Below are 115343 nucleotides of genomic sequence, written 5' to 3'. Positions count from 1 at the left end.
CACAGGCTTATGTGCAGATACTCTATGATATGGAGATGGCTGATGTGGCACATCGTCAGATAGCAATCGATTCGGCTCAGGTGGCACGTCTGCAGGCCTTCGTAAACAATGGTAAGGCGAGTGGGGCAGAACTCTCACAGCAGAAAGCTACGCTGGCTAACAGCAAGCTCACTGCTACCCAGGCGGATAACAATCTGAAGTTGGCCGTGCTCTCACTGACACAGCTATTGGAACTGCCATCGCCAGAGGACTTCACAATCGTTCGTCCCAGCCTAGAGGAACTGGACAGACTTGCTGTGCAAGATGGGATGGTAACTCCTGATCAGGTTTATGCAGAGGCTCTGGGCGTGAAGCCTGAGATCCTGTCGCAGCAGCTGAAGCTGAAGGGCACTGAGCATAGCATCAAGATTGCGCAGGCTGGGCATTATCCAACCTTGTCGCTCAGTGGTGGATTGGGTACCAACTATTACACCACATCAGGCTTTAAGGCTGATAGCTTCAACAAGCAGTTGGAGAACAACTTCAGTCAGTACATTGGTCTGAACCTGAGTGTACCTATCTTCAATCGATTCCAGACGCGCAACCGTATTCGTAGTGCTCGCATCGATCAGGCTAACCAGCAGCTGCAGCTCGACAATACAAAGAAGACGCTGTATAAGGAAATACAGCAGGTGTACTACAATGCAGTGAATGCCCAGTCAAAGACACGTAGTTCGGCAGAGGCTGTTCAGAGTTCGAAGGATGCTTTTGAGTTGATGCAAGCCAAATACGAAAATGGCAAGTCGAACATCACTGAGTTTAATGAGGCAAAGAATAACTACCTTAAGTCGGAATCTGATCTGGTTCAGGCTAGATATGAGAACCTCTACCAGCATGCGCTCTTAGAGTTCTATCGAGGAAGGGATCTGAATTTCTAAACGATAAAAATAGTTCGCTAAACGTTAGCGAACTATTTTTTTCTTTCCATTGTTGATGTAGATGCCACTCTTAGTGGGGTGATGGTCTATTCGTCTGCCATCTAAAGCATACCAAACGGAGTTCTTGTCTTTCTCATTCTTGATACCCTGAATCCCAGAGCTGGTGGTGCTGAAGTTCTTCAGCTCGTATAAAGCCGGAAGGGCTCTGCCTGTCTCGTTGTCGAACAGCGATGCGTTATACCATTCATCAGTGACGCGTTGGGTTGCCCAATCCAGACCGTATTCATTGGCTTCAAGGAACCACCAGAACAAGCCTTTTACGTTCTGATGTTTGTTGAGCATGGTGATGAGCTCTTCGGTAAACTGGCGTTGACCTTCGTAGGTCAGGGGATAGTATTGCTTGTCCTTATCGCCTACTGAGTAGTGATAGCTGCAGCCAGTCTCTACAACCATGATGGTCTTGTCAGGGAAGTTCTTTTCGAGCTGACCCAGTCCGTTGTCAAGATGAGAGATAGGACCTTTAAAGTACGGATAGTACGATACGCCAATGATGTCGTAGTCAATGGCGTTGTCTTTGATGCGGTTATAGAATGCTACGTCGAGTGTAGGATTATTGGCACACTGTTCGGTGTGGATGATAATCTTGGCATCAGGACAGATCTCACGGCAGGCTTTGCCGGCATTCTTGAGGGCTGTGGCCAGAGAGTTCCAGTTGGTGTCGAGGTACGCGTCCCAATTGCTGTTGGCGCTTACCTTGCAGCCATCCCATAACATGCCGAAGCTGATCTCATTTCCAGTCTGAATAAAGTCGGGGGTGGCCCCAGCATCTACCAGAGCTTGAAGACTCTCCTTGGTATAGTTGTAGATGTACTCATAGACAGGTGTGTTGATCACTATCCATGAGGCTGGTACTCTCTGCTTCTCAGGATCGGCCCATGTATCGCTATAGTGGAAGTCGAGCATGAACTTCAGACCGGCATCTTTTATTTTCTTTCCAAGTTTGATGACGTAATCCAAATCCTGGCATACGCCTTGGCCTTTTTCCTCCTGGGTAGCAATGTCGGGTTCTACAAACAAGCGTACACGCATGGCATTCATGCCTTGCTCCTTCATGAAACCAAGCACATCTGTAATCTTCTGTCCGTCTTTGTCTTTGTAGTTAGCGCCATTCTCCTCATATCTCGATAATAGCGAGATGTCGCCACCCACATACTTCTGCGCACGAAGCAGGTTCGTGCTGCAGAGTAGGGTTGTAACTAAGATGAGTTTTAGTAGTTTCATTTGTTCCTAAAAAGTTGTTTCTTTTATTTCTTATGCCTGTTGGCCCGTTGCTCACGGTATTTGGCTTTCTGCCTAGCAGAGCCACTACCGTGAGCACCAGTGATATACTTTTTCTTCTTGGCTTTGGTTTTCACCTTGCCATCGTCTTTCGGCTTGTCACCTCCACGTCCGAAGTTGATGCCGTTTTCAAGGATGTTCTGAAAGTCGTCCATGATTCTAGTTCTTCTAGATTAATGGTGGAACAGACGTACACCTGTAAACGCCATTGCGATACCATACTTATCGCAAGTCTCAATGACATTGTCGTCGCGTACAGAGCCACCAGCCTGAGCAATGAACTCTACGCCACTCTTGTGGGCACGCTCGATATTGTCGCCAAAGGGGAAGAAAGCGTCGCTACCCAGAGCCACCTTGGTGTTCTGAGCAATCCAAGCCTTCTTTTCTTCCATCGTCAGCACCTCGGGCTTCTCCTTGAAGAACTGCTGCCAGGTGCCATCACGCAGTACGTCGTCGTGGTCTTCTGAGATATACACATCGATGGTGTTATCGCGATCGGCACGACGAATGTTGTCGATGAAAGGCAGATTCATTACTTTGGGGTGCTGGCGCAGCCACCAGATATCAGCCTTGTTGCCAGCCAGACGGGTGCAGTGGATACGGCTCTGCTGACCAGCACCGATACCAATGGCCTGACCGTCCTTCACATAGCATACAGAGTTACTCTGAGTATATTTCAGGGTGATAAGAGCGATGATCAGGTCGCGCTTAGCCTCTGGTGTGAATGTCTTGTTCTGTGTAGGCATGTTCTCGAAGAGAGCGTCGTCGTCGAGCTTAATCTCGTTGCGACCCTGTTCGAAGGTGATGCCGAATACCTGCTTGCGCTCGATAGGCTCGGGTACGTAGGTAGGATCAATCTTAATCACGTTGTAGGTACCCTTACGCTTGTCTTTCAGTATCTCGATAGCCTCAGGAGTAAAATCGGGTGCAATCACACCATCGCTCACCTCACGCTTCAGCAGTTTGGCTGTAGTGGCATCGCAGGTGTCGCTCAGGGCAACAAAGTCGCCATAGCTCGACATGCGGTCGGCACCACGGGCGCGGGCATAAGCACAAGCGATAGGACTCTCATCGAGGTCTTTCACATCGTCAACAAAGTAGATCTTTTTCAATGTGTCGCTCAGAGGCAGACCTACTGCAGCACCAGCAGGGCTGACGTGCTTGAACGAAGCGGCAGCAGGCAGACCTGTAGCGGCCTTGAGCTCCTTGACCAGCTGCCAGGCGTTGAAGGCGTCGAGGAAGTTGATATATCCAGGACGACCGTTGATAACTTCGATGGGGAGTTCACCCTCGGTCATAAAAATGCGCGAGGGCTTCTGATTAGGATTACATCCGTACTTGAGTGCTAATTCTTTCATTTTTGCGATATTTTTTGTTTCTGTGTGCAAAGGTACAAATTATTTTTGTAATTTTGCACCAAACTTAATGTTATTAACATGGAGAAAAAACGTTTGGCGCTTCGAAAGCTGCTGGAGGCAGTTGAGAAGGAGATTCTGAAGAAACCTGATAAGAAAACACTCGATCGATTGGCATTGTTAGCAGGATTCCAGAGTTGGGATGATTTTCAACATGCCTTGCATGGGGAATAAAAAAAGAGGCTCGCACACTTAGGTGCAGCCTCTTTTTCTTTTTTATTCACCAACGTTGTGGCGCTTCTCCTTAATACGAGCAGCCTTACCAGTAAGCTTGCGCAGATAGTAAAGCTTAGCGCGGCGAACCTTACCTACCTTGTTAACCTCGATGCTCTCAATGTTGGGAGACTCGATTGGGAAGATACGCTCTACACCAACGGTGCCTGACATCTTACGTACAGTGAAGCGCTTCTTGTCACCGTGACCAGCAATCTTGATTACTACACCACGATAGAGCTGGATACGCTCCTTTGAACCCTCGATAATTTTGTAAGCGACAGTGATTGTGTCACCAGCCTTGAACTCTGGGAACTTCTTGCCGGTTGCAAATGCTTCTTCAGCAATCTTAATTAAATCCATTGTACTTTTTATATAATTAAATTGTTGTATCGTTCCAACGCAACATAACAGGCCTCACGAAACCTCCTGCCAGCGATTACGCCGAAAAGCGGGTGCAAAGTTACAACTTTTTTTGGATTCGAAGAAATATTTCGGATATTTTTTGTATTTTTGCAGCATAAAAAGCAAATAATAATGAAGATAATGCGATTTTTTTATGCTTCGATGGCGTCATTGATGCTCTGTTCGTGCGCTACTAAGCATTTCCAACTGTCTGGTGTTGAGCGCACTAGAGTTATTGTGGATGAGCGATTCGATCAGAATCCTGATGAGGCTGCTGTAAAGTTTCTGGAGCCTTTTAAGCGTATAAACGATAGTATCATGGGACCTATCGTGGGTGAGGTGGCTCACAATATGCATGCCACCACGCCTGAGAGTGATCTCTCTAATCTGTTGGCTGATATCCTGGTGTGGGCTGCCAAAGACTATGGTGAGAAACCGGTGCTGGGTATCTACAATATGGGTGGTATTCGTGCCGATCTGACCAAGGGAAAGGTAAGCTATGGTGATGTGCTCGATGTGGCTCCGTTTGAGAATAGAATTTGTTTTATCACCCTGACAGGCGAGCGCGTGCTTGAATTGTTCCACCAGATAGCCAAGAGGAATGGCGAAGGTGTGAGCCATGGGGTAGAGTTGGTGATTACGAAGGATGGTAAACTCGTGTCGAGCAAGTTGCATGGACAGGAGATTGATCCTAAGGCTGAGTATCGTGTGGCTACTATCAACTACCTGATTGAGGGTAATGATGGTATGCCAGCTCTGAAAGAAGGCACCAATGTGGTGGCTCCAAATGATAAGAGTAATAACACCCGATTCCTTATTATCAACTACTTCAAGGACCACCAGGCGCGTGGTGTGGTTGTTGACTCTAAAGTAGAAGGTAGAATTAAAGTTCAATAAGTTATGCGTAGATTTAGCTTTATTATAATAGTAGCGTTGATGACTGTTATTTCAGTTGGCGCTAAAACGAAGAAGCAGTTGGTGGTGCTTCACACGAATGATACCCATTCGTGCATCATGCCACTGAATATGAATCTTGACAATAAAGATATTGCTGGGCGTGGCGGTTTCTTGCGTCGTGTCAATATGCTGAAAGAACAGCGACAGCAGCATCCTGACTTGTTGCTCTTCGATTCTGGCGACTTCTCTCAGGGTTCAGGTTTCTACACGCTTTTCAGAGGTGAGGTGGAGATAGGTTTGATGAACCAAATGGGCTATGACGCAGTGACGATTGGTAACCATGAGTTCGACTTTGGCCTGGAGAATTTGGCCAAGTTGTTCCGTATGGCTACGTTCCCTGTAGTTTGCTCTAACTACGACTTTACGGGTACGCCTTGTGAAGGCCTTGTGAAGGATTATATCACAATCAAGCGCAACGGACTGAAGATTGGCGTGTTTGCGCTTGGTGCACCTTTGAAGGGGCTGGTGTCGAATGCGAACTGCAAAGGTGTGAAGTTCCTTGATCCAGCAGAGACGGCTCAGAAATATATCGACATACTGCGTAAGCAGGAAAAGTGTGATGTGGTCATCTGTCTCTCTCATCTGGGCTGGCAGGTGTCTGAATATCCCGATCAGCAGTTCATCCGTGAGACTGAGGGCTGCGACTTGGTGCTGGGTGGTCATACCCATACCTACATGCCAACCGTGGAGTATGCGGCTGATAAGACAGGAAAGATGATCCCTGACGATCAGAATGGCAAGCACGGTGTGTTTGTTGGTAAACTGGTGCTCACATTCGAGAAGTAAGACTATTCAAAATAGAAAGTTAATACTATCATCTTCGTATGCCCGCTCTTGATGGCGTTGGCATACGATTTTTTGTTGTCATCCTTCAGGTTGTCCACGTGACTTTTGTCTATCTTGTTGCCTAGACCATAGCAGAACTTCAGCTCTGGTGCCAGTTTGAAAAATGGCAGATAGAGGTCGCAGCCCAGTCCTATTTCCAGCATCAGGTCGGTGCGGTTCAGTTGTACAATCTCCTGACTCTTATTGGTGAGGTTCAGCATACCGCTCATGCCAGCCAGCATATAGGGACGTATGTTGTTCCATCGCTGGGCTGAAAACTTCAGATCTACAGGTACCGTAAGATAGGTATTCTTCAGGTCCTGCGTCTCTGTTCTTGGTATGCCGTTAGCATCAAGGTCGGCCATGTTGTGCAGCGTAAGATGCTTAGCACCAAAGTGCATGGTGGGCGATACGCGCAGGTTCAGATGGTTTGATAGGCGCATGTCGGCAAGCACGCCAACCGAGAAGCCGGCATTCCATCTGTCGGCATCACATACATAGGGAGCTTCAGTCTCAAATTCTATATCCTGCAAGTTCATACCTACTGATATTCCAAAGTGCATAGGGCGCAAGTCGATATAGGGCTTGTGCTGTATCACATACCTTTTCTGTGCCATGCTCACTGTAGCGAGACAGATGGCTGCAATGATTGTTAGTAATCTGTATCTCATTCTGTTATATTAACGCAAAAAAAGGCTTCTTATTGTGTTATATCTTATTTCGACATTGTATAAATTACTAAATTTTTCTACCTAAAGTTTGGTATGCACAAAATTTTGTTGTACCTTTGCATCATTAAAAATAAGTATTAACAGTATTAACAATTTAAATTGATTAAGAATTATGGCATATGTAATTGGTGATGACTGCATCGCTTGCGGTACATGTCAGGGTGAGTGCCCAGTAGAGGCTATTTCTGAGGGTGAGAAGTATTCTATCAACCCCGATCTCTGCACAGAGTGTGGTACTTGTGCTTCTGTTTGTCCCTCTGAGGCTATCAGCCTTCCCTAATAAGATAGGACATATTAAAAGTATAGCAGGTGTTTCCAAATTGGAAACACCTGTTTTCTTTATTGGAAACTGATGTTTTCTAAGTTAGAAAACATTCTTTTCTAAGTTGGAAAAGACTCATAAAAAAAGAGATGTTCATTTCTGAACACCTCTTTCTTTGTATGATAGTGCTGAAATTACTTCAGGTCACGAATCTGCTGTGCAGGAGCATAGTCTGGGTCGATGGCCAGAATCTTGTTGGCATACTCCTTTGCCAATGGCTTGTTCTTACCGAACAGGAAAGCGTTAGACATCAGGTAGTGCAGACTATACTTCAGCATGGTGTTCTCACCCTTAGAGCGATCTGCCTTTGCCTCCAGCTGCTCTACTACCTTCTGGTAGTCGGCCTTTGCAAGACCCTTCTCACCATTCTTATCGAGCTTATTGTTCATGGTAGCGCACTGGTAAGCTGCGTATGTGGTCTGTACTGGGAACTTCTCAGCCATTGCATGATAAGCCTCGATAGCCTTCTTGATGAACTCTGCCTTACGAGCCTGGTCCTCATCAGCATACTTAGAATAGATCTTAGCTACACCTTCCATATCGTCAGAGTCAACGTTTGGCTTGCAAGCCAGATACTGATCGTAGTACTTCAGGGCGTTGTCGAACTCCTTATCCTTCAGATAAGAGTCAGAAACACTCTTCAGGATAGACCAGCGCTTGATCATTGACTGATCGTTAACCAGCTCGAGAGCCTTGTCGTAGTGAGCGTACATATTAGCCTTGTCCTCCAGAGCCTGATAGATAAGGGCTGTGTAGAAGTGGTCGTACTCAGAAACTTTGGCACTGTCGGTCTCGAAGAAATACTTGTGGATGTAGTTCTTTGCAGCCTCATAGTTCTTCAACTCATAGTTTGAGAACATAGCCAGACGGTTGAATGTTGGGTTGCGTGGCTCGAGCTTGATACCAGCCTCGGCAGCACGGAGAGCATCCTGGAAGTGACCGGTGAAGTAGCTGCAACGTACGAACTCGTTCAAGCCCAGCTTGTCAAGTTTGTCGATGTTAGCCTTGGTATAGTTCTCATAAGCCTGCTTCTCATCGCCAGCCAGCATGTAGATGTGGGCGGTGAAAGCGTCGATGTCCTCGTTAGGGCACTGAACCTTCATGTCCTGCAGCTTCTTGGCAGCCTGACTTGGACTGATCTTACGGTAAACCATAGCCCACTTCTTGTAACCCTCGGGGTTCTTTGGGTCGAAAGTGATAGCCTGGTTGTAGAAACCTGCGGCTTTACCACCATCTGTTCCATAGGCTGACTCGATGTCACCCAACAGCAGATAGGCTGGTGCATACTGATACTTTGGCTTACCGGCTTCGTTAGCGTAGTTGGCAAACAAACGAGCATTGGCTGTGTCCTTCTGAGCGTAGAATGCCTGACCGATCTTTATCAGAGCGGCAGCATCCTTCTTGTTCTTCTTATAGGCAGCTTTTGCTAACTCGGCTACGTTGGGAGCCTTTGACTTAATACCGTCGAGAGCTGCGTTGAGCTCTGCTTCCTGTGCATTGGCGGTGGCGCTGAAACCTGTCAGCAACGCACCCATCATTAGATATTTAATTGCTTTCATAATTTCTGTTTTTAAGTTATACATTTATATATAATTCTCTCTTCTTTGACGTTTGGTGGAGCGAATAGTTTAAAGCCTCACTCCTTGTTGACTATCACATCCCTTACGTTCATATTGGCTGTGCGGGGCAGCAGACCGAAACGCAGGATGATTTTCTGTCCTTTTGGCAGCTGTACGAAGTGTGTGAAGCTGCTTGGCACTCCGTTGCGCGTGTCATTGAGTAGTGCATAGATGGTGCGGCGCAGTGGATAATTGCCATTATATAGATAGTACTGATAGGGCTTCCAGCTGTTGTATCTCGTTGCTGAGTCGAGCTTTGATACGCCCATCACTGTTATATTCTTCTTAAAGGTGACGTTGGTGGTGTCGCGCTTGTCGTTGAGCCAGTTTGAACCGATAATACCAAGCGAGTTTGGATGGTTCTCTACATAGTCGATCACTGCGGCGCTAGTCTTTACGGCACCGATGTTGGGTGCACCAAACTGCTTACCACCAAGTATGGAGTCAACGCACCAGCGCACAGTGCTCGATAGTGGATTGTCGAATACCACGTCGATGACTCCCAGTTTGTTCTGTGGGTATATCTCATCCCACTTAGTAATTTCCCCTTTCAGTACACGTGCAAAGTCCTTGATGGTGATACACGAGTCGGGGTTTGAGTTGTTGACGATGATGGCCAGTCCGTCGTAAGCCACGGGGATGGCTCTTGGCAGGAATTTCTGACTAATCAGTGTCTGGCGTTCATTGCTTGTAAAGTCGCGTGTGGTGAATGCCAGCCATGTTTCTTGTTTCATCAACTTCTTGACTGCATCCTGCTCATTGATATAAATAGGTGTGATTGAGTCAAGAGTCTGATTGGTGAAATAGTAGAGTTCCTCGTCTATGATAGGGTAGAAACTCTCGTCGGCTGTCAGTATGCTGGCTGCCTTCTGATATGCTTTCTCCTTTTCAGGATTAGGCTTGCTCCCACATGCGTGGAGCAAGCCTAATATCAGTGTTAATCCAACTAATTGATATAATTTGTTGAATGCGTTCATTTCAGATTTTGTTGAGTATTACTGCAGGCGGAATGTTACAGGTACGGTGTACTTCACACGTACTGCGCTACCGTTCTGCTTACCAGGAATCCAGTGTGGCATTGACTTAACAACGCGCTGTGCCTCCTTGTCGAGTGAGGGGTCAACGCTCTTCACAACCTTCACGTCGGTGATAGAACCATCACGCTCTACAACGAAGGTTACAACAACACGACCCTGTACACCGTTCTCCTCGGCTACTACTGGATACTTGATATTCTTAGACAGATACTCGAACAGAGCTGAGCTACCACCAGGGAACTGTGGCATTTCCTCTACCACGTCGAATACCTTTGTCTCCTCAACCTTTGGAGGCTCGGGCTCTGCGATAGTTTCCTTTACCTTCAGCACTTCACCAGCAGTCTCGTCGTTACCCTCAACAGTGAAGGCACCGATAGCGGTGTTGGTTTCCTGCAGTTCTTCCTGTGACTTCATCTCCTGCTCTTCCTTTACCTCATCGTCCTTCTTAATCTCAGGAACGGTGAAGGCTACAGAGCTCTTGACTTTCTCAATCTCAATCTTCTCGGGTTCGGGCTCATCTTTCTTCTCCACCTTAGCCTCTTTCTTCTCAGCCAGACTGGCCAATTCGACGTCGGTTTCGATGGCTGCGTTACGTGATGCGATGTAGTTATCGATAGACACCTTTGCAATAACGATGGCTGCGATGGCAGCAAAGATTGCAAACATTGTGATCAGTGCCTTCAGGTTACGTACACCAGTATTCTTGCGCAATTGATAAGCTCCATAAGCTGTGTTCTTACCCTCAAACACGAGGTCAACCCAGCTGTTGTCTATAAGATCTATTTTTGCCATAGTCTATTCTACATTTTAGGGGTTAATCATTTAACACCAGCCTTCTCAATGAGTGCCTTATCGTCGTCACTCATCTTGTCGACATTGTCAATGACATACTTATCAATATTGCTAATGAGCATCTCGTCGAGAGCTGCGACCATGTTCTCATAAGTAGCAGAATTCAGAGGACGAATGATGACTGTCATAGTTGGCACCTTCTCGCCTGAGGGCAGCTCACCCTTCTTCAGCTTCTTCAGGGCCTCCTGATACTCTTCCTCAGTCATCTTAGAGTTGTACTCATTCTTCTTCGCATCGAGCTCTTTCTTAGCCAACTTAATCTTGGCAATTGGGTTTACACCCTCTTCAGTAGTGTGCTCGTTGAGAACCTTCTCAATACCATCCTTACCATAAGAGGTTGGCTTAACGCATGAAGGATCGTCGTAGTTGGGCAGACCAGCTACATACCATACCTTGTCGTTAGCACCCAGGTAGAGGGTGATAGTGTGAGAAGCCTTTGTTACCTGCTTCTCTTCTTCTTTCAGCTGCGATGTATCATCGTTTGATGGCATAGTCAACTGCATTGCCTGTGGCTTTGCCAGTGTAGTACACAGCATGAAGAAGGTAATAAGAAGCATCATCATGTCTACCATTGGCGTGAAGTTCACGCGGGTATCCATCTTTTTCTGCTTTGATAGATTCTTTTTTGCCATAATACTACTAGTCGTTTAAACGTTTAACATCGAGATTCGTAATCAGCTGGAAACGGTTCTCGTTCATGTCCTGGAGCTCTGACATCAGCTTCTTGATGGTACCATAAGAAGTCTTTGAGTCGCACTTGATGGCGAGCTTGATGTCGGGGTTAGCATCGCGGGCTGCTGTTACCCACTCCTGGAATTCACTCTTACCACCGTCGATACTGTCGAGCGGAAGTCCGAGCTTCTGGATCTGCTCGCCCATCTTCTCTGGTTCGAGGTTCAGATAACTTGCAAGCTGAGCCATTGGCGCACCAACCATAGCATCCTCGCGGAAGTGCTTAATCTGGGTGGCGTTCAGCTGGATACCAAACTTGTCGGTCATATTCTCCAGCATGGCCTGCATGTTATTCTTGTTTTCGGTACCACAGTAGATGCGTCCCTCTGGTGTAACCAGAATGTTGAGCACATCCTGCTCTGGTATCTTAACCTCAGACACAGAATTAGGCGCGGTGACTGATACTGGCTCTGGTGTCAAGAATGTTGAAGTCAACATGAAGAAACACAGAAGCAGCGTCATCACGTCTGACATAGGCGTCATGTCAATCCAGATGTCTTTTTTCTGTATCTTAATTTTAGCCATTCTCTATAAGCTTTTAAATGCGTTAAAAAATGGATAAAGATTAAGCCTCGTTGTGGTTAGAATCGTATGTAGCTGCTACAGTGAAACCGATCTCGTCCATAGCGTAGGTCAGCTTGTCGATCTTGTTTGAGAAGAAGTTGTAAACTACGGTAGCTACCCATGATGTCAAGATACCAGAAGCTGTGTTAACCAGAGCCTCAGAAATACCTGCAGACAGAGCCATAGAGTCAGCACCACCACCAGCAGACAGAGCCTGGAAAGATCCGATCATACCAAGCACAGTACCGAACAGAGCGGTCAGAGTACCCAGAGATACGATTGTTGCAACCATAGCCATGTTCATCTGAAGAGTAGGCATCTCAAGCTGTACAGCCTCCTCGTGAGCCTGCTGGATCTTAGCAATCTTAGCAGCCTTCTTCAGAGTATCGTCACCCTCTACAGTCTGATACATGCTGATTGTAGAGATAACAACGTTACCTACAGTACCCTGCATCTTGTTGCAGAGAGCCTTAGCCTCATCGAACTTCTGAGCCTTGATCAGATCCTTAACCTGTGCTGTGAACTTAGCGAGGTTGATCTTACCAGCGGCGGTCTTGATAGCGAAGAAACGCTCAATACCAAGGCAGATTACAGTGAAGAGAAGTGTCAGGATAAGACCTACAACGAAACCTCCCTTATAAACAGTACCCAGCAGGTTTGCAGGATGGCCGCTACGATCACCACCAACGAAGTTGTCGGGGTTACCCATAACGAAGTACCAAACACCATAACCAGCTAATGCACAAATTACCAGGATAATCCATGCTGCCTTAATACCACCGAAGCCCGAATTCTTTTTGGCTGGGGCTGCAGCCTTTGTTGTTGTTGCCATAAAATAAATAATTTTTTAGTTATTATAAATAAATAAAGATTTGTTTCACCTCGCAAAAGTAGCAAAATAAAGCGGAATACAAGCCTAATTAAGACAATTTAACTATGAAATTCCGAATTATTTTAGATTTGCTACTACTTCCTTTATGCGCCTCATGGCTTCTACGATGTTTTCATCGCTTGTTGCATAGCTCATTCTGAAACACTCAGGATCGCCAAAGGCGTCGCCACCAACTGTTGCTACATGACCTTTTTCCAACAAGTACATGGCAAAGTCGGTAGAGTTGTTGATGGTTGTCTCACCATCGCTCTTGCCGAAGAAGCTGCTGCATTTGGGGAAGAGGTAGAATGCACCCTCGGGCACGTTTACTTCCAGACCAGGAATCTCTTTCGCCAGTTTTACGATGAGGTCGCGTCGGCGCTCAAAGGCCTGGCGCATGTCCTCTACGCACTGCTGGTCGGCAATATAAGCAAACTCGGCGGCCTTCTGGCTCACTGAGCATGGTCCGCTGGTGTATTGGCCCTGAAGCTTGTTGCAGCCCTTTACAATCCACTCTGGAGCGGCGATGTAACCGATGCGCCAGCCTGTCATGGCATATGCCTTAGATACACCATTGACAATGATAGAACGCTCTTTCATGCCTGGGAACTGCGCAATGCTCTGGTGCTTGCCGATATAGTTGATGTGCTCGTAGATTTCATCTGCCAATACGAAGAGGTCTTCGTGCTTGAGGATGACATCTGCCAGCGCCTTGAGTTCTTCCTTGCTGTAAACGCTACCTGTAGGGTTGCTGGGTGAACAGAGGATAATCATGCGCGTCTTTGGCGTGATGGCAGCTTCGAGCTGTTCTGGGGTCATCTTGAAATTCTGATCGAAACCAGCCTCTACGAACTTAGGGGTACCACCTGCCAGCAGCACCATCTGTGGGTAGCTCACCCAGTATGGAGTAGGGATGATAACCTCTTCACCATCGTTCACCAGCGCCATGACCGTGTTGCACACACTCTGTTTGGCACCGTTGCTCACCAGGATTTCATTGACTGTATAGTCCAGCTGGTTCTCGTTCTTAAGCTTGGCTACGATGGCCTTGCGAAGGTCAGGATAGCCTGGAACAGGTGAGTAGCGTGAGAAATTGTCGTCTATAGCCTTTTTTGCAGCTTCCTTAATAGCGTCGGGGGTATTGAAGTCGGGCTCGCCGACACTCATGTTGATTACATCAATTCCTTGCGCCTTCATTTCGGAGCTTTTCTGAGACATTGCCAGCGTGGCTGATGGAGCCAAGCGCTGCAGACGATTAGATAATTGTGCCATGTGATTCAAAATTTTGTGCAAAATTACGCATTTTATTTTTTAAAACGAAATAAATGTGCCACTTTTTCACTTTTGTGAGTAATTTTGTGGCGTTATGAGTGTTATTTCAGGTGGAGCGTGTGACCCATACGTGTCTTCTTGGTCTCCAGGTAGCGCAGATTGTATTTGTTTGGAGTAACCTCGATGGGTACGTTCTCTATGATTTTCAGACCGTAAGCTTCCAGTCCAACGCGTTTTACGGGATTATTGGTCAGCAGGCGCATCTTGTGCACACCGATGTGGCGCAGCATTTGGGCTCCACAACCGTAGTCGCGCTCGTCGGGCTTGAAGCCCAGGTGTACGTTGGCGTCAACGGTGTCCAGACCTTCTTCTTGCAGCTTGTAGGCAGCAATCTTGTTCATCAGTCCGATACCACGTCCTTCCTGCTGCATGTAGATGACCACGCCTTTGCCTTCTTTCTCGATAGCTTGCATAGCCTTGTGTAGCTGCTCGCCACAGTCGCATCGCTTGCTGCCCAGGATATCACCTGTCATGCATGATGAGTGTACACGTACCAGGATGGGCTCATCTTCCTCCCATTCGCCTTTGATGAGAGCCATGTGCTCCAGACCGTTGCTCTTCTGACGGAAAGGAATCAGGCGGAAGTGACCGTATTCTGTGGGCATATCTACCTCATCACCTACCTCAATGAGCGATTCCTTCTTCAGGCGATAGGCTATCATATCTTTGATGCTGATAATCTTTAGGTTCCACTCCTTGGCAAACTGCATCAGCTCAGGCATGCGGGCCATAGTGCCATCTTCATTCATGATTTCCATGAGGGCACCAGCTGGATACAGACCTGCCATACGGCACAGGTCGATGGCTGCTTCGGTATGTCCGCTACGGCGCAGCACACCATTGTCCTGAGCATAGAGTGGGTTTACGTGACCGGGACGTCCAAACGTCTCGGGCTTTGATGTTGGGTCGGCCAGTGCCAAGATGGTCTCTGCACGGTCGTGTGCACTCACGCCAGTGGTGCAGCCCTCCAGTTTATCTACTGTCACGGTAAAGGGTGTTCCAAGTACCGAGGTGTTGTCCTGCACCTGATGGGGCAAGTCAAGTTCTTTGCATCGCTCAATGGTGATTGGGGCGCAAAGCACACCACGTGCATTCTTCAACATGAAGTTCACCTTCTCTGCTGTTATTTTCTCGGCAGCGATAATCAGGTCACCTTCGTTCTCGCGGTCTTCATCATCTACAACGATGACGAACTCGCCCTTTTCAAAGTCCTTAATGGCCTCTTCTATGCTGTTCAACTTCATCTCTTCCATTATTTTACACCTTATTTATATATAATAGTAGTTAATTCTTATGTTTCTTTGCTTCATAATCGCGTACCAGCTCTGTCACGAATGGCATGCTCTCCAGATCTTTGAACGATCTTGGTGATGGTGGCGCAAAGTTGGCTACGCGCTCCAATACCCACTCGTTGGTTTCAAGAATATTGTTCAGGTCCTTACGCAAGCGCAAACGGAATCGGCACATGCGTAGGTAGAAGAATAAGCCCAATGGCAGGATGATGCCTGTCATGATGTTCAACCACTTCTGGCGGAACGGACGTGTGTGGGCATGTGTAGCCACGATGGGGTAGTGGTTCAGTGCATTCAGTATCTGGGCATCCTTGGTGTTGCTCAGGTCATCTATCACATCTTCCAGTTGATTATAGATGTGCTGTATGGTCTGGTCGTCGCCAGGACGGAAGAATACGTGTATGGGGTTGGGCAGTCGCAGTAGCTTGTGGGCTTCGCTGTACTCCTTTATTTCCTTGCTTATCTGTAATAGATAGTAAGCATCGAGGGCATACATTGGTTCTTCGATGATAACTTCTTTACGTGAGATGTGGCGATGGGTTCTCAAGCCGAGTATGTGCATCAGTATCTGCTTATACATGTCGATATTGAACACCACCGAATCGTTGTTGGCCTTGTAGGTGAAGAATACAGCGATTGGTGTTAGCACAACGGTCGATATAGTCATACCGTACCACACGGTCCACTGGTCATCACGTGCCATTCGCATACCAGTGTTGTCGAGGATGTAATAAACGATAAACACCAGTACTGATATGATGACAGGCACGCCCAGACCACCTTTTCGGATGATGGCGCCCAGAGGAGCTCCGATAAAGAAGAAGATGATGCATGTAAAGGCCAGTGTGAACTTAAGAATGGCCTGAATCTGGTGGGTGCGGAAATAGCGATGCAGACTGCCTGCATAAGTGCCTTTCATCTCCAGGTCGCTGGCGCACGACTGTGCGCTGCTGATGGCCGACTGCAGGGTGGACTTCTTTTGGATGTCGCTCAGCTTTGTAAACATCGAGTCGATAGAGTTGTCGTTCTGAGCCACGAGTTTGGAAATCTTGATAGAGTCGCTTTGAGAAACAATGTTTCTTGTAAAGAAGAAGCGCTTGGCATCTTCATAGTAAGCGCGACCTACGCTGTCGTTGAATTCCTGTAGTGAGTCCTTGTCGTGCAGAATCTTTCCTAAGCTTTTTGCACGAGCATCTCCTGCAATATCACTGATATCGGCCATGCTGAAGCCGCCATCGAAGTCGAGTACGATGCGTTTGTGTACGAAGGTCTCACGGCGATAAGGCACGTCGGCTGTACCAGCCAGGTCCTGTGAGCGCATGTTCTCATTCCACACGCCGTTATAGAGGTTCAGCAACAGGTGCTTCTTCTCAGCGGTGCTTTGCATCATACCTGAGTCGGCCAGGATGATGGCCTGATCCTCATAGCTGCCTGTCATACGGTATATCATGATGCCGTATAGCATGCCGGTGTTCATGTCTTTCTTTTGAACGTAGATATTGGTAGATGGAATGCCGTCGTAGAATACACCTTCTGGGATGTCGGCCTCAGGACTTTTCTGTTTCATACCTAGCAACAGTCTGTAGAAGTCCTGGTTGGCTTGTGGACCTACCACGTTCTGAAAATAGAACGAAACACCAGCCATGAGTACTGAGATGACGATAAGCGATCGGAATGCCTGTATCAGTGAAATGCCTGCGGCCTTGATGGCAGTAAGCTCCGAACTCTCGCCAAGATTACCAAAGGCGATGAGTGATGAGAGCAGGATGGCCAACGGGAATGCCTGAGGCATGAGCATCAGTCCCATATACCAGAAGAACTGGGCCATCACCTCAAGAGAGAGTCCTTTTCCGATAATCTCATCCACATAGCGCCATAAGAACTGCATCATCAGCACAAACTGGCAGATGAAGAAAGTTCCTACGAACAACATGCCAAACTGCTTGGCAATGAATATATCTAGCTTCTTGATTCGAAACATTTGCTATTTTGCAATTTTGGCTGCAAAATTACAAATAAAAATTCAGAATCACACCTTATTTATAATATTTATCACTTTTTTAGCTTTTTCAGAGTCCGCTGGCGCGGTGCAGATTGTCCAAACAGCTCTCCCATAGAATCTTAAGCCCATCAATGTCGTCATCTTCAGCAAAGTCGGTGATGGTGAGATTCAGGTGGTGGGTCAGGTCGCTCTTGGTGATGCACATTTCCCAGTATGACTCGTCGTCGTCCTCATCTTCATAGTCCCATTTCAGTCGGATATGGTCGTATTTTACGGAATCTACGATGTGGGCTTTACGGATATCCTGCTCTGTCCAGGGTTCTCCCCATATAAACGTAAAAACCCCGTCCTCTTCAGTGACGTGGTCGGCAAACCAGCGCTCCAATCCGTGGGCGCTACTTATCTGTTCCCAGATGATAGCTGGCGACGTGGTGGCCAGTGGATATTCGATGTCTATTTTTTGCTTTCCCATATGTTTTTGGGTTAGAAATTATAGATTATAGTCATGATTTATGCTGCAAAATTACAAAAATTCCATGAAAAACAAAACTTTTTGCCGAAAAATTTTGGTAGTTACAAAAAAAGTAGTACCTTTGCACCCGCAAAACAGCGATATGGCGGGATAGCTCAGCTGGTTAGAGCGCATGATTCATAATCATGAGGTCCCCAGTTCAATCCTGGGTCCCGCTACAAAGAAGGCAGTCAGTATTCACACTGATTGCCTTTTTTTTATATTTTTCTTTGCTAATACAGAAAAAAGCCGTATTTTTGCGGCATGAAACAGATTTTATCTACCATTGTATTTCTTGTACTTGCCATTACAACCTCGGCTCAAGATGTGGTTCGGCTGCTCGAACCTGCTTATGCCGACAGCAGTGCTGTTTATCGTCAGAGTGTTTATGTGCCACAAAAGTGGAACAAGCGACGTGTAGTGCTCTACTTGGAGCGCCCTTTAGGTGCTACTACCATTCGTGTGAACGGTGTGGAGGCAGGAGGCAACACGCGCACTTGCTTGCCACAGGAGTTGGATGTGACCCGTCATATCGTGGCTGGTCAGCGCAACACCATCGAAGTTGGGGTAGCTGGTCATGATGCACATGGACTGCTGGGTAGTGTGGAATTGCGTTCACAGCCGCATGGCTTGTATGTTCAAAAGTTAAGGATAAAGGCGCGCCCCTTTATGAATCTGGTCACCGTCGATCTGAGTTTGGATGGTCAGTCGCCTGATTATAGTTTCTTTGGTGTGCAGACGATGATACAGCGCGAGGGCGTTGATACGGCCAAGGTTTATGTGAACGAGTGGGGCATTACGGCCAAGCATATGACTCTCGAAACACCTGTGTTCGATCGGGATTGCCTGTGGGATGAGTTTCATCCTGTTACCTATCGGCTGGGCTTGAGTGTAGGTAACGACTATCAAGAGATGAGTTTTGGTATGCGAGAGGCGGGGGTAGTGGATGGACAGCTGTTTGTGAATCGCCATCCTGTCTATCTGCGTGGCTGCGTGATGGATGATTATTTCCCTATGAGTGGGCGCATGCCGATGGATGAAGCCGCATGGAAGCATATCTTTCAGCGCCTGAGCGACCTGGGACTTAACCACGTGCGTTTTCGTGGCTACTGCCCGCCCGAAGCTGCCTTTACTGCTGCCGACAAGGTGGGGCTCTATCTGCAACCAGAGGTACAGAGCGCCGATGAGCTGGACCGCATTTGCGACCTTTATGGTCATCACCCTTCACTGGTGTTGATAACGCTGGGTAATGAGTGCATGGTATATAATAATGGTGTTAAAATTCCTGTACAGCTGCAGCAACCTGTAATAGCTGGTCTTGATATGGCAGCATATAAGTTGGGTGTGGAGCGCTGGTTGCTCACTGGTGGCAGTCGCCACTATCTGCTTGAAGGGCTGTGTGATCTGAAAGGCGACTTTAGTGGTGTGTTGCACGAGCGCTGGGACGATCAGGATAAAGCATTCGTGCGCCAGTTTAATCAGTTCTGTCGTGCCATTGTACCCTTAGTTAAACTGCCCCAAACAGAGTTTGCTGTGAGCGACACACTGCGGGCGCCTATCTATGTTTATAATGCCATGTATGGCAATCTTCATGGAGTTCGCACCAGCTATTATCTTACCAACGACTCAAATCAGGTGCTGGCTGGTGGATTGGTTGCCTCGGGCGATGTGCCACTTGATACATTGAAGCTAGTGGGTGAGGTGGTACTGCCGATGGATTCGATTGATTATCGTGGCGAAGCATGGCTCACGGTGGCTGTGGGCAGCACGGCCATTCGCAACCGTTGGCGTATTAAAATAGGAGACTAACGCTTATGCTATATTGCCAGCGAAATGTTGCGCGAACCTTGAGGAGCGATGCTCAGTAGGCGGTTGATGTCTTCACTAAGGATATAGTTAAAGCGTGCGCGGAAGAAACTGGCTTCTGGGTTAGGATATTTCTCCTCTTCCTGCAGGTCGGTATATACCAGATTGCCATGGCGCCAGACCTCGCGAAGCTCGTCGTTAGAGTGTAATAGCTTTTTGATAACTACACTCCATGTACCATGTGGCTGACCATTATCGTCGCATCTGCCAGAGAAACTGCCCTTGCCAAACTTGCCTTCTATCGCGCCCTTCACCTTTCCATCGGCGATGGTCATCTTGAGGTTGGTGCGCATAGATCCTGCGATGGTTCTTTCTTCGCATGTGTACAGCAAGTCGCCATCAAGAGCTCCATTCTTGAAGTTGGCCTCTAAGCGTATCGTGGTGTTGCGGCCCGACCTGACAAAGCTCCACTTGCCAGTTTTTATGTTGCGTTCGTATCTGCCTTCGGCCTTGCGATACCTTCCGTGTTCCAGTTTCCGTTTGTAGCTGAATTTGCCGTCTAGTACATGGCGGCCGTGAGTTGGTATATAAATGAATTTAGCTCTACCACGGTGGTAGCGACCACAATAAAATCTGTGTCCCTTTGGTAACCTACCAGTAAGTCTAATCATCAGTCCGTTAATCTTACACATGTTTTTGCTGTTCTTTTTTTCGGCCCGCAAAATTACAAACATTATTCGGAATTACCAAATTTCTTTCGATTAAAATGCAACTTATATGTAATAAAACTTTCTCTATAATTCTGGTTTCCGATAGTGAAAAATCGTAAAACCTTTCGTGGTTTCGGGGATTTGATAACTTTAGGGAATTCCCTACTGGCTTTTAGGAGAATTCTTTCTTGTGTTATCGCTAGAAAGTTATACTTTTGCAGTATCATTTAAACCTATTAGTGTATGAAGAAAGTTTTGTTATGCTTCATGATGGCATTTTTTTGCATTACTGCAGCCTTGGCCGAAACCGACACCAAGACCTATCGCACGTTTGTGAAGAACGACCGCCACGTGTTCTTCTGTTCACATCGTGGCATCACCGTGGTGGTTGATCCCACTGTAGGTGGTATTTTCGAGCCCCACATCTCTATCATCAATGAGAGTGGTAGGGCTTTTGTGTTTGAACCTAAGACCATCACTGCCGAGGCATTCGCCATTCCTGGCAATGATAGTAAATACACCCGCTATCGCACGGAGCGATTCCTGGCCAAAGGCGACACTACAGGTATGGAGCGCGATCAGCTGACTATATACACGCCAGAGAAATATTCAAAAAAAGTGAGCCGCTCTATGTGGTGGGGCAGTTTTCTGACCGAACTGGTGGTGGCAGGTGTAGAGAGCATTGGCGAGACCGACGAGCGCCAGCAGTTTTGGAACGATGTGCATCGCGAGAAGAGAATTGATGAGGCCGAGGCTGAGCGTCATGCTGAGAAGAGGCGCATCAGCGAGGGCTACTGGCGTGCTAACACCATCTTTGCCGACGAGGAGCACGAAGGTTTCATTGCCATCAAGCACGTCAGCACCAAGTATCTGCTGCTTAACATCCCTGTAGATGGTGAAACCTTCCATTTCATCATCGACGCCCAGAAACATTATTAAGTCAAAAGTATAATAAACAAAAAAGCGAGGGAATCTTTCGATTCTCTCGCTATTTATGTCGGGATTACTGGACTCGAACCAGCGACCTCGCGCCCCCCAGACGTGTGCGCTACCAACTGCGCTAAATCCCGATCCAAAATTCGGCTGCAACCGACCGTTATTGTCGAATGCGGGTGCAAAGGTACGTGGTTTTTTTGAACTAACCAAATTTTTGGGTCACTTTTTCTTGTTTTCCCACTTATTTTTCCATTTTTCGTACTTTTCATACAGCGTTGCTGGACGGTCGTTGTACCAGCTGTAGCCATTGCGGCGCTCAGGGCCGATGTCCGAAAGGTGCTTGCGGGGCATGCCATCGCGGTCGCATACAAACGGCTGGCAGTTCAGCAGGTCGTAGAAGCGTGCCCACAGTGGGCCGGCTTTGGGGTCGGGCACCAGGCGAGTGTCGGCTCCAGGCTCACCTTTCTTACCAATCTTCACCAGTCGGTAGCCTGTAATCTTATTCTTCTCAAACCAAGCCATAGCGCTGTGGATAGAGCGTCGTACGCGCTCGTCGGGGTTGGGCAGGCTCATCAGGAATCGTACGATGCTGGCACTCTCCATCGAGCAGTATGAGGGCAGTTCGTAGGCGCGGGCATAAGTAGGGTAGAGTGTCTTGCGGTCGTGCTGCTGGCACCATACGGTCAGCGTGTCGTCAATCTTTATCTGCGTGTTCAGAATGCATTCAATACCTTTCTTAAACGACTTATCGATCTGCGCGTTCAGCTTCTCGTCGCTCAGTCCGGCATACTGCTCCTTGCCATTCAGTATGTCGCGCATCATGGTCAGAATATTCACAATAGCATCGTCGTTGTAGGTTATCTGCACCTGATAGTCGCGCTGGGTAGGCCAGAACTGTGGCCATCCGCCGTTTTCGTACTGTCCGTCCAAAATGTAGTTTACACCCTTCTTGAAAGCCTCGCGATAGTGCTCATCCTTAGTCTGCTGATACAATCGTGCCAAGAAGTTCATTTGCATGGTGGTAGCACCGTTGTCGATTGTCGAGTCGTCGGTCACCTGCTTATCCTTGATGATCACCTCGCGCTGTTGGTCGGAGAGTGGTGTCACCATATCTACGTTCTTGGGCCAGCCGCCTGTGTTGCGCTGCCAAATCAGTAGCTGGTCGCCGATACGGCGAGCTTCTTCGGTTTTGAAAAACTCAGGATTCTTTTCTTTCAGTACCTTATCGCTTTGTGCGTTAGCTGGTACGATAGGCATGAGGCCAATGATGGCTGCCAGTAGAGTAGATTTCATGTAGTTCATATCGTATAAAATTGTTTTGTTCTGGCTGCAAAAGTATAAAAAAAATACGAACTCGCACAAGGATTAACACACATTAAGAGGATAATAGTAATAAAATGTGTGAAAATGCGTGCTTAGTGGCCGAAAATGCGTATCTTTGCATGCAATTAAATCGACAGATACAAGACAATGAAGCAATATAGACTCACGGCACCTGAACGTTTGGCTCAGACCATCCAGTTGCCAGCATCCAAAAGCATATCCAATCGTGCGCTCATTATCTATGCCCTTAGCGGAGGTAGCAATCTGCCTCGGAATCTGAGCGATTGCGACGATACTGAGGTGATTATCGATGCCTTGCGCGATATGCCCGACGAGATAAACATCAAGGCTGCAGGCACAGCCATGCGCTTTATGACCGCCTATTTGAGCGTGATGAGCGGTACGCATATAATTACAGGTACAGAGCGCATGAAGCACCGTCCGATATCCATCCTCGTTGATGCCCTGCGTAAGTTGGGGGCTCAGATTGAGTATGTAGGCGAGGAGGGCTTTCCGCCTCTGAAGATTATTGGCAGTCAGTTTGTTGGCGGACAGTTGGAGATACCGGGTAATGTGAGTTCGCAGTATATCTCTGCTCTGCTTATGATAGGTCCTATGCTTAAGGAGGGGCTCACCCTGCAGCTCACAGGCGACATCATATCGCGCCCTTATATCGACCTTACATTGTGGATGATGGGCGAGTTTGGTGCTGAAGCCAAGTGGAGTTCGGCAGACACCATCACCGTGGCTCACAAACCTTATAAGAATCGTGATTACTACATAGAGAGTGACTGGAGTGGTGCCAGCTACTGGTATGAGATGGTGGCACTCTCGAACGACCGTGATGCCGAAGTGAAGCTCACTGGTCTGATGGATGGCTCGATGCAGGGTGATTCTACCACTCGTTACATCTTCAGTTTGCTGGGCGTTAAGACTACATTCGAAACCCAGACTAAGGGTGTGCCGCAGATGGTGACACTGAAAAAGAATGGTCGCGGCGTGTCGAAGTTGGAGTACGACTTTGTGAATGCGCCCGATTTGGCTCAGACTTTTGTCGTGACTTGTGCTGCGCTCGATATCCCCTTCCACTTTAAAGGACTGTCTACCTTGAAAATCAAGGAGACCGACCGTATCGCTGCCCTGAAGACAGAGATGCTGAAGCTGGGTTACGTGATACATGATGCCAACGATAGTGAATTATACTGGGACGGTGAGTGCTGTGAGCCCAACCTCGAAGCTGGCATCGACACCTATGAAGACCATCGCATGGCATTGGCTTTTGCACCCTATGCCATGAAGACCAGTGGACTCATTATCAACAATCCACAAGTGGTGACTAAGTCTTATCCTAAATTCTGGGACGATCTCAAATCTTCAGGATTTGAAATTGATAATTTATAATTGATAATTGACAATTATGACGTTTGCGTTAGTGTGTGTAGCCATGTTGTTGGCATTGGGCCTGATAGCCCTTGTGGCCAACATGTTTGATAAGAGTAACGACCAGATAGTCACAGGTCACGACTGCTCTACCTGTACTGCAGCCGACGAAGGTTCGTGCAAGATACACTGCTTGATAGAGGAAAAGAAGAAATCGAAAAGTGTTGAGAGTTGAGTGATGGATAGGGCGAAGAACATGATGATGATTCTTACTATCGCGCTGGCGATAGTAGGCTGTTCTACGCAAAAAAATACCCCCAAGAGTCGATTCTGGCATGCTTTCAACGCCCGTTATAATACCTATTATAATGGGCACATGGCCTTTATCGACGGAAATCTTGAAAAAGAGAAAGGTCACAAGGACAACTACACCGAACTGTTGCCCCTCTATCCGGTTGGACTCAAGGCTAGTCGCGATATCGGTCAGGCAAACTATGAGCGTACGGTGGAGAAGATGGAGAAAGCCATCCAGCGCCATAGCATCAAGGAGAAGGGTAGGGAGTGGAATCCCTTCTTGTGGAAAGCCTGGCTCATGATGGGTAAGGCACAGTTTCAGATGGGACAGTTCGAAGAGTCTGCCGCCACCTTCTCGTATATGGCACGCCTGTATCAGGGCAATCCGATGCGCAGCGGACTGGCGCGTGCCTGGCTGGCTAAAAGCTTCACCATGTTGGGATGGCGATATGATGCTGAAGACGTGATACGCAACATGAGCCGCGACTCGATGGACTTTCGTGCAGTGAAAGATTGGGACTATACCTATGCCAACTATTACATCACTACCGCCCAGTACGACAAGGCTACCCCCTACCTGCGCAAGGCCATCAAGCACGAGCGCTGCAAGACGCAGCGCGCCCGTATGTGGTTTCTGATGGGGCAAATAGAAAACCTGCAGGGCCATCAGCAGCAGGCTTATCAGGCTTACAGTCGTGTGATACGCTGCAGTCCGCCTTACGAACTTGAGTTCAATGCCCGTATAGCTCAGACCGAGGTGCTAGCCAAGAATAATGGTCGGCAGATGATTAGTCGTCTGAAGCGTATGGCTGCCAATGATAACAATGCTGAATACCTTGACCAGGTGTATTATGCTATAGGCAATATCCACCTGGCACAGGGCGACACCCTGCAAGCTATCACGGCCTACGAGCAAGGTAACAAGAAATCTACTCGTAATGGTATTGAGAAGGGAGTGCTGTTGCTCACCCTTGGCAATCTGTACTGGCAGCGCGAACAGTTTGCTGATGCTCAGCGTTCCTATGGTGAGGCCATCGGACTGTTGGATAAGGAGCGCAAGGATTACGAAGAACTCTCGCAGCGCTCGAAGGTGCTCGACGAGTTGGTGCCACATACTGAGGCCATCCATCTGCAAGACTCGCTTTTGGCGCTGGCGAAGATGGATGAGAAGGCGCGCAATCAGGCTATCGACCGTGTGATTGCTGCGCTGAAACAGCAAGAGAAAGAGGCGCGTGATGCAGAGCTTGCTACTCAGGCTGACACCCAGTTGCCGGAATTGCAGGCAGCCGATAACTTTTCCAATCGCCGCCAGCAGCCATCCACCATCACCCATCAGCCATCACCCGGCACCTGGTATTTCTATAACCCCACGGCTGTGAGTCAGGGTAAGGTCACTTTCCAACGTAAGTGGGGCCGTCGAGAGAATATCGACAACTGGCGACGAAGTAATAAAACGGTACTCCATGTGCCATCATCCGATGAGGCTGAGGAAGATAGTCTGTCACAACACGACGAGCTGGTGGAGGAGACTAAGGATACTGTTGCACTCGATCCTCACAAACGCGAATACTATCTTGCGCAGATTCCATTCACTGAGGAACAGCAAGCCGCCTGTCACGAAATCATTAAGGAGAGTCTGCTGCAGGCGGGTATCATTCTGAAAGACAAGATGGATTGTCTGCCCGTGAGCTACCGATATCTGCACCGACTCACTACTGACTATCCCGACTACGAGCATGCCGATGAGGCCTGGTATCATCTGTGGTTGCTCTATTCGCGCTTGGGGCAGCATGCTGAAGCCGCCGACTGCCTGGCACGCATGAAGACCGACTGGACTGACAGTGAATGGACACAGCTGCTTGCCGATCCATACTATGCAGAGAATGCCCGCTTTGGCGAGCAGATGGAAGACTCTCTCTATGCTGCCACTTACGATGCCTTTAAGCATGACCGTGCTGGAGAGGTGAAGCATAATGCCGCTATGTCGGAAAGCCGTTTTGCCCAAGGTGCCCATCGCGATAAGTTTATGTTCATTAGTGGACTGAGTGCACTTAACGAGGGCGATGGTGATGCTTGTCTTCAGCAGTTGCAGCAGGTTGTGGAGAAATATCCCGAGAGCGAGGTCAGTCAGTTGGCAGGCATGATTGTCAAGGGCGTACAGGACGGTCGTAAGTTGCGTGGCGGAAAGTTTGATATCAGCGATGTGTGGACACAGCGCGACATCGTGTTGACTGCCGATTCAACCAAAGCCGATACGCTGAGCACCGACCGCACCGATCGTTATCTGTTTATGCTGGTATATCATCCCGACTCAGTGAATCAGAATCAGTTGCTGTTCGAATTGGCGCGCTATAACTTTACCAACTTCCTGGTGCGCAATTTCGAGATACAGATAGACCAGGATGGTGATCTGAACCGAATGTTGGTGAGCGGATTCCTGAGCTACGATGAGGCTTTGCAGTATGCCCGTATGCTGTATGACAACGCGCCCTTACGCGCTCGTATGGCCGGTGTGATGCATCTCATTCTGAGTGAGAAGAATCTGCCACTATTGGGCACCCAACTTACCTATGATGAGTATCAACTTTTCTATGAGCGTGAGCTGGCTCCTATGCAGGTTAATAAGGAAAATCTGTTGCAGAATCCTGAGGCTATCGATGCTCCTGATGTGGAGGATATCGTGCCCGAAAAGCCTGCCCAGCCTGTAGTGCCTGCCACCAAGAAAAAACAGCAGCAGACATTCGACTTTGATGATGATTTCTGGTAATTAAAAGCTACGAGATATGACAAATGGATTGTTACTTTGGGTAGATGATGAGATTGAGCAGTTGAGGGCACACATCCTGTTCCTCGAGAAAAAAGGCTATGAAATCGTGACCGTGAGCAATGGTACCGATGCCATCGACCTGTGCCGGCAGCGCAATTTCGATTTGGTGCTACTCGATGAGCAGATGCCTGGTATCAGTGGACTTGAAACCCTGCAGCAGTTGAAGGAGATTTGTCCTTCTATGCCTGTGGTGATGGTGACCAAGAGTGAGGAGGAGAATATCATGGAGCAGGCCATCGGCCAGAAGATAGCCGACTATCTGATAAAGCCTGTGAATCCCAATCAGATACTGTTGGCGCTTAAGAAGAACATCCATCGTCGTGCTATCGAAACAGAGATTACCCAGAGTAAGTATCAGCAGAATTTCCAGCAGATGGCCATGCAGATTCTAGACTGTCGTACGTGGCGCGACTGGGTGCAGGTGTACAAGCGCCTGGTGCATTGGGAGCTGGAGCTGAGTTCTACCGATAGCAGCATGACCGAGATGCTACAGATGCAGAAGCAAGAGGCTAACAATGGCTTTGCTAAATTCATCAAGCAGAATTATCTGGATTGGATTCGGGAGTTCGATGGTCCGCTTCTTTCCCCCGACATCTTTAAAACCAAGGTTTTCCCTTTGCTTAGTGCAGGTGAGAAAGTTTTTCTAGTGGTGCTTGATAACTTCCGCTACGACCAGTGGCGCATGTTGTCGCACGAGCTGAGCGATTATTTTGATATCGACGAGGATATGTATTTCAGTATCCTGCCAACGGCCACTCAGTATGCCCGCAATGCCATCTTTAGCGGTTTGATGCCAAATAAAATCCAGGAGATGTTTCCTGAGCTCTGGGTGGATGAAGACGAAGAGGAGGGAAAGAACCTGAACGAAGAACCGCTCATATGCACACAGATGGAACGTTTCCGTCGCAAAGAGAGTTTTTCGTATCATAAGATAAACACCCAAGCTGAGGCCGAAAAGTTGATGCAGCAACTGAACACGATCGAGAAGAACCCGTTGAACGTGGTGGTATTCAACTTTATTGACATGCTGAGCCATGCGCGTACAGAGTCGAAAATGGTGCGTGAGTTGGCTAATAACGAGAGTGCATATCGCAGTATCACGCTGTCATGGTTTTGCCATTCTGTCATACGCGACATGTTCCGTCAGTTGGCACAGATGGACTGCAAAGTCATTGTGACCACCGATCATGGCAGTATCCGCTGTACGCAGCCAGTGAAAATTGTGGGCGACCGTAATACCAATACCAACCTGCGCTACAAGCTGGGTAAGAACCTGAGCTACGACGACAAGAACCTGTTTGTGATTAAAGACCCGCGTAAGGCCAAGCTGCCACAGCCCAACCTTTCTACGAGTTATGTCTTTGCCACAGGCGATTCGTTCTTTGCTTATCCTAACAACTATAACTATTATGTATCGTATTACCGCGACACCTTCCAGCATGGAGGCATCTCGATGGAAGAGATGATTGTGCCGTTGATTACGCTTAAAGGTAAGAATATAAAAAGGTAAAAAAGTAAATATATGATGGAGATTAAGATTAACAGTTTAGAACAGATTGGTGATGCCGCTCGTGAGTTTATTGCGCAGATGGGCAGTCGCCGCGTGTTTGCCTTCTATGGCAAGATGGGTGCCGGAAAAACAACATTTATCAAGGCCGTTTGCGAGGCTTTGGGTGTGGATGATGTTATCACAAGTCCTACGTTTGCTATTATTAATGAGTACACATCGGGTGAGGGTGAGAGCATCTACCACTTCGACTTCTACCGCATCAAGAAGCTTGATGAGGTTTATGATATGGGATACGAGGACTATTTCTACAGTGGTTGCCTATGTCTGATAGAATGGCCCGAGCTGATAGAAGAGGTGCTGCCTGAGGATGCCGTGAAGGTGACGATAGAAGAAAAAAACGACGGCAACCGTGTGGTCACCGTCGGATAATAAAGTGGAGCTTTGCTGTGAGTAATTACAGCAGAGCTTCGAATTTCTCTTCGAACTTAGCCTTCGACTGAGCGCCGATGAGCTTATCTACTACCTCTCCGTTCTTGAAGAACAGGATGGTAGGAATGTTGCGGATGCCAAACTCGGCAGCCAGTTCGTCGTTGTCCTCAACGTCGCACTTTCCTACAACGATCTTGCCGTCGTATTTAGCGGCCAATTCTTCGATAATGGGAGCCACCATACGGCATGGTCCGCACCAAGTAGCCCAAAAATCTACTACTAAAGGCAGGTTGCCAGCCTTCAGACTTGCAAAGTTTTCTTTCGTAATTGTTACTTCCATTGTTTTTTTCAGTTTAATTATGTGAATACTATGTGAACTGTTTTGTTAACTGCAAATAGCATGCCATTAATTGATGGAGTATGACACCCCTTCGTGCGTATTGATGTATTCGATGAGTTTGTTCTTTACATCGATGCCCTCGCGCTTACTGCGCAGCAGCACGTGTTGCTTGCCTGATGAGTCGCGCAACTGGAAGAAAAGTTTTGTCTTTCCTGGAGTCTCGTTGATGATCTCTGTCAGGTCATTCACTAGTTCATCGTCCACTTGGTCGGTTTGCAGCGAGATGGTGATACGGTCGATGGCGCGTTCCTTAATAGACTGCAGGAAGTCCACACCGCCTATCTTCAGGTCTTTCGGACCATTTTCGTTATACATGAATCTAGACTTCACTTTACCTGTGACGTAAACCGAGGCACCGATGGAGAACATACCTGCTCGCTGGCCCCATTCCTCACCCATCATGAAGAGCTCGCCCGAACCTTCGAAGTCTTCGAGTGTTACCACACCATAGGGTTTTCCTGTCTTGGTGAAGCCGGTCTTTACGGCTGTCACGATGCCGCCAAGTATGACATCCTCGCGGTCTGCCAACTTTGCCACATCTGCCAATTCGGCACATCTAGTGTTGCACAAGTTGTCGAGTATAATCCTGTATTCGTCCAAAGGATGAGCCGAGAGATAGATGCCCACCAGCTCACGCTCTTTGTTCAGTCGCTCGATGTCGCTCCAGCGGATGTCGTTCTTGGGGGGCTGAGGCTGAGCTATTTCCACGCCTTCACCAAACATGCCGAACAGCGAGTTCTTCATCTCAGCCTGCTCCTGCTGGTAAAGCTGACCATAACGGCATAGCATCTCGATAAATGTCTCTCCCTTGGGGTTCTTAGCAAAGTAGTCTTCGCGACGGATGCCGAACGAGTCGAAACCGCCACTCAGTGCCAGCGACTCGAAAGCCTTACGGTTCACGGCAGAAAAGTTCACGCGTTGTGCAAAGTCATATACATCCTTGAAAGGACCGTTCTTCTCGCGCTCTTCGATGATAGAGAGGGCTGCTGAGTCGCCCATGCCCTTGATGGCACCCAGTCCGAATCGGATTTCGCCGTGGTGGTTCACACCAAACTTCTCGTAACTCTCGTTCACGTCAGGTCCAAGCGTTGCAATACCCATCTGTTTGCATTCGTCCATCAACTTGGTGATTTCAGTTATCTGGTCGCGGCGACGGGTCATGATGGCAGCCATATATTCAGCAGGGAAGTTGGCTTTCAGATAAGCCGTCTGGTAGGCCACCCACGAGTAGCAAGCTGCATGAGATTTATTGAATGCATACGAGGCAAACTTCTCCCAGTCGGCCCATATCTTTTCGAGTATTTGTGGATCGTGACCGTTCTTTTTTCCACCTTCGATAAACTTAGGTTTCATGGCGTCAACGATATCTTTCTTCTTCTTACCCATGGCCTTACGCAGCGCGTCGCTCTCACCTCGTGTGAAGTCGGCCAGCTGTCGGCTCAGCAGCATCACCTGCTCCTGATAAACGGTGATGCCGTAGGTATCTTTCAGATACTTCTCCATGCAATCGATGGGGTAGGTGATGGGCTCCAGTCCGTTCTTACGCTTGATGAAGTCGGGGATGTAGTCCATAGGTCCCGGTCGGTAGAGGGCGTTCATCGCAATTAGGTCTTCAAACACCGTCGGATGCAGTTCGCGCAGGTATTTCTGCATACCTGCCGACTCAAACTGGAAGGTACCGATGGTGCGTCCCTGCTGATACAACTCATACGTCTTTGGGTCGTCGATAGGTATGGTATCCAGATCCACGTCGATGTTTCGTGTGCGCTTGATGTTGGCGCAGGCTTCCTTCAGCTCGGAAAGTGTTTTTAGTCCGAGGAAGTCCATCTTGATGAGTCCGGTAGATTCAATCACGTGTCCGTCGTATTGCGTACAGTTGGTCTTTGTTCCCTTGAAGTCGGGGTCGTCGGCTGTAGATACGGGTACGTGGTCGGATATTGGGTCGCGGCAGATGATGAATCCACAGGCATGGATACCTGTACCGCGTACGGTGCCCTCCAGCATCTTGGCATATTTGATGGTGTTTGCCAGATGTGGGTCGGTAGATGCCTCTGCTTCCTGCAGCTCAGGCACGGCTTTGATAGCGTTGGTCAGATTCATCTTTGGCGTCTTGCCATCCACGTCGGGCAGTCGGTCGGGTATGGCCTTACAGAGGGCATTTGATATGGCCAGCGGCACATTCTCTACGCGCGCCACGTCCTTAATAGAGTTCTTGGTGGCCATCGATGCGTAGGTGATGATATGGGCGCAGTTCTCGTGGCCGTATTTGTCCATCACCCATTTCAGCACCTTTCCGCGTCCGTCGTCATCAAAGTCTGTATCGATATCAGGCAGCGAGATACGGTCGGGGTTCAGGAAACGCTCAAACAGCAGGTCGTACTTCAGCGGGTCGATCTTGGTGATTCCCAGGCAATAGGCCACCACACTACCGGCAGCCGAACCACGTCCAGGACCAACCATTACACCCAGCTCGTCGCGTGCCGAGTTGATAAAGTCTTGCACAATGAGGAAGTAGCCAGGGAATCCCATGGTCTTCATGATGTGCAACTCAAACTTAACGCGCTCCTCAACATCCTTTGGTATGGGGCTGCCGTAACGTTTCTCGGCACCCTCGTATGCCAGTTTGGCCAGATAGTCGGCCTCAAACTTGATGCGGTATATCTTGTCGTAGCCACCCAGCTTCTTGATTTTTTTCTCTGCATCCTCTGGTGGCAGCGGGTTTTCACCGTTCTCGTCGGTGGTAAACTCGTCGTACAACTGCTGCTCTGTGAATTTCTGTCGCCATTCCTCCTCGGTACCGAAACTCTCGGGGATGGGGAAGAAGGGCATGATAGGATCGGCATCCAGACAGTAGGTCTCTACCTTATTTAATATCTCTACGGTGTTGGCCAGAGCTTCTGGCACGTCGCTGAAGATGTCGTTCATCTCCTGCTGCGTCTTAAACCACTCTTGTTTCGAGTAGAGCATGCGGGTAGGGTCGTCCAGGTCCTTACCTGTGGCCAGGCACAGCAGATGGTCGTGGGCCTCGGCGTTCTCCTTATCCACAAAGTGAGAGTCGTTGGTGCATACCAGCTTCACGCCGTATTCGCGTGCCAGTTCGATGAGCACCTTGTTAGCCTGCTGCTGCAGGGGGAAGGTCTCGCGGTTGGCACGGATGTTTGGGTCGGTCACCTCGTGGCGCTGCAGCTCCAGATAGTAGTCGTCGCCCCACAGGTTTTTGTGCCACTCGATGGCCTTGCGTGCCCCTTCGATGTCGCCTTTCAGGATTTTGGCTGGCACCTCACCGGCTATACAAGCCGAGCACACTATCAGGTCCTCGTGATACTTCTCCAGTTGCTTATGGTCGGTACGCGGACGGTTGTAGAAACCATCCACCCACGAGTTGCTCACTAGCTTAATCAGGTTCTTGTAGCCATGCTCGTTTTTGGCCAGTACGATAAGGTGGTATCCACCCAGGTCTTCTTTGCCCTCTTTCAGCATCATGTCGCCACGTCGTGCCACATACATCTCGCAGCCGAAAATGGGCTTGAAAGGCTCCAATCCTTCTTTCTTGCGCTGCTTGTTGACACCGTTGCATATGTCGTGAAATTCCTTAATACCAAACATGTCGCCGTGGTCGGTGATGGCCATACCTTTCATGCCGTCGCCGATAGCTTTATCCACAAGCTTTTTGATGCTCGACTGTCCGTCGAGTATCGAGTAGTATGTATGTACGTGCAGATGTACGAAATCTTCCATCGTTTTTGTCTGTATTGCTTCGTTTTGAGGGTCAAAGATACGCCTAAATTCTGAGATTACCAAAAGAAAAGCAAGAAAAGTTTTGTAACTCTCATAAAAAAGATGTACCTTTGCACCCGAATTCAAACAATCGAGATGTAACTAATGGGAGAAAGAATAAAGAAACTCAAGAAAATCAGAATCCATCGCGAGGGCACCAACGAGCTCACGCTCAGTGCCTTGTCGATCATAGTAATAGGTTCTTTTTTGTGGTATGGACTTGATGTAAAGCTGCCATTCTGGCTGTTTTTGGTTGTGGCGCTTTCCGCTTGGTTCATTGCCCTCAATTTTTATCGATGTCCAATCCGCTATTTCAATGGCGACACTGACAAGCTTGTGGTAGCTCCTGCCGATGGTAAGATTGTAGTGGTAGAGGAAGCTGAAGAGAACACTTATTTCCATGATAAGCGCCTCATGATTTCTATTTTCATGAGTCCGCTCAATGTGCATGCCAATTGGTATCCTGTAGATGGTAAAGTGAAGTTCGTAAAGCACTTCAACGGCAACTATCACAAGGCTTGGCTGCCTAAGGCCAGCGAGGAGAACGAGCATGCCGACATTATGATTACCACGGCTGATGGTCAGGATATTCTGGTGCGCCAGATAGCAGGTGCATTGGCACGTCGTATCGTAACCTACGCCAAGGATGGCGAGGAGTGCTATATCGACGAGCACCTGGGCTTTATTAAGTTAGGTTCGCGTGTGGATGTATATCTGCCGCTCTCGGCCAAGGCTTGCATTACTATGGATCAGCCAACCACCGGCGACCAGACTGTAATCGCCAAGTTGGCGTAATTGACAATTTTCAATTCATCATTGATAATGATTAAGAAGCACATTCCAAATACGATTACCAGTTGTAACCTGATTTCGGGTTGCATTGCCACTTATAATGCTTTTCTGGGTGATTTCGAACTGGCACTGCTGTTTATTATCATCGGTGCTGTGTTTGATTTCTTCGATGGCATGAGTGCGCGCCTGTTGGGTGTTTCTTCTCCCATCGGAAAAGAGCTCGATTCACTGGCAGATGATGTTACCTTTGGTTTTGCACCATCGGCCATCGTGTTCAGCTATCTCTCCACTCTCAACTCTCAGCTCTCAGCTCTCAGTTATGTGGCCTTTGTGATGGCTGCTTTCTCTGCACTCCGCTTGGCAAAGTTTAATCTCGACGAGCGTCAGGCGCTGGGCTTTATCGGACTGCCCACACCTGCCAATGCCCTGTTTTGGGGTGCCCTCATCGTGGGTTTGCAGCAGTATGATTTGTATTTCGAGGGATTGGAGTGGGTGATTATCGCAGGCACCTTTATCAGCTGTTATCTGCTGATAGCCGAAATACCTATGTTTGCACTGAAGTTTAAGCACTGGGGCTTTAAGGGTAATGAGGTGAAGTACATCTTTGTACTCTCGTGTGTCCCCCTGTTGCTTCTTCTTGGAATTAGCGGCTTCGCGGCCATCATTGCATGGTACGTGGTGCTGTCTGTTGTTACAAATAAAAAATAGTTAGTAATCATGCTTATCATGAAAACGTTAGTAACCTTTGTTGTGTTTGGAATCATCGCTATAGCCATCATTGCCATTATTGTGATAAATGTCATGTACCACAACATGAAGCGTATGCGCGAGAATGTTGAGGACTTTATCTATCGTCGTGGACGCTATCGCTATGAAGCTAGGGAGAAGAATCCCTTTGGCGACGACTATTTCAAGAGCGCTAGAACCAGCGCTAAAACTGGCAATAGAAATACACGAACCACTTCAGCCGGCGAAGACGGAAAACAACAAACCACCCGTAGAACAACTACGAGTGGTGGTGTAACAATTATCGACGAGCGCCCTGAAGATAAGAAGATTTTTGAAAAGGGCGACGACGAATACGTAGAATTCGAGGAGGTTTAATTATGCACTAGCGTGCCAATCTGCTCGCCATCCATTACCTTTTTCAGATTGCCAACTACGTCCATGTTGAATACGTAGATAGGCAGGTTGTTGTCCTGACACATGCAGATAGCTGTCAGGTCCATTACCTTCAGTCCGCGTGCCAGCACCTCTTTGTAGGTGATATCCTCAAACTTAGTAGCTGTGAGGTCTTTTTCCGGGTCAGCAGTGTAGATTCCATCCACGCGTGTACCCTTCAGCATCACGTCGGCCTCAATCTCAATGCCGCGCAAACTTGAACCAGTGTCGGTGGTGAAGTAGGGCGAACCTGTGCCTGCAGAGAAGATGCACACGTAGCCAGCTTCCATAGCCTCGATGGCTTTCCACTTGGTGTAGAACTCGCCGATAGGTTCCATGCGGATGGCTGTCAGTACTTTATTTTTTACGCCCACTGCACCCAGTGCTGAGCTCAAGGCTAGCGAGTTGATGACAGTGGCACACATGCCCATCTGGTCGCCCTTCACACGGTCGAAACCTTTCTGTGAACCGCTCAGGCCGCGGAAGATGTTGCCGCCACCTATCACGATACCAATCTGTACGCCCATGCCAGCTATCTCCTTAATCTGATTGGCATAGTCACTCAGTCGCTCAGGGTCAATGCCGTAGCCCTGATTTCCCATCAGGCTCTCGCCTGAGAGCTTCAACAGAATTCTCTTAAATCTTGCCATAATTATCAATTTTCAATTATAATTTTTAATTTTCAATCTTCAATTTTCAATAATAAAAGTTACTTCTTTGAATGCAAATAGTCGGGGCACGCCCTGCTCGTCTTGCAGCATCAGTCGTCCCTCGTCGTTCACGCCCACGATGGTGGCCATAAATCGGTTGCCGTTGGCCATGAAGGGGTGCAGCCCCTTTTGTCTGTACAGGCGGTGCATGTAGTCAAGATGTATGCGCTTGTTGTCGGCAGCGTGCTGCAGCTTGTTCAGAAAGCTTGCCAGCAGTTCATCGCGGTCTGTGTCGCGGCCTGTCAGTTGTTTGATAGATACGGGGTTGGGGGCATCGCTCAGAAATTCCGTTTGATTCACGTTCAGTCCGATGCCAATCACGCAGTCTCTGATGCGTCGTCCTTCGAGCCTGTTTTCGATGAGCACGCCGCAGATTTTCTTGTCGCCCACGTAGATATCGTTGGGCCATTTTATTTCCACGGGCTTATCGATAAGCGGTTCCAGCGTGTTGCACAGAGCCACGGATACCATTTGGGTGATGATGAATTGTGTGCGTGCCGACACTTTCTTGGGGTGAACCAGTACCGACATCAGGAGATTCTTGCCTCGCTCGCTCTCCCACGAATTCTGCCCACATCCCTTGCCGGCCGTTTGATAATCGGCCACTACAACCATCTCGTCCTCGCCATTTTCCTTCATCCAGCGGTTGGTCGAGTCGGTCTCGTCGATGTGAACAATTTTAAAATTCATCATTCTGTGTGCAAAGATACAAAAAATATTCGTATCTTTGTACCATGATAGACGAAATACAGAAAAAAAAAGATGAGCGTTTCATGCAGATGGCGCTCGATGAGGCTCATTTGGCCTTAGAGGCGGGTGAGATTCCCATTGGTGCTGTGGTGGTATGTAAGGATAGGGTAGTGTCGCGTGCACACAACCTCACAGAGACGCTTTGCGATGTGACGGCTCATGCCGAGATGCAGGCCATCACGGCTGCTGCCAACACACTGGGTGGCAAGTATCTCACGGAGTGCACACTCTACGTCACGGTAGAGCCCTGCACCATGTGTGCCGGTGCCATTGGTTGGGCACAGATTCCGCGCATTGTGTATGGTGCGGCTGACGACAAGCGTGGCTACCATCTGCTGGCTCCCGCCGCCTTTCATCCCAAGGCTCTGGTCTCTACGGGCGTGCTCGAAACCGAGTGCCGCGAACTGATGCAGAACTTTTTCAAATCCAAGCGCTGATTATATATTGTAGCACTGCGGTTCGCTATAGCATAAAAAATCGCGGAGTTGCCCACCAAAGCAACTCCGCGATTTTTATATTGATGATATTGGATGACGATTAGGGGTTCTGCTCGCTATCCTTGATGTGTGAGTTCTCCTGCATCTCCGACTGTGGAATCTGGTAGGTCCAAGCGGGGTCGAGAGCGGGGATGGTGTGCAGACTACCAGCTAGGTGGTTGCTGCCAGGGTAGTTACGATCGATACCCTTGTTGTTACGCTTCAGGTCGAAGTAAGCAAATCCCTCGCCCCAGAGCTCGATGCGGCGCTGCAGCAGTACATCGTCAACAGATACCGAAGTCTCGTTCCAGCTTGGCTGACGGTTCTGCATGAGCTCCTTCATCACAGCGGCAGCCTCGGTGTTCTTACCCTGGCGAGCCAGTGCCTCGGCCTCGATCAGTACCATCTCGGCAGCACGCATGTAGATATAGTCCATGGTCCAGCTACCGTCGTTACCAAACTTCAGGTTGGCGTAAGGTAGGCGTGCACCAGCTGTGGGCTGAGTCTTGTCGCCAGCAGGACCGTTGAAGAGTGCCTTACGGTAGTCGTCGTCGGCAATCTGGTTGTACAGGCGTGCGTCGATCAGTTTCGAGCAGTAGCTCAGTCCGGCATAGCCAGGAGCCAGGTTCGAGATGTGTGAGAAGTATGATGCATAAGCTGTCTGAGTTTCGGTAGTGTGGTTGAAGCCCCACATCACGTCGCTGGCAGTTACATCCATAAATCCGTCCTTCAGTTCCTTAGCCGAGCGCTGTGCGTAGTCGGCGCGTGCAGCCTTGGCTGTAGCAGCAGCCTTGTCCCACTGCTGGGTGAGCAGATAGAAGCGTGCCAGCAGACCCTGAGCCACGCTCAAGTCGATATAAGCCTTTCCGCTCTCGGTGTTCGGACGCTTGTAGCCTTCGCTCAGGTTCTCAACAGCTGCTGTGAGGTCCTTCTCTGCCTGGTCGAGCACTGCACCAACGGTGTTACGACCCTTCAGGGCGTCGAGCTCATCGAGTGTGTAGCCATCGGCAGTAGTGAGAATCAGAGGCACACCAGCAGCCTCGCGGTTGATGGTGCCGTTGGCGTTCATATAGGTCTGGAAAATCTGTACCAGGTAAGCGTAGGCATTACCACGGATGGCCAGAGCCTGACCCAGCAGTCCCTTCTCGTCGGCAGTCTTACCGCCCTCGGGATAGAGTCCGATAATCTCGTTGGCCTTAGCGATGTCGGTGTAGTGGAAAGCCCACTCCTCGCTTGTACGACGGTAGTTGTACATGCGGTTGTCGAAATCGTAGTCGTAGCAGAAGTAGTGGAAGGCATTCACGGCGATGTCCTCGCTCATCATGTCCTTAGCCAGGAGTGATGACATCAGTCCGAATGAATCGTGATATCCCTGGTATTCTACCTGCCATGACCACATGCCGTTGAGGAATACGTCGGGATTGCGTCCGGCGGCCTCACCAGCAGTCTCTGTGTCGAGATGACGTGTATAGTCTGTATCAAGATAGTCGCTACCGCAAGAGGCAAGTGCCAGGGTGAGCAGACTCATTGACATATATTTCAAAACTTTCATAATTACTTTCTTTTTTTATTGTGGATGATTAGAATGCAACGTTCAAACCTACAGAGTAAGAGCTGAGGGCAGAGTAGCCGGCATACTGGTTGTAACCGCTGAAGCTGTAGCGTGGGTCGAAGCCCTTGCGCTTAGACTTGAGCCAGATGTTGTCGCCAGTGAGGTAAACGCGTACGTTGCTGATGCCGGCACGTGTGAGCCACTTCTTAGGCAGTGTGTAGCCCAGTGTTACGTTGCGCAGGCTGAAGTAGTCGCCCTTGGTCAGGAAGTAATCAGATGAACTGTCGATACCAGCGTTCTGGTCGCCGAAGTTCAGTGCAGGAATGTTGCTTGTGGTGTTGGTGGCAGTCCAGCGGTTCAGCATGTCCTTGTGGAAGTTCTCACCGTTGTCGCCAGCGTTCATCAGGGTAGCATACTGAGCATCCCATGCCCAGCCACCCAATTGGAAGGCTGTAGAAACTGTCAGGTCGAAACCGTAGGCTGTAACTGTGGTAGAGAGACCTCCTGTCACGTCGGGGATAGCGCTCTTGCCTGTCTGACGCAGTGTAGCCTCAGATGCAGAGTTTACAATCTCAATGCTCTTTACAACCTCGTTGCCCTTAGCATCGCGAACCACGTTGCCGTTCTCATCGGTCTCGTAAGTATAGTGATTGTACTGTGGCTTACCAGTCTCAGCATCAACGCCTACGTACTCGTAGCGATACCAGTCGTAGAGACTGCCGCCGAGCTTACGCCAGTAGCGTCCAGCCTGATAACCGTTGGGGAACTCAGAAGCAGGTTTGCTCTCAGGCAGTTTGGTAAGCTCGTTCTTGTAGTGAGTAAGGTTGAGTGATGCATTCCAAGTCAGAGTGTTATTCTTGATGATGTCGCCGCTGATTTCGATTTCGAAACCAGTGTTCTTCATGTTCATCTCGTTGCGCCAGATGTAGCTTGGCTTACCCTCAGATGCAGCGAGTGGGCTCTGATAGAGCATGTCGCGTGTTTCCTTGATGAAGAAGTCGAAGCCGATGTTCAGGCGGTTCCAGAGCTGAGCCTCGAAACCAGCGTTGAAGTTGCGGCTCTTTTCCCATGTTACGTTTGGATTACCGCGCAGCCACTTGCTGAATGCAGCAGCACCATCCACACGGTTCACCTCATAGAGGTCGCTGTAAACGTGAATCAGGTCCAGTCCGTTCTCGTCCAGCAGGTGGTCGTTACCCTGTGTACCGTAGCTGGCCTTGAGTTTCAGGCTGTTCAGCCATTTCACGTCCTTCATAAACTCCTCCTCGTTCAGGCGCCATGAACCACCTACTGCCCAGAATGTACCCCAGCGGTTGTCCTTGTGGAAGCGTGAGCTGCCATCACGACGGATGCTGGCTGTGAAATAGTACTTGTCAGCAAAGTTGTACTCACCCTTCAGGAAGTAACCCTCCAGAGCATACTCCCAAGAGTAGCTGGTCATCTCCTGGTACTGGGCAGCGTTAGCAAACTCAGGGTTGGTGGGATCAGAGAACTGCGTCATTTCACCATAGAAGTAGCGATACTTGTCGTTCTTGTTCTCATGACCGAGCAAAACGTGCACGTTGTGATCGCCTGCAAATGTATGGTTCCAGTCCATCAGCTGGTTCACGTTCAGGGCACCCTTGCGGTAAACCTCCTTGTAGCCACGTCCACCTACGCTCAGCGCGTCGCCGCCGATGGGAGTCATCAGCTCGGTGTACCAACCATTGTAAACGTCGTAAGCTACGTTGGCAGTGAACTTGAAGTCGTTGAGGAATGTCCACTCGAAATAGCCACGCGAGCTTACGTTGTCGCGTTCGTTGCGCTGTACGTTAGCTTCGGCAGCAGCCAGAGGGTTCTGCTCAGCACCGTAAGGACGTGTGTATTGTGTACCCCAGTCGTACTGGCGCTCACCATTGTCGTCGAGCCACAGGCTTCCGTCTTCCTTATATAAATAAATAGGATAGATGGGAGCGATGTTCTGCGAGAACATAAAGATGTTAGAGTAGTTTCCCTGAGTGTCACCGAAAGTTTTATAGTCGGTGTGCGAGTAAGCGATGTTACCACCCACACGGATGGCCTTACCGATGTTCTGGTCGAACTTCACTCGGCCGTTGTAGCGGTCGAAGCCCGACCCCTTCATGTAACCCTCATCCTTCAGGTAGCCCAGAGATGCGAACACCTTGGTGTTCTCGGTACCTGATGTGATAGTGGCATTATATTCCTGACGAACTCCATGCTTGAATGGGTCCTTGTTCCAGTCGTCGTTCCACTTGCGCTGTGTAGCAGCAGGGTTAATCTTGCCTGTTGCAGGGTCAATCAGCTGGTTGTCGGCCACACCCTTGAATACGTTATACTTCAGGTTGCCGTCAATCAGGTGCTCAGCTGCATACTTAGATGCACCCTCCATTCCCATCTGGTCAACCAGACTGTTGCGATATGACTCGTACATCATTTCGTAATACTGACCAGCGTCGGTAAGTACGTCGTATGTGGGCACGCCACGGGTGTTGAAACCATAGCGGGCATCAAAGGTGATGTTCACCTTACCTGTCTTACCACTCTTTGTGGTAATCATGATTACACCGTTAGAACCGCGCGCACCATACATAGAGTTGGCAGCAGCGTCCTTCAGGATGGTCATGGTCTCGATATCCTGTGTGGGGATAGAGTTGAGCGACATCTCGTAAGGCACACCGTCAACCACGATCAGTGGCTGCTGGCTGGCGCTGATAGAACCGATACCACGGATGCGGATCTGTGCGTCGGCACCAGGCGTACCGTTGGTAGATGCAATCTGCACACCTGCAGCAGCACCTTCCAGTGCCTTACCCAGGTTGCTCACCTGCATCTTCTCCAGCTTGTCGCCCTTCACGGTAGCGGCTGAACCGGTGAACGATGATTTCTTCTGTGTGCCGTAGGCCACTACGATTACCTCGTCGATTGTGGTTGCATCGGGTTTCAGGGAGATGCGCATACCGTCCTTAGCCTTCACAATCACTTTTTCAAAACCCAGGTAAGAAATCTCTAACTGATTCTTACCCTCAGGCAGTACGATACTGAACTGACCATCAATGTCGGCTGCCACACCGATAGTGGTACCTACCACTTTTACGGCTGCACCAATCAGGGGCTCGCCGTCCTCCTGCGAGAGTACCGTACCAGAAACTTTCGTTTGAGCCAGCACCGCACCTACGCAAAGGAACAGGCTAGCGAAAAACAACGTTAGTCTTTTTTTCATAAATCTCTCTTTAAATATTACTTTTATTATATATATTATCAATCTCTTCTCTATCTATTCTCTCTTACGGCGCATGTTTATAATTTTTTTATGCAAATTTGCGCCAATTTGTCACTAACGGGGTGCAAAAGTAGTGCATATTGTTGTAAAAAGCAAATAAATTTATTAAAAATGTTTAGAATTACCCTATTTTTTAACATCTATTTATGATTTTTGTTGGTTTTGGTCAACATGAAAGTAGTTTTGTGGTTCTTCTTACACTTTTTATTCAAAAATCTGTTTTTCGCTATTAAATTGTTATTCGTGATTTGCCAGGCGTCGCGATTCGCGAAAATGGCAATCCCCCCGCAGTTCTATCTCAGAACCAGCGAGGGGATCTCGGTTTATTTAAAGAGAGATTGATTAAATTCTCTTATCTTGGATATTAACCATTATGGAAGGGTGATGACAACGATACCATCCTTCTGAGTCTGGTTCCAACCGCCCAAACCATCAATGTAATAGTAAGGAGCTAACTGAACGGTCTTGTCATTGAGGAACTTGCTGTGCTGCCAGTGCTCAGCTGCGTTCAGATCACTGAAGTCTGAAGCGTGGTGAGCATAGATAGGCTGAGCCTTGTCGCCATCATAGTTCTGACCTGTGAACCACGCATCCCAGAAAATGAGACCATTCTCTACCCAGAACTCGATGTATGGAGCAGACCATGTGGCAGTCCATGAGTCAGCTGCAGCAGCAGGGCTGGTGCGATAATCCTCCAGTGGAGCCATCACGCGGTAGCGATCAAAGCCCTGAGCCTTCATGATCTCAGGCTCACTCTCCATACCGAAGAAGTTGTCAACGAATGTACCCTTGCCCAGTGATACCCACTCGTAAGCCTTCGAGCACTTGATAGTGGTGGCAGTGATAGCACCGATAGAAGCGTCGGCATCTGCTAGAGTGAGTGTCAGAGTTCCTGCTACACCAACCTCCAGTGGAGAGATGTTAACCTGAACGGTTGTCTTATTCTCGCCGGCAGCGAAGTTGAAGTTTGATACGGTTACACCTGAAATAGTGGTTGTTCCACTCTTCAGGACAGCGTTTACAGTACCTGTAGCTGCCTGAGCAGTGTTGCCACGAACAATCTCTACGTCGAATACAGGGTTGGATGCAGGAACCTCCACTGTTGACAGTGTAGAAGCAGTGAATGATACGCCTGCATTATCCTGATTGTTGTAGATGGCACCCTCTACGTCCTTGTTACAAGAAGTGAAAAGGGCGGCGGCTACGATAGCCAATCCGAAAATTTTCTTGCTAATTCTCATAATCTTATCTTATTTTAGAGGGTTATTTTTTGTCACCTTCAGGATTCTGGTCGGCCTCGAGAGTCATGTTCTCGTTTCCGTCGAACTCAGCCTGTGGAATAGTAAGCACGTTCATGAAAGCCTCAGGATCGTCGGTAGGACGTGTAGCCAGCAGAGCGGCAGCAGGCCAGCCCTGAGCAGCTGTACGGCGGAAGCCCTGCTTCAGGCGCTTCAGTGTGTACATACGTCCGTCCTCACCCCAGAGTTCAATACGGCGCTGGATCAGGATTTCCTCGAGCAGTGAACCTGTTTCGTCAGCAGTAGCTGATGTTGCACCCAGTGCAGTACCAGTCTTGTCGCAGGTGTATTTTGCGTCGCGCTGTTTCATTACAGCCATCAGGTCTTCTTTGGCAGCGGCCTCCTCGCCCAGACGGCACTCAGCCTCGGCAGCGGTGAGATACATCTCTTCTACGCGCATGAATACGTAGTCACCCATCCAAGTAGCAACGTCGGTGAACTTGAACTTCTCCTGCAGGAGTCCTGCGTTTGTCTTGCCAGCCACCCACCAGTCGCGGCGCTGGTCGGTTTCGTTCATCTTAGCATAGAGTTCCTTGTTGATGCACTTTGGAGCAGATGAACCATACTTGTCGGCCTCGAAGTCCATGTGAGAGTAGAAGCTGGCGTACATACCAACCTGGTCGGCGATAATCTCAGCACCCCACATGACGTTGGCTGCATTAGCGTTGTTCATACCGGTGAAGCTCTTAGCGGGCAGCACGCTGCATCCGCTAGCCTCGATGGCAGCCTTGGCAGCTGTTTTAGCTGTCTGCCAATCGTTCTCTACCAGAGCGATACGAGCCTGAATACCCAGTGCTACAGCATAGCTGATGTGTGATGGGTTCTTCTGCTCTGTGCCCTTCAGCAACTCAACGGCCTTCTTGATATCACTGTCAATCTGAGCGTAAACCTCAGCGTTGGTAGCGCGTGGCTGACCCTTTGTCTGAGGAGTCGTTGGCTCAGTATAGATAGGTACACACTTCTCGCTCTCGTGGCCCTTCAGTGTGCGAGCGAACCACTGCGACAGCATGAAGTAGCTGTAAGCACGGATGGCGTAGGCCTGACCGATGGCGTAGTTTACCTCAGCAGGAGTACCTTCCATGGTTTCCTCGGCAGCGATGATATAGTTGGCGTTAGCAATCCAAGTGTAGTAGGCGAACCACAGATCGTAGCTGCGCCATGAACTTGATGCGTAGCGGCTCTTAACGTTGTAGAGGCAGTCGTACCAAAACCAACCAGAACCAGATGCACCCATGATGTGGTCTTCTCCCATTACCTCGGCACCCAGATTGTAGGCTGTGATACCAAAGCACTGGTGTGTGTTACCAGTTGTTGACCATCCTGAGGTGTACATCTCGCGATAGATACCGTTCAGGGCAACCAGTGCGGCATTGCCGTTGGCCAGCAGACCCTGTCCAGACATTTGTCTTGTAGGTGCTGTCTCGATGCGTTCTTCAGAACAAGAGGTGGTCAACACCATGCTACCAGCCAGCAGACCTACGAAAGTATATTTGAATATATTTTTCATATTTTCTATTCTTTATTATATTGTTCGACAGTCTTTAATTAGAATTTAACCTCGAAACCTACAGTCCAGGTCTTGTTAGGTACGTATGAATAGTCAACACCACCAGAGAAGTTGTACTGAGGATCCATACCGTCCAGATGTGTGAAGAGGGCGAGGTTATCTACAGATGCGAATACACGTACGTTGCTCAAACCAGCCTTTGTCATGATGCTCTTGGGCAGAGTATAGCCCAGAGTGATATTCTTGATGGCGAAGTAAGAAGCGTCTACGAGGTAGCGATCCAGATAAGAAGCGCGGCTTCCGTTGATCTCGATACGTGGCACGTCGGTGATGTCACCAGGCTTCTGCCAGCGGCGCAGCGAGTTGGTGTGCCATGTGTCAGTAGCGTAAGCGATGTTCATTGCGCCTGAGTAGAGGCTCTCATAAATCTTACCGCCGATAGAGTAGGTGGTCAGAACAGAGAGGTCGATTCCCTTGTAGCTCAGGTTGGTAGAAACGCTACCATAGAGATCAGGGATACGGCTGCCCAGATAGTACTTGCAGGCGTTGGCTACGCTGTAGTCAGAAGTGATATAGTCGGTACCAGGCTTGCGATTGCCGTTCTCGTCCTTCTCATAAGCCCAGTAGAGCTGTGCACCTGTGGCAGGATCTACACCTGCACTCTTAGATACATAATATGTACGCAGAGGCATACCCTCCTTGATAACGCGGGCACCACTTACAATCTCAGGGCTCTCGGCTGTGAGCTTCAGCACTTTGTTGCTTACGGTAGAACCCATGAAGGTGATATCCCAACGGAAGTCGCCACGACGGAATGGTGCTACGGTCAGCTCGGCCTCGAGACCGGTGTTGCGCATGTCACCTACGTTAGCGTTGTAACCCTTGAAACCAGTAGAGAGGGCCATTGGGTAGTTGAGCAGCATGTCGGTGGTCTTCTTGTTGTAGTACTCCAAGCTGAAGCGTACCAGACCCTCAAGCAGTGTGCCCTCCAAACCGATGTTCAGGTTCTTGTTTTTCTCCCAAGAGAGGTCTTTGGTCTCCAGTGTAGATGTTACGGCACCGATGTTGTTGCCGTTGTTCCATCCCAGAGAATACAGAGCCTGCCACAGATAGTAGTTTGAGTAACCATCGTCGTCCAGGATGTCGTCGTTACCCTGCTCACCATAAGAAACCTTCAGCGAGAGGTTGTCAACCCACTTCACGTCCTTCATGAAGTTCTCCTTAGAGATACGCCAGTTAGCACCTACTGACCAGAATGTGCCAGTCCAGTTCTCCTTGAAGAAGCGTGAAGAAGCATCTGAACGAAGAGAAGCTGAAACGTAGTACTTGTCGTCGTAGTTATAGTTTACGCGGCTCAGCAGTGAGTTGATGCGATAGTTGTCTGTGTAAGAGTCGGCCTCATACATGTTGGCAGCAGGAGCCAGCTCATAGATACCCTCTACAAGGTTTGTCTTACCAGCGGTGAGATATTCCATCTTGTAAGCATAGAACTCATGACCGGCCATTACGTCGAGGTTGTGCTTGCCGAACGAGCGGTTCCATGTGAGCAGCTGGTTGAAGGTGTAGCTCTGAGTGCGGTAGTTATACTTCTGCAGTAAACCGCCGGCAGTAGCCTGGTTACCATGGTGCATGTTCATATAGCGCATGCGGTAGCGGCTGTTGTAGTCGAGACCGAAATTAACGGCCAGTTTTAGACCCTGCAGCCATCCTGCGTTAGCATTGTCGGTGCCCAGTACGATACCTGTACGTACACCTGCTGCGTCGCGCTTGTTTTCAGCCTTATCGTCAACAAGACCTCCCAGAGGGTTGTAGTCGTTGTATGAACCAGGACGCTTCACGGCATTGTCACCGTAGTCAAGCTGAGGATTGCCAGCTTCGTCGAGTACGTTGTTACCATTCAGGTCCTTTACGTACATTGGGAACAGAGGAGATACGAACTGAGCAGAGTACCATACGTTAGAAGTAGATGTTCCATCGTAGTCGCTGAAGTTCGAAATAGAATGAGCCAGACTGGTGTTCAAGTTGGCTGAGAACCAGTCGGTAACCTTAGTATCCACGTTTACGCGTGCGGTGTAGCGCTGGAAGGCGGTAGTCTTCAGCAATCCTTCCTCGTTCAGGTAGCCAAGAGACATCAGATACTTAGTTTTCTCAGTACCACCATTGATGTTGAGCTGATGCTCATGACGGAAGGCGTTGTTGCGCTTCACTGCGTCGAGCCAGTCCTCGTTCCATGCAGCCTGTGCATCGGCACGAACCTGACCAGTTGCTGGGTCGATAATCTGATCCCATGTATAGTTCTTGAATGGGTTGTAAACCTCACCACCGAGGTTGCCCGACAGCTGACTGCTGGCGTAAGCCTCACCCTCGGCCCAGCTCATACCATTGCTGAAGATGGCCTCGTTGCGAAGTCCTTCGTATGTAAGCTGAACGAAATCTTTCTGATTAACCAGGCTGTAGCGAGGGATAGCGCGGCTTGACCAACCGGCTGTAGAGCGCCATGTGACCTGAGCCTTACCTTCCTTACCTTTCTTGGTGGTAATCATGATTACACCGTTAGCTCCACGAGCGCCATACAGAGCACCAGCAGAAGCATCCTTCAGTACGGTCATGCTCTCGATATCGCTTGGGTTCAGTGAGCTCAGTGCACCGTCGTAAGGAATACCATCCACTACGTACAGAGGGCTTGAGCTTGCGTTGATTGAACCGAAACCACGGATACGAATTGAAGGATCAGAACCAGGCTGACCAGAAGCTGATGACATCTGTACACCTGATACGTTACCCTCAAGGCCCTTGGTTACGTTAGAAATAGGACGAAGCTCGAGCTTCTCGCTATTTACGTTCTGGGCTGAACCTGTGAAAGATGATTTCTTGGCTGTACCATAAGCCACAACCACTACTTCATCTACCATCTGTGCGTCGGCCTTCAGGAAAACGCGCATGCCATTCTTGGCCTTTACGGTTTTACTCTCGTAACCCAGATAGCTGATTTCCAGCTGATCCTTACCTGTAGGAAGGGCTACATTGAAACGACCGTTCACGTCGGTGAGCATACCTGTACTGGTACCAACTACCTTAACGGCAGCACCGATGATGGGCTGACCGTCTTCTTGTGAGAGTACTGTACCAGAAACCTTGGTCTGAGCCAGCGCTGCTCCTACACAAAGGAACAAGCTGACGAAAAACAACGTTAGTCTTTTTTTCATAAAATTCTCTCTCTTTTGTTAATTATAAAATTATTAAAAATATGTTATTTATCTCTTTATGGTGACGCAGATTGATAGTTAATTTGCTGATTTTGCGCCAAATTGTTACTTACAAGGTGCAAAAATAGCGTATATTGTTTTAATTCGCAAATAAAATTATTAAAAATATGCAGAAAGGCCATATTTTTTAACGTCTATTCACAAAACCTATTGATTTTGGTCAATATGAAAGTGGTTTTCGTGTTTAAACTTACATATTGGTGACAAAGTTACACTTTTGCTGATAGATTGATATTAGTATTTTTAATATATATAATGTGCATATTGAGAACTGGTTAAATATAAAAATGGTATTTTTTAAAAAAAACTTGCGTCGTAAGAAATAATTGCTTATATTTGCAGCCGTATAATCTAAAACAAAAATCTATTATGAAAAAAAAATTGTTAATTATCCTAAGTGTTGCAGCAGTAGTCGTTGTTGCTGGATTTGTGTTGTCGAATTTTATCAATTGGCCCGTTGACGTAAGTAAGACCGAGGGCGACATTGGCAAGGTTGACCGTTTTTCTCGCGTAGATAAGGTTGAGGAGTTATCTAATGTGGAAGAGTTGCTGAAGACCGATTCGGCTTACCAGGAAGCGATGGTGATGTCTTATGCTTTGATGCAGTTACGCTCTGAGCAGTTTGCCAGTCTGGTTGATCTGTCGAACCAGGTGGCTGGCAAGATTCCCGAGTATGCACCGCTGATTCAGAAGATGAATGGGATTGGCAAAATGGTTAACAATGTGAATGCACAGCTGAACGGTGTTGGCAAGCAAATGGAAAAAGCTCTGAGTGGTGAGGAATGCCCCGAACTGACACAGAACACCATCAATGCCTCGCTGGCCTACACCCAGCTGCAGAAGCAGAATGCACTGGCTAACCAGTTTATCGAGACTACCGACAAGTATCTGGCCAATGCCAAGGGTAGCGACCAGTTGAAGCTGGTGCGCGACCAGTGGGTTGACTATCAGAAACTGACCGCTGCTATCGAAGGCAATAAAGAAAGTGCAAAGGCACTTGACGAAAAGGGCTACCTGCTGACATCCGAAAAGGCTGATGCTGCACTCGGTGCCCATGCCGATGCTACACAGAAGGTGATGCGCCTGAACACAATGATTTGCAATAAGCTCAATTTGAGTACTAATCTGAATATGGTACTTGCTGGGCGTGTTACAAATAGCGAGAAACTGGGCATTTTCTGTAACAGTGAAAAACTGAATGTGTACTTCTTGAATACAGCCCTGATGAGTCAGGCTAACGCTGCTTTGAATTTGAAACTGCCCAACCAGCTTAATGGCTTTATCAATTATACGGCTTTGGGTAAGCAGCCTGTTCCTCCTATCCAAAAATAAAAATAGAACTCACAATACGGTGTACAATCAGAGTATGTTTAAACGTATTGTTTTGTTGATACTGATTCTGCTCCCGATGTTGACTCAGGGGCAGAATCAGACTTATTTCCAGTATCGTACCGACGAAGCTACACTGGTGTTCTTCGATAAGAACCTGTCGCGCTACATGCCTCACATGATGCGCAACTTTCAGTTGGGCAAGGCGTTGCATCAGCAGATATGGACCACCGACTCGGTATATCAGCCCGAACCACCATTGCTGTTGCTGACCGACTGGGAAGACGATGGTAACGGTGGCGTTACCCCGCTGCCGCGATCGTTGATACAGATTGGTATGGCACCGTTCAACATGTCGTACTATGTGGCGCCGTCGGGCGAGCGATACCGTCAGCTGTTTAAGCATGAGTACACCCACACCGTGATGACCGATAAATACAATCTGTGCGACAAGCACTGGCGCAGTTTGTTTGGTACGAAGGTGTGTACGGATAATACCCAACCCATTTCGGCCCTGTGGAGCTATCTGTGCGTGCCGCGCTGGTATGCCCCCCGCTGGTATCACGAGGGTATCGCCTGTTTTATGGAAACATGGCTTGGCGGAGGAGTAGGGCGCGCACTCGGTGGCTACGACGAGATGTATTTTCGCAGTATCATTGCCGATGGCGAAAAACTCTTCTCGGTGGTGGGACTCGAAACCGAAGGCTCTACCATGGACTTCCAGGTGGGGGCCAACGCCTATCTGTATGGTACGCGATTTGTGAACTATCTCACCAAAAACTACGGTTACGACAAACTGATTGCCTTTTACAATCGCACGGCCGACAGTCGCACGTTCTTCGGCAGTCAGTTTAAGAAAATCTACGGTCAGTCGCTGCGCAAGGTGTGGGACGACTGGAAGCTGGACGAGCAACGCCATCAGCAGGCCAATCTGGCTGCCATCCGGCAGTATCCCGTTACACCCACAACGCCCGTCACACCCAAGCCGCTGGGCTCGGTAGCGCCGCTGGTGTACGACTCTGTGAGCAATAAAGCCTACACCGCCCTTAATACCCCAGGTAAGTTGGCTCAAATCGCTGAAATCGACATGGCCACAGGCGAGCTGCGAAAACTGCACAACCTGAATGGCCCCACACTCTACGATCCTGCCTTCGTGGCGCTCGACACCCGCCATCAGCGCGTTATCTATACCACCAACAATGGTAAATGGCGCGGACTGGAGGTGTACGACCTGCAGCAGAACCGTGTGGTGAAGCGCAAGAATTACCAGCGTATCGGCAACATCGTTTATGATAACACGCACGACTGCCTGTACGGATTGCTCTCAAACGGCGGCACACAAACGGTGGTGCGCTTGGATAGCAATCTGGAGAACATCGAGCCCATCTATGCATTCCCGTTTGGCGTGAGTGTGTTTGATGTTGATGTGAGTCACGATGGCACCTGGCTGTCGATGACCCGACAGGGCGACAACGGCGAACACACCCTGTTGCTGTTTAACCTTCAGGAGTTTGAACAGGCCATTTACAAACCGGTAGAACTGGTGACGTGGCGCGATACCAACCTGGGGCAGTTCCGCTTTTCGCTCGACGATCAGTATCTCGTGGGCAGTAGCTACTATACCGGTGTGTCGAACCTCTGGCAAATCAACATCGCCACCCGGCAGATGGAGATGCTTACCAATGCCAGCATCGGAATGTTTGCTCCGCTCGAAATACAGCCGGGGCAGCTGCTGGCGCTGCAGTTTGAGCGCGACGGTATGCGACCGGTAACACTGAAACGCCAGGTGGTGACCGATGCCAATGCTATACAGCTGTATGGTCAGGCGGCCTACGAGCAGAACCGCGACGCACTCGAACAGGTGGGCTTGCTGCACGACTCGCTGCCCAGAATCGAGTTTGGCGATGTTTACAACCATATCACCCCCTACCATGTGCTCAAGGAGATGCGCTTTGCAGGGGCTTATCCCACCATCTCAGGCTTTACCGATGCCGACAGCTGGAATCATGTTACACCGGTGCTGGGTTACCGATTGGCGGTGAACGATCCCGTGGGACTGAGCAGTATCAGGCTCTCGCTAGGTGTATCGCCATGGAGCAATAACCCCTGGAAAAACCGTTTGCATGCCGACCTGGAGTGGCAGTACTACTTCTGGAAACTCAGGGCGGCTTGGAACCACACCGACTTTTACGACCTGTTCGGTCCGAGACGTACCAGTCGTAAGGGTTATACGGTGGGGCTGTCCTACGATTACACGAATAGTATGATAAGCCCCTATACCCGTGAGTGGGGATTCTCGGTGGATGCCTATGGCGACATGGATGCACTGCCCATGTATCAGGAGATAGCGGTGAACGACGTGAAATCGCTGCAGACAGCATCGATCTACGGCAAAGTATCCAAACTGCGCAAGTCACTTGGCGGGGTGATGGACGAGCAGGGCTACCAGCTTGGCATCAGCGGCTATGGCTATCTGGCTGGCGGCACATTCTATCCATCCATCGAAGCCACAGGCGATTTCGGTACGTTGGTGCCGTTCGACCGCAACACATCCTTCTGGCTGCGTACGGCTGCCGGGCATAACTTCGGCGATGCCCAATCGGTGTTCGGCAATACCTATCTGGGCGGATTCCGCAATAACCGTGTGGACTATCGCGATGCTTTCCAATATCGCACTGCGCTGGCCATGCCCGGTGCCGACATCGATGCCATTCAGGCCCACTCGTATGCCAAAGCCACTACCGAGCTGAACCTGCGCCCCATCCGACTGAACAACTTCGGCGCCCTGTTCTGTTATCCCACGTGGATACAGTGCTCGCTTTTCGGTACAGGCTTGTCGGCCTGGAATCCCGGTTCCAAGCATCAGATGTATTATAGTGCAGGCCTACAGCTGAGCACCGAACTGGTGTTTGTGAACTATCTGAAGACGACACTCTCGGTAGGTTTCGGCCACCTGTTTGCCCCCGAGGGGTTTGCTGGCGGCAGGCATGGCAACGAGTTAATGATATCCTTAAAATTACTATAATGCAGTTTGTAGCTTCGCTATTACCTATTATAATATATATACTGGTAGTTTACAAGATTGATCATTTCGCACTTGTAAACAAGCGTAGGCTACTGCAGTTGGTGGTGGGTGGCATGCTCATGGCACTGGTGTGTTTTGGCTTGTTCAACTGGCTGGATGGGGTGCTGCCCGATGGCTTGCACCCGGTAGTAGAGGAGGGGGTGAAGGCTGTGCCGCTACTGGTGCTGGCAGGGCGCAAGCGTATGGTGTTCTTTATCGATAGCGTTATCTGTGGTGCTGCTGTGGGTGGCGGGTTCTCTATTCTCGAAAACCTGTTCTATCTGGTGCTGGGGCAGGATGCTGGCTTGGGCACCATGCTGTTCCGTGGGTTGGAGGTGGCACTTGTGCACATTGGTTGCAGTGCCGTGGTGGCTGCTGGCTTGGTGCTGGTGGTGCGACAAACGGAGCGATGGCGCTCGCGACTGGGGGTAAAGCCGTTTGATGTGGTGATGACCTTCCTGCTGCTGGTGGCTGCCGTTGCTGCGCACGTGTGCCATAACCATCTGCATTTCAATCCTGTCATGCAGTTTGTAAGTGTATTGGGCGTGATGGGTGGTCTGCTGGCATGGACCTACTTCTACGATGTGGATATGATTCACCGCTGGCTCGACAGCGGGCTCGACGAGCAGATACAGCTGTTTCAGTCCATCCGTAGCGGGCAGTTGATCCATACGTCAACAGGTGCTTTCCTCGAATCGGTCAAGGCTTCGTTTCCGCCATTGGTCTATTTTGATATCATCTGCTACGTGCGCCTGCATGCCGAACTGTCGGTAACGGCCAAGGTGCGCTTCCTGATGCGCGAGGCGGGTATGCTGTCGCCATTGGGCGAGCAGGAGCGCCAACAGGTGCTGGTGAAATACCAGGAGTTTAAGCAGATGGAAAAAAATATGGGCGCATCGGCCATGCTGACCATTGCGCCCGTAGTGAAGTTGCATCCGGCAGATGTGTATGCCTTTCGCAATCTGCTTAGCGAGTGTAGTATTGATTAATCATAGAATACCTCGAAAACTAAGCGTCCCCCCGCAGCTCTATCACAGGGCCAGCGAGGGGACTTTCGGTTTATTTAAAGAGAGATTGATAAACTTTTCTCTGCGAAATTAATCATTCTCTTCCAGACCAGAGTAGCGCACTCCTTCCAGACGATAGATGGTGCCTGGGTCGTCGCTAAACTCCACGTCCATGGTGATATAGTCGGCGGGCTTGCCATTGTTCTGCGTGCCGCCATTCTTAATCACCTTGGCATTGGTGATGGTCACGGTGCAGTCGTAACTCTGGTTCTGCACGTTGCTGGCACTGAAGGTGAGTGCGTTTACATCGGCAGAGGCCTTCACCTTGAAACTCCAGAAGTTGTCCATGTCGTCAACCCAGATCTCATCACCAGTGTTGGCCGATGTGTTGTAAGTAAGGATGTTGAAGCGACCTATTCCATAGGGGTCTTCAATCACCTGGCCATTATCTACTACATTGGCAGTAACATACCATTCGCCTGCCAAGCTCTCGGTGGCTGTGCCACCTACCTCCTCTTTCTCGCACGATGTGGTAAGTACAGCGCACAGCAGGAGTGTTGCAAGATATAATATTTTCTTCATAATCGTTTATCCTTTAACCCATGTTTGAATGAAATCCATGCCAGCGTATGTGGTCTTGAGATTGAAAGTGCTTGTAGCGGCATCAAATGTGCCCTCGAAGGCACTATAACCGTCGCTCCAGCCGGCCACACCGCCGCCACCTACGATGATCACCACGCCATCCTGAATCTTGATTGTGGCAGGCATGGCATACTTGTCGCCGTAGCCTGCACGTTGGCAGTACCAGCCGCCCAGCAGGTCGTCGGCACTGTAGGTGCCATCGCCATTGTCAATCACTAGCAGCTGGAAAGAATCTCCGTAGGTCACCTGGGCACCCTCGCGCAAGCGATAGCTGGTTGGGGTGGTGTAGTAGAGACCTTCTACGGCGTTGCTGCTGTCGAGCACCACTACGGTGCGGCGGGCGTTGGCAGCAATGCCGTCAGAGTTTACAATTGAGTAAACCACGGTGTAGACACCGCTCTTGTCCGAGTTGATGTTGCTCTGCACGTTTACCTCGCTCGAAACATCCTCGCCGTTCAGTGTGGCTGTGAAGCCGGGGTCCTGGAAGGTAGAACCCTTGTCGATTACCATGAAGTCGTCGCCTTGGAGCTCTAGCACTGGATAGTAGGTGAAGCGGCTCTTGCCTTCCGACTCCTTGTCGCCGCAACTGGTAACAAGCAGGGTTACCATCGCTATCAGCATCGTATAGAATATATTCTTTTTCATTGTCTTTCTCTTTTTTGTAATTATCAGACTCTTTTTCTCTTTGATTACTTACCCCAGAACACGGGTGAGGTGTAACCTGGGAATTCTGGTGAGTTACCATTGCGTGCTGATGAGCTCTCAGGATAGATCCAGCGCTCCAGCAGGTGGTTGTCGCCCACTTTGCCATCTACCATGATGGGGGTGTAGAGTGTGCCGGGCACGTAAATTTCGGGCTTATATTCGTCGGTAGCCACATTATAGATGTCGCTGCCTTTTAGTGTGCCAAAGGTGGGATAGTCCAAGCGGCGCATCTCGCACCAGCCCTCGAAGGTGTTAACACCTGCCAGCGCAATCCACTTTGAGATACCAATGCTCTTCTTGTAGTTGTTCTGGTCGTAAGGGAACATGGCGATGGCCTCCTCAGCACCCTCAGCGCCAGCGGTGGCAAACGATGCCTTGATGGCTGCGTTGTAGTGAGCCTCGGCCTGAGCTGCATTACCCTGGCGGGCATAGTACTCGGCGATGAAGAACTCAATCTCGCTCAGGGTGAGATAGTACACAGGCATATCGTCGCTTGCCACTGGGCGGCACCAGTAAGCCAGCTTGTAAGTGCCTGAGGTAGAGAAGTTGGTGCCTGATACACCACCGGTGTAGTTGCCCGAACCGTTCTTCTCGAAGAAGGCTGCCAAGCGGCCGTCTTCATAACCCTTGTCAGACTGCAGCATTGTGCCGATGATGGCCAGGTTGGCCACTACGTTGATCTGTGTAGAACCCCATGCGCTAGAGAACTCCTCGGCATAGAATGGATTCATCGAACCGGGCTCGCTGCCCCAGATGCCTGCGTAAGCCACGTCGCTATCAGGCAGGTTGCCCTCGCTGATGATAGCGCCAATCTGGCTGTCAACATTGGCCACACCGCTCTCACGGCTTAGAATCTTGAGCTTCAGGGCGTTAGCAAACTTAATCCAGTTGGCAGCGGTCTCACCCTTATACAGGAAGTTGGTGGCTACGGGGTCGCTGGGTGATGCCAGGCTCAAAGCCTCGTCAAGCTCGGCCACGATGCCATTATAGATAGTAGCACCATCGTCGTAGTTAGGCGATGTGATACCACTCTGAAAAGCCTCTGTGTAAGGCACCTCGCCGTAGCAGTCCACCAGTACCTGATAGGTGAAGGCACGCAGGGTGGTTGCAGCGAGATAGGTGCCCCATTCCTCGTTGTCCTTGGCCAATTCGCGCACGGTTTCAAGGTTCTTCAGTCCGCGTTGGTTAAGCTGAGTGTAGAACGAGCTTGAGCGTGTGGCCGACATGGTGAACTGGCTCAGGTCCAGATAGTTTGATGTACCGAATGTCTGTGAGTAGTACTGAGCGTAGTAGCCAGCGTAGATGCGGGCAAAGTCGCCATAGCTACCCACGATGTTCATCTCGGCTGCTGGGAGCACAATGCTGGTATTCAGATTGCTCGTAGCAGGAGAGTTGGGGTCTTCATTGATGTCCAGATAGCTGTCGCACGAAGCTGCGGCCAGTCCCAGACCGAATATTAATACAGTTGCAAATTTCTTCATATCTTTAATCCTCCTCTTCTTTTAGAATTTAATGCCCAAGTTAACACCGAAGTTGCGGCAAGCAGGGTTAGAGTAGAGTTCGCCGAACATACCGCTCAGGTCGTTGTTGTAAGAACTTACCTCAGGATCGATGTAGCGGTTGCTCTTGTGAGTCCAGGTAAACACGTTGTTGCAGAAAGCCGAGATGGTGATGTCGCTCAGGTAGAGCTTGTTCACGATGCTCTTTGGTAATGTGTAGCTCAGTGTGATGTTGCGCAGCTTAACGAACGAGCGATCGATCAGGTAGAACTCGCCACCCTGGTTGGCACCAAAGTCGTTGAACCATGTCTGATAAGTACCCTCAATCTGGTTGATTGGAGTGGTGTTCTCAGAGCCATCAGCATGTACTGAGTTAGGAATAATGAATGGGCGGCGCTCGTTGTAAGTGGTGATGTCGCCGTTACCAGTAAACTGCATCAGGTTCTTAGTGCGTGAGAACATGTAGCCACCCTTACGAATATCAAGAGCTGCGTTGAGTGCGATGCCTTTGTAATAGAAACCTGTGGTGATACCACCAGTCCAGTCGGCGTTCACGTTCTTGCCAGTGTCCTGCACCTCGTCGGTGAGTACGGGCAATCCCTTGGCATCCACGATGATGCGACCCTGAGCGTCGTAAGTGGGCAGATAGGTGAACAGCTCACCCATTGGCAGTCCCTCTACAGCGCGCATATATACGGCGTCGTTACCGGCTGAGAATGAGTTGATGTTAACCATTCCACCATCCAGGCTCTCAGGCATCGACACTACCTTGTTCTTATTCTTAGAGAAGTTGAAGCCCAGCTCCCAGCGGAAGTTCTTGGTCTGCACGGGCACAGTGTTTACGAGCAGTTCAACACCCTTGTTGCTTACCTTACCGAAGTTGGTTACCATTGAGGTGTAACCGGTGGCAGGGTCAACAGGCAGTGTGAAGATCTGGTCGTCGGTGTTACGATTGTAGTAAGAGAAATCTACATTGATACGGTTGTTGAAGAATGAGAGGTTCAAACCAAACTCGAGCTCGGTGGTCATCTCAGGCTTCAGTGAGTTACTACCGGCAGTACCGGCAGCCTGGAAGGCGTTAACACCGTTGAATGGGAATTTGGTCAGGTCAGAACCATAGTAACCGTTAGAGAATCCCTGCACGTAGCGTGGGTGGATCTGATATACACCAGCGTCGTTACCGGTCTTACCGTAAGCAGCGCGCAGCTTACCAAAGCTCAGCACATCGTTCTTAGGCAGCAGCTGAGTGAAGATGAAGCTCAGTGTGGCACCGGGATAGAAGAAGCTGTTTTTCTCGGTGGGCAGTGTTGATGACCAGTCGTTACGGGCGGTGAGGTCCAGATATACGGTCTCGTCCCAACCCAGTGTGATGTCGCCAAACAAGCCTACCAGGCGGCGCTTGCTCTGGCTCTCAGAGAGTTCGGTCTTGGTGGCACCGTTGCTCAGATCCCAGAAACCGGTGTGGAATGTCAGGTCGTCGGTCTGGCCCTGCATGTAGGTGGTGCTGCGCTCGTTGATGTTCACACCAACGTTAACGTTCACGTCGAGTTTGCCATCCAGATACTTGTCGGCAAAGTTGGCCAGGAAGTCGTGGTTCAGCTCATAGTTGCGCTGATACTGTGTATATACATATCCACTCTGGTTCATGTTTGAAGGAGCGTAGCCATAGTCCTCGTTGATGAGTGCATCGTCGAGGGCAATCTGAGGCATACCCACTTTATAATCGTAGTCGGTATAGTCGAAACCGAAGCGATAGGTCAGTGTGAGCTGCTTGATAGGCTTGATGTCGGCCTGCAGCTTACCATACACCTGCTTAGAGTCGGTGTGGTTGTAGTTGTTTTCCACAGCCCAGTATGGGTTGGTGATACCGTAAGGTGTGTACCAAGCCTCAGGGGTGTCGAAAGCAGTGTTCAGGTTCTTGCGGTCAACAAGGCTCAAGTCGCGTGGGAACTCGAAGATACCATCGATCATTGAGGTGCCCTGATAAGAACCTACGGTGTTGGTGTTCGACTTAGCGAAGTTTACGTTTGATGACAACTTGAAGAACTTGGTAGGCTCGTAGCTACCACGATAAGCGATGGTGTTACGCTTGTAGGTGTCCTTGTTGCCAGGGATGATACCGTTGTCGCTGGTGTAAGAGTAGCTCAGATAGTAGGTCATCTTCTGATCCTCAGAGATACCGTTCAGAGCCACGCTGTGACTGGTGCTAACGCCAGTGTCGAAGAAGTCCTTGACGTTGTCCTTTACAGCGCTATACTCGTGGATGAGCTGCTGGTGGTTCCAAATAGGTCCGTAAACCTGTGTGCTACCATCGAGCTCTGGACCCCATGAGCCGTTTTCGATATAGGTCTGCTTACCGTTCCATCCCTGTCCGAACTTATTTTGCATCTTGGGCAGTGTGCTCACCTGGCGGAACTGAACAGATCCGTCGTAGCTGATCTGGAAGTTCTTCTCGCCCTGCTTCTTACCACTCTTGGTGGTGATGATGATCACACCGTTGGCAGCGCGGCTACCATACAGAGCTGTAGCGGCAGCACCTTTCAGCACGGTCATGCTCTCGATGTCGTTAGGGTTCACGTTGGCCACACCACCAATGGCGTTGGTGTGCTGCTGGCTGTTGCGAGTGGTGTTCTGCAAGGGCACACCATCTACAACATACAGTGGCTGGTTGTTACCGTTGATAGAGCTGATACCACGGATGATAACCGAGTTGGCCGAACCTGGGTCGCTTGATACGGTGTTGATCTGCACACCGGCCACCTTACCTGCCAGGGCGCTGGTAGCATCGGTCAGGTGTCCCTGCGTCAGCACCTCGTCGTCCAAGGTCTGTGCCGAGAATCCCAGTGTCTTCTGCTGGCGGCTGATACCCAGAGCCGTTACCACTACTTCATCCAGTGAGGTGGCGTCGGCCTTCAGGAACACGCGCATACCATTCTTCGCTGTTACTGTCTTGCTCTCAAAACCAAGATAAGAAATCGTAAGCGTTTTCTTACCTTCAGGCAAGGTCAGCGAGAACTTACCGTTCACATCTGTCAACATGCCGGTACTAGTGCCATCCACTTTAACGGCAGCTCCGATGATGGGCTGGCCGTCTTCTTGTGAGAGCACGGTTCCGGTAACTTTTGTCTGTGCCAGTGCTGCTCCTACAAACAAGAACAGGCTGACGAAAAACAACGTTAGTCTCTTTTTCATAAAATTCTCTCTCTGTTAATTGTAAAACAAATAATTAAACACTCTTGCTCTGCAAAAGTATAGTATAAAAGTCTAAACAACAAACAAAATTATAAAAAAATCACATTTTACCCCCAATTTTTACATTTTTATTATATCGCGCTTGATATATATCAATAAGAAAGTAAAAGTAGAGTTTTGCTTTCAATCTGAAATTAAAACGCAACGTTTGCTTTCTGTTTGTGTAAAAGTGAATAAAAAACGTATAAACAAAAAAATAAGGCAGATGCCTTTGCGGTATCCACCTTATTAATATATATTCACTTTTAGCTTTTCTTTACTTCACCTGCACTACCAGATATTTGCTGGTGCTCCAGAATGTCTGTGGGTCTGTAATGCGCAGAATCAGCTGCTTGTTGGCATCTGGCTGCAGCTTGTATGAGCTGGCAGGATGGGTGGTAAGCACTTTGGCATCCTTGCTGTAGAGTTTTATCTCCTTATCCACACGGATATCAATCTTGGTGAAATAATCCTTGTTGAAGTTGCCCTGCAGAATCTTGGCCTTGCTGAACAAACCGTCTTTGGTGACAATTTGCTGCTTCTTCAGTTCATCCTTTGTACCATACACGAACCAAGCTGTGTGCAACTGCTTGTCCTGCTCGCCTATCTTGCTGGCCTGAGCATCGTTCTCGGCCTGCATGGCACGCGCATCTTCCTTCATGTTGCCAATCTCGGTGTTCAGTTCGCCGATGTGGATATCCTTGGCCTCCAGCTGTTGCTGCATCTCGGCTATCTGCTGGTCTTTCTTCTCCATTTGCTCGGTCAGACTGGCTATCACCTTCTTCAGCTTGTCGCCTTTGATGCTGCTCTCGCGCACCTGCTGCTTCAGCTTGTTAATTAAGTCCTTGTTCTGTTGCATCATAGACTGGATGTACTGGAAGTTTTCGGCGATGCGCTGTTTGGTGTTAGTGCCCTCGCCGTCCTTGGCCAGGGTTACACGGTTCTGCGCATCAGTAATCTCGCGGAATCCGTCTTCAATGTCAACCAGAGTGGTCATCATGTCGTTGATTTCGTCATCCTTCTGGGCAATGATCTGATTCAGTGAGTCGCGCTCGGCACGAGCCTGATTCTCGGCCTTCTTGGCGCTCTCGTTACAACTGGCCAGTGATATGGCACAGATGGCTAAGATAAATAACTTTTTCATAATTACTCTCTTTTATTATCTACTTTAATTTGTTATTTACTGTCATTTCCTGCTAAGATAATCACAAATTCGCCTTTGGGCTCGTGCTCCTTGAAGTGGGCAATCACCTCTTCCAAAGTGCCGCGCACGCTCTCCTCGTGTATCTTTGAGATCTCACGGCAAGCGCTTACTTGGCGATCGGTGCCATACACTTCGGCAAACTGTTGCAGCGTCTTGAGTACACGGTAGGGCGACTCGTAGAATATCATCGTGCGCTGTTCGCTCTTCAGTGATTCGAGCTTAGTCTGGCGCCCCTTCTTCTGTGGTAGAAAACCCTCGAAAGCAAAACGGTCGCACGGCAGTCCGCTGGCCACTAGGGCTGGTACAAAAGCTGTGGCACCTGGCAGGCACTGCACCTCTACGCCCGCGCGCACGGCCTCGCGTACCAAATAAAAACCGGGGTCACTGATGCCTGGGGTGCCGGCATCGCTTATCAAGGCCACATTCTCGCCTGCCTGCAACCGCTGAACGATTGAGGCCGACGTGCCATGCTCGTTGAATTTGTGGTGTGACATGAGCTGATTGTGGATATCATAGTGCTTCAGAAGTTTGCTCGACGTGCGAGTATCTTCGGCTAGCACCAGATCCACTTCTTTCAGAATACGGATGGCGCGGAATGTCATGTCCTCCATATTCCCAACTGGAGTCGGAACGATATATAATATACCCATAACAAGGGGCAAATATAAGGCAAATTAGCGGAATAGACAAAAAAAACGGCAAAATCTTTGCAATTTTTAAAAGGTATTTGTAATTTTGTACCCATTATGATGGAAAACTTAACAGGTGAGGCACACCGACCTGGTAGAATCGAAGTAGTGTGCGGCTCGATGTTCTCGGGCAAAACAGAAGAGCTGATCAGGCGAATGCGTAGAGCGCAGTTCGCACGTCAGAAAGTGGAGATTTTTAAACCGGCTATCGACGTGAGATACTCGGAAGAGGATGTGGTGAGCCACGACCAAAAGCACATCCAGAGTACACCCATCGATTCTCCGGGTAGCATCCTGCTGCTGTCAAGCGATATCGATGTGGTGGGTATCGACGAGGCACAGTTCTTTGATATGGGCATTGTGGATGTGTGTAATGAGCTGGCCAATCGTGGCGTGCGTGTCATCGTGGCCGGACTGGATATGGATTATAAAGGCGTGCCCTTCGGGCCTATGCCTGCCCTGTGTGCCATTGCCGACGACGTGACTAAGGTGCACGCCATCTGCGTGAAGTGCGGCAATCTGGCCTACGTGAGTCATCGCAAAGTGCAGAGCGAACAGCGCGTGCTGCTGGGCGAGACTACCGAATACGAACCGCTGTGTCGTGAGTGTTATCAAAAAGCTATCAGAGAAGAAAATGAGAGAAAAAACAATCACGCTTGACCAACTGGTACGCTGGGTGGGAGCCGGACTGCTGGTGCTTGGTATACTGGTGCTGGTGGACCATCTGAGTAGTGTGCTGTTACCATTCTTCATTGCTTGGTTCTTTGCTTATCTGCTCTATCCCATGGTGAGATTCGTCCAGTATCGCTTGCATGTGGGCAGTAGGGCGCTCAGCATCGTCATCACTCTTGTGCTGGTCATTTCCATTCTGGCAGGTGTCATATATATGATTATCCCGCCTATGATTGAGCAGTTTGAGAAACTGGGTTCCTTGGCATCCGACTATATCCAGAAGGAGGCGCATATCAAGGACATACCTGCTGCTATACAGTTGTGGATAAACCAAAACAGTCGCGAGATTGAACGGTTCTTTAAGAGTGCAACGTTTACCGACAGTCTGAAGACGGTATTGCCCGGCCTGTTTAATGTGCTGGGACAAACGGCCACCATCCTCATTGGAGTCGTTGCGTCGCTTATCACCTTATTATATATGTTCTTTATCCTGTTGGATTATGAGTACCTGACGGATAACTGGATTCGCATCTTTCCTAAGAAGCGTCGTCCTTTCTGGCAGGCACTTGCCAAGGACGGGGCGCAGGCACTCAATAACTACGTGCGCGGACAGGGGCTCGTGGCGCTTATCATGGGCATACTCTTCTGCATAGGGTTTACGATTATCGATTTCCCCATGGCCATCGGTCTGGGCATCATGATTGGCATCATGGACCTGGTGCCTTATCTGCACACCTTTGCACTGATACCTACCGTGCTTCTTGCCCTGCTCAAGTCGGCCGACACTGGACAGAACTTCTGGGTGATACTAGCCATGGCACTGGCTGTGTTCATCGTGGTGCAGCTCATCTGTGATATGATTGTTACCCCCAAGGTGATGGGAAAGGCTATGGGACTGAACCCCGCCATACTTCTGCTGTCACTCTCTGTTTGGGGCGCACTGCTAGGATTTATCGGACTTATCATCGCACTGCCACTAACCACACTTTTGATTGCTTATTACGAGCAATATGTGACAAAAGATAAGGAAATTGAGGTGCAAGAAGAAAATTCTTCCGAATAAATTTGGTTGTTTCAGAAAATCTTTGTACCTTTGCACCCGCTTTCGTGAGAAAGACAATTTAAGGTCGATCCGCTAGCTCAGTTGGTAGAGCACAACACTTTTAATGTTGGGGTCTTGGGTTCGAGCCCCAAGCGGATCACAGAAAAAGAGGTCATTTCGACCTCTTTTTTGTTTTCTACAACTTCACCGTCACTTGATTGCCATTGTAATCAATAGTGCGGGTGGTGCCGTCGGGGAGCACGATGCGGAACTGGCGCTGCAGCAGCATACCTTTGTAGCCTCCTTGGCGGGCACTGATGTGCAGCGTGCGCGTGCGATCGGTCCAGGTAAAGATGATGTTAGAGTAATAACCCTTCTCATAATTATAATTATCACCCTCGTCTTCATAGAGCGAGAACTCACCATCGGCACCGGGGTAGAGGCGAATCTCAAGGTCATCCCACTGCTTCTCGCCTACATACTGCATCTCAGGGCCAAGAGGCAGAATGCTACCGGCACGTACAAACATCGGTACTTGGTTGAAACGGGTTGTCAGTGTCACGTTCTGTCCGCCCTTGTACTGCTTGCCCGTCCAGAAGTCATACCACAAAGCCCCCTTCGGCAAATACTTCGTAGCCGACTTTAAAGATTCAAAAGTTGAAGGATTGAAGGATTGAAGTTGCTTGTTACTTCCATTTTCCAACTCTTCCATTTTTTAATTCTTCTTATCCCATCCCGTCATAGCATCTTCCTTGACGATTTTCTCCTGCGTGTATTGCGCCTCTACGATGGGGGCTGCCAGGATGCTGCGACCGAACATAAACTCATCGGTCATATCCCACACCTTCTTGTCGGCAGCAAAGTCGCTGAACAGTGGGCGCAGGTAGCTCTCGTTGTTGGTAGTCACTTGGTTGGCTGTGCTATATAAATAAGGTAATAGGCGATAGCGTAGGCGAATCATCTGCTCGATAGCATCGTAAACGGGCTCTCCCTTCTTGCCAAACTGCCATATCTCGCGCGGGGCATCGGCACCATGACTGCGGAACACAGGACAGAACAATCCGTACTGCATCCAGCGCACATAGAGTTCCTGGAACTGCGGGTTGCGTGGAGCTGAACCAGCGCCCTTTGTATTGTAAGAACCGCAGAAGAATCCGCCAATATCTGTGTTGAAGTTGGGGTTACCGGTGAGCGTGAAGCTTAGTCCTGCGGGAATCTGATTGCGCAGCATCTCCCACGACGAGGCTACGTCGCCACTCCACATGTTTGAGCCATAGTGCTGCTGTCCTGCAAACGACGAGCGTGTCATGATGAAGATACGCTTGCCGCGATCGTCCTTGCGCTGTGCCTGATAGATACCGCGTACGGTTTCGAGTGGGAAGGCATTACGCAGCGAGCGCCAAGTACCGCCGGTAACAGGGTGCTGGTAGTCGCTCTCCTTGGGGTTGAAGAAGTCAGGATCTGTAGAGTCCATCCACCAGGCATCGGTACCGTAGTCGTACAGTTTCTTCAGGTATTTCCAATAGATGTCGCGTGCCTCGGGACTGAAAGCGTCATACACCTTTACACCCGAAGGATAGTCCATCACTGGGGGCCAGATGTGCGAGATACCGCTCTGGGGCCATGTCTCGATGGGCAGCAGCAGTCCCTTTTCGTCTAATTCGCGGTACTGCTTGGTCTGCGGACCGAAGCTAGCCCAGATTGAGATCATGAAGTGGGCGTGCTTCTTGTGTACGTTCTGAATCATCTGAGGGCCGTTGGCAAAGTCCTCTGCCAGGAAGTCCATGGCATTCCACAGATAGTTGGAACCCCAGTACTGCCAATCCTGAATGATGCCATCCAGTGGCACCTGCAGCTCGCGATACTTGTCAACGATGCTCTCGGTTTCAGCAGCGGTCTTATAACGCTCTTTCGACTGCCAGTAGCCGTATGTCCACAGGGGGAACATCGGTACGTCGCCTGTCAGGTGTCGTATCTGAGCTATCACACCATCGGCGCTTCGGCCGTACATAAAGTAATAGTCAATCACGTCGCCTGCCTCCGAGGTGAGCGACATGCCACGGGCATCATCATCAAACTGGGTAGGTGCGTAGTTGTCCCAATAGATGCCCCAGCCCTTGATGCTCTGGATGACATTCTGGAAATCCTCCAAGTTCGACTGCTCCATACGCTTGTGCTCACCACGACGGTTCATCTTACCATTCTGAATGGTGCCCAGACCGTAGATGGCCTCGTCTTTATCTAACGTAAACGTCTGGTTGAGTGGGGTAAAGGTGTGCGATTTCTCGCGCAGCAGCACCTGACCCTTAGCGGTCATAAAGGTGATACAACCTGATTTCGGGTCGAGTTTCACTTGCAACTCTGAGCTGGCGGTGATGTTACCCCGCTTGGTGAGGGCTACTTCCTGAGGCTTGGCGATGACCACCTTGCTCTCGGGGGTTACGGCCTGTCCAGGATACCTTACTACATGTACAACAGAAGGTGTAAAGAACTCAATCTTTACACCTTGTGCCCACATAGCAATAGGTGCCAATAACGACAGGATGACTATTGCTTTTCTGTTCATAGTTAGTAAATGTTTTATTGATGTTTATTGTATGTAAACGCGTCGATATCAACATAGCCGCCTGCTTTCTTGGTGGCATAGTTGAAGATGCCGAACTTGGTGCCCATGAAGAAGCGTTGCCAGTCGAACGTCATGCGGAAGTCACCGCCCAGCTGGGTCCAGTTCTCGCCGTCGAGACTGTAGCTGAAGTTTGCGATATCGGTGCGTGGCACGAAGTTGGCATCGATGCGCAGCCATATCTTGTTGGTCTTGAGGGCTATGCGCTCCACAATCTTCTCGTCCACGTTCTCTACCTTCTTCTCGCGCATGCTCAATTTCACGCTCTGCTCGCTCAGCTCGAGGGTGAGCTGCTTGCCGCTTTTCTTCACTGCCAGCACGGTAGAATTGTCGTTGAAAGCTGCCAGACCGGCCACATCGCCATCCTTCATCTTTGAGAGGTCGAGGGCAATAGCTCCTGTGCATTTGGGGCCCTCCATGCGCTGGGTCAGCGTGTTGGGTGCCAAGTAGAGGTTGGGAACCACGCGACTTGTCTTGAGGCGCAGATAACCCGGACGTTCGGTCAGGCTCCAGGCGTTATCCACGGGGTTGTGGTTCCACTGCCAGTGCAGGCACAGCTTGGGGCTCGAGAAATCGTCGGCATTAACAATCGACTTGGTAGGTTCACCGCTCTTCAGCGCACGCACACGTGCAGGCACCTTACCTTCTTCATCACCCAGCATGGGCCAGCCGTCTATCCAGCGGCAGGGCATCACGGTGAGCACGCGGCCCACACCAGCGCGGTCCTGGAAGATGATGCCATACCAGTCGCCATCCTGGGTATCCACGATGGTGCCTTGGGCCTCGTAAGAGAATCCGCCGAAATCCGACTCCAGGATGGTGGCTTTCTCGTAAGGTCCCTGTATGTTGTCGGCACGGTAGCACACCTCGCGGCGATGGCGTCCGGGAGCATACACGTGCGAAATCATCAGCAGATAGTACTTGCCGTTGTGCTTGATCATGCGCGAACCCTCCAGCAGACCGGTCTCGTCGGCCTCGCGCTCAAAAATCTGGCGGTGGGTGCCTTCAATCACGTCGCTCAGGTCGGGCTTCAGCTCCATCATCTCGCCTGTGCCATAAATCACATACACACGGTCGTCGTCATCGAAAAACAGCGAGCAGTCGTGGAAGTGGCGCATGCGCGAAACAATCTTCCAGGGGCCGGCAGCCTTGTCGGCAGTAAAAATATAGGTGTCACCCATGGAGCCGCGCTCGTTGGGAGCCAGCAGGGCATAGAATTTTCCCTTATGATACTTGAGTGAGGTGGCCCACTGGCCGCGACCATATACAGTGCCTTCGGTGGGTGAGAGGTCGTACTTGGGCGAGTCGGTCAACTTGTCGAAGATATAGCCGACGGTCTCCCAGTTCTTCAGATCCTTCGATTGCATGATAGGTGCACCGGGCATCAGGTGCATGGTAGTAGAAACCAAATAGAAAGTGTCGCCCACGCGGATGATGTCAGGGTCGGGTACGTCGGCCCACAGCATGGGATTGTCAATCATGTTCTCTTGTATCTTCTGTGCCTGTACATTGCATGTGGCACAAAGCATCAGCACGATGCTTAGTATAGTTTGGGGTTTCATATAATTGATAATAAAATTAGTCAGTTCCTTTGTACAGACGGTCGCTCCCGACCGCCTGTTAGTCATCTTGGTCACCCTTGTAGTGATATTCGGTGATGCTAGGTGTTTCGCCCAGGTCGGCATCCTCCGTGATAATCATCTCCTTGTTCAGCTTCTGCTCATAACCCTTGTGCACCGTTCCTACATCCAGCAGAATGTCTCCATAGAGCACGGTGGGGATGATGATGCCAAAGATGCCAATGCCCACACGAGTGCCTTCGGGATGCATGTTGTTATGAATATAAGAAGTGGAGTAGAACGTATGGCGATATGACTCCAGGCGGTTGTACTTATGGTATGTCTGCAGCTTGTCCTCGGCTATCACCGTGGTGTCGGCTGTCGTAAAGATGAATGCCAAGTTGTGAACATAGTCATCCACCACATCTCCTTTGATGCCGTCGTTAACCTCCAGGCACTGCATGATGTTGTCATGCATCTCCTCGTCCATGTCGCTCTCTTTTGGAGCGGTGAAATAGGCAACTAGCATACCGACCAGCACGATAACGCCGAAAATCAGTATGCGTCCCAGGCAGCTGCGTGTGAACTCCTGGGTAAACGACTCATTGGTTCTGTAATTGGTGTTGTTGTCAACTTGATACATACGGAGTTGGGTTAAATTTGAGTATTGTGTATGAGGTTCATAAACTCCTGGCGGGTCTTAGCCTGTTCGAAGGCGCCGCTGAAGTCACTCGTAGTAGTCACGCTGTTCTGCTTCTCTACCCCGCGCATCTGCATGCACATATGTTTGGCCTCTATCACAACCATCACGCCAAGCGGGTGAAGGGTTTCCTCGATACAGTCCTTAATCTGTTGCGTCATGCGCTCCTGAACCTGCAGACGGTGTGCAAAGATATCCACCACGCGGGCAATCTTTGAGAGTCCGGTGATATAGCCATTGGGAATGTAGGCCACGTGCGCTTTTCCATAGAAAGGCAGCATGTGGTGCTCGCACAGCGAGAAGAAATCGATGTCCTTCACAATCACCATCTGATTGTAGTCCTCTTTGAAGAGTGCATCAGTCAGTATCTTGTGGGCGTCCATCGTATAGCCCTTCGTAAGCACCTGCATAGCCTTAGCCACGCGCATAGGGGTTTTCTCCAATCCCTCACGTGTGGGGTCTTCGCCCAGCAGGGAAAGTATCTTTTCGTAGTGACCCGCTAAATCTTCGAGTCCCTCGCGATAACGTTCGGTGTCGTATTCCTTAATTTCTATGTTCATTGATATTGTACAGTGATTTTACCTTTTACGATGATAGCCGACTGATAGCCGTTGCGCTTGACGCGCTCCAACACCTCGTGAGCCTCTTCATAGGTGCGGTAGTTGCCCATGCGGCATATCCATCGTGGTGAGTAGAAATGTACATAGACAGGCTCGCCAGGGAACAGTCCCTTGATCTCGCTGCCTATTCTCTCGGCCTTGATACGGTCGTTGCGTGAGTTACCTCCTGCAAACACCTGCACGCGATACCCTGCCATCTTTACACCCTTCATGATTTTCTTTTGTATCTCTTCCGGGGTGTCGATATTCACGGTGTCTGGATGCTCGGGCACAGTAACCTTGGGCTCTTGTTTCTTATCCTGATTTGTGTTTGTAGCAGTATTGTTTTCTTTCTTTTCTGTTTGTTTCTGAGGGGTCTTGGCTTGTACCGGACTAGCGGCTTGTGCCGGTCCGTTCACCAGATCGTCGATAGATTTATCTTGAGTGATGGTTATCTTACCTTCGCCACTCTTGCTTTGCTGCAGTCGCTGAATAAACGACGACTGAGCATCGGCCGCAAATATGCAGCCGATGCAGAGTGTCATTATGATAATCAGTCGTTTCACTTCGATTACTTCTTCCAAGCGTCGATAATACCCTTGAAGTCAGCGCACTTCAGAGAAGCACCACCAATCAGACCACCATCGATGTCGGGCTTAGCGAACAGCTCAGGAGCGTTGCTAGCCTTGCATGAACCACCGTAGAGGATGGTTGTGTCGTCGGCAACTGCCTGACCGTACTTCTCGGCGATGATTGAACGGATGTAAGCGTGAATCTCCTCAGCCTGCTCTGCAGTAGCGGTCTTACCGGTACCGATAGCCCAGATTGGCTCGTAGGCGATAACGATCTTGCGGAAATCCTCCTCAGAGAGGTTGAATACTGAACCCTCGAGCTCGGCCTTTACAACCTCGTTCTGCTTGCCAGCCTCGCGCTCCTCCAGGCTCTCACCGATGCAGAAGATAACCTTCAGATCGTTCTTCTGAGCCAGAAGAACCTTCTCCTTCAGAATCTCAGGAGTCTCCTTGTAGTACTCACGACGCTCTGAGTGACCCAGAATAACGTACTGAGCACCAGTGCTCTTTACCATCTCGGCGCTAACCTCACCAGTGAAAGCACCCTTCTCCTTGTCGGCGCAGTTCTCTGCACCAAGACCGATGATGTCCTGATCGAGGAACTGGGCGATAGATGCCAGGTGAATGAATGGAGTGCAGATAACTACACCACAGTTTGGCTTGTCAGCCTTCAGAGTCTCGTTCAGCTCCTTTGCAAGAGCAATACCGTCCTGGAGATTCATGTTCATCTTCCAGTTTCCTGCTACAATTTTCTTTCTCATAATTCTACTAAATTTTTATATGAATTAATGTTCAATTCTTAACTTTTTCAATTCTTCAACTTTTCAATTCTTCAACTCTTAACTCTTCTCACCCACGTAGTCCAAGCCCACAGGCGGTCGGCTATCGTAAGTATCAGCAACGGCAGCACAAACCAGGTGAGTACCCAAAGTATCTTGGTGGTCACTGTCTCATCGGGCAACTGGCCAAGCTCATTATCCTCGAGTCTACTGGTCAGTTCCTCCTCTGTGGGGAGGTTGTTGTGGCTCCACTTGCGTATCACCTTGCCATCCTTGAGCAGTATCAAACCTGGATTGGAACGGATCATCGTCTTCAGCGTGATGTCGTCGGTGTGACAGAATGGGTATTCAGCACCCGTGCGGTCGCGCCAGTTTTCGATGGCTTTCTCGCCACTGGCCGTTACGCAGTAGAACGGATAACCGCTATCCAGACTGTATTCGTACATCTGGTTAATCTCGTCCAGGCGTGAGTCGTCGGCTTGTTCCAGATGTGGGGCCACCAGCAGAAAGTTATAACCTTTATCGGTTAGGATCTGCTCGGTGATATCCTCACCATCGCTCACTTGTTCAATGAACAAATCGGTGAAAGGTGTGTCCTCGCCTTCCATCATCTTTGTCCACCCCTCACGGATATCGGCCCCGATGTGGTAGGGGCGGAAATCAAACTGGGGGAGCGTGTACAAACTCTTAGCTGCTATGAACAGCAGAATGAACACCAGCGAGTAGTTCATCACAATCCATTGGTTGGCTCTGCTGATGAGACGCGGCTGTTCCAGTGGCCACTTCCATACTACGATGGCGGCACCAAGCAGTAGCACATTCTTCCACAGAGTCTGCCAGTTGGTCAGCACTACGGCATCGCCAAAGCAACCGCAGTCGGTTATTGGGTCGGCAAGTGCAAGCCAGAGTGTCAGTGGGGTCATAAAGACCATCACGGCCAGCACCAGCTTCGATACGATTCGGCGCCTGATGGCAAAAAGCAAACAGATGCCCAAGAAAAATTCAGTAGCTGCCAACAATACCGATGCCGACAATGTGGTGAAGTCGGGTACCATACGCCCCAATCCCATTGCTACCAGATAGTCATGTATCTTATATTGTGTACCTAATGGGTCAACGGCTTTGACGAATCCAGAAAAGATAAACGTCAGTGCCAGCACTATTCGGCAGATGTTAACGGCAGCTTTTTTCATGCTGTGGCGTTATCGCTGTGCTCCGATAATTTAATTACTCCAAAGACCGCGTAGTTAATGATATCCATATAATTGGCATCGATACCCTCGCTGACGAGTGTCTCGCCCTGCAAGTTCTCGATTTCCTTGATACGTTCTATTTTTGTAAGGATCAGGTCGGTATAACTACTAACCCGCATGCCGCGCCACGCCTCGTCGTAGTCGTGGTTCTTGCGCTTCATCAGTTCCAATGCCTCCTTGGCATACTCATCGTAGAGTGCCATGGCCTCGGCGTTACTGATGTCAACAGTATCAGCAAATCCTTTTGAAAGTTGGATAAGCCCAACAATACCATAGTTTATCAGCGCGATAAACTCCGGACGGATGCCTTCGCCCACCAACGATTCCTTCTTAATCTCCAGTGAGCGGATTCGTTTAGCTTTGATAAACAATTGGTCGGTTAGCGCGGTAGGACGCAGGATGCGCCACGACGCTTTGTAGTCGTGTAGCTTCTTCTCGAACAGTGCTCTGCACTCAGCAATAGCCTGCTCAAACTGAGCGTTTGTCTTTTCAAATTGGGTCATATCGGCTGCAAAGGTACTAATTTTTAGCGAATAGTGAATAGGGTATCGTGAAAAATTCACTTATTTTCACTTTGCTTCTTGTGGATGTACCTGATTTTCAGCCCTAAGGATTCGTATTGGGTGCGGATAGAGTCGCGCTTCATACGAAGTCTGGTCAGTGCAGTCAACTCCTCGGGAGTGGCCTTCAGGGCCTGCTTGTGCAATTCTACTTCTGTGGTCATCGCTGCCAGTTCTTTGTTGGCAATTTGCAACAAACTGTCCGTTTTCCACAACTCCAACTGAGCTTTCTTTAACTCGGTCTCCTGTTTCTCAACCAAAGCGGCCTTGCGGCGCGAGATTTCCTTTCTGGTCTTCGTCTCGCCGCAAGCCGTTAACATCATGATTGCCATCAAAGGCAGTAAAATCTTCTTCAATTTTTTATTATTTTAATTTTTTAATTTTTCAATTTTTCAATTCTTCAACTTTTCCCCGCTCATGAGCAGCTCTACCAATGGACGGTCCTTGTAGGTATGTCTCTGCTGATCCCAGAATCCGAAGTCGGCATCATAGCACCAAGTGGTCCAGGCAATGTCATACTCATCAAACACGGTCAGCATGTCGCGGGTCCAGTTGTAGGCCAACTCACGGTCCACAGGCTCGTAAACACCCCATTCGCCGCAGAATAGCTGCAGGTCGTATTTTTTAGCGGCTTCAATGGCATCCTTGAACTGGGCACGGATCGTGTTGATGTCCCAAACCTGTTCGGTATAAGGCTTTAACTGATCTTTAATCTCATCTGGTGCAGCCTCGTAGTCTTCTTTCGAAACCAGTACGCCTGGGTAGTTCACCTTACCCTTATACTTGCCCAGTGGCGTCCACCAAGCACCATAGTGGGTAAGAATCATGGGGTTGTAATAGTGGAAACTCAGGATGATATTCTTATCGCCCTCGGGCACCTTCAGATACTTCATTGTTTCGTGTCCCTGCCACATGTTAGAACCAATCACCAGGGTGCGCTGTGGTTCCAACTCGCGCAGAGCTTTGTGTACCTTAGCTACCAATTGGTTCCACTGCTCGTGCTCTGGTGCTACTGGCTCGTTCATGAATTCATAGGCCACCCAGTCGTTGCTGCGGCGCTTGAGTGTATCTGACAATTGATGCCACAGATTGATGAGACCCTGTTGAGATTCCTCTGAGGTGAACAATGTGTTAGCAGCTTGATTACCTTCGTTAACAGCGTTAAAATAATGAGAACGGATAATGTGCAAATCCACTATAGCTCGCAGGTTGTGATTCTTTGCCCAATCCAAAGCATTGTTCAGCAACCCCCAAGCTTCGGGCAGTTGTTTGCCATTCTCATCCCAGAATTGTACTTCGTCGATAGGAATACGCACAAAGTCGAAGCCTAATTCCTCCAAACGGGCAAAGTCGTCCTCCTGAATGTGCAGGCGACGGGCTTCGCCACGCTGTTCTGATTGAGATAGCCAGTGACTGATGTTTGTGCCGCGCTTGATGCGGAAGTTGTTCACTTGTCCTGCTTGTGTCTGATCCTGAGTCTGGGTCTTGTTACCACACGACATGAATGTCAACATTGCCGCAAAGATAGCGGCCAGAGCGAAATAGTTTTTTCTCATACTTTTAATATAATAAGTTAGTTATTGATTAATTTCTTCCTCCATCTCTTCGTCCAACTTGTTGCTCCACAAGTATTTCTTGGTTTCTTTTGCAGTCACACCGCTTAATAGCAGCAGCGCTATCAGGTTAGGAATGGTCATAAGAGCATTCATGCAGTCGGCGATATTCCAGATGATATCCAGATTGATAATGGAACCAAAGAATAGCGACACGATGAACAGAATGCGATAGAATCGGTTGGCGCGATGCCCTTCCAGATAGTTTACTGCGCTCTCGCCATAGTAGCTCCAACCAATGATAGTGCTGAAGGCGAAGGTCAGTATGCCGAATGACAATAGTGGCGCACCTACGTAGGGAATCTTAGAAAATGCCACTTTGGTGAGTGCAGCTCCGTCGGCGTAAGTAATGTCTGGATAGGCCAGAATGCTGCTCACTAAGACAAGGCCTGTCAGCGCGCAGATGATGACAGTATCCCAGAATGTGCCTGTGCTCGACACCAACGCTTGGCGCACTGGGTTTCGTGTCTGAGCGGCTGCTGCCACGATGGGGGCACTGCCCATACCACTCTCATTGCTGAACAGTCCGCGGGCTATACCATATCGAGCCGCCATCATAACAGAGGCACCCACAAAGCCACCGCCTGCAGCCGAGGGGTTGAGGGCTGAGTTGACAATGAGTTGGATGGCGGGCCACACATAACTACTATTAAGGCTCAGGATAAAGATACAGCCCAGCACATAGAGTACAGCCATGAATGGTACCAATATGGTGCATACCTTGGCTATCGCTTTCACGCCGCCTAGTATCACTAGTGCTGTGAGCACACTTACAAACAAACCAATTATCCATGTGGGTATGCTGAAAGTGTCGTGAGCTAACAGGGCTATAGAGTTGGCCTGGACAGTGCAGCCTATGCCAAACGAGGCTAAAGCTGTGAAAATGGCAAAGAGAATGCCCAGCCACTTCATGTTGAGTCCGCGTTCCAGTGCATACATCGGGCCGCCAAGCATCTTGCCATCAGCTGTTTTTACGCGATATTTTACTGCCAATAATCCTTCGGCATATTTTGTTGACATTCCAAAAATACCAGTCAGCCAGCACCATAGTACAGCACCCGGACCGCCTAATGCCACTGCGGTAGCCACGCCAACAATATTACCTGTACCTATGGTTGCGGCTAGTGCTGTGGCCAGCGCACCAAACTGACTGACGTCGCCCTCAGCTTTTGCATCTTTCTTGACAGAGAGTCTGATGCCTGTCAGCAGTTTGCGCTGCGGAATGCGTAGTATGATTGTCAGGTAGATGTGCGTACCAAGCAATAACACAATCATTGGCCATCCCCAAAGGAATGAGCTCAAAAGCGAAAAGAAGTCGTTTAATGGTTCCATCTGTGCAGATAACTGATTTCTTGCGGCAAAGGTAGCGTTTTTAGCCGATATTACAAAATAATTATGTCAAATTGATGGCAAAATGCGTAAAATTGCAAAAAAAAGTTTGGTGGTTTCAAAATTAATACTTATCTTTGCAGCACTTAAAAAACTGTTGCACAATGAAAAAATTGCTATTATCAGTTGCTGCAGTCCTACTTCTTGGACTTGCCTACTACGGAGAGAAACCTCTGTTGACGCAAAATTCATTGCCTGAAATGGAGGAGTTCTACAACGAATCATTACATCTTGACCAAATGTCGCAGGATAGCGTGGATAACTATATAGTAAAGGTGAAAGGGTTTACTATTTCAAGGCCCAATGCCAAGTACGACCCACTCTATTCCGATATTAAAGAGAATATTAAAAAGAAGACAAAGCGGGATTATTTTATTTATTAATGCTAAAATAATTGGTGGATAGGAAAAAATAGTGTATCTTTGCAACCTAAAAAGGTATATATAATGAATTTATATAGCGACGAAGAGTTAGCAGAGATACTTAATCAAGACATCTTCCACCAAATCAGTGAGGCTGCAGACCGATTAGGTCTGGAGTGCTATGTTGTGGGTGGTTATGTGAGAGATATTTTTCTTGAGCGACCATCTAATGATATCGATGTCGTGGTGGTGGGTAGCGGTATTAAAGTGGCTGAGGAACTGAAGCGTATCGTGGGGAAAAAGGCACATCTGAGCGTGTTCCGCAATTTTGGTACAGCACAGGTGAAGTTCTGGCAGAAAGGTACTGAATACGAGGTGGAGTTTGTGGGTGCTCGCAAAGAGAGCTATAGCCACGACTCGCGTAAGCCTATCGTAGAGGATGGTACACTCGAAGATGATCAGAACCGTAGAGACTTCACTATCAATGCCATGGCCATCTGCCTGAATAAAGACCGGTTTGGTGAACTGGTTGACCCGTTCAATGGCTTGGCTGATTTGGAGGATGGTATCATCGCTACTCCCTTAGAGCCAGGAATTACTTTCAGTGACGATCCGTTACGCATGATGCGCTGCATACGTTTTGCTACACAGTTGAACTTCCAGATTGAGGAAGAAACCTTTGTGGCACTGGAACGTATGGCCGACAGAATCAAAATCGTGAGTGGCGAGCGCATTAAGGATGAACTCAATAAGATCATCCTGTCGCGCACCCCATCGCGCGGTTTCGTGGATTTGCAGCGCTGCGGATTGCTCAATATCATACTGCCCGAACTGGCTGCTCTGGATATCGTGGAGCAGAAGAATGGTCGTGCCCATAAGAATAATTTCTATCATACCCTGGAGGTGCTTGATAATGTGGCTGCTCACTCCGATAACCTGTGGCTTCGTTGGGCTGCCCTGCTGCATGATGTGGGAAAGACAAAGTCAAAGCGTTGGGATCCGGCCATCGGTTGGACCTTCCATAATCATAATATGATAGGTGCAAAGATGGTGCCCCAGATATTCCGTAGACTCATGTTGCCATTGGATATGAAGATGAAGTATGTGCAGAAACTGGTTGACATGCACATGCGTCCCATCGTGATTGCTGATGAGATAGTGACCGATTCGGCTGTTCGCCGACTGATGAACGATGCCGGTGAGGATATCGGTGACTTGATGCTGCTGTGCGAGGCTGATATCACTTCGAAGAATGAGGTGCGTAAGAAAATGTTTCTTGAGAACTTCAGAATGGTGCGCGAGAAGTTGACCGATTTGAAGGAAAAGGATTATGTACGCTTGTTGCAGCCCGTTATCGATGGTAATGAAATTATGGAGATGTTCCACCTCTCGCCATGCCGCGAGGTTGGTGTGCTGAAGCAGTATCTGAAAGATGCTGTATTAGATAATAAGGTGGAGAATGAGCGTGAGCCGCTGATGGCGCTGCTTATGGCTAAGGCAAGGGAAATGAAACTCGTATAATCATGAAACAGCTACTAACTATTATCGGTATTCTGCTTTCGGTGCAGATGTGGGCTAATCCCGTGGATGATATGCTTGAGCGTATCGACAAAGGAGCCTCGGCTAAGTTTAAAACTCAGTTGATGAAGAGTGATAAGGATTTCTTTGAACTCGACCAGGCTGGCACAAAGGTGGTGATTCGCGGTAATACGTGGGTGAACATCGCCTCTGGCCTTAACTGGTATCTGAAATATTACGCAGGTGTGCATCTCTCTTGGAACCAGATGCAAGCCAAACTGCCTGCCAAGCTGCCTACTGTGAAGGTAAAAGAACGTCATGAAACCGACCTGACGCTGCGCTACGATTTTAACTACTGCACATTCTCGTATTCCATGGCTTTCTGGGATTGGAAGCGTTGGGAGAAAGAAATAGACTGGATGGCGCTGCATGGCGTCAACATGCCATTGGCCATTGTCGGCGAAGAGTGTGTGTGGCGTAATATGCTGCTCAAGTTGGGTTACACAGAGCAAGAAGTGGGAGAGTTTATTGCCGGACCTGCTTTCTTGGCTTGGTGGGAGATGAACAACCTGGAGGGGTGGGGTGGACCTCTGCCACTGTCATGGTACACCCGTCAGGAAAAACTGCAGAAGCAAATTCTGGCCCGTATGAAGCAATTGGGCATGCATCCTGTATTGCCTGGCTATTGTGGCATGGTGCCTCACGATGCTAAGCAGCGTCTGGGGCTCAATGTGGCTGATGCCGGATTGTGGAATGGATTCCAGCGCCCTGCCAATCTTCTGCCTACTGATGCGCGATTTGCTGAAATCGCAACCTTATATTATGATGAGCTTACAAAATTGTTCGGTAAGGCTGATTACTACTCGATGGACCCATTCCATGAGAGTAATGATGATGCCAGCATAGACTACGCTAAAGCCGGTCAGGCTATGATGCAAGCCATGAAACGTGTCAACCCTAAAGCCGTTTGGGTGATACAGGGATGGACTGAGAATCCACGCGAAGCAATGGTTGACGGTATGAAAACCGGTGATTTGTTGGTGCTCGACCTCTTCTCAGAGTGTCGCCCCATGTTTGGCATCCCTAGCATCTGGAAACGTGAACAGGGGTACAAACAGCACCAATGGCTGTTCTGCCTTTTGGAGAATTTCGGTGCCAACGTAGGCCTCCACGGTCGCATGGATCAGTTGCTCGATAATTTCTACAGTGATGGAAATCATAACTCTCAACTTAGAAAAGGCATCGGTTTTACGATGGAGGGTTCTGAGAATAACCCTGTGATGTTTGAATTGATGAGCGAACTACCTTGGCGCAGCGAGAAGTTTACCAAGGAATCCTGGATTAAGAACTATGTGAAGGCGCGCTATGGTGTGGAAGATAAGACTATCGAACAAGCTTGGCTTTTGCTGGCGCAGAGCATCTATAACTGTCCTGCCGGCAATAATCAGCAAGGCCCTCATGAGAGTATCTTCTGTGGTCGTCCTACGCTGAATAATTTCCAGGCTTCATCGTGGTCGAAGATGAAGAACTACTACGACCCGGCCGACACAAGGAGAGCTGCAGAGCTGATGAATAGCGTGGCCGAGAAATATCGCGGCAATAATAATTTTGAGTATGATCTGGTAGACATTACCCGTCAAGCACTTGCCGACCAGGCTCGTTTGCAGTATCACAAAACGATTGCCGACTACAAGGCTTTCAGTCGCAAGCGTTTTGACAATGATGCCAAACGCTTCCTGGATATGCTGCTGATGCAGGATAAACTGTTGGGAACGCGCTCAGAATTCCGACTAGGTCACTGGACGCAGGATGCAGTGAATGCTGGTAACACCCCTGAGGAGAAGAAACTCTATGAGTGGAATGCCCGCGTACAGATAACTACCTGGGGTAATCGCTACTGTGCCGACACTGGTGGTCTGCGCGATTATGCTCATAAAGAGTGGCAGGGATTGCTTAAGGATTTCTATTATGTGCGCTGGAAGGCTTATTTTGATGCCCTTGCAGCCCAGATGAAGGCGCAGACTGAACCACAGCCAGAATTGCTGGGTGGTGGCCCCAATGCTACTAAGACTGCTGCAGAACTTTTCCAGATGGCCTTGCCACAGGAGGTGAAACTCGACTACTATGCCATCGAGGAGCCATGGACTTTGCAGCAGAATCCCTACAGTGCTGCTCCCGAGGGAAATCCAGTAGATATTGCCCAGGAGGTGATGGCATTTTTGTTAAAGTGATGAATGTTCAATCTTCAATGTTCAATCTTCAATGAATAACAAACGTTTATTAAGTCTTGACATCCTGCGTGGTATCACTGTTGCCGGCATGATTATGGTTAACAACGGCTGGGGTGAGTCGTTCGAAATGTTGGGTCACTCTGAGTGGAATGGCATGACACCATGCGATCTGGTGTTCCCCTTCTTCCTGTTTATCATGGGAATTTCATGCTATCTCTCGCTGGTCAAGTCGGAGTTCAAGCCTACTGCACCGGTCATCCGTCGTGTTGTGAAGCGTACAGTACTGCTGTTTGCCATCGGCTTGTTTATCAACTGGTTCGATAATGCCATCTGGGGAGATGTTCTTTGTTTTGACCATCTGCGTATTTGGGCTGTGATGCAGCGTATTGCGCTCTGTTATGGTATTGTGTCACTCTATGCTTTGTTCTGCAATCATCGATACACTATCCACACCGTCATAGTTCTACTATCTGTCTATGCGGCTATCCTGGTGCTGGGCAATGGCTATTCACAGGATGCCAGTGTGAATGTATTAGCACAAGTAGATGTAAACCTGTTTGGTAGTGAGCATCTGTATCATAAGAGTGCTGTAGATCCTGAAGGTTTACTTGGTACTATTTCTTCGGTGGCTCATGTACTATTAGGATTCTATTGTGGTATGCTGATTCGTAAGCGTGAAACCGTAGAACAGAAAGTTTTGGCAATATTCGTAGTTGGCACTGTTTGTGTGATAGGAGGCTATCTGCTCAGCTATGGTTTGCCTCTCAACAAGCGCATCTGGAGTCCAAGCTATGTGCTGATGACATGCGGATTGGCCTCATTGCTGCAGGCTTTTCTGATGTATGTGATAGATATTCAGCAAAAGTCCGGGTGGACTAAGTTCTTCCATGTGTTCGGCGTGAACGCTTTGGCGCTATATGTGTCGAGCGAGTTGCTGGCCATTTTGTTGGGATATCTAGGCTTCTCAGCCTCAGTCTATGATGCTATTCATGCTGTTATCCCAGCACTTAAATGGGCATCGCTCACTTATGCCGTTTATTTTGTGCTGCTGAATTTTGTTATTGGTTTCGTGCTCTATCGCAAGAAGATCTATATCAAATTATGATATATTTTTGTAGTATTAATTTAAAAAAGACTGAGATTATGAAAAAGATTGTTTTGGCAATTTGTGCAGTGATGTTCAGTTTGACATCATTCGCTCAGGTAGGAAAAACCACTGTAAGTGGCCATTTTGATTATTTGCTCGATTCACCTAATAACTGTGGTATCGGTGCTAACATTGGGTATGAGTTTACTGAGAATTGGCGTGGTGTAGCCCAGTTCGATTATTATTTTAACAAGGATCACATGAGTATGTGGAATCCTAATGTTAATGTTGAGTATCTGTTCCGTATCCCTAACAGCCAGTTCATCGTTTATCCTTTGGCTGGTCTGAACGTGATGGGATGGAGCTATGACGAGGGAAGCGACTCTAAGCTTGGACTGAATATCGGTTGCGGTATGGAGTACCCACTCAACCCCAATCTCTCGTTCAAAGTGGAGTACTGCTACAAGACTCAGTACGATGGTCATAGCACCCTGAACGTGGGCTTGGTGTTCCCATTCTAAATGTTAAAAAGTGCGTTGCTCTATTAGCTATAGGCAATAAACGTTAAATTTTCATTCACGAAACTATATCGTAAGATATAATTTTCGTATCTTTGCAACCCGAAAACCCCGCGCATTGCGCAAAGTTTTCGGGTTGAATTGTGTTTTGGATTAAATTAGAGACAAATAGTTAGTATGAAAAGAAAAATGTTTTTGGTTTTGACCGCAGCATCACTGATTCTTTCATCATGTGGTGGTGGCGGTGGTCGCCCCAGCTTTGGCGACAATGAGTATCCTGTTGTAGCAGTTGGTACTCAGAGTTCTACTACACAGACCACTTACCCTGCAACAATCAAGGGTGTACAGGATGTTCAGATTAGTCCTAAAGTGGCTGGTTTTATTACTCAGATCAATGTAAAGGAAGGTCAGACAGTAAGCGCCGGACAGGTGCTCTTCGTTATCGACAATGTTACTTATCAGGCTCAAGTACGTCAGGCTCAGGCCAGCGTGAATACAGCAAAGGCTTCGCTCAATACTGCTAAGTTGAGTTTTGAGAATGCGCAGAAGCTGCATGAAAATGGCGTGATTGGTGACTTCGAGTTGCAGCAGGCTACCAATCAGTACGAGCAGGCTAAGGCTACTGTAGCTCAGGCTGAGGCTTTGTTGGCATCTAATAAGGAGATGCTGAGCTACTGCTATGTGAAGAGTCCCGTTGCTGGTGTGGTAGGTACTCTGCCTTATAAGGTTGGTGCTCTGGTAAGCACAGGTAATGTGCTCACTACCGTATCAAACAACTCGTCGATGGAGGTTTATTTCTCGGTAACCGAGAAGGATGCCCTCGAGATGAGCAAGGGCGAAGGTGGTCAGAATGCTGCCGTATCAAAGTTCCCACCAGTTAAGCTCAAGCTGGCCGATGGTACTTTGTATAATCTGGATGGTACTGTAACCAAAATGAGCGGTGTGATCGACGCTGCTACTGGTTCGGTACAGATGATTGCCCTGTTCCAGAACCCACAGCGCGTGCTCAAGAGTGGTGGCTCAGGTGCTATCGTGATTCCTCACAGCAACTCGTCGGCCATCATCATCCCACAGTCGGCTGTATCCGAGGTTCAGAACAAAAAGTTCGTTTACCTGCTGGGTGCCGACAACAAGGTGAAGTATAGCGAGATTCAGGTTGCTCCACAGAACGATGGTATGAACTACATGGTGACAGCTGGACTGAAGACTGGCGACAAGTATGTGACCAATGGTATCACCAAACTTACCGACGGTATGGAGATTGTGCCCATCACCCCAGAGCGCTATCAGCAGAAGATCGACGAGCAGGCTAAGGCTATGACTGCCGGCGACATCGTTGGTGCTATGAAGTAATTAAGAGTTAAGAATTAAGAGTTAAGAAATAATGACTTTTACGAATTTTATAAAACGCCCGGTACTGTCAACGGTGATCTCTATCCTCATCGTGCTGCTGGGTTTCATCGGACTGGTCTCGCTTCCTATCGAGCAGTATCCGAATATTGCGCCGCCTAACATCGTGGTCATGGGTAGCTACCCAGGTGCCGATGCCGAGACGGTGAAGAATGCCGTGGTTACGCCACTTGAGGAGAGTATCAACGGTGTTGAGGGAATGGATTATATCACCTCAACAGCATCACCAGGTTCGGCTATGATTCAGGTGATGTTCCGTCAGGGTATGAATCCGGATATGTGTGCCGTAAACGTACAGAACCGTGTGAGTCAGGCCACTGCTCTGCTGCCTTCCGAGGTTAACCAGATTGGTGTGCGCGTGGTAAAACGTCAGTCGTCACAGGTACTGATGTATTCACTGACATCCGACGGTCGTTACGACGATGAGTTCCTGACCAACTATAACGCCATCAACATCGTGCCTGCACTGAAGCGTATCGAGGGTGTGGGTGATGCTTCTGGATTCAGCTCGAAGACCTACGCTATGCGTATATGGCTGAAGCCCGATGTAATGAAGCAGCACAGCTTAATTCCTTCGGATATCACAGCTGCACTGGCCGAGCAGAATATCGAGGCTGCACCAGGTAAGTTTGGTGAGCAGGCTCCCAATGTGGCTTACGAGTATTCGATGCGTTATACCGGTCGTTTCCGTACTGCCGAGGAGTTTGGCAACATTATTATCAAGAGTGATGCCAACGGACAGACACTGAAACTGAAGGATCTGGCTAAGATTGAGCTGGGTGGTGAAGGCTACTCGGTATCGATGAAGAACAATGGTGTTCCTTCGGTTATGACTATGATTCAGCAGGTGGCTGGTTCGAATGCGAATGAGATTGCCAAGCAGGTAAAGGCCGAGCTGGAGTCGCAGAAGAAACTGATGCCACCGGGCATGGAAGTGAAGATCAACTACGATGTGACCGAGTTCCTCTATGCATCAATCGAGGAGGTTGTATTCACCCTCTTCATGACACTGGCACTGGTGTTCTTCGTGGTATATATCTTCCTGCAGGACATGCGTTCTACACTCATCCCACTGATTGCCGTACCTGTATCACTGGTAGGTACATTCTTCTTCCTGAATGTGATGGGCTTCTCTATCAACCTGCTGGTACTGTCGGCCTTGCTGCTGGCCATCGCCATCGTGGTGGATGATGCCATCGTGGTGGTCGAGGCTGTGCATGCAAAGCTCGACCAGGGTTACAAGAGTTCTCTTACAGCATCTATCGATGCCATGAACGAGATTTCGGGTGCCATCATCTCTATCACCCTTGTGATGGCTGCTGTGTTTGTGCCTGTATCATTCATTGGTGGTACATCAGGAACCTTTTATCGTGAGTTCGGTGTAACCATGGCTATCAGCATTATTATCTCGGCTGTTAACGCCTTGACACTGTCGCCAGCCTTGTGTGCTGTGTTCCTGAAACCTCACGATAAGGATGGTCACGAAAAGAAGATGTCGCGCGTGGATCGTTTCCACCAGTCGTTCAACGTGGCTTTCGAAACCACAACCGCTAAATACCGTGGTATTCTCGAGAAACTGGTGCGCAAGCCATTGGCAATTATCGGTACCGTCGTTGTGGGTATCGTCGTGCTGGCTGTTACTTTCGTGACTACCAAGACAGGTCTGGTGCCTGATGAGGATACTGGTACACTGTTCTGTACCATCTCTATGCCTCCTGCCACTTCCGAGGCTCGTACCAAAGAGGTCGTGCTACAGGTAGATTCTATCCTGTCGCAGCTTCCTGCTATTAAGAACCGTGAGATGGTTCAGGGTTATAACTTTATCGCAGGTGCTGGTTCCGACCAGGGTACGTTTATCATCAAGCTGAAGCCCTTCGAGGAGCGTCAGAAAGGATTCTGGTGGAAACTCTCTGGTTTGTGGCAGGGCGATGGTATCTATCGCTTCTTCATCAATCCTTACGATGCGACCGGTGTGATTGCCCAGATCTTTATCAAGACAGCTCATATCAAGGATGCACAGATTCTGGCTTTCTCGCCCCCAATGATTCCTGGCTTCTCTGCTAACTCGGGTATCTCGCTGGTTATGCAGGACCGTACTGGTGGCGATCTGAACCGATTCTTCGGCGTGGTTAAGGAGTTCCTGGCCGAGCTGAACAAGCGTCCTGAGTTCCAGTCGGCACAAACCTCTTACAACCCTGGCTATCCTCAGTACATGGTTCATGTGGATGTGGCTAAGTGTAAGCAGTCGGGCATCTCGCCAACAGCTGTGCTCAGCACACTGCAGGGATACTATGGCGGACTGTATGGTTCTAACTTCAACTCGTTCGGTAAACTGTATCGTGTGATGATTCAAGGTTCACCTGAGACACGTATGACGCCCGAGTCGCTTAATAGTATATATGTACGCACACCTGCGGGCATGTCGCCTGTTAAGGAGTTCTGTAATCTTGAGCGTGTCTATGGTCCGTTGAACATCAACCGCTTCAACCTGTTCACCTCTATCAACGTGACAGGTACTGTGGCTGATGGCTATTCTACCGGTGAGGCGCTGAAGGCTATCGACGAGGTGGCTGCTACAATGCTGCCCAGTGGTTATACCTACGACTACTCAGGTCTGACCCGTGAGGAGGCTAAGGCTTCCGACACCACAGGTATCATCTTCCTGCTGTGTTTCATCTTTATCTACCTCATTTTGTCGGCACAGTACGAGTCGTACATCCTGCCACTGTCAGTAGTACTCTCTGTTCCATTCGGATTGGCTGGTTGCTTCTTGTTCACCAACCTGTTTGGTCATGCCAACGATATCTACATGCAGATTTCACTCATCATGCTGATTGGTCTGTTGGCTAAGAACGCCATTCTGATTGTACAGTTCGCACTCGAGCGCCGTCAGACGGGTATGGCCATCTCTTGGTCGGCTGTTCTTGGTGCTGCTGCTCGTCTGCGTCCTATCCTCATGACCTCACTGGCCATGGTTATCGGTCTGCTGCCAATGATGTTTGCCAGCGGTGTAGGTAAGAATGGTAACCAGACGCTGGGTGCTGCTGCCGTGGGTGGTATGCTCATTGGTACTATCCTGCAGCTGTTCGTGGTGCCCACACTGTTCGTTATCTTCCAGACTCTGCAGGAGAAGATCAGTCCTATCAAGTTCGAGGATGAGGAGAATGCTGAGGTTGCTGCCGAGTTGGCTCAGTATGCACATAAAAAATCAGAAGATTATGAATTGGAGAAGTAATATGAAGAAACTCATGATATGCATGTCTGCAGCATTGCTGCTGTCGAGCTGCGGACTCTATAATAAATACGAGCGCCCCGAGGTGGATACCAAGGGATTGATTCGCGACACTAAGTCGCTGACCGATACTTTGGCTGTACAGGATACCACCACCTTTGGCAATATGCCTTGGCGCTCGGTATTCACCGATCCACAGTTGCAGGCACTCATCCAGCAGGGACTTGATAACAATCCCGATCTGCTGAATGCTGCCCTCAATGTACAGATGGTAAACGAGGCACTCAAGGTGGCCAAGTTGGCCTTCCTGCCATCAGTAGTACTCAGTCCTCAAGGCACACTTGCCTCGTTTGATGGTGCTGCTGCCACCAAGTCCTACCAACTGCCTGTTTCGGCCAGTTGGAATGTTGACCTGTTTGGCAACTTGCTCAGTGTAAAGCGTTCTGCGCAGATGCAGCTGATTGCTACCAAGGACTACCAGACAGTGGTAAAGACCAATGTGATTTCTGCCATTGCCAATCTGTATTACACCCTGTTGATGCTGGATCGTCAGCTGGAGATAGTTACAGATATGGAACAGCTCACTAAGGAGACTTGGGAGAAGATGCAGTTTATGCACGAGAATCGTGCGGGATACCGTTCTACTGCTGTTCAGAGTGCAGAGGCTGCCTACTATCAGGTGCAGGCACAGCACGTTGATTTGGAGCGTCAGATGCGCGAGACTGAGAACTCACTCTCATTGCTGCTGGGTCAGCCTGGTCAGGCCATCCCTCGTGGAAAGTTTGCCGAGCAGAGCTTGCCTACCGAACTCTCAACAGGCGTAGGCATCCAGATGTTAGCCAACCGTGCCGATGTGCATCAGTACGAGATGTCGCTAGCACAGTGCTTCTATGATGTGGAGACAGCCCGTAGCAGATTCTATCCTAACATCACAATCACAGGTACTGCTGCTTTCACCAATAATAATGGTGTGGTAAATCCAGGAAAGTGGTTGCTCTCGGCTGTTGGTTCACTGGTTCAGCCTATCTTCCAGCACGGACAGATTGTTGCAGGATTGAAGGTTGCAAAGATGCAGTACGAGCAGGCTTACAACAAGTGGCAGAATGCCATCTACAAGGCTGGTAATGAGGTGTCTAATGCACTTGTTGCCTACAACTCTTATGCGCAGAAAGCCGAACTTGATGGTAAGCGTGTGGCAGTATTGCAGAAGAATGTCGAAGACACCAAGCGACTGATGGAATCATCGAGCAACACTACCTATCTCGAGGTTATCACTGCTCAGAGTAATCTGCTCAATGCCGAGATTAGTGAGGTTAGCGATCAGCTGTCGAAGATGCAGGCAGTTGTAAGTCTCTATCAGGCCCTAGGTGGTGGCGCAAAATAAATTGATAATTGATAATTAAAAATTGATAATTATGGCAAGCGACATATCCCCCAAAGCTGAGATTTCACCTAAGGCGAAGATTGGCGACAACTGTAAGATATTTCCTTTCGTATATATCGAAGACGATGTGGAAATAGGTGATAACTGTATCATCTTCCCATTCGTCAGCATTCTCGATGGTTCACGCATAGGTAAGAACAATAAGATTCATCAGGGTTCGGTTATTGCTGCCCTGCCACAGGATTTTAACTTCCGTGGTGCCAAGTCGTATGTAGAGATTGGCGATAACAACGTGATCCGTGAGAATGTGGTTATCAACCGTGGTACCTATCGTGACGGTGTGACCAAGATTGGTAGCAGCAATTTCCTGCTTGAAGGAACTCATATCAGTCACGATACCAAGGTGGGCGACCACTGCGTATTTGGCTATGGTGTGAAGATTGCTGGCGACTGCGAGGTTGGCAATGGCGTCATCTTCTCAAGTAGCGCCATCCAGAATGCCAATACCCGTATCGGTCGTTGTGCACTGGTTCAGGCCGGTTGTACCTTCTCTCGCGATATTCCGCCATTCATCGTGGCTGGTGGCAAGCCTCTGGCTTATGGTGGTCCTAACACCACTATCATGAACGAGGCAGGTATTGATCCTAAGGTGCAGAAGCACATAGCCAATGCATATAGACTGTTGTTTCATGGAAAGACCAGTGTGTTTGATGTTATTAATCAGATTAAGGATCAGGTGCCTGATGGGCCTGAGATTCGCGACATCATCACCTTCCTTGAGAATACTAAGAGAGGTATTATGTGTAAGTAACTTCAAGCAAATTCACTGAATTTGCTCTTCAAATACACTGAATTTGGTGACCAAATTCAGTGTATTTGTTTTCTATTCTAAATACTTTTTTAAGACGTTCGGAAATAGTAATCTTATCTATTGGTGGGTGTTACTTCACTTCTTCGTCAACTACTATAACTCACAAACAAGTAAATTATTGGCTATGAGTTTTTCTATAACAGGAATTAACTGATCTATAGGTGAGCCTATAATGTCTGAAATACCTATTAGGTCATGTTCTCCATCTGCATAAGCTATAAAGTTGGTCATAGCTTTCACTGAATCGTATGAACCTTTTTGGCTAATGGTTGGATACAAACCTCGTTTACCAAGCTGTGGTTCTCCTTTGCAAGTCATTATATAGTGATAGTTATGCTCCAAGGCATTAATCACTTTGACCATCACATCATAAGCCCCTTGTAAACCCTCTGGAGAAATCAAGTCCATGTTGTCTGCTGATGTATGATACTCAGGATATTCACCATGTTTACTTCTGCAAAAACCGCATACTGGCAGGTTAACACCGGAAGAATTGTATTGACGTTCGTCTGAACCACGTTGCAAGAAAGTGTAATTTTTGTACTCGGGGTAGTGGAATTTTAAAACATTTTTGATTACACGGTCTGCTAGTGTGTTTGCATACTTCGTTGAAATATATGAGTATGTACGGTCATCCCCAACGCAGCTTAGAACAAATCCTGCTTTTACCCGTGCCTTCAATGTGTCAATATTTCTGCTAAGATATGTTAGTGAGCCAATAGTTTCAGGAATAAATACAAAGCGGTAGGTATAGCGATGGTTGGGCATTGCTTTAATATACTTGATGAGTTCTGCTTGTACAACTGGGCCTGAAAGTTCATTGTTGGCCATAGATGGGTGACAGAGATAAGTAGAAAATAGAATTTCGTCTTCCGTCTCTCCGGGGATGATGAGTTCTCCATATGTCAAACTTCCTTCTTCGAGTGTACTATCTATTACAACCTTATACTGATTATCTTTAAGTGTTTTTTTCTGATTCTCGCTCATACAGAATCCCCAACGTTCTTTGTAATACGAGGTGACATAGGGAATCCAGTCAGGCTGTTCTGGTTGAGTATAAATATGATTTAGTAGTTCCTCTCTGCTTATCACTTGGTCAATAGGGACAGAATAACCTAGAATGTGAAGGTTCGTGTCCTTAAAATCAACAACCTTCTCACCATTTATTCGGTATATACCACCGCCTTTACAGTTCCACTCCTTTGGTACCGTCCAATCAAATACTTGAGTTCCTGAAGGAACTTCAAAAACATTAATATCAGGTATATCTTCTCTGATGATTCCTAATGAATCACGGAAACCATTACCAGTGATACTACGACAGATGGGAAACATTCTTTTTGCCATCTGATACATAGATTGTCCCACGTTGTTCATTGCCCTTTGTATTTACAGAGTTTCTTACTACGATTATTTCTTATATCATCTTCAATTAACGGAACGGTTGATGCCATATCAACAATCCAAAAGTTTATCCCATTTATTCTAATCCTATTCGAAAGTCCTTTTTCTTCAAATAGTTGCCCCATCTCATACATATCAGTAACTACATCCAAATCAAGATCTCTTACGTACATTGAATATGACTTGATAGAAGAAGTACCATCTTCTTCTATATATTCACCTGTAAAAACCTTTTCGTATCTATATGGTGTTCCTATCTTTTGTTCAATATAATGTATGAAAGTATAGCACTGGTTGTAAGGTACATCAATGATAATATTTTTAGCTTTTACCTTTTCAAAATATGCAAAAGGAGAATCTGATCCAAATGATGTTATGTTATTCATACTACATAATAGCTCTTGATCTTTTCCAGCTACAGCAAAAGAATAGATAGGATGCTTTGTTCTTTTGAAATCGGCTCTTTTAAGAGCTATCTCGCCCAAACATCCTGTTTTACTCTTTGTCTTTTTGTAGTTGAATGCAACGTTATGACAAAAATCCCAATTGTATGTGGGAAAAACAACAGTTCCATTCTTGCCTACTACTTTAATTATTTCATCTATAAAAGAATTAATATCAAATTTATCACCGTTTTCAAGGCATGTGGCAAATAAATCTGTTATATCAGAGGAAATAAAGGCCACGTCCCCATCTTTCAATCCCCATTTTTGAGGAATGCTTTTATAGCTTATATATTTATCCATAGTTTTTAATTATTTGAAAATTAAAAATAGTTCCTTCCTAAATTAGTCCCAGTCCCCAAAACAGAACTCGTAACATTCATACCTTTGGTTTATGTTGTACACCTCTGAATATGTAGTGCTCCACCCTCTTTCTACACCACTCTATATCTCAATGAAAGTATCATCGGCATGGCATTGTAGGATGTAAGTGCAAAGTTACAAATATAAATATAAATTTATATAAAACAAGTGTTAATTTAATATATTTTAGTATTACCTCTTGACCTGCATTATTTATGGTGAATCTGATGTTGCTTCCTTGGGAACAAAATTCGATGATTGAATTTCATGGTTTGGATTTAATTTACAATTGTATTATAAAAGCATTATTTGTAAAAACAAGGATATTTCCCGTTATTTTGTAGAGCTAAGCACTATTGATGATATCAATAAACAATATCTTAAGAGAAACATCAGATATCATAAGTATAATTGATTTACTGATGCAATTCTTTTTCTAGTCAACGATGATAATATCAATTAAACAAGAGAAATTCAATAATTAGTATAAAGTGAAAAATCCGCGTAAACACTTGGTTTACACGGATTTTCTTGTTGTTTTTCTTTCGTTATTTATGAAAATTACTTCACCTCCTCGAAATCGGCATCCTGGATGTCCTCGGGCTTAGCACCGCCCTGCTGAGACTGCTGCTGACCGCCCTGGAACTGATCGCCACCAGGCTGACCGGCTGCGCCGCTCTGCTGGTACATCTGCTGAGATGCATTCTGCCAAGCTGCGTTCAGAGCTGCGATGGCTGTGTCGATGGCTGCAACGTCGCCTGCCTTGTGGGCATCCTTCAGCTGCTGCAGAGCCTTCTCAATCTCTGGCTTGAACTGTGCAGGAATCTTATCGCCAAGCTCCTTCAACTGATTCTCGGTCTGGAAAATCATTGAGTCAGCCTGATTCAGCTTGTCAATACGCTCACGCTCTTTCTTATCGTTCTCGGCATTCTGCTCAGCCTCGGCTTTCATGCGGTTGATCTCGTCCTGTGACAGGCCAGATGAAGCCTCGATGCGGATGGCCTGCTCTTTACCAGTAGCCTTATCCTTGGCAGATACCTTAAGGATACCATTGGCATCAATATCGAATGTTACCTCAATCTGAGGAATACCACGACGTGCAGGAGCAATACCTGTCAGGTTGAACTGACCGATACTCTTGTTCTGAGAAGCCATTGGGCGCTCACCCTGCAGAACGTGGATGGTTACCTCTGTCTGATTGTCAGCAGCGGTAGAGAAGATTTCGCTCTTCTTGCATGGGATGGTGCTGTTTGACTCAATCAGCTTGGTCATGACGCCACCCATGGTCTCGATACCCAGTGTCAGTGGAGTAACGTCGAGCAGTACGATGTCGCCTACGCCACCTTCCTTGTTCAGGATAGCACCCTGGATAGAAGCACCTACGGCTACTACCTCGTCGGGGTTAACACCCTTTGAAGGCTCCTTACCGAAGTAGTTCTTAACCAGTGTCTGCACAGCAGGGATACGGCTTGAACCACCTACGAGGATAACCTCGTCAATATCAGAGGTGCTCAACTTGGCATCTGACATAGCTTTCTGACATGGAGCCAGACAAGCCTGAATCAGGTCGTGAGCCAGCTGCTCGAACTTGGCACGAGTCAGAGTCTTAACCAAGTGCTTAGGTACACCAGCTACAGGCATGATGTAAGGCAGGTTAATCTCTGTAGAAGTAGAGCTTGACAACTCAATCTTAGCCTTCTCAGCAGCCTCTTTCAAGCGCTGCATAGCCATAGGATCGCTCTTCAGGTCGGCACCCTCGTCGTTCTTGAACTCCTGTACCAGCCAGTCGATGATTACCTGGTCGAAGTCGTCACCACCCAGGTGAGTATCACCATTGGTAGAGAGCACCTCAAATACGCCACCACCGAACTCCAGGATAGAGATATCGAATGTACCACCACCCAGGTCGAACACAGCAATCTTCATATCCTTGTTGGCCTTATCTACACCGTAAGCCAGTGCTGCGGCTGTAGGCTCATTGACAATACGCTTAACCTCAAGACCTGCAATCTGACCAGCCTCTTTAGTAGCCTGACGCTGAGAGTCAGAGAAGTAAGCAGGCACAGTGATTACGGCCTCAGTAACCTCCTGTCCGAGATAATCCTCGGCAGTCTTCTTCATCTTCTGCAGAACCATAGCCGAGATCTCCTGTGGAGTGTACTTACGACCATTGATGTCTACACGTGGGTAGCCACCCTCGTTGACTACAGTGTATGGCACACGATTGATCTCTTTCTCAGTCTGCTGCCAGTTTTCACCCATGAAACGCTTAATAGAGTAAACAGTGTTCTTAGGATTGGTGATGGCCTGACGCTTGGCAGGGTCACCGATCTTACGCTCACCGTTATCAACAAAACCAACTACTGAAGGAGTTGTGCGCTTACCCTCGCTGTTGGCGATTACTACTGGCTCGTTACCTTCAAATACGGCAACACAGCTGTTGGTAGTTCCTAAGTCAATTCCAATAATTTTTCCCATAATTCTTATATTTTTTATTATTTATACTCAATTTGTCACAATTTGGATTGCAAAGCATGTGCCAAAATGGCCTTTTAGGCTAAAAATGTTTTTTATTACGTCATTTTGGCACAAAATATTTGGATATTCATTCGAAAAACTCTATCTTTGCACACAGAATCTATATTATAACTATCGGTAGTGATGAAAAAAATGTTTTTTACCGCCTGTATGGTGTTTGCCTTCCTGGCAGCCCCGGCCCAGAATAACTCCTATATTGTGAAGACTAAGGGTGCTACTAAAAGTGCTCAGAGTCACATGGCAGATGAAATAGCCGAAGCCAAGGAGGAGGATGAGGAGAGTTCCAAGGATTTCATCAGCCAGAACTTTCGTTTCTACAGTCTGTGCGACTGGGAGGAGGGTATGAAGTTTATGGTGATGCCAGATAAGTATGATTTGGTGGTAAAGACTTTTACCAACGTCTCTACAGGTAAGGAGGTGAACAACCTGGCAATGAAGTATAAGATCATGATTTATAAGGGCCATTCTGAAAGTAAGGATGGTCATGCGCTTATCAACTTTGTTTGTCAAGATGATGGCAAATCTTATTATTATGAGATAGGTTATGGCTCTTTTGAAGACTACTGCTTCCAGAAGACAGGTGTTCCCACCTTGGCTTATCTTGGTGATGTTGATATTGCGAGGGAGAAATTGACTGATAAGATACTCTATACCAAGACTAAGTACTATCGTGTAGATACTGAGTATGATGGTGAGGGTTTTGAGGATGTAGAGGTAGATCAGGATATGGAGGTGAAAGTGGTTGCCGTAGGTGTGGGTTCGCGTAAGTATCCTGTTAAAATTGTGGTAGAGGATAAGGATGGCAATCAGTTCTATCAGAATGTAGCTATGTCGAGAACAAACTGTGGCATGCGTGCAGATGAGTTTGTGGCTGATGAGGCTCGCCATCTTTTTAATAACTCTTTTGAGCTTCAGGATGATGTAATGTCTATCAGTAGTCGTAACTATAAGTTGTATATAGGCAAGGTGATACACACCAAGTTGCCTATGAAGATGCTGAGTGAAGTTTACAATAAGATGCAGTCTATTCCTCGTCTGGCAGAATATGTAATTGAATCGATAACCCCTCATAAGGGAGATGATATGGCTACCGTCAAGTTGAAGAATACCACACTTGGCACTTTTTTCTTTGCCGACTGCTATCTGGATCAGTATAAGTCAGAACGAGCACCAGAGAAGTTCTTCGGTGTGATGTTTGCGCCAGGTCCAGGTAAGAAAGTTGTTACGAGTGAGGCTTCGCGTGCAATGATTCGTCAAGGCCATGTTGGTATCGGCATGAGTGAAGATGAGGTTCAGATGGCAGCGGGTGAGCCCGATGAGGTTGAAACTGGTCAGGGTGGACAGTACTTCTGGATTTTCCAGCGTTCTAACGACAAACTGTTGTATGTAGAGTTTGATGGCTCGCGAGTGGTTAAGAAGACCAGCGTGAAAGATGGAGCAGAAGTTAGAAAGAATGGTGGAAAGAAACCCAAAAAGAAGGTACAGCCAGTGAAAGGCTGGATGGGTGGAAAGAGCTCATCTCAAGATGAATACTAAAAAAAATCACCTCTAAAAATGAGGTGATTTTTTTTAGTAGAAATGCTTTATTGCTTTTCTGCGATGGCTTCCATAATTTTTGCTTCGAGTTCTTCGCAAAGCTCAGGGTTATCTTTAAGCAAGGTCTTGACAGCATCACGGCCTTGAGCCAGTTTAGAGTCTTCATAGCTAAACCATGAACCGCTCTTCTTGATGATGCCATACTCAACACCCATGTCAACAATCTCTCCAACTTTTGAGATGCCTTCACCAAAGGTGATCTCAAACTCGGCCTTGCGGAATGGAGGAGCAACCTTGTTCTTTACAACCTTCACTTTTACCAGGTTTCCGATGATATTGTCGCCGTCCTTGATAGCTTGCGACTTACGGATGTCAAGACGTACAGAAGCATAGAACTTCAAGGCGTTACCTCCAGTAGTGGTCTCTGGATTACCAAACATCACGCCAATCTTCTCACGCAGCTGGTTGATAAAGATACAGGTTGTATTTGTCTTTGCCACGGTAGAGGTGAGCTTGCGTAGCGCTTGGCTCATCAGGCGTGCCTGAAGTCCTACTGCAGAATCGCCCATATCGCCCTCAATCTCCTTTTTAGGTGTCAAAGCTGCCACAGAGTCGATAACGATGATGTCGATAGCGCTTGAGCGAATCAGCTGATCAGCAATCTCCAATGCCTGTTCACCGTTGTCGGGCTGTGAGATATAGAGGTTATCAATGTCAACCCCTAAGTTGGCTGCATAAAAGCGGTCGAAAGCATGCTCGGCATCAATGAATGCAGCGATACCACCTGTTTTCTGGCATTCGGCGATAGCATGTATGGCCAGTGTTGTTTTACCAGACGATTCTGGACCATATATTTCGATGATGCGTCCTTTGGGATAGCCGCCAACGCCTAATGCAGCATTCAGACTTATTGAACCAGTAGGTATTACTTCTACATTTGTGATCTGTTCGTCTCCCATGCGCATGATTGAGCCCTTGCCATAGTCTTTTTCAATCTTTGACATGGCTGCCATCAGCGCTTTCATCTTCTCCGTCTGAGGCTGCAAAGCCTCTTCTTTTTCTTTTGCCATTGTTTAATGTCTTTTGGGTAATAATTTAGAGTTCTAAGTTTCCGTCATGAATCTCGTGCCAAGGCAGTCCCTGTTTGTTAAGCTGCTCCATGAATGGGTCTGGATCAAACTCCTCTACGTTATGAACACCTGGCTTGTTCCACAATCCTTTGCAGAACATCATAGCGCCAATCATTGCAGGAACACCGGTGGTGTAGCTGACACCTTGCATGCCAGTCTCCTCATAAGCAGCGCGGTGTGAGCAGTTGTTATATACATAGTAGGTATGCTCTTTGCCATCGTTGCCTATACCACGGATGCGGCATCCGATAGAGGTCTCGCCCTCATAGTTTTCACCCAGATCCTGTGGGTTAGGCAGTACAGCCTTCAAGAACTGCAGAGGTACAATCTTCACCTTAGCGGTACCAGTGCCATCGGCCAATGGAGCCTCGTACTCAACCTCGTCGATACGGCTCATGCCAATGTTCTGAATCACTTCGAGGTGCTTCAGATACTGCTGACCGAAAGTCATCCAGAAACGGGCACGCTTGATAGTGGGGTAGTTGATAACCAAACTCTCGATTTCTTCGTGGTGCAGCAGGTAGCTGTCACGTGGACCAATGTTTGGGTAAGTGAGGTCTTTGTGAATCTCCAGCGGTTCAGTCTCAACCCATTTGCCGTCTTCCCAGTACAATCCCTTCTGGGTGATCTCGCGGATATTGATTTCTGGATTGAAGTTGGTTGCGAAAGCCTTGTGGTGATCACCAGCATTACAGTCAACAATATCCAGATATTGAATCTCCTTGAAGTGATGTTTTGCAGCATAAGCAGTGTAGATACTAGTTACGCCTGGGTCGAAACCGCAACCGAGAATAGCTGTGAGTCCGGCTTTCTCAAAACGGTCGCGATAGGCCCACTGCCATGAGTATTCAAAGTGAGCCTCGTCCTTTGGCTCGTAGTTGGCAGTATCCAGGTAATTGCATCCGCATGCCAAGCAGGCATCCATAATTGTCAGGTCCTGATAGGGCAGGGCCAGGTTGATAACCAACTCTGGTTTGAAGTCGTTGAACAGTGTTTTCAACTGTTCCACATCATCAGCATCTACCTGAGCTGTCTTGATGTCCATCTTATATCCGGCCTTGTGGATGTCGTCCACAATTTTATCGCACTTTGCTTTTCGGCGACTTGCAATCATAAACTCTGTAAACACGTCAGCGTTTTGAGCGATTTTAAATGCAGCAACGGTAGCTACGCCACCTGCGCCAATCATTAATACTTTTGCCATAGTCTATATTTTTTTATTTCTTCAACTCTTCAATTCTTATCATTCCTTAATCTCATCGGCTTTGATGCCAAGAGCTGCCATCAGCGAATAACCCAAGATCTCCTGACGGTAATTGCCGCCAGCCTGTGGCTGCATGGCAAAAACGGTGATACGTTTGTCTTCATCGTCAGCCTGTCGTAGTGTTTCGCGTACCTTATTATATATATAAGCATCTTCGGCATTAGGTATCACCATCACACGTTTGATGCCTTTTTGTGTGCATATCAGTTCCAGAACCTCGCTGAAGAAATCGTTGGTCTTGGCATATTCTTCGGCTTGATATGCATTGATGGTAAACTCGCCCAGGTGGTCTTTGAAAGCCTTACCGCTAAGGTCGTTGACGTAGTTGCCTGGTACGAAGTTGTTCATCTGTTGTTTGTCTTTTGAGTGAATCAATATCACCTGTATTTCGTTTTCGCCTTCTCTGATGCCTCCATCGAGCGCAATGCAGTCTAGCCATTTTGCAATATCCGCTTGTGGAATGCGTCTGCCTATCATCCGCTCGAAGTTTACAATCAGATTAAATGTGACATTATCCACATAGTCGGCATCTACCAAAACTATGTTTTCACTCCACTTTACTTCATTATTTAGTTCGTTGTTCATATGGAGTGCAAATATACAAACTTTTTTGTTAAACAACAAACTTTTCGTGTTTTATTTGGTTTTCTTCTCACTTATTCGTACCTTTGAGCTTTGCTCTAAAGTACTTTCGTTCGAGAAAACTCAAATAATATTTGGTTTTCTTCTCACTTATTCGTACCTTTGCAGGCAAATTTAAAACAATAATTAAAAAGTATTCTAAACAAAATGTCAACATTAACAATTCTCATTGTCGTGGTGTTCTGCATCGGCTATCTTTGTATAGCGCTTGAGAGCCTGACAAAAGTTAATAAGGCGGCCATAGCGCTGCTGATGTGTGTGTTATGTTGGACGCTGCTAATGCTCGATCCAATATCGTATTATCCTAACTTTATAGGTAGTGATGTGCTACATCATATATCCGATGTTATTGAACATCATCTAGGTGATGCTGCTGGTACCTTGTTCTTCCTGATGGGTGCCATGACCATCGTGGAGATTGTGGATTCCAATGGTGGTTTCAATTTCGTGAGAGATACGCTGAAGACCCGTTCTAAGCGAAAGCTGATGTGGCGAATGGCTTTTATGACATTCTTCTTGTCTGCTATCCTCGACAATCTGACCACATCTATTGTGATGATTATGGTACTGCGCAAATTGGTACAGAGTCGTAACGACCGTCTGATCTATGCTGCTTTGGTGGTTATCTCTGCTAATTCAGGAGGTGCATTCTCGCCTATAGGTGATGTGACAACCATCATGCTTTGGATCAAGGGTGTTATTACTACTCAGGGTGTGCTTACCGAGATTTTTATTCCTTCGTTGGTTTCTATGCTGGTGCCTGCTTTTATCTTGCAGTATCAGTTGGACGGCAAGTTTGACAAGGAGCAGAATCTGCCAAAAGCTGATGTCAGCATGTTCACAAAGTCACAGCGTGACATTATCTTCTGGCTTGGTGTCGGTGGTCTTTGTTTTGTACCTATTTTCAAGACAATCACTCATCTGCCTCCTTTCATGGGCATCCTGCTCGTTTTAGGTCTGCTCTGGACAGTAACAGAGATATTCCATTATAGTGCATCTGATGATGATACGATGGCAAAACGTGTCAGCGATTTGTTATCACGTATCGATTTGTCAACCATCATGTTCTTCCTTGGTATTCTGATGGCAGTGGCAGTATTGCAGGAGGTGGGCGTGCTTACCCTGTTGGGTGGTGTGCTTGATAGCACTTTCGAGGGCAACCATTTCTTGGTGACTGGTATTATCGGTGTGCTTTCTTCTATCGTTGATAATGTACCTTTGGTAGCAGGTTGTATGGGTATGTATCCTGTTGCTGCTACTGGCGATATGGCTATTGATGGTATCTTCTGGCAGTTGCTGGCCTATTGTGCTGGTGTGGGCGGTTCAATGCTTATTATCGGTTCGGCCGCAGGTGTCGTAGTAATGGGCTTGGAGAAGATTACTTTCGGATGGTATATGAAGAGAATCACCTGGGTGGCCTTTACTGGTTATATTGCAGGTATCCTGGTTTATTGGCTTGAGCGCATGCTTTTTTTCTAAACCTCTGATATATGAATAAAGAACCCTCGCTAATTGGCGAGGGTTCTTTATTTTATTTCTGTGGTATCCACATCCAGAAGGTTGATCCATGTCCTTCACCTTCTGACATCACGCCTATCTTACCATTGCATCGTTCGGCTATTGCCTTACAGATGCTCAGTCCTAATCCTGTGCCTTGTACAAAGTCGTTCAGTTTTACAAAGCGCTCAAACACGGCCTTCTGCTTGTCTTTAGGAATGCCGGCACCCGTATCCTCGCAGTAGAAGTATATACCGCCATCTTGCTCGCGATATCCCACCTTGATATGTCCTTCGTGGGTGTATTTGATAGAGTTGGTGGTGAAATTGGTGAGTACCTGCTGGATGCGTCCCTTGTCGAGTGTGGCTGTAAAGGATTCGTAAGGATTATCCTTGATAAACTCCACTCCTGCTTCGTCCACGCGTTGAGCTAGTGTCTGACAGATATCATCAAATACTTTGGAGAAGTCAACTACCTCCGGCTTGATGGCAAGCGACTGTCCTACATTTGATGCTTCAAGGATATCATTGATGAGTCGCATCAGCATGTCGCAGTTGTTGCGGATAATGCGAATAAACTCCATACGCTCGTCGTGCTCCTCTACGACAGGCAGTAAGTCGCTGAAACCAACGATTGCATTCAGCGGTGTACGTATCTCGTGCGTCATATTGGCAAGGAATGCTGCTTTCATCTTTCCAGATTCCTCTGCACGACGTGTCTCGTCTTTCAGTTTCTGTTGGGCTTCCATGAGTGTATTGATGTCACGGGCCACACCGAAATACTTAATCAATCTACCATCTTTATCTACAGTGGGTATGCCACTGATAGCATACCACACGGGCTCCGACCTGCTTGCAGTATGCTTGAAGTGTATGGTGGTATTATATGGTTTGCATAAAGCCATAGTTTGGCGCACCTCTTTGATACCGGATTCCCGATACTCGTCGGTAGCACCGGCAAAGAATTCTTCGATACTCTGGGTATAGTCTGACTTTCTACCACTGCGACTGAAGTGGATGATGCCTTCGTTTGTATAGTAAGTCCATACGAACATGTTGCTGTTTTCAAGCAGATATCCCAGTTGCTCTTCATAGAATTGTATGTCTTCGGTTGTCTTTCTGATTTCGATGTCGTGTTTGTGCTGTTCCAGATACATATGACGTTCGGCAGTCATGTCGCGAGCCGTCACCACATACATCTGGATCAGCCCATTTTCATCGAATGTAGGACATACCTTTATTTCAATGTATTTGTAGATGCCTATCTCGGGATAGAACATCCGCTGGCATACGTGAAAATCCTCATTGACGCCCTTCTGATACTGACCTTTTATCAGTGGAACGTCAAACAGGTTCATCTGTCGGAAGAATGTTTCGCCATCCAAGTCGAATTCGCAAAGAGCAGCCATTCGGCGATTGACGTCAATCAGTTTTCCGTCTTTATCATAGAATGACATGGCAATCAAACCATATTTGAAGATGTTTTGATATTTACTTGCTATTTCTTCATTCATGCGCTCTTCCTGTACCTCAATGGTATAATCTCTGAATGAGGTGACGATGTAACGCGGTTTTTCTTCAAGGTATTCTACCACAGCGTGGCCCTCTATCCAGTGCCAGTCTGGCGAATCAATCGTTCCTTTGTTAAACCGGCGCTTTAGATAGCCAAGGTCTTTCTGGCCTTGAGTCATTTGTCTCATAGCTTCGCTGAACTTTCCTTTCTCATCTTCTGGCAGTCTGCTTATAAAGTCGGTATAGCTCATACCTTCTTTAGGTAGCATGTCGCCATATCTGTTTTTCATCAGTTGTGTCTTGGTGTCGAATTCTATCACATAATAGTTTCCTGAGTTTAGCGCTTCAGTCATCATCTGATTCAGGTCTATTGATTTTTCGACAGCCTTTTTCACTCTTATGCGCATCATGTGGCTGAAGAGTAAGATGACTATTGCAGCTATGACGATGGCTATGAGCAGGATGAGTGCCATAGGTGAGGCATCGTTGTGTACGTTTTCCGGGTGGAACCACTTATCGTATATCTTTTGGATATCGCCAGATTGTTCCAATCGTGCATAGGTTTCATCAATGTCATTTATCAGCTCCTTGTCATAGCCTACGATGCGTAGCTCACCAGTGGGGATATCGGTCTCATCGAATTCGATATCATCGATATTCAGTTCCCTCACCTTCATCTTCAGTGGCTGCTCTCCCCACATGTAGTACTTGTATTTTCCGTTTCTGATACCCATCAGTGCTTCGCGTGGCGAGTGGAATTCTGTGGTGAATACCTTATTTTTTTGTTCCGATATCTTCAGCGACACGTAGTCGTTCTTCTTCAGTGTCAACGTGTCGTTCTTTCTCAGTTGACTGATACGTCTGAGCGGGCGAGTGGCTCTCAGTCTGACTGCTAATACCTTATAATATGTAATCAGGTTCTGTGTATATTCGAAAGGTGGCCGATCGTATTGTGTTTTAAGGCCATGAATCAAGTCGGCTTCGTGATTTTCGAAAGTCTCAGTACATTGGTACCACTCTTTCATAATGTACTTGTGCGGGATGCTCAACTTGTCGAGTATGATGTTGAGTAGTTCGATATTATATCCATCGGGCTCTCCTAAGTCGTTTCTGAATTCATAAGGTGGAAATTCCCAGTCGCTTACAATGATAAGAGGCTTATCTGTGGTATATTCACGGATATAGTTGGCCTCTGCATCTTGCACGTGACATATGGCGAGTATGCTAATAATAGCAAGTATAAATATCTTTTTGGTCATCATATATCAGTTTCTGTTTTTAACTACGTTCTAATTCTATCATCTTACATGGTATTGAGAACCATACTATGGTGCCTTTTCCTTCTGTTGACTTGAGTTCTATTTGGCCTCCCATGTACTCTACCAGTTCGTGGCAGATGCTGAGTCCAAGTCCGGCGCTGTTGTTAGCGCCTGTCACAAATCTGCCAAAGATATTGTTCAAGTCTTCTTGTTTGATACCACATCCTGTGTCTTCTACTGATACCAGCAGCCGGTCTGCAATAAACTCGTAGCGTGCCAGCACATAGCCTTTGGTGGTGTGTTGTATGGCGTTTGTAAGAATCTTGTTTATAATCATTGACACGTTAGGCTCGTCAATTTCTATAATCAGCCGTTTATATGGATTCTGAACGATATAGTCCACGCCGTCTTGTTTATGAGTGTCCCAAACCGACGAGCAGCGCCCTGCGAAGATGCTTGCAAAGTCGATGGGCTGTGTAGAGAGCGTAATCATGCCAGCATCCAGTCTTGACAAGAAAAGAATGTCGTTGATGAGCTTGAGCAATGAAGCCGAATTCTCTTTGATTTCGTTGATGAACACCGCTTCATCTTCTGGCGAATGATCCATCTCGAATAGTTCTGAGAAACCTACTACAGTGTTCAGTGGCGTACGTATCTCGTGGCTCATATTGTGTAAGAATGCATTCTTCACTGTTTCTACCTCTTGTGCACGGACCGACTCCATCGCAAGTTTCTCCTCTACGGCTTTGATGTCGCTGATATCGCGAATCATACCAAAGTATTCTACGATTTTTCCGTCTTTATAAGTTGGTACGAAGTTGATTTGCAGATGTAGTGTGACGTGGTCTTTGCGCCTGATACAAGTTTTGATTTCTGCTCGCAGACTGCCCGTCTGCTTGTTGTCCATCTTGTTTAGTATGCGCAGCGCTTGTTTTTCTGACGTGGCATCAATCAGTGCCAATGCGCGCGTTTGGGTGAGTGAGTATTTCTCGTGATTAATCTCGCTGAATACGGTCAGTGTATGCGTATCGAGATGATACTTGGCCAGACTGATGCCACCTACTGTCAGCACATAGTCGATGTTATGCACATAGGAGGTTACTTCATCTTGAGCCTCTTGGAGTTCGTTGGTGTTATCTCTCAGTTGTCTGTATGAGTGTGCAACCTCGGTTACGTTGCGTCCCGAACCGAAGAATCCTATGCGTTTGCCGTCATTGTCATGTATAGGCATTAATTGCAGTTCATAGTAGAAATTCTTGCGTTTTATCACCTTGCCCAGTGCGCGGTTGTCGTCGGCAGTGGTATAGAGCTGTGTAGCATAGAAATAGTCGAGCTCATCAATATTCAGATCATCGATACCTAGCACATCGTTCAATGTGAATTTGTGCCTCTTGATGGTTTCGATGTCAATATTCAGGGCCGAGAGTGCCTTCGCATTCATGTTTGTGATGTAACCATCAGCATCATAATATACCATATCTACTATGGCAGAATCGAAAAGCGACTGGTAGAGCAGCATAGATTTCTTAATCTTTTCCTGTCGCAGTCGGTCTTGTGTGTTATCGGTCTTAGAACAGATAATCACAGAAGGCTTTTTGTGCTTGTCGCGTCTTAGCACAGATAATGTAGCAGTGTAGTTGTTGCTATGTATCAGGTCGTTTTCATATTCCTTGAGTTGTAGGGTGAAGGTGGGGGCTTTCTCCTCGATAACCATTTGGAGTCCTTCTGTGAGCGCAGTAAAATCTGTGGGGTCGAATCGATGTGAGAACTCCAGCAGTGAGTAGGTGCGCTCAGAGTAACCTGCAGAATCCAGCATAACGAAATGCTGTGTAGCCACATCGTAGGTGCAGAATTTCACGTTGCTGGTTCTCATTATCAGAGATAGACGCTCGTTCTCTTTCTGAATCTTTTTCGTGATGTTATGTTCGCGAACCTTAAAGAAGATATAGTATACCGCAACAGCTATTGCTAAGATGGTCACGAATTTAATCCAATCCCATATCCATGATGGGATACCACTTTCGCGTCGTTCTGGATAGAACCATTTATTTTGGATAGCTGTAAGCTTGTCATTGGCACGCAGACTTGAATAAACGCTATCCAACTGTGCCAGAAGATGGTGGTCGTTGGCAAAGAATTTATATTCTCCATAAGGGAAGTCGAATGGTATCAACTCCAGATTATCTGTGTGATATTTCATCATCAACCACTTCAGCGACATCGAGTTCCACAGGATGATACCTTTGTTCTCAGAACTAACTTTCTGAATGGCCTCTTTCATGTCTTCGAAGGGAATAATTTCCTTCGCCCACTTGTTGTCTTTCAGTTTGTGATGACTAAAGCTTCCGTCATGCACATAGATGGGGTAGTTCTCCAGGTCTCTGCCTGTCTTGGCATGGACCGTCTGGTTCTTGGGCGTTACCAGACTGTGAGTAAATATCTGCACGATGGTCTTACCGTACGAAGAATTGTCGCGTGCGAAGTCGGCATCCATTCGCAGCATCAAATCCGATTTGTGTTCTTTCAGGTCTTTCTGAGCCTCAAGCGTAGGGCGCAGTCTGATGATATATGGAATATCAAGTTCTTTGAATATCATCTTCAAAAGGTCGATATTATAGCCGTCGGGCTCTCCGTTTTCGTTCAGAAACACATAGGGCCACAAGTCCCATGCATCCTCGTAAACCAGTGGTCGCTGGTCATCATACACGATGATGCTGTCTTTCTGAGCGTGGATGATGCCAAGTGATAGGTGGCAAGCCACAAAGAGTGCAAATATTCTAAATTTCTTCATAATCATGGTTTGTTTCTTGTTTACATGGAATCCATATCCAGAAGGTTGATCCGCATCCCTTGCCTTCTGAAGTAACGCCAATTTCTCCACCGCTGTTGTCGGCAATGATTTTGCTGATACTCAGTCCTAAGCCAGTGCCTTGTACAAAGTCGTTTAATTTAACGAATCTATCAAACACTTTGCTTTGGTGCTCTTTAGGAATGCCGTCGCCTGTGTCTTCGCAGTATATGTATAGACCATCCTTATTGTGACGTTCCTGCTGTTCATATCCTATCTTGATATGCCCTTGATGGGTATATTTGATGGCATTAGTAACAAAGTTTGTGATGACTTGCTGTATGCGCCCACTGTCGATGGTGGTGATGTATGAGCTACAGGGACTATCCATGATAAACTCCACATTGGGGTTCTTCACTCTTTGAGCCAGTGATGTGCCTACACTCTCGAAACACTTCACAAAGTCTGTTTTCTGTGGCGTGATGATGATATCTCCATTCTCCAGTGATGACAGCGCTAAGATGTCGTTCACCAGTCGCAGTAGCATATCACAGTTATTAGAGATTACCTGTATGATCCCCTCTCGTTCCTCAGGGGTGCTCATGGTTGCCAGTACATCCGAGAAGCCCACAATGGCATTGAGAGGTGTGCGTATTTCGTGACTCATGCTGGCCAGGAAGGTACTCTTGCGCATACCCGACTGGTTGGCACGTTCTGTCTCCTCTTTCAGTTGCTCCTGCTTGTTTATCAGTTTGGTGACATTGCGCACCACACCATATGTACCTGTTTGCTTGCCTTCTTCATCGTAGTAAGGAAGACTGTCTATAAAGTTCCATTGCAGTTGACTGCTCTCGTCGAAGATGGAGCGCATGTGTGTGAGCGTAGATTTGGGTTCGTTGAAGAATTCCTGGAGATGACGCAATCCTTCGACAAAAGGTTCATCTACAAAGTGCGTGATGAGTTCGTCAAATCCCATCTTCTTCTCAATCACGTTCATTTCGCGATAGAAGGTTATCTCTTGTTTCTCGAAAGATGTGCGGAAGAATCGCATGTCAATATTCTCCATCAGGTATTTCAGTTCAGTTTCATACTGTTCTATTTCCTGATTGGTACGCTGTAGCGACACCTCATTCTTCTTGTCCTGCAAGTAGAGTTCGCGCTCCTGACTGATATCTCTGATATATAGGGTGAAGAACTCCAATTCTTGAATTTCATTATAGATGGGGTGTACTCTGATTTCCGTGTAGCAGTTCACGCCTCGTTCAAAAATAACCGTCTTGGTGCAGAAGTACAGATCTTCTGTAGCATCCCTTTTTAGGATGTAGCGGAATGTAGGCAGTTCGAAGATCGTGTAGCGCTGATAGTATGGATCGGTGTCTGTTTCGAACTTAAGGATCTCGCGCAATTTCTGATTGGCCGTCAGCAGATGTCCGTCCTTATCGTAGAAAGCCTGTCCTACAATGCTCTGTTCGAACAGTTTGCGATAGCGGTCAGTCAGTTCGCGCTCTTCTTTCTCTGTTTCTATCTGTTCTGTCTGGTCGTTTAGCGTACAGTAGAAGTTGATAGGCGTCTTCTTGTCAGTCTCGTCATATTCCACGATACCAATATCGTGAATATAGCGCCAGTTGTTTTCGTGTTTATCCAGACTGCTGTCCCAACGGAAGAGACACTCTGACGATTCTGCTCCTTTCACCAGTCGGGTGATGAATTCTGTATAGAGATGTCGGTCGTCGGGATGTATGAATTCCAGACTATGTTCATAGGATATTCCTTCTGCAGGTAGGAAGTCGCCATACAGGTTATAAGCCAGATGGTTTTTAAGGTTGAGGCTCACCACATAGTTATTGTCGTTCAGTGTGCGCTGCATGATGGTAGCTATATCCTTGGCTCTGCGAGTATTCCTACGAATACTGTAGAGTGTAATGCGGTTCAATATCATACCAATGATAATGACCATAAAGGTTAATATAACTATCAATATCAGCATATTATATCTCTTCTATTTTTCTTTCAAAATTTATCATCTGACAGGGTAGGGCAATGAAGAAAGAGCTACCTTTGTCGGGGTCTGACAGCACGTCGATAGTACCTCCCATTTGCTCCACTAATTCTTTGATGATTGGCAGGTCCAAACCAGTACCGATACGCCTGTGCTTGTCGTCCTCCACAAAACGGTCGAACGCTTTAGTGGCATCCTCCAATTCCATGCCTCCATCCGTGCTATCTACAATAATCATCAGTTCATCATGCAGATACTCGTATTTTGCCTTGATAAAACCTTCTACAGCGCATAAGCTTACATAGGCGCATAGTTTCTCGATGGCAATACCCAGGTTGTGCTTGTCAATCTTCACCCATAACGAGTTGTAGGTGTTATTGATGATTTTCTTTGCCTTACTGCCAGTCTCCCCCCAGCCGTGATTACACCATCCGTTGAACAGGATGGCGAAGTCGCACACCTCATAGTTGTATTCTATCATGTGGGCATCCAGTCGCGATATGAATAGGATATCGTTAATCAGATTGAGCAGCACGTCAGTGTTCTTCTTGATTTCACTGGCAAAAATGGGCTCATCTTCCAGACTATGTTCAGTCTTGAACAGTTCGGCAAATCCTATGACGGCATGTAGTGGTACACGTAGCTCATAACTCATATTCAGCAGGAACGTATTCTTAAGCTGTTCCTCTTCCTGAGCTTTGGCTGTCTCTTCTTTCAGTTTTATTTCCGTGTACGCCATTTCCGTGTCGTTTCTCAATATACCGAAGTAGTGCGTCACCTCATTGGCATGGTTCGTGATGGGCATCAGATTGAAGTTCAAGTAGATGTCGCGCCCTTGATGGTCGGTTAGCTTGGTGCGTAGTGTCTCTGATATGGTGCCTCGTCTTCGCTTGTCCATCCTCAGAATCATGTCCGAGGCTTTCGCGTAGTAGTCGGTAGAAACCAGATTCACGGCATGCAGTTGTGGTATCCGTTTACCTGGCTCGCTCAGGTCGCTCAGAATTTCAAGTTCGTGAGTTTCTGGGTAGTAGTTCACCAAGCGTGTCTCACTGATTTTCAGTGAGTAGTTGATGTCTCTGATATATCGCTGAATGGCCTTGTTGCGTTTGGCAATCAGTCGTCCGGCTTCTTTCTGTTTGTGAGTCGATTCCACCATTTCCGTAATATCGCGACCAGCAGCAATCACACCTTGCAGTTGGTTGTTCTCGTTACGTATGGGGCCTAGCATGGCTTCGTAGTATATCTTGCCGTGGCGTGTTATCTCTGGCACACGTTCATCATCAGCTTTCGTTTTACTGATGTCGGTAATCGATGACAGTTGTGTGTGCTCCAATTTATTGATATCAATGTCTCTGTATGACGGCACGTCTGTCATCTTCATCTTGCGCTTGATCATCAGCTGCGGGTCTTTCACGCCAAATGTCTCACAAGCTTTATCGTTTACGTCGGCTATATAGCCATCAGCATTATAATACACCATGTCCACCAGCGATGAGTTGAACACCGTGTGGTATCTCAGCATGAGTTGCCTGGTCTCCTCCGACTGGTGCTGCTCCTTTGTGATGTCGCGCTGGGTACCTAATATCTCGTAGGGCAGGTCTTGTCTGTTTCTGTTCAGTACCGAGAGGGATATTTCGTAGTATTTGATGGTTCCATCTTTGTCAGGGGCACTTTTTACGGTAAACGTGTCGGTCAGTATTTCTCTGTTCTGTATGGCCGCAAGTGTATTCTGCATTTTTATAAAGTCATCGCGGTCGTAGAGTTGCGAAAAAGCCAAAGGCGTGTAGAGTGTTTCTGTTTGGTTCTGACTTGATATGAACTTATAGATGTCCTTTCTGGTGTTATATGTCCATGCATTAATCTTGTTGGCCCCCATGATAAGTGAGAGCTGGGCGTTCATTCGTTGCACCTTTCTGGCGGTCTTTTTTTCGCGATAATAGATCAACCGATTATACACAACCATACTAATAGCGGTTATTATGAAAACTGCTACGAGAGATAAATATATATGGCTGCTGAATAGAAGCATAAATTGTCTAAAGTACGGTAGTAAACACCCGCAAAGGTAGCGTTTTTTGTGTAAATAACAAAATTTTTGAATGAAAAAAACGCAATTATTTGGAAGTTTCACAGAAAAACCTTACTTTTGTCATCAGAAAATGATTAAAAGTATTCAATATGGTTGACGTAAAAGAAATTTTGAACAAGAGCGAGGAGCGCATGGAGATGGCTGCGATGTATCTTGAGGAGGAGTTGAACCGCATCCGTGCCGGTCGTGCCAATGTGGCTATTCTCGATGCTGTACGTGTAGAGGTGTATGGCAGCAAGGTGCCCCTTAATCAGGTGGCTAATGTGAGTGTTCCCGATCCTCGTACCATCGCTATCAAGCCTTGGGATCGCAAGGAGATCCGTAATATTGAAAAGGCTATTATGGATAGTGATGTAGGTATCACTCCTGAGAATAATGGTGAGATAATCCGACTTAATATCCCTCAGCCCACAGAGGAGCGTCGTCGTGATTTGACCAAGCAGTGCAATAAGATTGCAGAGAAGGCAAAGGTTGAGGTTCGCAATGTGCGTGGTGATATCAAGGATAAGTTGAAGAAGGCCATTAAGGATGGACTCTCGGAGGATTTGGAAAAAGATGCCGAGAACGAGCTCCAGAAGTTGCATGATAAGTTCATCAAGAAGATTGATGAGTTGATTACGGCCAAGAACAAGGAAATCATGACCGTATAAATGCGCGGACTTGTTATAAAGAATACAGGCAGCTGGTACACCGTCTTAACAGACGATGGCCAGCTGATTGATTGTAAGATAAAGGGTAACTTTCGGTTGAAAGGTATCCGTAGTACCAACCCAGTGGCTGTGGGCGATAGGGTAGGTATTGTGCCTAACAACGAGGGTACGGCGTTTATTACCGAGATAGAGGACCGTCGTAATTACATTATCCGTAAGAGTATCAACCTCTCAAAGCAGAGTCATATTCTGGCTGCTAATGTCGATCAGGCCATTTTGGTGGTTACGGTGGTTAATCCGCAGACATCCACTACCTTTATCGATCGTTTCCTGGCTTCGGCCGAGGCTTATCGCGTGCCGGTTATCCTGGTATTTAATAAAACCGACCTGCTCGATGAAGATACACGCCGCTATCAGGAGGCGATGGTACATCTGTATCAAACCATTGGCTATGAGTGTTATCAGATTTCGGCCGAGACAGGTGCAGGTGTTGAGGCTCTGCAACCCTTGTTGAAGGATAAGATAACCTTGCTGAGTGGTAACAGTGGCGTAGGTAAGTCAACGCTCATAAACCGTCTGGTGCCCGGTGCTAGTCAGCGTACTGCCGAGATTAGCGATGCCCATAACACAGGTCAGCATACCACCACTTTCAGTGAGATGATTCGGTTGGATGAGGGCTGGCTCATCGATACACCGGGTATTAAGGGCTTCGGTACGTTCGATATGGAACCAGAAGAACTTACCAGCTATTTCAAGGAGATATTCCATTTTTCTCAGGATTGCAAATTCTCTAATTGTACCCATACCCACGAACCAGGATGTGCTGTGCTCAAGGCACTCGAGGACCATTACATTGCCGAAAGCCGCTATCAGTCGTATCTCTCGATGCTCGAGGATAAGGACGAAGGCAAATATAGAGCAGCTTATTAAACAAACATAAATGAAAAGACTTATTACAACACAAATGCTGTTGGCCATTGGCATGATGGCTACAGCCCAAGTAAAGACGCCTGTAACTGAGTTTAATCTCGCAGGTCCTTATGCAGTTTCAGCCCCTTTTGCTATCGATACAGTTGATGTGCAGGGCAAAAAGTTTGATGCCAACTCGATGTTGGGTTCCATTGCTTTAACCTCTCAGACCACCAGTAAGTTCTCTGGTCAGGTGTTACCGTCTTTGTCAGACAGTAAGAGTGTGGGGCTGCTCACATTCTATGTGAATAATACCGAGTATGTCAAAGGTAAGATTGAGGTTAAAGGTCCCAAGAACTCAAAATTGTTTATTGATGGTGTTGAGTCTAGTGGTGAATTAAAGCTGGCCCCAGAGCATCACACCTTTAGCATTCAGTATCTGGCCGAGCCGAAGGATACCGACTCTATCCAAGTGGTGTTCGATACCCCATCTGCCATCACCTATCAACTGACACCCAATCATCCTTACATGGTGCACGATCTGACTGATGGAAAGCGCGTTCGTGGTATCTCACTTTCTGCCGATGGACAGTATGTGATCGTAACTTATCAGACCACAGCTCGTGGTGGAAACTCGCGTTGGACTTATGAGTTGCGCGAAGTTAAGTCGCAGCGCCTCATCTCTGAATCGCAGCGTATGGGTAGCTGGATGCCTCAGTCGGTGGCATGTCTGGTAGAGGAGAAAGAGGGCAACAAGCGTGTGCTTTATAAGGTAGATCCGAAGACAGGTCAGCGCACTGTTTTTGCTGCAGATATTCCTGAAGGTAGCTATACTGTTGCACCTACAGAAGACTATCTGATTATGAGTATGGAGGAAGAAGGACCACAAGAGGATAAGGAAATATTTGAGGTTCTTGAGATGGACGACCGTCAGCCCGGTTGGCGCAAGCGCAACTATCTGGCCAAGTACGATATCAAAACCGGTATCACCCAGCGCATCACCTTTGGCAACAAGGGCGAGTATCTCTATGATATCTCGCAAGACGGTAGCAAACTACTCGTCATCTCATCCTATTCTCGTTTGGCCAAGCGCCCCACCGAGGTGGTTGATGTGTATGTCATGGATGCCAAGACGCTGCAGGTTGATACCCTGCTCAAGTGTGAAGGTTTCCTTGGTGGCGCTTCGTTCTCACCCGATGGTAAGCAAATACTGTTTACTGGCAATCCAGAAGCTTTCAATCGCATCGGTTGTCAGTTGCCCGCTGATGTCACCCCTAGTATGACTGAAAATGAGTTGTTCCTCTTTGATATCGCAACAAAGAAGGTAACACCGCTCACCAAGGACTTCGATCCCAGCATAGAGAGTGTCGATTGGTCATGGGCCGACGGACAGATATATTTCTCTGCCGAAGATCGTGATTATGTCAATATGTTTGCACTTAACCCTAAGAGTGGAAAAATCTCAAAGCTTCCTATTAATGGCGATTATGCTTATCGTTTCAATATGGCAGCCCATGCACCCGTATTGGCTTACCTGTCGTATAAAACGTTGGAGCCTGCCTCGGCCTATGTAGCTACTATCAACTCAAAGAAAGCAATCTTTAATGCTCAATATTCAATGTTCAATGGAGTTGAGGCTTTGGGCGATGCTGAGATAGGTACCTGTCAGGATTGGAACTTCACCAACAGCAAGGGAGATACCGTATATGGACGACTTTATCTGCCTAAGGATTTCGATGCTACCAAGAAGTATCCTATGATTGTTTACTACTATGGTGGTTGCTCGCCTGTGTCGCGTTATTTCGAGTCGCCTTATGCACCTCAGTATTGGAATTCGCTGGGTTACGTAGCCTATATCATCGAACCCAGTGGTGCCACAGGTTTTGGTCAGGAGTGGGCATCGCGCCATGTGAACACTGCAGGTCGCGGTCCTGCCGAGGATATTATCGAAGGTGTGAAACAGATTTGTGCAGAGCATCCCTATATTAATAAAGATAAGATTGGTTGTATGGGTGCATCTTATGGTGGATTTATGACCCAGTATCTGCAGACCCAGACCGATATCTTTGCTGCTGCTATCTCGCATGCCGGTATTGCCAACCACACCAGTTACTGGGGTGAGGGATACTGGGGGTATAACTATAGCGAGGTGTCGATGGCCAACAGTTACCCTTGGAGCCATCGCCAGCTGTATGTTGACCAGAGTCCGCTTTTCAATGCCGATAAGATTCACACCCCACTGCTGTTGCTCCATGGTAATGCCGATACCAACGTACCTTTGATTGAGAGTCTGCAGATGTTTACGGCTCTCAAGCTTCTTGGCCGTGAAGTATCGCTGGTAGAGGTCGAGGGTGAGAATCACCATATTCTCGACTATTCAAAGAAAGAGAAGTGGTTGGCTACCCAGATGGCCTGGTTCCAGAAATGGTTGAAGGACGACCCCACCTGGTGGGACGCTCTCTATCCCAAGAAACACTTGTAAAAACAGATAATCCCGCTCGCAAGCGGGATTATCTGTTTTAGATTTTTATTTTGCTTTGTTGATAAGTATCGTGGATACGATGACTTCCAAGATGAGAAGCCCAATAATCGGCAATACTGGTGCTGGCGATGGTGATGCCATGCCGAGCATCATATATACTACAGCTAGAGGGACTAATAGAAGGGTGCATCCCATGACTCTAGTACTGCGGATGGCCAACGCTACCTGACGTATATTCGTGATTTTTACAGGCATGTTGATGCGATGTGGAAAGTAGGCTATCGCCATGCACATAATCGCTCCTGCTGTCAGGATGATGCAGGGAATGATGATACTAGAAGGTGATCCGTATGAATTAGGCTTGCCTGAGGCGTCGAAATGGGTGGGAACTACGTCTGGCGCCTGATAAATCATCCAGATGATAAGTCCCCAAACGATGATGGCCTCTACGGCGAAGGCGATTTCGAAGACTGTTGCTTCTGTATTGCGATACACCTTTACCTCTTTCAGATTAAAGTTGTTCTGTTTCATTTTCTTTCTTCTTTTTGGGGAGACGCTTGGCTTTGCGAAGGGCTTCAGTGATGATCCACTGCAGCTGGCCATTGGTGCTGCGGAACTCGTCCGCAGCCCAAGCCTCTATCGCGTCCATCGTGTCACTATCAACACGCAGGATAAAACTCTTAGTGGATTTTTTCTCTGCCATTATCTCTTAATTCTTAACTCCTAACTAAATTAGTGGTTCAATGTTCCTGTATTTACCACTGGCTGCGCATTATCGTCGCCACAAAGCACTACCAGCAGATTGCTAACCATGGCAGCCTTCTTGTCGTCGTCGAGTTCTACAATCTCCTCGCTTGAGAGTTTATCGAGCGCCATCTTTACCATCGATACAGCACCCTCAACAATCTTTTCACGAGCGTTGATGATGGCACTGGCCTGCTGGCGACGCAGCATCACGGCTGCGATTTCAGGAGCATAAGCCAAGTAGTTGATACGCGCCTCTACCACCTCGATACCTGCCAAGGCTAGACGCTCGTCGAGCTTCAGCTCCAATTGCTCATTGATCTCGTCAGCACTAGAGCGCAGCGTGAGTTCACCCGTCTTGCTATCCATTCCCGACGTATCGTCGCCTACTCGTGGCCTTTCGTCATCGTAGGCATACTGACCAGCCACCTGGCGCAGAGCTGCATCGCTCTGAACACGAACAAAGTTCTCCAGCGCATTCATCAGTCCCTTGGTATCGCTACCCACAGCATTGGGATTGGAAGCCATGGTCTGGGTGTCCACCTCGAACAGAGCCTTATAGGTGTCCTTCAGTTTCCAAACCAGCACGAGTCCAATCATCACAGGGTTACCTGTCTTGTCGTTCACCTTGATAGGCTCAGCATCCAGGTTGCGAGCACGCAGAGAAACCTTCTTGGTGCTATAGAAGGGGTTGATCCAGAAGAAACCGGTCTGGGCGAATGTGCCAGCGTACTTACCAAACCATGTAGCGACGCGGGCCTCGTTGGGCTCCAACTGCATGTGGCCGCACCACATGATGATATTTACGATAATCATCAGTCCGCACAGACCTAGTAGCCATCCGCCCTGCGAACCATCAGTAGCGTCGAGCATAATGATGCTCTGAACTATACCAACAATCGTCAGAATCAAAACTGCGATGTTTACAAACAACATCAGGAATCCATTCAATACCGATCCTTTGAACTCGAACTCTTTTGTTTCCATAACTTTTATTGTTTTAATGATTAATATTAATATCATTTTGATATCGCAAAGATATGTGTTATTTTTGATTCGACAATGGATTCGTATTTATATTTAGCAACATTTAACAATAACTATTAACTAAATTCTGTACCTTTGAACTTCGTTCGAAGATACTCACGTTCGAGAAAACTCAAATAAAATTTGGTTTTCTGCTCACTTAATCGTATCTTTGCACCCATGAATATCAAAGAGTTAGAGAATAAGCGCATTGCAGTGCTGCTTTCGGGCGGTGTCGACAGTTCGGTCGTGGTGTATGAGTTTGCTCAGTTGGGATTGCATCCCGACTGCTTCTATATTAAGATAGGACCGGAAGAGGAGGAAGAATGGGATTGCTCGAGCGAGGAGGACTTGGAGATGGCTACAGCAGTGTCGCATAAGTATGGTTGTAAACTGGAGGTGATTGACTGTCACAAGGAGTATTGGGATCAGGTGACCAAGTACACTATGGACAAGGTGCGTGCAGGTATGACACCTAATCCCGATGTGATGTGCAACCGCTTGATTAAGTTTGGTGCTTTCCACGAGAAGCGTGGTCATGATTACGATCTGATAGCCACAGGTCACTATGCCATGACTGAAACGGATGCCGATGGCAATAAATGGCTCTGCACAAGTCCAGACCCTGTAAAGGATCAGACAGACTTCCTGGCTCAGATTTACGATTGGCAGTTGAAAAAGGCCCTCTTCCCCATTGGTCATTATGTTAAAGACGAGGTGCGTGTGATTGCCGAGCGTGAGCATTTGGTGAATGCCAAACGTAAGGACTCTCAGGGTATCTGTTTTTTAGGTAAGATAAACTATAATGACTATATCCGTCGCTATCTGGGTGAACAGCCTGGCGACGTGATTGAACTGGAAACAGGTAAGCGCATAGGTGAGCATAAGGGACTGTGGTTCCACACCATTGGTCAGCGCAAGGGCATGGGCTTTGGTGGTGGCCCTTGGTTCGTGGTTAAGAAAGATGTGGTTCATAATATATTATATGTATCGCATGGCTACGATCCCGAGACAGCTTATAAAGCCGACTTCCCCGTGCATGATTTCCATTTCCTGACAAAGGAAATGCAGCCCACGGAGGTGACCTTCAAGATTCGTCACACACCAGAGTGCCACCCAGCAAAGCTCGAATGGACAGGTGCCGGCTCGTTTGTGGTACATTCCCAAGATAAGATACATGGTGTGGCACCAGGTCAGTTCTGTGTGGTTTATGACAAGGAGCATCACCGTTGCTTGGGTTCTGGTGAAATTACCGTATAACAAAAATATCCCTCGTAAACTTGATGTGACCCCGAAAAGTTGGACATTAAATTAAACGTTAATTATTTATCTCTCTATAGTAGTGAGCTCGGTATATAGCCGGGCTCATTCCTTTTAATCTCAGTTTTATTCTTTTATTGTTATACCACCAGATATATTTCTTCAGTTCTCGTTCAAACTCTTCGACAGATTCAAAATGATTCACGTATAGTAATTCGTTCTTCATAAGTCCGAAGAAGTTTTCCATCATGGCATTGTCCAGACAGTTGCCTTTCCTTGACATGCTTTGTACGATTCCATGGTCTTTGAGTATCTTCTGATACATCATATGCTGATAATGCCAACC

Annotated in this window: 92 protein-coding genes, 3 tRNA genes and 1 pseudogene (1 of these 96 running past the window's edge); 38 read left to right on the top strand and 58 right to left on the bottom strand. The window is 48.0% G+C overall.

Annotation, left to right across the window (positions count from 1 at the left end; translation table 11 throughout):
• Positions 1-917, top strand: the 3' portion of a protein-coding gene (locus T360_RS0102980) for a TolC family protein (protein ID WP_028911479.1). It extends 415 nt beyond the left edge of the window; only the last 917 of its 1332 coding nucleotides appear in the window; its start codon lies beyond the left edge, outside the window; the stop codon is at positions 915-917.
• A 24-nt stretch (positions 918-941) separates the two neighbouring features.
• Here the strand turns inward: T360_RS0102980 and T360_RS0102975 are convergent, their stop codons facing one another.
• The 3 genes from T360_RS0102975 to T360_RS0102965 are packed head-to-tail and all read right to left on the bottom strand — an operon-like array spanning position 942 to position 3622.
• Positions 942-2198 (bottom strand): glycosyl hydrolase 53 family protein, encoded by a 1257-nt coding sequence (locus T360_RS0102975; protein ID WP_028911478.1) that lies wholly within the window; start codon positions 2196-2198, stop codon positions 942-944.
• 23 nt (positions 2199-2221) lie between these two features.
• Positions 2222-2410, bottom strand: a complete 189-nt coding sequence (locus T360_RS0102970) for a hypothetical protein (RefSeq protein ID WP_013064993.1) — start codon at positions 2408-2410, stop codon at positions 2222-2224.
• An 18-nt stretch (positions 2411-2428) separates the two neighbouring features.
• Positions 2429-3622, bottom strand: a complete 1194-nt coding sequence (locus T360_RS0102965) for a phosphoribosylaminoimidazolecarboxamide formyltransferase (protein WP_369793487.1) — start codon at positions 3620-3622, stop codon at positions 2429-2431.
• A 69-nt stretch (positions 3623-3691) separates the two neighbouring features.
• On the opposite strand from T360_RS0102965, the gene T360_RS16135 reads away from it, so the two are divergent.
• Positions 3692-3844, top strand: a complete 153-nt coding sequence (locus T360_RS16135; RefSeq protein WP_155267466.1) for a hypothetical protein — start codon at positions 3692-3694, stop codon at positions 3842-3844.
• A 42-nt stretch (positions 3845-3886) separates the two neighbouring features.
• Here the strand turns inward: T360_RS16135 and rplS are convergent, their stop codons facing one another.
• A complete protein-coding gene (gene rplS, locus T360_RS0102955) occupies positions 3887-4246 on the bottom strand; it encodes a 50S ribosomal protein L19 (RefSeq protein WP_013065233.1) in 360 nt (119 codons plus the stop codon).
• Between the two features lie 174 nt (positions 4247-4420).
• Here rplS and T360_RS0102950 point away from each other — a divergent pair, with 174 nt between their 5' ends.
• Both T360_RS0102950 and T360_RS0102945 read left to right on the top strand, forming a co-directional pair.
• Entirely contained in the window at positions 4421-5185 is a 765-nt protein-coding gene (locus tag T360_RS0102950) for a 5'-nucleotidase (protein ID WP_028911476.1), read from the top strand.
• 3 nt (positions 5186-5188) lie between these two features.
• A complete protein-coding gene (locus tag T360_RS0102945; protein ID WP_028911475.1) occupies positions 5189-6031 on the top strand; it encodes a bifunctional UDP-sugar hydrolase/5'-nucleotidase in 843 nt (280 codons plus the stop codon).
• A gap of 2 nt (positions 6032-6033) precedes the next feature.
• Here T360_RS0102945 and T360_RS0102940 read toward each other — a convergent pair whose 3' ends face one another.
• Positions 6034-6741: a porin family protein gene (locus T360_RS0102940; protein WP_028911474.1), complete on the bottom strand. Its 708-nt coding sequence runs from the start codon at positions 6739-6741 to the stop codon at positions 6034-6036.
• Positions 6742-6913: 172 nt separating this feature from the next.
• Between T360_RS0102940 and T360_RS0102935 the strand changes: the two genes are divergently transcribed.
• Positions 6914-7081 (top strand): 4Fe-4S binding protein, encoded by a 168-nt coding sequence (locus T360_RS0102935; RefSeq protein WP_013065171.1) that lies wholly within the window; start codon positions 6914-6916, stop codon positions 7079-7081.
• 176 nt (positions 7082-7257) lie between these two features.
• Here the strand turns inward: T360_RS0102935 and T360_RS0102930 are convergent, their stop codons facing one another.
• The 10 genes from T360_RS0102930 to T360_RS0102885 form a co-directional block, all read right to left on the bottom strand.
• Positions 7258-8682, bottom strand: a complete 1425-nt coding sequence (locus T360_RS0102930) for a lipopolysaccharide assembly protein LapB (RefSeq protein WP_155949371.1) — start codon at positions 8680-8682, stop codon at positions 7258-7260.
• Between the two features lie 77 nt (positions 8683-8759).
• Positions 8760-9719 (bottom strand): PstS family phosphate ABC transporter substrate-binding protein, encoded by a 960-nt coding sequence (locus tag T360_RS0102925; protein WP_028911472.1) that lies wholly within the window; start codon positions 9717-9719, stop codon positions 8760-8762.
• 18 nt (positions 9720-9737) lie between these two features.
• Complete coding sequence (locus T360_RS0102920; RefSeq protein ID WP_028911471.1) at positions 9738-10571, bottom strand: energy transducer TonB; 834 nt, start codon at positions 10569-10571, stop codon at positions 9738-9740.
• Positions 10572-10597: 26 nt separating this feature from the next.
• Entirely contained in the window at positions 10598-11263 is a 666-nt protein-coding gene (locus T360_RS0102915; protein ID WP_028911470.1) for a biopolymer transporter ExbD, read from the bottom strand.
• Between the two features lie 7 nt (positions 11264-11270).
• On the bottom strand, positions 11271-11888 hold the full coding sequence (locus T360_RS0102910) for a biopolymer transporter ExbD (protein ID WP_028911469.1): 618 nt from the start codon (positions 11886-11888) through the stop codon (positions 11271-11273).
• A gap of 40 nt (positions 11889-11928) precedes the next feature.
• A complete protein-coding gene (locus tag T360_RS0102905) occupies positions 11929-12759 on the bottom strand; it encodes a MotA/TolQ/ExbB proton channel family protein (protein WP_028911468.1) in 831 nt (276 codons plus the stop codon).
• Between the two features lie 117 nt (positions 12760-12876).
• Complete coding sequence (locus T360_RS0102900; protein WP_028911467.1) at positions 12877-14070, bottom strand: pyridoxal phosphate-dependent aminotransferase; 1194 nt, start codon at positions 14068-14070, stop codon at positions 12877-12879.
• Between the two features lie 101 nt (positions 14071-14171).
• A complete protein-coding gene (locus T360_RS0102895; RefSeq protein WP_028911466.1) occupies positions 14172-15383 on the bottom strand; it encodes a bifunctional 3,4-dihydroxy-2-butanone-4-phosphate synthase/GTP cyclohydrolase II in 1212 nt (403 codons plus the stop codon).
• A gap of 31 nt (positions 15384-15414) precedes the next feature.
• Positions 15415-17403 (bottom strand): LptF/LptG family permease, encoded by a 1989-nt coding sequence (locus T360_RS14490; RefSeq protein ID WP_036928679.1) that lies wholly within the window; start codon positions 17401-17403, stop codon positions 15415-15417.
• 88 nt (positions 17404-17491) lie between these two features.
• On the bottom strand, positions 17492-17896 hold the full coding sequence (locus T360_RS0102885) for an START-like domain-containing protein (protein WP_028911465.1): 405 nt from the start codon (positions 17894-17896) through the stop codon (positions 17492-17494).
• A gap of 144 nt (positions 17897-18040) precedes the next feature.
• Here T360_RS0102885 and T360_RS0102880 point away from each other — a divergent pair.
• Both T360_RS0102880 and T360_RS0102875 read left to right on the top strand, forming a co-directional pair.
• A tRNA-Met gene (locus tag T360_RS0102880) sits at positions 18041-18114 on the top strand.
• Between the two features lie 85 nt (positions 18115-18199).
• Entirely contained in the window at positions 18200-19744 is a 1545-nt protein-coding gene (locus T360_RS0102875) for a hypothetical protein (RefSeq protein ID WP_028911464.1), read from the top strand.
• 8 nt (positions 19745-19752) lie between these two features.
• Here the strand turns inward: T360_RS0102875 and T360_RS0102870 are convergent, their stop codons facing one another.
• Positions 19753-20433 carry a hypothetical protein gene (locus T360_RS0102870; RefSeq protein WP_155949370.1) on the bottom strand — a complete coding sequence of 227 codons (681 nt, stop codon included), beginning with the start codon at positions 20431-20433 and terminating at the stop codon, positions 19753-19755.
• A gap of 261 nt (positions 20434-20694) precedes the next feature.
• On the opposite strand from T360_RS0102870, the gene T360_RS0102860 reads away from it, so the two are divergent.
• On the top strand, positions 20695-21390 hold the full coding sequence (locus T360_RS0102860; RefSeq protein ID WP_028911461.1) for a hypothetical protein: 696 nt from the start codon (positions 20695-20697) through the stop codon (positions 21388-21390).
• 58 nt (positions 21391-21448) lie between these two features.
• Here the strand turns inward: T360_RS0102860 and T360_RS0102855 are convergent.
• A tRNA-Pro gene (locus tag T360_RS0102855) sits at positions 21449-21521 on the bottom strand.
• Positions 21522-21606: 85 nt separating this feature from the next.
• Entirely contained in the window at positions 21607-22689 is a 1083-nt protein-coding gene (gene pelA, locus T360_RS0102850) for a pectate lyase (protein WP_028911460.1), read from the bottom strand.
• 168 nt (positions 22690-22857) lie between these two features.
• On the opposite strand from pelA, the gene T360_RS0102845 reads away from it, so the two are divergent.
• From T360_RS0102845 to tsaE, 5 genes are read left to right on the top strand one after another with little or no spacing between them, the layout of a single operon-like run.
• Positions 22858-24111, top strand: coding sequence for a 3-phosphoshikimate 1-carboxyvinyltransferase (locus T360_RS0102845; RefSeq protein WP_028911459.1), 1254 nt, complete (start codon positions 22858-22860; stop codon positions 24109-24111).
• Positions 24112-24127: 16 nt separating this feature from the next.
• Positions 24128-24325, top strand: coding sequence for a hypothetical protein (locus T360_RS14485; protein ID WP_036928676.1), 198 nt, complete (start codon positions 24128-24130; stop codon positions 24323-24325).
• A 3-nt stretch (positions 24326-24328) separates the two neighbouring features.
• Complete coding sequence (locus T360_RS0102835) at positions 24329-27151, top strand: tetratricopeptide repeat protein (protein WP_231488055.1); 2823 nt, start codon at positions 24329-24331, stop codon at positions 27149-27151.
• A gap of 16 nt (positions 27152-27167) precedes the next feature.
• Positions 27168-28721: a bifunctional response regulator/alkaline phosphatase family protein gene (locus T360_RS0102830; protein WP_028911457.1), complete on the top strand. Its 1554-nt coding sequence runs from the start codon at positions 27168-27170 to the stop codon at positions 28719-28721.
• 15 nt (positions 28722-28736) lie between these two features.
• Positions 28737-29150, top strand: a complete 414-nt coding sequence (gene tsaE, locus T360_RS0102825; protein ID WP_028911456.1) for a tRNA (adenosine(37)-N6)-threonylcarbamoyltransferase complex ATPase subunit type 1 TsaE — start codon at positions 28737-28739, stop codon at positions 29148-29150.
• Between the two features lie 25 nt (positions 29151-29175).
• Here the strand turns inward: tsaE and trxA are convergent, their stop codons facing one another.
• A complete protein-coding gene (gene trxA, locus T360_RS0102820) occupies positions 29176-29490 on the bottom strand; it encodes a thioredoxin (protein ID WP_028911455.1) in 315 nt (104 codons plus the stop codon).
• Between the two features lie 66 nt (positions 29491-29556).
• Positions 29557-33288, bottom strand: coding sequence for a DNA polymerase III subunit alpha (dnaE, locus tag T360_RS0102815; RefSeq protein WP_028911454.1), 3732 nt, complete (start codon positions 33286-33288; stop codon positions 29557-29559).
• A 144-nt stretch (positions 33289-33432) separates the two neighbouring features.
• On the opposite strand from dnaE, the gene T360_RS0102810 reads away from it, so the two are divergent.
• From T360_RS0102810 to T360_RS0102800, 3 genes are read left to right on the top strand one after another with little or no spacing between them, the layout of a single operon-like run.
• The gene (locus tag T360_RS0102810) at positions 33433-34122 is read left to right on the top strand and encodes a phosphatidylserine decarboxylase family protein (RefSeq protein WP_028911453.1); all 690 of its coding nucleotides are present in this window, start codon (positions 33433-33435) and stop codon (positions 34120-34122) included.
• Positions 34123-34152: 30 nt separating this feature from the next.
• Positions 34153-34827: a phosphatidylcholine/phosphatidylserine synthase gene (locus T360_RS0102805; RefSeq protein WP_028911452.1), complete on the top strand. Its 675-nt coding sequence runs from the start codon at positions 34153-34155 to the stop codon at positions 34825-34827.
• A gap of 18 nt (positions 34828-34845) precedes the next feature.
• A complete protein-coding gene (locus tag T360_RS0102800) occupies positions 34846-35223 on the top strand; it encodes a DUF4834 family protein (protein ID WP_197019259.1) in 378 nt (125 codons plus the stop codon).
• On the opposite strand, the gene pyrH is transcribed toward T360_RS0102800, so the two are convergent.
• Both pyrH and T360_RS0102790 read right to left on the bottom strand, forming a co-directional pair.
• Positions 35220-35930: a UMP kinase gene (gene pyrH / locus T360_RS0102795; protein ID WP_028911450.1), complete on the bottom strand. Its 711-nt coding sequence runs from the start codon at positions 35928-35930 to the stop codon at positions 35220-35222. The two genes, T360_RS0102800 and pyrH, sit on opposite strands and share 4 nt — an antisense overlap.
• A 39-nt stretch (positions 35931-35969) precedes the next feature.
• Positions 35970-36683 carry a biotin--[acetyl-CoA-carboxylase] ligase gene (locus T360_RS0102790; RefSeq protein WP_036928672.1) on the bottom strand — a complete coding sequence of 238 codons (714 nt, stop codon included), beginning with the start codon at positions 36681-36683 and terminating at the stop codon, positions 35970-35972.
• Between the two features lie 41 nt (positions 36684-36724).
• Here T360_RS0102790 and T360_RS0102785 point away from each other — a divergent pair, with 41 nt between their 5' ends.
• Positions 36725-37177 carry a nucleoside deaminase gene (locus T360_RS0102785; RefSeq protein ID WP_028911448.1) on the top strand — a complete coding sequence of 151 codons (453 nt, stop codon included), beginning with the start codon at positions 36725-36727 and terminating at the stop codon, positions 37175-37177.
• 100 nt (positions 37178-37277) lie between these two features.
• Here the strand turns inward: T360_RS0102785 and T360_RS0102780 are convergent, their stop codons facing one another.
• The 5 genes from T360_RS0102780 to T360_RS0102755 all read right to left on the bottom strand — a co-directional run bounded on the left by T360_RS0102780 (position 37278) and on the right by T360_RS0102755 (position 48059).
• A complete protein-coding gene (locus T360_RS0102780) occupies positions 37278-38768 on the bottom strand; it encodes a RagB/SusD family nutrient uptake outer membrane protein (RefSeq protein WP_028911447.1) in 1491 nt (496 codons plus the stop codon).
• Between the two features lie 28 nt (positions 38769-38796).
• A complete protein-coding gene (locus T360_RS0102775; protein ID WP_028911446.1) occupies positions 38797-41988 on the bottom strand; it encodes a TonB-dependent receptor in 3192 nt (1063 codons plus the stop codon).
• A 431-nt stretch (positions 41989-42419) separates the two neighbouring features.
• Complete coding sequence (locus T360_RS0102765; protein WP_155949369.1) at positions 42420-43289, bottom strand: hypothetical protein; 870 nt, start codon at positions 43287-43289, stop codon at positions 42420-42422.
• A gap of 22 nt (positions 43290-43311) precedes the next feature.
• Positions 43312-44853 carry a RagB/SusD family nutrient uptake outer membrane protein gene (locus T360_RS0102760; RefSeq protein ID WP_028911444.1) on the bottom strand — a complete coding sequence of 514 codons (1542 nt, stop codon included), beginning with the start codon at positions 44851-44853 and terminating at the stop codon, positions 43312-43314.
• Positions 44854-44891: 38 nt separating this feature from the next.
• Positions 44892-48059, bottom strand: coding sequence for a TonB-dependent receptor (locus T360_RS0102755; RefSeq protein ID WP_036928669.1), 3168 nt, complete (start codon positions 48057-48059; stop codon positions 44892-44894).
• Positions 48060-48488: 429 nt separating this feature from the next.
• Between T360_RS0102755 and T360_RS0102750 the strand changes: the two genes are divergently transcribed.
• The 3 genes from T360_RS0102750 to T360_RS0102740 are packed head-to-tail and all read left to right on the top strand — an operon-like array spanning position 48489 to position 53501.
• Positions 48489-49451 (top strand): hypothetical protein, encoded by a 963-nt coding sequence (locus T360_RS0102750; protein ID WP_028911442.1) that lies wholly within the window; start codon positions 48489-48491, stop codon positions 49449-49451.
• Positions 49452-49485: 34 nt separating this feature from the next.
• Positions 49486-52473 (top strand): hypothetical protein, encoded by a 2988-nt coding sequence (locus T360_RS0102745; protein WP_155949368.1) that lies wholly within the window; start codon positions 49486-49488, stop codon positions 52471-52473.
• The gene (locus tag T360_RS0102740; protein ID WP_028911440.1) at positions 52473-53501 is read left to right on the top strand and encodes a PrsW family glutamic-type intramembrane protease; all 1029 of its coding nucleotides are present in this window, start codon (positions 52473-52475) and stop codon (positions 53499-53501) included. The genes T360_RS0102745 and T360_RS0102740 overlap by 1 nt, the downstream gene beginning before the upstream one ends.
• Positions 53502-53609: 108 nt before the next feature.
• Here T360_RS0102740 and T360_RS0102735 read toward each other — a convergent pair whose 3' ends face one another.
• The 6 genes from T360_RS0102735 to rsmI all read right to left on the bottom strand — a co-directional run bounded on the left by T360_RS0102735 (position 53610) and on the right by rsmI (position 61450).
• Positions 53610-54101: a lipid-binding protein gene (locus T360_RS0102735; RefSeq protein ID WP_028911439.1), complete on the bottom strand. Its 492-nt coding sequence runs from the start codon at positions 54099-54101 to the stop codon at positions 53610-53612.
• A 6-nt stretch (positions 54102-54107) separates the two neighbouring features.
• Complete coding sequence (locus T360_RS0102730) at positions 54108-54806, bottom strand: BT_2262 family domain-containing protein (RefSeq protein WP_028911438.1); 699 nt, start codon at positions 54804-54806, stop codon at positions 54108-54110.
• Between the two features lie 44 nt (positions 54807-54850).
• Positions 54851-56347: a SusD/RagB family nutrient-binding outer membrane lipoprotein gene (locus tag T360_RS0102725; RefSeq protein WP_028911437.1), complete on the bottom strand. Its 1497-nt coding sequence runs from the start codon at positions 56345-56347 to the stop codon at positions 54851-54853.
• 21 nt (positions 56348-56368) lie between these two features.
• Entirely contained in the window at positions 56369-59557 is a 3189-nt protein-coding gene (locus T360_RS0102720; RefSeq protein ID WP_028911436.1) for a SusC/RagA family TonB-linked outer membrane protein, read from the bottom strand.
• 316 nt (positions 59558-59873) lie between these two features.
• On the bottom strand, positions 59874-60740 hold the full coding sequence (locus T360_RS0102715; protein ID WP_028911435.1) for a hypothetical protein: 867 nt from the start codon (positions 60738-60740) through the stop codon (positions 59874-59876).
• A gap of 32 nt (positions 60741-60772) precedes the next feature.
• On the bottom strand, positions 60773-61450 hold the full coding sequence (rsmI, locus tag T360_RS0102710) for a 16S rRNA (cytidine(1402)-2'-O)-methyltransferase (RefSeq protein WP_028911434.1): 678 nt from the start codon (positions 61448-61450) through the stop codon (positions 60773-60775).
• Between the two features lie 96 nt (positions 61451-61546).
• On the opposite strand from rsmI, the gene T360_RS0102705 reads away from it, so the two are divergent.
• From T360_RS0102705 to T360_RS0102695, 3 genes are all read left to right on the top strand, one after another.
• Complete coding sequence (locus tag T360_RS0102705; RefSeq protein WP_028911433.1) at positions 61547-62149, top strand: thymidine kinase; 603 nt, start codon at positions 61547-61549, stop codon at positions 62147-62149.
• Positions 62124-63224, top strand: coding sequence for an AI-2E family transporter (locus tag T360_RS0102700; protein ID WP_028911432.1), 1101 nt, complete (start codon positions 62124-62126; stop codon positions 63222-63224). The genes T360_RS0102705 and T360_RS0102700 overlap by 26 nt, the downstream gene beginning before the upstream one ends.
• Before the next feature lie 66 nt (positions 63225-63290).
• Positions 63291-63363: transfer RNA gene (locus T360_RS0102695), tRNA-Lys, on the top strand.
• Positions 63364-63399: 36 nt separating this feature from the next.
• On the opposite strand, the pseudogene T360_RS16695 reads toward T360_RS0102695, so the two are convergent.
• The 11 genes and pseudogenes from T360_RS16695 to T360_RS0102640 form a co-directional block, all read right to left on the bottom strand.
• A pseudogene (locus T360_RS16695) lies at positions 63400-65769 on the bottom strand (TIM-barrel domain-containing protein).
• A 14-nt stretch (positions 65770-65783) separates the two neighbouring features.
• Positions 65784-67355: a glycoside hydrolase 43 family protein gene (locus tag T360_RS0102685; RefSeq protein ID WP_081772672.1), complete on the bottom strand. Its 1572-nt coding sequence runs from the start codon at positions 67353-67355 to the stop codon at positions 65784-65786.
• A gap of 91 nt (positions 67356-67446) precedes the next feature.
• Positions 67447-68028 (bottom strand): hypothetical protein, encoded by a 582-nt coding sequence (locus tag T360_RS0102680; protein WP_028911430.1) that lies wholly within the window; start codon positions 68026-68028, stop codon positions 67447-67449.
• 11 nt (positions 68029-68039) lie between these two features.
• A complete protein-coding gene (gene folE, locus T360_RS0102675; RefSeq protein WP_051523311.1) occupies positions 68040-68645 on the bottom strand; it encodes a GTP cyclohydrolase I FolE in 606 nt (201 codons plus the stop codon).
• Positions 68642-69250 carry an SPOR domain-containing protein gene (locus tag T360_RS0102670; protein WP_028911428.1) on the bottom strand — a complete coding sequence of 203 codons (609 nt, stop codon included), beginning with the start codon at positions 69248-69250 and terminating at the stop codon, positions 68642-68644. Before T360_RS0102670 ends, folE begins: the two co-directional genes overlap by 4 nt.
• A gap of 5 nt (positions 69251-69255) precedes the next feature.
• A complete protein-coding gene (gene tpiA / locus T360_RS0102665; RefSeq protein WP_028911427.1) occupies positions 69256-70017 on the bottom strand; it encodes a triose-phosphate isomerase in 762 nt (253 codons plus the stop codon).
• A 71-nt stretch (positions 70018-70088) separates the two neighbouring features.
• Entirely contained in the window at positions 70089-71228 is a 1140-nt protein-coding gene (locus T360_RS0102660; RefSeq protein ID WP_028911426.1) for a DoxX family protein, read from the bottom strand.
• Positions 71225-71791 carry a DUF1599 domain-containing protein gene (locus T360_RS0102655; protein ID WP_028911425.1) on the bottom strand — a complete coding sequence of 189 codons (567 nt, stop codon included), beginning with the start codon at positions 71789-71791 and terminating at the stop codon, positions 71225-71227. The genes T360_RS0102660 and T360_RS0102655 overlap by 4 nt, the downstream gene beginning before the upstream one ends.
• A gap of 56 nt (positions 71792-71847) precedes the next feature.
• On the bottom strand, positions 71848-72204 hold the full coding sequence (locus T360_RS0102650; protein WP_155949367.1) for a hypothetical protein: 357 nt from the start codon (positions 72202-72204) through the stop codon (positions 71848-71850).
• 36 nt (positions 72205-72240) lie between these two features.
• The gene (locus tag T360_RS0102645; RefSeq protein WP_028911423.1) at positions 72241-73404 is read right to left on the bottom strand and encodes a glycoside hydrolase family 5 protein; all 1164 of its coding nucleotides are present in this window, start codon (positions 73402-73404) and stop codon (positions 72241-72243) included.
• A gap of 21 nt (positions 73405-73425) precedes the next feature.
• A complete protein-coding gene (locus T360_RS0102640) occupies positions 73426-74793 on the bottom strand; it encodes a sodium:alanine symporter family protein (protein WP_028911422.1) in 1368 nt (455 codons plus the stop codon).
• A 161-nt stretch (positions 74794-74954) separates the two neighbouring features.
• On the opposite strand from T360_RS0102640, the gene T360_RS0102635 reads away from it, so the two are divergent.
• The 9 genes from T360_RS0102635 (at position 74955) to lpxA (ending at position 87403) form a co-directional block, all read left to right on the top strand.
• A complete protein-coding gene (locus tag T360_RS0102635; protein WP_028911421.1) occupies positions 74955-75233 on the top strand; it encodes a hypothetical protein in 279 nt (92 codons plus the stop codon).
• 63 nt (positions 75234-75296) lie between these two features.
• Positions 75297-76733: an HD domain-containing protein gene (locus tag T360_RS0102630; RefSeq protein WP_028911420.1), complete on the top strand. Its 1437-nt coding sequence runs from the start codon at positions 75297-75299 to the stop codon at positions 76731-76733.
• Between the two features lie 2 nt (positions 76734-76735).
• Complete coding sequence (locus T360_RS0102625) at positions 76736-78961, top strand: alpha-N-acetylglucosaminidase (protein ID WP_028911419.1); 2226 nt, start codon at positions 76736-76738, stop codon at positions 78959-78961.
• A gap of 31 nt (positions 78962-78992) precedes the next feature.
• The gene (locus T360_RS0102620) at positions 78993-80066 is read left to right on the top strand and encodes an acyltransferase family protein (RefSeq protein WP_036928663.1); all 1074 of its coding nucleotides are present in this window, start codon (positions 78993-78995) and stop codon (positions 80064-80066) included.
• Positions 80067-80104: 38 nt separating this feature from the next.
• The gene (locus T360_RS15635) at positions 80105-80569 is read left to right on the top strand and encodes an outer membrane protein (RefSeq protein WP_051523308.1); all 465 of its coding nucleotides are present in this window, start codon (positions 80105-80107) and stop codon (positions 80567-80569) included.
• 174 nt (positions 80570-80743) lie between these two features.
• A complete protein-coding gene (locus T360_RS0102610; RefSeq protein WP_028911417.1) occupies positions 80744-81919 on the top strand; it encodes an efflux RND transporter periplasmic adaptor subunit in 1176 nt (391 codons plus the stop codon).
• Positions 81920-81950: 31 nt separating this feature from the next.
• Positions 81951-85211 (top strand): efflux RND transporter permease subunit, encoded by a 3261-nt coding sequence (locus T360_RS0102605; RefSeq protein ID WP_028911416.1) that lies wholly within the window; start codon positions 81951-81953, stop codon positions 85209-85211.
• A gap of 1 nt (position 85212) precedes the next feature.
• The gene (locus tag T360_RS0102600; protein ID WP_028911415.1) at positions 85213-86592 is read left to right on the top strand and encodes a TolC family protein; all 1380 of its coding nucleotides are present in this window, start codon (positions 85213-85215) and stop codon (positions 86590-86592) included.
• Positions 86593-86623: 31 nt separating this feature from the next.
• On the top strand, positions 86624-87403 hold the full coding sequence (gene lpxA / locus T360_RS0102595) for an acyl-ACP--UDP-N-acetylglucosamine O-acyltransferase (protein ID WP_028911414.1): 780 nt from the start codon (positions 86624-86626) through the stop codon (positions 87401-87403).
• A gap of 153 nt (positions 87404-87556) precedes the next feature.
• On the opposite strand, the gene T360_RS0102590 is transcribed toward lpxA, so the two are convergent.
• From T360_RS0102590 to dnaK, 3 genes are all read right to left on the bottom strand, one after another.
• Positions 87557-88840 carry a DUF4910 domain-containing protein gene (locus tag T360_RS0102590; RefSeq protein ID WP_028911413.1) on the bottom strand — a complete coding sequence of 428 codons (1284 nt, stop codon included), beginning with the start codon at positions 88838-88840 and terminating at the stop codon, positions 87557-87559.
• Positions 88837-89613, bottom strand: coding sequence for an AAC(3) family N-acetyltransferase (locus T360_RS0102585; RefSeq protein ID WP_028911412.1), 777 nt, complete (start codon positions 89611-89613; stop codon positions 88837-88839). Before T360_RS0102585 ends, T360_RS0102590 begins: the two co-directional genes overlap by 4 nt.
• A gap of 621 nt (positions 89614-90234) precedes the next feature.
• Positions 90235-92151 (bottom strand): molecular chaperone DnaK, encoded by a 1917-nt coding sequence (gene dnaK / locus T360_RS0102580; protein ID WP_028911411.1) that lies wholly within the window; start codon positions 92149-92151, stop codon positions 90235-90237.
• 183 nt (positions 92152-92334) lie between these two features.
• Between dnaK and T360_RS0102575 the strand changes: the two genes are divergently transcribed.
• On the top strand, positions 92335-93747 hold the full coding sequence (locus T360_RS0102575; protein ID WP_028911410.1) for a hypothetical protein: 1413 nt from the start codon (positions 92335-92337) through the stop codon (positions 93745-93747).
• A gap of 47 nt (positions 93748-93794) precedes the next feature.
• Here T360_RS0102575 and recA read toward each other — a convergent pair whose 3' ends face one another.
• Genes recA through T360_RS0102560 form a run of 3 tightly spaced genes read right to left on the bottom strand, consistent with a single transcriptional unit; the run spans position 93795 to position 96726 of the window.
• Complete coding sequence (recA, locus tag T360_RS0102570) at positions 93795-94817, bottom strand: recombinase RecA (protein WP_028911409.1); 1023 nt, start codon at positions 94815-94817, stop codon at positions 93795-93797.
• Positions 94818-94842: 25 nt separating this feature from the next.
• Complete coding sequence (locus tag T360_RS0102565) at positions 94843-96081, bottom strand: saccharopine dehydrogenase family protein (protein WP_028911408.1); 1239 nt, start codon at positions 96079-96081, stop codon at positions 94843-94845.
• A 39-nt stretch (positions 96082-96120) separates the two neighbouring features.
• The gene (locus T360_RS0102560) at positions 96121-96726 is read right to left on the bottom strand and encodes a DUF6621 family protein (RefSeq protein WP_028911407.1); all 606 of its coding nucleotides are present in this window, start codon (positions 96724-96726) and stop codon (positions 96121-96123) included.
• Between the two features lie 204 nt (positions 96727-96930).
• On the opposite strand from T360_RS0102560, the gene nhaD reads away from it, so the two are divergent.
• Positions 96931-98262, top strand: coding sequence for a sodium:proton antiporter NhaD (gene nhaD / locus T360_RS0102555; RefSeq protein ID WP_028911406.1), 1332 nt, complete (start codon positions 96931-96933; stop codon positions 98260-98262).
• A gap of 52 nt (positions 98263-98314) precedes the next feature.
• Here nhaD and T360_RS15630 read toward each other — a convergent pair whose 3' ends face one another.
• Genes T360_RS15630 through T360_RS0102535 form a run of 4 tightly spaced genes read right to left on the bottom strand, consistent with a single transcriptional unit; the run spans position 98315 to position 107737 of the window.
• Positions 98315-101053 carry an ATP-binding protein gene (locus T360_RS15630; RefSeq protein ID WP_051523307.1) on the bottom strand — a complete coding sequence of 913 codons (2739 nt, stop codon included), beginning with the start codon at positions 101051-101053 and terminating at the stop codon, positions 98315-98317.
• 16 nt (positions 101054-101069) lie between these two features.
• On the bottom strand, positions 101070-103841 hold the full coding sequence (locus tag T360_RS0102545) for an ATP-binding protein (protein ID WP_197019258.1): 2772 nt from the start codon (positions 103839-103841) through the stop codon (positions 101070-101072).
• Positions 103828-105825 carry a PAS domain-containing sensor histidine kinase gene (locus T360_RS15625; protein WP_028911404.1) on the bottom strand — a complete coding sequence of 666 codons (1998 nt, stop codon included), beginning with the start codon at positions 105823-105825 and terminating at the stop codon, positions 103828-103830. The genes T360_RS0102545 and T360_RS15625 overlap by 14 nt, the downstream gene beginning before the upstream one ends.
• A gap of 1 nt (position 105826) precedes the next feature.
• Positions 105827-107737, bottom strand: coding sequence for a PAS domain-containing sensor histidine kinase (locus T360_RS0102535; protein ID WP_231488080.1), 1911 nt, complete (start codon positions 107735-107737; stop codon positions 105827-105829).
• Positions 107738-108015: 278 nt separating this feature from the next.
• Here T360_RS0102535 and frr point away from each other — a divergent pair, with 278 nt between their 5' ends.
• From frr to T360_RS0102520, 3 genes are read left to right on the top strand one after another with little or no spacing between them, the layout of a single operon-like run.
• Complete coding sequence (gene frr / locus T360_RS0102530; protein WP_028911402.1) at positions 108016-108576, top strand: ribosome recycling factor; 561 nt, start codon at positions 108016-108018, stop codon at positions 108574-108576.
• Positions 108577-109506, top strand: a complete 930-nt coding sequence (gene rsgA, locus T360_RS0102525; RefSeq protein WP_028911401.1) for a ribosome small subunit-dependent GTPase A — start codon at positions 108577-108579, stop codon at positions 109504-109506.
• A gap of 10 nt (positions 109507-109516) precedes the next feature.
• On the top strand, positions 109517-111967 hold the full coding sequence (locus tag T360_RS0102520; protein ID WP_028911400.1) for a S9 family peptidase: 2451 nt from the start codon (positions 109517-109519) through the stop codon (positions 111965-111967).
• A 45-nt stretch (positions 111968-112012) separates the two neighbouring features.
• Here the strand turns inward: T360_RS0102520 and T360_RS0102515 are convergent, their stop codons facing one another.
• Genes T360_RS0102515 through T360_RS0102505 form a run of 3 tightly spaced genes read right to left on the bottom strand, consistent with a single transcriptional unit; the run spans position 112013 to position 113698 of the window.
• Positions 112013-112498, bottom strand: coding sequence for a DUF1648 domain-containing protein (locus T360_RS0102515; RefSeq protein WP_028911399.1), 486 nt, complete (start codon positions 112496-112498; stop codon positions 112013-112015).
• Positions 112479-112670 carry a hypothetical protein gene (locus tag T360_RS0102510; protein ID WP_028911398.1) on the bottom strand — a complete coding sequence of 64 codons (192 nt, stop codon included), beginning with the start codon at positions 112668-112670 and terminating at the stop codon, positions 112479-112481. The genes T360_RS0102515 and T360_RS0102510 overlap by 20 nt, the downstream gene beginning before the upstream one ends.
• Positions 112671-112699: 29 nt before the next feature.
• Positions 112700-113698, bottom strand: coding sequence for an SPFH domain-containing protein (locus tag T360_RS0102505; RefSeq protein WP_028911397.1), 999 nt, complete (start codon positions 113696-113698; stop codon positions 112700-112702).
• A 219-nt stretch (positions 113699-113917) separates the two neighbouring features.
• Here T360_RS0102505 and mnmA point away from each other — a divergent pair, with 219 nt between their 5' ends.
• A complete protein-coding gene (gene mnmA, locus T360_RS0102500) occupies positions 113918-114997 on the top strand; it encodes a tRNA 2-thiouridine(34) synthase MnmA (protein ID WP_028911396.1) in 1080 nt (359 codons plus the stop codon).
• A 58-nt stretch (positions 114998-115055) separates the two neighbouring features.
• Here the strand turns inward: mnmA and T360_RS0102495 are convergent.
• Positions 115056-115343: IS3 family transposase (locus T360_RS0102495; RefSeq protein ID WP_028911395.1), on the bottom strand; the 288-nt coding region annotated here is incomplete at its 5' end.

It is taken from the genome of Prevotella sp. MA2016 (assembly GCF_000619825.1).
Taxonomy (GTDB): Bacteria; Bacteroidota; Bacteroidia; order Bacteroidales; family Bacteroidaceae; genus Prevotella.
Note: the sequence above shows the minus strand (reverse complement) of the source record. Positions and strands in the feature narration are given on the sequence as shown.

Coding starts and splice junctions, on each gene's coding strand:
- T360_RS0102975 (WP_028911478.1), bottom strand. CDS start 2,198: ATGAAACTACTAAAACTCATCTTAGTTACAACCCTACTCTGCAGCACG.
- T360_RS0102970 (WP_013064993.1), bottom strand. CDS start 2,410: ATGGACGACTTTCAGAACATCCTTGAAAACGGCATCAACTTCGGACGT.
- T360_RS16135 (WP_155267466.1), top strand. CDS start 3,692: ATGGAGAAAAAACGTTTGGCGCTTCGAAAGCTGCTGGAGGCAGTTGAG.
- rplS (WP_013065233.1), bottom strand. CDS start 4,246: ATGGATTTAATTAAGATTGCTGAAGAAGCATTTGCAACCGGCAAGAAG.
- T360_RS0102950 (WP_028911476.1), top strand. CDS start 4,421: ATGAAGATAATGCGATTTTTTTATGCTTCGATGGCGTCATTGATGCTC.
- T360_RS0102945 (WP_028911475.1), top strand. CDS start 5,189: ATGCGTAGATTTAGCTTTATTATAATAGTAGCGTTGATGACTGTTATT.
- T360_RS0102940 (WP_028911474.1), bottom strand. CDS start 6,741: ATGAGATACAGATTACTAACAATCATTGCAGCCATCTGTCTCGCTACA.
- T360_RS0102935 (WP_013065171.1), top strand. CDS start 6,914: ATGGCATATGTAATTGGTGATGACTGCATCGCTTGCGGTACATGTCAG.
- T360_RS0102930 (WP_155949371.1), bottom strand. CDS start 8,682: ATGAAAGCAATTAAATATCTAATGATGGGTGCGTTGCTGACAGGTTTC.
- T360_RS0102925 (WP_028911472.1), bottom strand. CDS start 9,719: ATGAACGCATTCAACAAATTATATCAATTAGTTGGATTAACACTGATA.
- T360_RS0102920 (WP_028911471.1), bottom strand. CDS start 10,571: ATGGCAAAAATAGATCTTATAGACAACAGCTGGGTTGACCTCGTGTTT.
- T360_RS0102915 (WP_028911470.1), bottom strand. CDS start 11,263: ATGGCAAAAAAGAATCTATCAAAGCAGAAAAAGATGGATACCCGCGTG.
- T360_RS0102910 (WP_028911469.1), bottom strand. CDS start 11,888: ATGGCTAAAATTAAGATACAGAAAAAAGACATCTGGATTGACATGACG.
- T360_RS0102905 (WP_028911468.1), bottom strand. CDS start 12,759: ATGGCAACAACAACAAAGGCTGCAGCCCCAGCCAAAAAGAATTCGGGC.
- T360_RS0102900 (WP_028911467.1), bottom strand. CDS start 14,070: ATGGCACAATTATCTAATCGTCTGCAGCGCTTGGCTCCATCAGCCACG.
- T360_RS0102895 (WP_028911466.1), bottom strand. CDS start 15,383: ATGGAAGAGATGAAGTTGAACAGCATAGAAGAGGCCATTAAGGACTTT.
- T360_RS14490 (WP_036928679.1), bottom strand. CDS start 17,403: ATGTTTCGAATCAAGAAGCTAGATATATTCATTGCCAAGCAGTTTGGC.
- T360_RS0102885 (WP_028911465.1), bottom strand. CDS start 17,896: ATGGGAAAGCAAAAAATAGACATCGAATATCCACTGGCCACCACGTCG.
- T360_RS0102875 (WP_028911464.1), top strand. CDS start 18,200: ATGAAACAGATTTTATCTACCATTGTATTTCTTGTACTTGCCATTACA.
- T360_RS0102870 (WP_155949370.1), bottom strand. CDS start 20,433: ATGTGTAAGATTAACGGACTGATGATTAGACTTACTGGTAGGTTACCA.
- T360_RS0102860 (WP_028911461.1), top strand. CDS start 20,695: ATGAAGAAAGTTTTGTTATGCTTCATGATGGCATTTTTTTGCATTACT.
- pelA (WP_028911460.1), bottom strand. CDS start 22,689: ATGAACTACATGAAATCTACTCTACTGGCAGCCATCATTGGCCTCATG.
- T360_RS0102845 (WP_028911459.1), top strand. CDS start 22,858: ATGAAGCAATATAGACTCACGGCACCTGAACGTTTGGCTCAGACCATC.
- T360_RS14485 (WP_036928676.1), top strand. CDS start 24,128: ATGACGTTTGCGTTAGTGTGTGTAGCCATGTTGTTGGCATTGGGCCTG.
- T360_RS0102835 (WP_231488055.1), top strand. CDS start 24,329: ATGGATAGGGCGAAGAACATGATGATGATTCTTACTATCGCGCTGGCG.
- T360_RS0102830 (WP_028911457.1), top strand. CDS start 27,168: ATGACAAATGGATTGTTACTTTGGGTAGATGATGAGATTGAGCAGTTG.
- tsaE (WP_028911456.1), top strand. CDS start 28,737: ATGGAGATTAAGATTAACAGTTTAGAACAGATTGGTGATGCCGCTCGT.
- trxA (WP_028911455.1), bottom strand. CDS start 29,490: ATGGAAGTAACAATTACGAAAGAAAACTTTGCAAGTCTGAAGGCTGGC.
- dnaE (WP_028911454.1), bottom strand. CDS start 33,288: ATGGAAGATTTCGTACATCTGCACGTACATACATACTACTCGATACTC.
- T360_RS0102810 (WP_028911453.1), top strand. CDS start 33,433: ATGGGAGAAAGAATAAAGAAACTCAAGAAAATCAGAATCCATCGCGAG.
- T360_RS0102800 (WP_197019259.1), top strand. CDS start 34,846: ATGAAAACGTTAGTAACCTTTGTTGTGTTTGGAATCATCGCTATAGCC.
- pyrH (WP_028911450.1), bottom strand. CDS start 35,930: ATGGCAAGATTTAAGAGAATTCTGTTGAAGCTCTCAGGCGAGAGCCTG.
- T360_RS0102790 (WP_036928672.1), bottom strand. CDS start 36,683: ATGATGAATTTTAAAATTGTTCACATCGACGAGACCGACTCGACCAAC.
- T360_RS0102785 (WP_028911448.1), top strand. CDS start 36,725: ATGATAGACGAAATACAGAAAAAAAAAGATGAGCGTTTCATGCAGATG.
- T360_RS0102780 (WP_028911447.1), bottom strand. CDS start 38,768: ATGAAAGTTTTGAAATATATGTCAATGAGTCTGCTCACCCTGGCACTT.
- T360_RS0102775 (WP_028911446.1), bottom strand. CDS start 41,988: ATGAAAAAAAGACTAACGTTGTTTTTCGCTAGCCTGTTCCTTTGCGTA.
- T360_RS0102765 (WP_155949369.1), bottom strand. CDS start 43,289: ATGAGAATTAGCAAGAAAATTTTCGGATTGGCTATCGTAGCCGCCGCC.
- T360_RS0102760 (WP_028911444.1), bottom strand. CDS start 44,853: ATGAAAAATATATTCAAATATACTTTCGTAGGTCTGCTGGCTGGTAGC.
- T360_RS0102755 (WP_036928669.1), bottom strand. CDS start 48,059: ATGAAAAAAAGACTAACGTTGTTTTTCGTCAGCTTGTTCCTTTGTGTA.
- T360_RS0102750 (WP_028911442.1), top strand. CDS start 48,489: ATGAAAAAAAAATTGTTAATTATCCTAAGTGTTGCAGCAGTAGTCGTT.
- T360_RS0102745 (WP_155949368.1), top strand. CDS start 49,486: ATGTTTAAACGTATTGTTTTGTTGATACTGATTCTGCTCCCGATGTTG.
- T360_RS0102740 (WP_028911440.1), top strand. CDS start 52,473: ATGCAGTTTGTAGCTTCGCTATTACCTATTATAATATATATACTGGTA.
- T360_RS0102735 (WP_028911439.1), bottom strand. CDS start 54,101: ATGAAGAAAATATTATATCTTGCAACACTCCTGCTGTGCGCTGTACTT.
- T360_RS0102730 (WP_028911438.1), bottom strand. CDS start 54,806: ATGAAAAAGAATATATTCTATACGATGCTGATAGCGATGGTAACCCTG.
- T360_RS0102725 (WP_028911437.1), bottom strand. CDS start 56,347: ATGAAGAAATTTGCAACTGTATTAATATTCGGTCTGGGACTGGCCGCA.
- T360_RS0102720 (WP_028911436.1), bottom strand. CDS start 59,557: ATGAAAAAGAGACTAACGTTGTTTTTCGTCAGCCTGTTCTTGTTTGTA.
- T360_RS0102715 (WP_028911435.1), bottom strand. CDS start 60,740: ATGAAAAAGTTATTTATCTTAGCCATCTGTGCCATATCACTGGCCAGT.
- rsmI (WP_028911434.1), bottom strand. CDS start 61,450: ATGGGTATATTATATATCGTTCCGACTCCAGTTGGGAATATGGAGGAC.
- T360_RS0102705 (WP_028911433.1), top strand. CDS start 61,547: ATGATGGAAAACTTAACAGGTGAGGCACACCGACCTGGTAGAATCGAA.
- T360_RS0102700 (WP_028911432.1), top strand. CDS start 62,124: ATGAGAGAAAAAACAATCACGCTTGACCAACTGGTACGCTGGGTGGGA.
- T360_RS0102685 (WP_081772672.1), bottom strand. CDS start 67,355: ATGCTTTGTGCCACATGCAATGTACAGGCACAGAAGATACAAGAGAAC.
- T360_RS0102680 (WP_028911430.1), bottom strand. CDS start 68,028: ATGTATCAAGTTGACAACAACACCAATTACAGAACCAATGAGTCGTTT.
- folE (WP_051523311.1), bottom strand. CDS start 68,645: ATGAACATAGAAATTAAGGAATACGACACCGAACGTTATCGCGAGGGA.
- tpiA (WP_028911427.1), bottom strand. CDS start 70,017: ATGAGAAAGAAAATTGTAGCAGGAAACTGGAAGATGAACATGAATCTC.
- T360_RS0102660 (WP_028911426.1), bottom strand. CDS start 71,228: ATGAAAAAAGCTGCCGTTAACATCTGCCGAATAGTGCTGGCACTGACG.
- T360_RS0102655 (WP_028911425.1), bottom strand. CDS start 71,791: ATGACCCAATTTGAAAAGACAAACGCTCAGTTTGAGCAGGCTATTGCT.
- T360_RS0102645 (WP_028911423.1), bottom strand. CDS start 73,404: ATGAGAAAAAACTATTTCGCTCTGGCCGCTATCTTTGCGGCAATGTTG.
- T360_RS0102640 (WP_028911422.1), bottom strand. CDS start 74,793: ATGGAACCATTAAACGACTTCTTTTCGCTTTTGAGCTCATTCCTTTGG.
- T360_RS0102635 (WP_028911421.1), top strand. CDS start 74,955: ATGAAAAAATTGCTATTATCAGTTGCTGCAGTCCTACTTCTTGGACTT.
- T360_RS0102630 (WP_028911420.1), top strand. CDS start 75,297: ATGAATTTATATAGCGACGAAGAGTTAGCAGAGATACTTAATCAAGAC.
- T360_RS0102625 (WP_028911419.1), top strand. CDS start 76,736: ATGAAACAGCTACTAACTATTATCGGTATTCTGCTTTCGGTGCAGATG.
- T360_RS0102620 (WP_036928663.1), top strand. CDS start 78,993: ATGAATAACAAACGTTTATTAAGTCTTGACATCCTGCGTGGTATCACT.
- T360_RS15635 (WP_051523308.1), top strand. CDS start 80,105: ATGAAAAAGATTGTTTTGGCAATTTGTGCAGTGATGTTCAGTTTGACA.
- T360_RS0102610 (WP_028911417.1), top strand. CDS start 80,744: ATGAAAAGAAAAATGTTTTTGGTTTTGACCGCAGCATCACTGATTCTT.
- T360_RS0102605 (WP_028911416.1), top strand. CDS start 81,951: ATGACTTTTACGAATTTTATAAAACGCCCGGTACTGTCAACGGTGATC.
- T360_RS0102600 (WP_028911415.1), top strand. CDS start 85,213: ATGAAGAAACTCATGATATGCATGTCTGCAGCATTGCTGCTGTCGAGC.
- lpxA (WP_028911414.1), top strand. CDS start 86,624: ATGGCAAGCGACATATCCCCCAAAGCTGAGATTTCACCTAAGGCGAAG.
- T360_RS0102590 (WP_028911413.1), bottom strand. CDS start 88,840: ATGAACAACGTGGGACAATCTATGTATCAGATGGCAAAAAGAATGTTT.
- T360_RS0102585 (WP_028911412.1), bottom strand. CDS start 89,613: ATGGATAAATATATAAGCTATAAAAGCATTCCTCAAAAATGGGGATTG.
- dnaK (WP_028911411.1), bottom strand. CDS start 92,151: ATGGGAAAAATTATTGGAATTGACTTAGGAACTACCAACAGCTGTGTT.
- T360_RS0102575 (WP_028911410.1), top strand. CDS start 92,335: ATGAAAAAAATGTTTTTTACCGCCTGTATGGTGTTTGCCTTCCTGGCA.
- recA (WP_028911409.1), bottom strand. CDS start 94,817: ATGGCAAAAGAAAAAGAAGAGGCTTTGCAGCCTCAGACGGAGAAGATG.
- T360_RS0102565 (WP_028911408.1), bottom strand. CDS start 96,081: ATGGCAAAAGTATTAATGATTGGCGCAGGTGGCGTAGCTACCGTTGCT.
- T360_RS0102560 (WP_028911407.1), bottom strand. CDS start 96,726: ATGAACAACGAACTAAATAATGAAGTAAAGTGGAGTGAAAACATAGTT.
- nhaD (WP_028911406.1), top strand. CDS start 96,931: ATGTCAACATTAACAATTCTCATTGTCGTGGTGTTCTGCATCGGCTAT.
- T360_RS15630 (WP_051523307.1), bottom strand. CDS start 101,053: ATGATGACCAAAAAGATATTTATACTTGCTATTATTAGCATACTCGCC.
- T360_RS0102545 (WP_197019258.1), bottom strand. CDS start 103,841: ATGAAGAAATTTAGAATATTTGCACTCTTTGTGGCTTGCCACCTATCA.
- T360_RS15625 (WP_028911404.1), bottom strand. CDS start 105,825: ATGCTGATATTGATAGTTATATTAACCTTTATGGTCATTATCATTGGT.
- T360_RS0102535 (WP_231488080.1), bottom strand. CDS start 107,737: ATGAACGCCCAGCTCTCACTTATCATGGGGGCCAACAAGATTAATGCA.
- frr (WP_028911402.1), top strand. CDS start 108,016: ATGGTTGACGTAAAAGAAATTTTGAACAAGAGCGAGGAGCGCATGGAG.
- rsgA (WP_028911401.1), top strand. CDS start 108,577: ATGCGCGGACTTGTTATAAAGAATACAGGCAGCTGGTACACCGTCTTA.
- T360_RS0102520 (WP_028911400.1), top strand. CDS start 109,517: ATGAAAAGACTTATTACAACACAAATGCTGTTGGCCATTGGCATGATG.
- T360_RS0102515 (WP_028911399.1), bottom strand. CDS start 112,498: ATGAAACAGAACAACTTTAATCTGAAAGAGGTAAAGGTGTATCGCAAT.
- T360_RS0102510 (WP_028911398.1), bottom strand. CDS start 112,670: ATGGCAGAGAAAAAATCCACTAAGAGTTTTATCCTGCGTGTTGATAGT.
- T360_RS0102505 (WP_028911397.1), bottom strand. CDS start 113,698: ATGGAAACAAAAGAGTTCGAGTTCAAAGGATCGGTATTGAATGGATTC.
- mnmA (WP_028911396.1), top strand. CDS start 113,918: ATGAATATCAAAGAGTTAGAGAATAAGCGCATTGCAGTGCTGCTTTCG.